General features: G+C 65.1%; 87 protein-coding genes and 1 tRNA gene (1 of these 88 running past the window's edge). 40 read left to right on the top strand and 48 right to left on the bottom strand.

Going from position 1 to position 115,343, the window contains the following annotated elements:
* The first annotated feature begins 39 nt into the window (after window positions 1-39).
* From A0W70_RS07270 to A0W70_RS07260, 3 genes are all read left to right on the top strand, one after another.
* Window positions 40-918 carry an alpha/beta fold hydrolase gene (locus A0W70_RS07270; protein WP_070988561.1) on the top strand — a complete coding sequence of 293 codons (879 nt, stop codon included), beginning with the start codon at window positions 40-42 and terminating at the stop codon, window positions 916-918.
* Between the two features lie 748 nt (window positions 919-1,666).
* On the top strand, window positions 1,667-2,764 hold the full coding sequence (locus tag A0W70_RS07265; RefSeq protein ID WP_070988560.1) for a ComEC/Rec2 family competence protein: 1,098 nt from the start codon (window positions 1,667-1,669) through the stop codon (window positions 2,762-2,764).
* A gap of 8 nt (window positions 2,765-2,772) precedes the next feature.
* Window positions 2,773-3,249 (top strand): hypothetical protein, encoded by a 477-nt coding sequence (locus A0W70_RS07260; protein ID WP_070988559.1) that lies wholly within the window; start codon window positions 2,773-2,775, stop codon window positions 3,247-3,249.
* A 285-nt stretch (window positions 3,250-3,534) separates the two neighbouring features.
* Here the strand turns inward: A0W70_RS07260 and A0W70_RS07255 are convergent, their stop codons facing one another.
* A complete protein-coding gene (locus tag A0W70_RS07255) occupies window positions 3,535-9,669 on the bottom strand; it encodes an HTH domain-containing protein (RefSeq protein ID WP_139150781.1) in 6,135 nt (2,044 codons plus the stop codon).
* A 91-nt stretch (window positions 9,670-9,760) separates the two neighbouring features.
* A complete protein-coding gene (locus A0W70_RS07235) occupies window positions 9,761-10,498 on the bottom strand; it encodes a tyrosine-type recombinase/integrase (RefSeq protein ID WP_070988554.1) in 738 nt (245 codons plus the stop codon).
* Window positions 10,499-10,694: 196 nt separating this feature from the next.
* Between A0W70_RS07235 and A0W70_RS07230 the strand changes: the two genes are divergently transcribed.
* The 4 genes from A0W70_RS07230 to A0W70_RS07215 are packed head-to-tail and all read left to right on the top strand — an operon-like array spanning window position 10,695 to window position 15,695.
* Window positions 10,695-11,378: a hypothetical protein gene (locus A0W70_RS07230; RefSeq protein ID WP_070988553.1), complete on the top strand. Its 684-nt coding sequence runs from the start codon at window positions 10,695-10,697 to the stop codon at window positions 11,376-11,378.
* Window positions 11,369-13,237, top strand: coding sequence for a hypothetical protein (locus A0W70_RS07225; RefSeq protein ID WP_070988552.1), 1,869 nt, complete (start codon window positions 11,369-11,371; stop codon window positions 13,235-13,237). Before A0W70_RS07230 ends, A0W70_RS07225 begins: the two co-directional genes overlap by 10 nt.
* A 2-nt stretch (window positions 13,238-13,239) precedes the next feature.
* Window positions 13,240-14,184, top strand: a complete 945-nt coding sequence (locus tag A0W70_RS07220; RefSeq protein WP_070988551.1) for an ATP-binding protein — start codon at window positions 13,240-13,242, stop codon at window positions 14,182-14,184.
* Window positions 14,184-15,695, top strand: a complete 1,512-nt coding sequence (locus A0W70_RS07215; RefSeq protein ID WP_070988550.1) for a hypothetical protein — start codon at window positions 14,184-14,186, stop codon at window positions 15,693-15,695. The genes A0W70_RS07220 and A0W70_RS07215 overlap by 1 nt, the downstream gene beginning before the upstream one ends.
* Window positions 15,696-15,936: 241 nt before the next feature.
* Here the strand turns inward: A0W70_RS07215 and A0W70_RS07210 are convergent, their stop codons facing one another.
* Entirely contained in the window at window positions 15,937-16,326 is a 390-nt protein-coding gene (locus A0W70_RS07210; protein ID WP_070988549.1) for an antitoxin Xre-like helix-turn-helix domain-containing protein, read from the bottom strand.
* 309 nt (window positions 16,327-16,635) lie between these two features.
* On the opposite strand from A0W70_RS07210, the gene A0W70_RS07205 reads away from it, so the two are divergent.
* Genes A0W70_RS07205 through A0W70_RS07195 form a run of 3 tightly spaced genes read left to right on the top strand, consistent with a single transcriptional unit; the run spans window position 16,636 to window position 22,532 of the window.
* Window positions 16,636-18,927, top strand: coding sequence for a tellurite resistance TerB family protein (locus tag A0W70_RS07205; protein ID WP_175443077.1), 2,292 nt, complete (start codon window positions 16,636-16,638; stop codon window positions 18,925-18,927).
* Window positions 18,924-20,267 (top strand): ATP-binding protein, encoded by a 1,344-nt coding sequence (locus A0W70_RS07200; protein WP_070988548.1) that lies wholly within the window; start codon window positions 18,924-18,926, stop codon window positions 20,265-20,267. The genes A0W70_RS07205 and A0W70_RS07200 overlap by 4 nt, the downstream gene beginning before the upstream one ends.
* A 12-nt stretch (window positions 20,268-20,279) precedes the next feature.
* Window positions 20,280-22,532, top strand: coding sequence for a DEAD/DEAH box helicase (locus A0W70_RS07195; protein ID WP_070988547.1), 2,253 nt, complete (start codon window positions 20,280-20,282; stop codon window positions 22,530-22,532).
* A gap of 634 nt (window positions 22,533-23,166) precedes the next feature.
* Here A0W70_RS07195 and yghU read toward each other — a convergent pair.
* The 3 genes from yghU to A0W70_RS07185 all read right to left on the bottom strand — a co-directional run bounded on the left by yghU (window position 23,167) and on the right by A0W70_RS07185 (window position 25,569).
* The gene (yghU, locus tag A0W70_RS07190; protein WP_070988546.1) at window positions 23,167-24,042 is read right to left on the bottom strand and encodes a glutathione-dependent disulfide-bond oxidoreductase; all 876 of its coding nucleotides are present in this window, start codon (window positions 24,040-24,042) and stop codon (window positions 23,167-23,169) included.
* A gap of 171 nt (window positions 24,043-24,213) precedes the next feature.
* Window positions 24,214-24,642 carry a GFA family protein gene (locus A0W70_RS16420; protein WP_083330845.1) on the bottom strand — a complete coding sequence of 143 codons (429 nt, stop codon included), beginning with the start codon at window positions 24,640-24,642 and terminating at the stop codon, window positions 24,214-24,216.
* Window positions 24,643-24,984: 342 nt separating this feature from the next.
* Complete coding sequence (locus tag A0W70_RS07185; protein WP_070988545.1) at window positions 24,985-25,569, bottom strand: TetR/AcrR family transcriptional regulator; 585 nt, start codon at window positions 25,567-25,569, stop codon at window positions 24,985-24,987.
* Between the two features lie 304 nt (window positions 25,570-25,873).
* On the opposite strand from A0W70_RS07185, the gene A0W70_RS07180 reads away from it, so the two are divergent.
* The 3 genes from A0W70_RS07180 to A0W70_RS07170 are packed head-to-tail and all read left to right on the top strand — an operon-like array spanning window position 25,874 to window position 27,047.
* On the top strand, window positions 25,874-26,251 hold the full coding sequence (locus A0W70_RS07180; protein WP_070988544.1) for an ArsR/SmtB family transcription factor: 378 nt from the start codon (window positions 25,874-25,876) through the stop codon (window positions 26,249-26,251).
* Window positions 26,248-26,691 carry a hypothetical protein gene (locus A0W70_RS07175; RefSeq protein WP_070988543.1) on the top strand — a complete coding sequence of 148 codons (444 nt, stop codon included), beginning with the start codon at window positions 26,248-26,250 and terminating at the stop codon, window positions 26,689-26,691. The genes A0W70_RS07180 and A0W70_RS07175 overlap by 4 nt, the downstream gene beginning before the upstream one ends.
* 2 nt (window positions 26,692-26,693) lie before the next feature.
* Window positions 26,694-27,047, top strand: coding sequence for a rhodanese-like domain-containing protein (locus tag A0W70_RS07170; RefSeq protein ID WP_070988542.1), 354 nt, complete (start codon window positions 26,694-26,696; stop codon window positions 27,045-27,047).
* 198 nt (window positions 27,048-27,245) lie between these two features.
* Here the strand turns inward: A0W70_RS07170 and rpoS are convergent, their stop codons facing one another.
* The 4 genes from rpoS to A0W70_RS07150 all read right to left on the bottom strand — a co-directional run bounded on the left by rpoS (window position 27,246) and on the right by A0W70_RS07150 (window position 31,007).
* Entirely contained in the window at window positions 27,246-28,211 is a 966-nt protein-coding gene (gene rpoS, locus A0W70_RS07165) for an RNA polymerase sigma factor RpoS (RefSeq protein ID WP_083330843.1), read from the bottom strand.
* 6 nt (window positions 28,212-28,217) lie between these two features.
* Window positions 28,218-29,312, bottom strand: a complete 1,095-nt coding sequence (locus tag A0W70_RS07160) for a GGDEF domain-containing protein (protein ID WP_083330842.1) — start codon at window positions 29,310-29,312, stop codon at window positions 28,218-28,220.
* 169 nt (window positions 29,313-29,481) lie between these two features.
* A complete protein-coding gene (locus tag A0W70_RS07155; RefSeq protein ID WP_070988540.1) occupies window positions 29,482-30,192 on the bottom strand; it encodes a Crp/Fnr family transcriptional regulator in 711 nt (236 codons plus the stop codon).
* Between the two features lie 74 nt (window positions 30,193-30,266).
* Complete coding sequence (locus tag A0W70_RS07150) at window positions 30,267-31,007, bottom strand: Crp/Fnr family transcriptional regulator (RefSeq protein WP_070988539.1); 741 nt, start codon at window positions 31,005-31,007, stop codon at window positions 30,267-30,269.
* 310 nt (window positions 31,008-31,317) lie between these two features.
* On the opposite strand from A0W70_RS07150, the gene A0W70_RS07145 reads away from it, so the two are divergent.
* Entirely contained in the window at window positions 31,318-32,187 is an 870-nt protein-coding gene (locus tag A0W70_RS07145) for a sterol desaturase family protein (protein WP_070988538.1), read from the top strand.
* A gap of 108 nt (window positions 32,188-32,295) precedes the next feature.
* Here A0W70_RS07145 and A0W70_RS07140 read toward each other — a convergent pair whose 3' ends face one another.
* Window positions 32,296-32,673 carry a DUF6746 family protein gene (locus tag A0W70_RS07140; protein WP_070988537.1) on the bottom strand — a complete coding sequence of 126 codons (378 nt, stop codon included), beginning with the start codon at window positions 32,671-32,673 and terminating at the stop codon, window positions 32,296-32,298.
* 320 nt (window positions 32,674-32,993) lie between these two features.
* Here A0W70_RS07140 and A0W70_RS07135 point away from each other — a divergent pair, with 320 nt between their 5' ends.
* Window positions 32,994-34,007: a hypothetical protein gene (locus A0W70_RS07135; RefSeq protein WP_139150780.1), complete on the top strand. Its 1,014-nt coding sequence runs from the start codon at window positions 32,994-32,996 to the stop codon at window positions 34,005-34,007.
* A gap of 52 nt (window positions 34,008-34,059) precedes the next feature.
* On the opposite strand, the gene betA is transcribed toward A0W70_RS07135, so the two are convergent.
* The 3 genes from betA to A0W70_RS07120 form a co-directional block, all read right to left on the bottom strand.
* The gene (gene betA / locus A0W70_RS07130; protein ID WP_070988535.1) at window positions 34,060-35,754 is read right to left on the bottom strand and encodes a choline dehydrogenase; all 1,695 of its coding nucleotides are present in this window, start codon (window positions 35,752-35,754) and stop codon (window positions 34,060-34,062) included.
* Window positions 35,755-35,830: 76 nt separating this feature from the next.
* Complete coding sequence (locus tag A0W70_RS07125) at window positions 35,831-36,166, bottom strand: SHOCT domain-containing protein (protein WP_217495407.1); 336 nt, start codon at window positions 36,164-36,166, stop codon at window positions 35,831-35,833.
* Window positions 36,167-36,315: 149 nt separating this feature from the next.
* Window positions 36,316-37,515, bottom strand: a complete 1,200-nt coding sequence (locus A0W70_RS07120; protein ID WP_070988928.1) for an acetyl-CoA C-acyltransferase — start codon at window positions 37,513-37,515, stop codon at window positions 36,316-36,318.
* Between the two features lie 261 nt (window positions 37,516-37,776).
* On the opposite strand from A0W70_RS07120, the gene A0W70_RS07115 reads away from it, so the two are divergent.
* The 3 genes from A0W70_RS07115 to A0W70_RS07105 are packed head-to-tail and all read left to right on the top strand — an operon-like array spanning window position 37,777 to window position 40,125.
* Window positions 37,777-38,664, top strand: coding sequence for a beta-keto acid cleavage family enzyme (locus tag A0W70_RS07115; RefSeq protein WP_070988534.1), 888 nt, complete (start codon window positions 37,777-37,779; stop codon window positions 38,662-38,664).
* Window positions 38,664-39,638, top strand: a complete 975-nt coding sequence (locus tag A0W70_RS07110; RefSeq protein WP_070988533.1) for an L-carnitine dehydrogenase — start codon at window positions 38,664-38,666, stop codon at window positions 39,636-39,638. The genes A0W70_RS07115 and A0W70_RS07110 overlap by 1 nt, the downstream gene beginning before the upstream one ends.
* Window position 39,639: 1 nt before the next feature.
* The gene (locus A0W70_RS07105) at window positions 39,640-40,125 is read left to right on the top strand and encodes a thioesterase family protein (protein ID WP_070988532.1); all 486 of its coding nucleotides are present in this window, start codon (window positions 39,640-39,642) and stop codon (window positions 40,123-40,125) included.
* Window positions 40,126-40,499: 374 nt separating this feature from the next.
* Here A0W70_RS07105 and A0W70_RS07100 read toward each other — a convergent pair whose 3' ends face one another.
* The 3 genes from A0W70_RS07100 to A0W70_RS07090 form a co-directional block, all read right to left on the bottom strand.
* Window positions 40,500-41,291 carry a methyltransferase domain-containing protein gene (locus A0W70_RS07100; protein ID WP_070988531.1) on the bottom strand — a complete coding sequence of 264 codons (792 nt, stop codon included), beginning with the start codon at window positions 41,289-41,291 and terminating at the stop codon, window positions 40,500-40,502.
* 30 nt (window positions 41,292-41,321) lie between these two features.
* Window positions 41,322-42,761, bottom strand: coding sequence for an aminotransferase (locus A0W70_RS07095; RefSeq protein ID WP_075109841.1), 1,440 nt, complete (start codon window positions 42,759-42,761; stop codon window positions 41,322-41,324).
* Window positions 42,762-42,887: 126 nt separating this feature from the next.
* Window positions 42,888-44,141, bottom strand: a complete 1,254-nt coding sequence (locus A0W70_RS07090) for an aromatic ring-hydroxylating oxygenase subunit alpha (protein WP_070988530.1) — start codon at window positions 44,139-44,141, stop codon at window positions 42,888-42,890.
* 581 nt (window positions 44,142-44,722) lie between these two features.
* Here A0W70_RS07090 and A0W70_RS07085 point away from each other — a divergent pair.
* From A0W70_RS07085 to A0W70_RS07065, 5 genes are all read left to right on the top strand, one after another.
* Window positions 44,723-46,012: an ABC transporter substrate-binding protein gene (locus tag A0W70_RS07085; protein WP_175443076.1), complete on the top strand. Its 1,290-nt coding sequence runs from the start codon at window positions 44,723-44,725 to the stop codon at window positions 46,010-46,012.
* A 37-nt stretch (window positions 46,013-46,049) separates the two neighbouring features.
* On the top strand, window positions 46,050-46,937 hold the full coding sequence (locus tag A0W70_RS07080; protein WP_083330839.1) for an ABC transporter permease: 888 nt from the start codon (window positions 46,050-46,052) through the stop codon (window positions 46,935-46,937).
* Entirely contained in the window at window positions 46,934-47,881 is a 948-nt protein-coding gene (locus tag A0W70_RS07075; protein WP_083330838.1) for an ABC transporter permease, read from the top strand. The genes A0W70_RS07080 and A0W70_RS07075 overlap by 4 nt, the downstream gene beginning before the upstream one ends.
* 37 nt (window positions 47,882-47,918) lie before the next feature.
* Window positions 47,919-49,121 carry an ABC transporter ATP-binding protein gene (locus tag A0W70_RS07070; protein ID WP_070988527.1) on the top strand — a complete coding sequence of 401 codons (1,203 nt, stop codon included), beginning with the start codon at window positions 47,919-47,921 and terminating at the stop codon, window positions 49,119-49,121.
* A 156-nt stretch (window positions 49,122-49,277) separates the two neighbouring features.
* Complete coding sequence (locus tag A0W70_RS07065; protein ID WP_070988526.1) at window positions 49,278-51,323, top strand: oxidoreductase; 2,046 nt, start codon at window positions 49,278-49,280, stop codon at window positions 51,321-51,323.
* 35 nt (window positions 51,324-51,358) lie between these two features.
* Here the strand turns inward: A0W70_RS07065 and A0W70_RS16575 are convergent, their stop codons facing one another.
* From A0W70_RS16575 to betI, 3 genes are all read right to left on the bottom strand, one after another.
* Window positions 51,359-53,704, bottom strand: coding sequence for an aminotransferase class III-fold pyridoxal phosphate-dependent enzyme (locus A0W70_RS16575; RefSeq protein ID WP_083330837.1), 2,346 nt, complete (start codon window positions 53,702-53,704; stop codon window positions 51,359-51,361).
* Between the two features lie 51 nt (window positions 53,705-53,755).
* Window positions 53,756-55,276, bottom strand: coding sequence for an aldehyde dehydrogenase (locus tag A0W70_RS07055; protein ID WP_070988525.1), 1,521 nt, complete (start codon window positions 55,274-55,276; stop codon window positions 53,756-53,758).
* A gap of 184 nt (window positions 55,277-55,460) precedes the next feature.
* Entirely contained in the window at window positions 55,461-56,099 is a 639-nt protein-coding gene (gene betI / locus A0W70_RS07050; RefSeq protein WP_070988524.1) for a transcriptional regulator BetI, read from the bottom strand.
* Between the two features lie 171 nt (window positions 56,100-56,270).
* Between betI and A0W70_RS07045 the strand changes: the two genes are divergently transcribed.
* The 7 genes from A0W70_RS07045 (at window position 56,271) to A0W70_RS07015 (ending at window position 66,175) form a co-directional block, all read left to right on the top strand.
* Complete coding sequence (locus tag A0W70_RS07045; RefSeq protein WP_070988523.1) at window positions 56,271-57,869, top strand: phytoene desaturase family protein; 1,599 nt, start codon at window positions 56,271-56,273, stop codon at window positions 57,867-57,869.
* Window positions 57,866-59,446, top strand: a complete 1,581-nt coding sequence (locus A0W70_RS07040; protein ID WP_070988522.1) for a phytoene desaturase family protein — start codon at window positions 57,866-57,868, stop codon at window positions 59,444-59,446. The genes A0W70_RS07045 and A0W70_RS07040 overlap by 4 nt, the downstream gene beginning before the upstream one ends.
* Window positions 59,443-60,600, top strand: coding sequence for an aminomethyl transferase family protein (locus A0W70_RS07035; RefSeq protein ID WP_070988521.1), 1,158 nt, complete (start codon window positions 59,443-59,445; stop codon window positions 60,598-60,600). Before A0W70_RS07040 ends, A0W70_RS07035 begins: the two co-directional genes overlap by 4 nt.
* A 64-nt stretch (window positions 60,601-60,664) precedes the next feature.
* Window positions 60,665-61,897 (top strand): MFS transporter, encoded by a 1,233-nt coding sequence (locus A0W70_RS07030; protein ID WP_070988520.1) that lies wholly within the window; start codon window positions 60,665-60,667, stop codon window positions 61,895-61,897.
* A gap of 156 nt (window positions 61,898-62,053) precedes the next feature.
* Window positions 62,054-62,857, top strand: a complete 804-nt coding sequence (locus A0W70_RS07025; RefSeq protein WP_070988519.1) for a carnitinyl-CoA dehydratase — start codon at window positions 62,054-62,056, stop codon at window positions 62,855-62,857.
* A 3-nt stretch (window positions 62,858-62,860) separates the two neighbouring features.
* Window positions 62,861-64,024: an acyl-CoA dehydrogenase family protein gene (locus A0W70_RS07020; RefSeq protein ID WP_070988518.1), complete on the top strand. Its 1,164-nt coding sequence runs from the start codon at window positions 62,861-62,863 to the stop codon at window positions 64,022-64,024.
* A gap of 6 nt (window positions 64,025-64,030) precedes the next feature.
* On the top strand, window positions 64,031-66,175 hold the full coding sequence (locus A0W70_RS07015) for an acetate--CoA ligase family protein (RefSeq protein WP_070988517.1): 2,145 nt from the start codon (window positions 64,031-64,033) through the stop codon (window positions 66,173-66,175).
* 27 nt (window positions 66,176-66,202) lie between these two features.
* Here the strand turns inward: A0W70_RS07015 and A0W70_RS07010 are convergent, their stop codons facing one another.
* The 3 genes from A0W70_RS07010 to A0W70_RS07000 form a co-directional block, all read right to left on the bottom strand.
* A complete protein-coding gene (locus A0W70_RS07010) occupies window positions 66,203-67,171 on the bottom strand; it encodes a GlxA family transcriptional regulator (RefSeq protein WP_070988516.1) in 969 nt (322 codons plus the stop codon).
* 10 nt (window positions 67,172-67,181) lie between these two features.
* Window positions 67,182-69,146, bottom strand: coding sequence for an acetoacetate--CoA ligase (locus A0W70_RS07005; RefSeq protein ID WP_070988924.1), 1,965 nt, complete (start codon window positions 69,144-69,146; stop codon window positions 67,182-67,184).
* A 256-nt stretch (window positions 69,147-69,402) separates the two neighbouring features.
* Window positions 69,403-70,344, bottom strand: coding sequence for an ABC transporter substrate-binding protein (locus tag A0W70_RS07000; RefSeq protein ID WP_070988515.1), 942 nt, complete (start codon window positions 70,342-70,344; stop codon window positions 69,403-69,405).
* 368 nt (window positions 70,345-70,712) lie between these two features.
* On the opposite strand from A0W70_RS07000, the gene A0W70_RS06995 reads away from it, so the two are divergent.
* A complete protein-coding gene (locus A0W70_RS06995; RefSeq protein WP_070988514.1) occupies window positions 70,713-71,297 on the top strand; it encodes a gamma-glutamylcyclotransferase in 585 nt (194 codons plus the stop codon).
* 154 nt (window positions 71,298-71,451) lie between these two features.
* A complete protein-coding gene (locus A0W70_RS06990) occupies window positions 71,452-71,904 on the top strand; it encodes an ester cyclase (RefSeq protein ID WP_070988513.1) in 453 nt (150 codons plus the stop codon).
* A 129-nt stretch (window positions 71,905-72,033) separates the two neighbouring features.
* Here the strand turns inward: A0W70_RS06990 and A0W70_RS06985 are convergent, their stop codons facing one another.
* The 3 genes from A0W70_RS06985 to A0W70_RS06975 form a co-directional block, all read right to left on the bottom strand.
* Window positions 72,034-72,792: a substrate-binding periplasmic protein gene (locus tag A0W70_RS06985; RefSeq protein WP_083330834.1), complete on the bottom strand. Its 759-nt coding sequence runs from the start codon at window positions 72,790-72,792 to the stop codon at window positions 72,034-72,036.
* 49 nt (window positions 72,793-72,841) lie between these two features.
* Window positions 72,842-73,585 carry a HAMP domain-containing protein gene (locus A0W70_RS06980; RefSeq protein ID WP_070988512.1) on the bottom strand — a complete coding sequence of 248 codons (744 nt, stop codon included), beginning with the start codon at window positions 73,583-73,585 and terminating at the stop codon, window positions 72,842-72,844.
* Window positions 73,586-73,683: 98 nt separating this feature from the next.
* On the bottom strand, window positions 73,684-74,211 hold the full coding sequence (locus A0W70_RS06975; protein WP_070988511.1) for a DUF8082 domain-containing protein: 528 nt from the start codon (window positions 74,209-74,211) through the stop codon (window positions 73,684-73,686).
* 712 nt (window positions 74,212-74,923) lie between these two features.
* On the opposite strand from A0W70_RS06975, the gene A0W70_RS06970 reads away from it, so the two are divergent.
* From A0W70_RS06970 to A0W70_RS06960, 3 genes are all read left to right on the top strand, one after another.
* Window positions 74,924-75,598 carry a TVP38/TMEM64 family protein gene (locus A0W70_RS06970; RefSeq protein WP_070988510.1) on the top strand — a complete coding sequence of 225 codons (675 nt, stop codon included), beginning with the start codon at window positions 74,924-74,926 and terminating at the stop codon, window positions 75,596-75,598.
* A gap of 101 nt (window positions 75,599-75,699) precedes the next feature.
* The gene (locus tag A0W70_RS06965) at window positions 75,700-77,025 is read left to right on the top strand and encodes an acetyl-CoA C-acetyltransferase (protein WP_070988509.1); all 1,326 of its coding nucleotides are present in this window, start codon (window positions 75,700-75,702) and stop codon (window positions 77,023-77,025) included.
* Window positions 77,022-78,989, top strand: coding sequence for a 3-hydroxyacyl-CoA dehydrogenase NAD-binding domain-containing protein (locus A0W70_RS06960; RefSeq protein WP_070988508.1), 1,968 nt, complete (start codon window positions 77,022-77,024; stop codon window positions 78,987-78,989). Before A0W70_RS06965 ends, A0W70_RS06960 begins: the two co-directional genes overlap by 4 nt.
* Window positions 78,990-79,376: 387 nt before the next feature.
* Here the strand turns inward: A0W70_RS06960 and A0W70_RS06955 are convergent, their stop codons facing one another.
* The 14 genes from A0W70_RS06955 to hrcA all read right to left on the bottom strand — a co-directional run bounded on the left by A0W70_RS06955 (window position 79,377) and on the right by hrcA (window position 92,804).
* Window positions 79,377-79,736, bottom strand: coding sequence for a PilZ domain-containing protein (locus A0W70_RS06955; RefSeq protein ID WP_070988507.1), 360 nt, complete (start codon window positions 79,734-79,736; stop codon window positions 79,377-79,379).
* A gap of 12 nt (window positions 79,737-79,748) precedes the next feature.
* Window positions 79,749-80,732: a DNA polymerase III subunit delta' gene (gene holB, locus A0W70_RS06950; RefSeq protein ID WP_070988506.1), complete on the bottom strand. Its 984-nt coding sequence runs from the start codon at window positions 80,730-80,732 to the stop codon at window positions 79,749-79,751.
* Window positions 80,729-81,415, bottom strand: coding sequence for a dTMP kinase (gene tmk / locus A0W70_RS06945; RefSeq protein WP_083330832.1), 687 nt, complete (start codon window positions 81,413-81,415; stop codon window positions 80,729-80,731). Before tmk ends, holB begins: the two co-directional genes overlap by 4 nt.
* Window positions 81,396-82,463 carry an endolytic transglycosylase MltG gene (mltG, locus tag A0W70_RS06940; RefSeq protein WP_070988505.1) on the bottom strand — a complete coding sequence of 356 codons (1,068 nt, stop codon included), beginning with the start codon at window positions 82,461-82,463 and terminating at the stop codon, window positions 81,396-81,398. Before mltG ends, tmk begins: the two co-directional genes overlap by 20 nt.
* Window positions 82,456-83,286 carry an aminodeoxychorismate lyase gene (pabC, locus tag A0W70_RS06935; protein ID WP_083330831.1) on the bottom strand — a complete coding sequence of 277 codons (831 nt, stop codon included), beginning with the start codon at window positions 83,284-83,286 and terminating at the stop codon, window positions 82,456-82,458. Before pabC ends, mltG begins: the two co-directional genes overlap by 8 nt.
* A gap of 23 nt (window positions 83,287-83,309) precedes the next feature.
* Window positions 83,310-84,548, bottom strand: a complete 1,239-nt coding sequence (fabF, locus tag A0W70_RS06930; protein WP_070988920.1) for a beta-ketoacyl-ACP synthase II — start codon at window positions 84,546-84,548, stop codon at window positions 83,310-83,312.
* 166 nt (window positions 84,549-84,714) lie between these two features.
* Complete coding sequence (gene acpP / locus A0W70_RS06925; protein ID WP_070988504.1) at window positions 84,715-84,951, bottom strand: acyl carrier protein; 237 nt, start codon at window positions 84,949-84,951, stop codon at window positions 84,715-84,717.
* A 181-nt stretch (window positions 84,952-85,132) separates the two neighbouring features.
* A complete protein-coding gene (gene fabG, locus A0W70_RS06920) occupies window positions 85,133-85,876 on the bottom strand; it encodes a 3-oxoacyl-ACP reductase FabG (RefSeq protein WP_070988503.1) in 744 nt (247 codons plus the stop codon).
* Window positions 85,873-86,820, bottom strand: a complete 948-nt coding sequence (gene fabD, locus A0W70_RS06915; RefSeq protein WP_070988502.1) for an ACP S-malonyltransferase — start codon at window positions 86,818-86,820, stop codon at window positions 85,873-85,875. Before fabD ends, fabG begins: the two co-directional genes overlap by 4 nt.
* Window positions 86,821-86,871: 51 nt before the next feature.
* Window positions 86,872-87,672, bottom strand: a complete 801-nt coding sequence (gene dapB, locus A0W70_RS06910; RefSeq protein ID WP_070988501.1) for a 4-hydroxy-tetrahydrodipicolinate reductase — start codon at window positions 87,670-87,672, stop codon at window positions 86,872-86,874.
* A 30-nt stretch (window positions 87,673-87,702) separates the two neighbouring features.
* The gene (dnaJ, locus tag A0W70_RS06905; protein ID WP_070988500.1) at window positions 87,703-88,833 is read right to left on the bottom strand and encodes a molecular chaperone DnaJ; all 1,131 of its coding nucleotides are present in this window, start codon (window positions 88,831-88,833) and stop codon (window positions 87,703-87,705) included.
* A gap of 140 nt (window positions 88,834-88,973) precedes the next feature.
* Complete coding sequence (gene dnaK, locus A0W70_RS06900; RefSeq protein ID WP_070988499.1) at window positions 88,974-90,902, bottom strand: molecular chaperone DnaK; 1,929 nt, start codon at window positions 90,900-90,902, stop codon at window positions 88,974-88,976.
* Window positions 90,903-90,994: 92 nt separating this feature from the next.
* Entirely contained in the window at window positions 90,995-91,627 is a 633-nt protein-coding gene (gene grpE / locus A0W70_RS06895; RefSeq protein WP_070988498.1) for a nucleotide exchange factor GrpE, read from the bottom strand.
* A gap of 109 nt (window positions 91,628-91,736) precedes the next feature.
* Window positions 91,737-92,804 (bottom strand): heat-inducible transcriptional repressor HrcA, encoded by a 1,068-nt coding sequence (hrcA, locus tag A0W70_RS06890; protein WP_070988497.1) that lies wholly within the window; start codon window positions 92,802-92,804, stop codon window positions 91,737-91,739.
* Between the two features lie 156 nt (window positions 92,805-92,960).
* Here hrcA and ispG point away from each other — a divergent pair, with 156 nt between their 5' ends.
* From ispG to A0W70_RS06865, 5 genes are all read left to right on the top strand, one after another.
* Window positions 92,961-94,205, top strand: a complete 1,245-nt coding sequence (gene ispG / locus A0W70_RS06885; protein WP_070988496.1) for a flavodoxin-dependent (E)-4-hydroxy-3-methylbut-2-enyl-diphosphate synthase — start codon at window positions 92,961-92,963, stop codon at window positions 94,203-94,205.
* Window positions 94,202-95,305 (top strand): FAD-dependent 5-carboxymethylaminomethyl-2-thiouridine(34) oxidoreductase MnmC1, encoded by a 1,104-nt coding sequence (gene mnmC1 / locus A0W70_RS06880; protein WP_070988495.1) that lies wholly within the window; start codon window positions 94,202-94,204, stop codon window positions 95,303-95,305. Before ispG ends, mnmC1 begins: the two co-directional genes overlap by 4 nt.
* 54 nt (window positions 95,306-95,359) lie before the next feature.
* Window positions 95,360-95,436, top strand: a tRNA-Arg gene (locus tag A0W70_RS06875).
* Window positions 95,437-95,626: 190 nt separating this feature from the next.
* Window positions 95,627-95,884 carry a hypothetical protein gene (locus A0W70_RS06870; protein ID WP_070988494.1) on the top strand — a complete coding sequence of 86 codons (258 nt, stop codon included), beginning with the start codon at window positions 95,627-95,629 and terminating at the stop codon, window positions 95,882-95,884.
* Window positions 95,877-96,194: a hypothetical protein gene (locus A0W70_RS06865; RefSeq protein ID WP_070988493.1), complete on the top strand. Its 318-nt coding sequence runs from the start codon at window positions 95,877-95,879 to the stop codon at window positions 96,192-96,194. Before A0W70_RS06870 ends, A0W70_RS06865 begins: the two co-directional genes overlap by 8 nt.
* On the opposite strand, the gene A0W70_RS06860 is transcribed toward A0W70_RS06865, so the two are convergent.
* From A0W70_RS06860 to A0W70_RS06825, 8 genes are all read right to left on the bottom strand, one after another.
* Window positions 96,191-110,971: a strawberry notch-like NTP hydrolase domain-containing protein gene (locus A0W70_RS06860; RefSeq protein ID WP_070988492.1), complete on the bottom strand. Its 14,781-nt coding sequence runs from the start codon at window positions 110,969-110,971 to the stop codon at window positions 96,191-96,193. The genes A0W70_RS06865 and A0W70_RS06860 overlap by 4 nt on opposite strands.
* The gene (locus A0W70_RS06855; RefSeq protein WP_070988491.1) at window positions 110,971-112,476 is read right to left on the bottom strand and encodes a coiled-coil domain-containing protein; all 1,506 of its coding nucleotides are present in this window, start codon (window positions 112,474-112,476) and stop codon (window positions 110,971-110,973) included. Before A0W70_RS06855 ends, A0W70_RS06860 begins: the two co-directional genes overlap by 1 nt.
* A gap of 12 nt (window positions 112,477-112,488) precedes the next feature.
* A complete protein-coding gene (locus A0W70_RS06850; protein WP_070988490.1) occupies window positions 112,489-112,725 on the bottom strand; it encodes a hypothetical protein in 237 nt (78 codons plus the stop codon).
* Window positions 112,726-112,727: 2 nt separating this feature from the next.
* Entirely contained in the window at window positions 112,728-113,303 is a 576-nt protein-coding gene (locus A0W70_RS06845) for a hypothetical protein (protein ID WP_139150777.1), read from the bottom strand.
* A gap of 3 nt (window positions 113,304-113,306) precedes the next feature.
* Window positions 113,307-113,930, bottom strand: coding sequence for a hypothetical protein (locus A0W70_RS06840; protein WP_070988488.1), 624 nt, complete (start codon window positions 113,928-113,930; stop codon window positions 113,307-113,309).
* Between the two features lies 1 nt (window position 113,931).
* The gene (locus tag A0W70_RS06835) at window positions 113,932-114,378 is read right to left on the bottom strand and encodes a GNAT family N-acetyltransferase (protein WP_070988487.1); all 447 of its coding nucleotides are present in this window, start codon (window positions 114,376-114,378) and stop codon (window positions 113,932-113,934) included.
* A 141-nt stretch (window positions 114,379-114,519) separates the two neighbouring features.
* Window positions 114,520-115,230: a hypothetical protein gene (locus A0W70_RS06830; protein WP_070988486.1), complete on the bottom strand. Its 711-nt coding sequence runs from the start codon at window positions 115,228-115,230 to the stop codon at window positions 114,520-114,522.
* Window positions 115,223-115,343, bottom strand: partial view of a hypothetical protein gene (locus tag A0W70_RS06825; RefSeq protein WP_070988485.1) — the 3' end only. 173 nt of this gene lie beyond the right edge of the window; only the last 121 of its 294 coding nucleotides appear in the window; its start codon lies off the right edge, out of view; the stop codon is at window positions 115,223-115,225. Before A0W70_RS06825 ends, A0W70_RS06830 begins: the two co-directional genes overlap by 8 nt.

Genomic DNA, 115,343 nt, shown 5'->3' with positions numbered 1-115,343 from the left:
CATTGATTCGGTGCGAAGTTCGCGGGAGCCAACTGAGCCATGTTCCCCGTCGGTTTCAAGGCACGCTCGGCCGAACTGAGCGATGTCGAGATGTTCTACCAGATCGGAGGCAGTGGGCCGCCGCTGTATCTCCTCCACGGTTTCCCGCAGACGCATGTCGCGTGGCACCGGGTGGCACCCGCCCTTTCCGAAAAGCATACGGTCGTCATTCCCGACCTTCGCGGCTATGGGAAGACGTCGGCACCTGAGACCGACGACCAGCACTTCCCCTATTCCAAACGGGCGATGGCGCAGGACATCGTCGAACTGGCCGATCACCTGGGACACGCCCGGTTCGCGCTCGCCGGCCACGATCGAGGGGCTCGAGTCGGTTATCGACTGGTTCTCGATCACCCGGGACGGGTCACGCGTTTCTGCTCAGTTGACGTGATCCCGACGCTGGATGTCTGGGAACAGATGGATGCGGCCACAGCGCTGGCACACTACCACTGGTCATTCCTCGCCTTGCCTTCACCCGTCCCCGAGACACTCATTGGTCACGATCCCCGATTCTACTTCGGTCATCTCTTCGAACGCTGGGCCGGCGATTGGCGCGGTCTCGACGCGGGCGCGATGGAAATGTACCTCGCGCAATACGGCCGCCCTGGTCGCATCCATGCGCAGTGCGAGGACTACCGGGCGGGCGCCACATGCGACTGCGCACTGGACCGCCATGATCGCACGGCCGGGCGAAAGCTGACCGCACCTGTACTCCTGCTCTGGGGACGGGGATACCTCGGCGAGAACGCGGTCTCGCCCCGAGCTTCCTGGGAACAATGGGCCGATGACGTCCGGGATGTTCCGCTTGACTGCGGGCACTTCGTGGTAGAGGAACAACCAACCGCTTCCGCCGAGGCGATGCTCTCGTTCTTCGGCTGAGTCGTGGAATACACTGACTCGACATCAAGCCGCTGCTTTTCCGAACCTCGGGTTGCAGCTTGCCTGATTCAACTCGCGGCCCTATACGATCAGAGGATAGTCGAGTAACCACGGCGCAACCTGTGTCCTCCTGTTGACCGTGCCCCTTGGTTTGAGCCACCCGTGATGTGGGGACGAGTGCACTTAAGGTCGCCTGTGCAGCGGACACAGAAGGGGGCTTGCTGCCCATCCGGGGGAACTAACCAGCACTCCTCGAGATTATCTGGGTTGGGGTTACGGTGGCGCTCTGGCGGGTCGACGGTGCGGTGTCGCGGAGCATGATGGTTCGAGTCGCGGTCGATCACCCAAGAAGAAACGAACCCGGTTTCCCCCCGCGAGGGTCACTGGTATCGCCTCATCTTTGCCTGCCGATAATGCCGACTATCGGAAATCTTGCTCCGCCCGATGGCGTCCACCTTGGTATGAGCAAGTCATCGCCCGGCTGCGGGCCCAAAAGCTGGTCTGCGCAGTTAACGCTAGTAGGCCAGAGACCGCCCTCGACCTTGATTGACTGAGAAGCAAACGGCGGGCCGGGAGCGTTTACCGAGTTGGGTGTGGCCCGCATGCCCCCCGTCTATGCTGCTAATCTTGGACACCGAGGTGGGCGAGTCGCGCTCGCCGTCCGAGCCCAATATAGAGCACATTATAGCTCGCACGATATGGGACCTATCGTGTACCCTACCCTAATATTCCCTCGCAGGGACGCGTGATGTCCGACCTCCCTTACGAAATCGATTTTCTTCCCGTAGGTGATGGAGAGCGCAGTGGTGACGCAATCGCTGTTCGCTATTATCAGGCGGGACGGCAGTGGGTGCACGTGATCGATGGCGGCAACCGGGACTCCGGTGAAGCGCTATGCTGGCACCTGTCTCACTACTACGGTACTACCCACGTAGACCACTTGGTATGCAGCCATCTCGACGACGATCACGTGTCGGGGCTACGCACTGTCCTCGAGCGCAATACCATAGGTACTGTTTGGTTGAATCGGCCATGGCTCTTCGCCGAGGAGCTAGTCGACCATTTTGAGGATGACCGACTTACGGCTGCCAGTCTCGCCCGCCATCTGCGTGATGCGTATCCAATGGTCGTCGAGATTGAGGAGACCGCCGAGCGGCGCGGAATCCCGATACGCACCGTCTTCCAAGGTGACCAGATCGGCGCCTTCACGGTGCTCGCGCCCAGCCGCGCCCGCTATATGCACCTTGTGCCCGGTTTCGCCCGCACGCCGGAAGAATCCGAGGACCATGCCGACCGCTTTACCCTACGCGACTTAGCCCACGCCGCGGGCAGCGTGCGCGACTGGATCCTGGAGACTTTCGGCGTGGAATCGCTGCGGGAGCACGTCAAGACGACCGCCTCAAACGAGAGCAGTCTCGTACAGGCTGCTGTTTTCACCGACCGTATCGCGCTACTTACCGCAGACGCAGGCATCGAAACGTTGGATGAGGCGCTCTCGTACATCGAGGACAACCCATCGTTGTATCCGCTGCCGCCGCGTTTCGTGCAGGTCCCCCATCACGGTGGGCGACACAACGTTGCGCCGTCGATCCTAGATCGACTACTCGGTGAAACCGATACTGAGCGCGGCGGGACTGAGTCGGTAACGGCCTTTGCCTCGGTCGCTAGCAAGACCGAGACCCACCCTCGACGCATGGTCGTCAACGGGTTTATCCGGCGTGGGGCCACGGTCTACGCCACCCGGGGAAACACGAAGTGGCATCATCGAAATATGCCCCTGCGCGCCGACTTCAGTCAGGCGATACCGTACGAATTCTTCGAAACCGTCGAGCCTTGGGAAGATTGAGCGCACCAATGTATGCCGTCGCCGCCTTTGAAATCACCTTCAGCATTGTGGTGATTGGAGCCCTTGCGAGCCTTTATACCCTAGCCCCGGGCGTCTGGGTTGATGTTTGGCTGTTGCCTGCAATGTGCGCAGCACTTGGAGGCTTGGGCGGCGCGGCGTACTGCCTCCGTGCCATCTACCTCAACGCGTGCGTGCACAAGCGATGGGACGCGGACTGGCTCCCTTGGTACTTTATCCGTCCGTTCGTCAGTATCATCTTTGGCGGCGTCAGTTTCCTATTTCTCAAGGCAGGCTTGCTGGCTCTCGACGCCTCTCACGACCCTGATGGCAATCCCCTGGGATTCCTCGCCTTGGCGTTCATCGCTGGACTCAACGTGGACCGATTCATGGCCCGCATCGAGGCAACGGCCCAAGCGGCATGGGGCGTGCGGCCCTCTCGGACAACGGAATCTTCGGCACGAGACCGAGTCGATACAGGCGATTAGGCAGCGACGTTCGGCTTACGTATCCGTTAATTGAGCTGCCATTCGTGGTGGACGCCTTTACTCGAAAGCGCCCTCCAACCTTGTAAAGTTTGCATGAACGCGTTGCCGGGCCTGATCTCTATTGAGCTATTAGGTTTTTGCAAAGTGGGCTTCCGCGAGACTTACCTCCCACGGATACAGCAGGCGGCCACGACTTTTCCCAAATGTCTCCTCATCTTTGCAGAAAGTGCCGCTTCTGTGGCTAGGCGTCACCACCCTGTCCGGCGCGGCGCAGAGGATTTACGATTAAATACTATTCGCGCGGTAGCTGTCGCAGTCAGCGCGTAAGCGCAGTATCAAAGGCCACAACTCTTTAGCCGCGTTGATCGGAAGTTGTCGGGCGATGGTTGGTAAGGAGTATTGCCACAGTCGCTTAGCGTCCGCCGAGGTTTCCACAATCCGACCCACGAGAGTCGCTAATTGCTGGGGATAATTCGCGCTGCGCGAATTGCGTACGATGTGGAGTAAAGCATCGCTGAGCGTAATCAATATATCATCCGCGGAGATTGTGGTCCGTGAGAAATGACTGTCTGCTGTTTGGCCGCTGTACTCGGAGGACAAATTCAACAAGAACGTTTCGGCTTTCGCCCGAGCAGATTCGTATCCCATCAGTGTTGGAGATCGGCAGAGGTATACGATCACCGCCAATGCCGTGTCGGTGTTGTTCGCGCTTAGCTGCTTAATGTCGAGCCTCTCGAGTATTGGTACTATTCGCTCGATCTCACCTGTCTTCAACTCCCCATGTCGGCAAATCAGGATTTTCGTCCATGCGTGACTGTCGGAGGGGGTGGTCTCCAGCTCAGAAAGCGCTTCGCCCACGAGACCCTCACGAAAAGCTGGACCCAGCCTTTCGGCTAAGGCTGCATCGTTGAGCGACTCTCGCAGCGCCGGATGATCCCGCCCTATAATACAGTCGAGACAACTCGAACGGGATGGAGTAGCCATGACCGCTGGGTCTGGCCAGCGTGAGCCGGTCTCCGTCACATGACTGATCGATTCTGTGAGGGCGGTGCGGTGCTCGGCAGAAAGCAGATCGTTCGCCGCGTCACCGACCGCCGTTCCGACCAATGTCCAGGCGAGCGACTTGTCGAGAACGGCATGCGGGCTACAGGGGGCGTGCTCGTCCAGCGGGTCTCTGCTGAACCACGAACCGAAGGCCCGTGGTGTCCACTGAGCGGCGATCGATGCTGTCGAGTCCGGGCTCACGCCGGCCTGGAGCAATAGGTTGGTCAGACGCTCGGCGTGGCACCAGACGGTAAGCAAGCGGACATCCTGAGGTAGATCACGCCAGGAGCCATCGGCCTCAAATGACCGCTCGACCCACAGGGCATTTTGGTGCAGGAGCCTGGTTCGCGGCTCGAGGTCTTCGAAAAGATGACCGATGAGCGGCTCGACACTTACTTCACAGTCAGGGAACGACCGAGCCCACTCGACTGCGCGCATCTGGCGCACGGGTGATGCCGAACGAGCGCCTAGTTCGTGGATCAAGGAGTGCCGGACCGACGGCGCTAGCTGCCACAATGCCTCCGCCATTGGCCGCGGCAGGTCAATGGGCAGCCCCACCATTCGGCGGATGGCATCCTCAGGCGCGAGTTCGTCTAGAAGTTGAGCGGCGGCATCGTCGACACTGTACCCTTCAGCATCTGGGTCGACGCGCAGATGTCGCAGCACCATATTAGTCGAGATCACACTGAGCTGATCCGGACCAATGGATTCCCGACGTGCGACCGACTGTTCGATACAACGATACTGGAACTCGGCGCTCGCACGGCGCTCGTCATCAAGCCGAAGCATACGCGCGTGAGGTTCTTCAAGGCCGGCGATTGTCTCAATCGCTGAAATCCGATCAACGGCCGCACGGTCGATCCAGGAAGGATGATCGTGAAGCGCCCGACGTCGACGCTCGACGTCGTCTGCGAGCACTTCCAGACCAGGATCGTCCAGATTCCAATACGATCGGCCGTTTCCGCTGATACGCCCAGGCTTTTCGGGGTTCCACTCAAGACACAGAATCTGGTCTTCGGCTGAACGAATGTGAGCTTGTCCGTCCCGCATAGCCACAGCTACGCCGTCAAAGAAGGCGATTGCGTCGAACGTTTCGTCTCCGATTTCGACGGTCGGGCCTATGCGTAGAGGAAGGCGCTGCATCAGCTCGGACCGATCACTGAGAGCATCGCGGACGCGTTCCGGAAGGGCCCGGACGTAGTCTGCGAGGATCACCGCGACCTGGTCCTGTCGCAAAGGGTCTCCGGTCGATCCGCTGCTTTCGGCGTCGCGTAGGAGTCCATCGAGGATGTCACCCACCATCTCGGCGACATCCGTGATGATAGCGCGCTCGATCCGGAAATGCGGAGCGAGTATTGTCTCATCCAGCCAGTCGAAATATGCGGCACGGAGACCATCGTTTTCGGAATGCTGAGTAATCTGGAGTCCGTCGACAATGAATCCGGCCAGCCCCGTCACCGCGAGTCGCCGGCGTATTTGCGGCTCATCCCCCAGCGGCAGACGCGAGAAGTGGTCAATGATCAGCGTCTCGTATATCCAGTTTGCGTACGCTACCGTTGTATCGTTCCCGTGGGCGCTATCGTCGTTCCAGAGTCGCACGAGCGTCTCGCGAGGCACGCGCCAAAGCATCTGAAGCAGTGGAAGCTCGTCAGCCCGATCGCCGCCAGCACTCTGGGAAGGGTCGAGTTCGAGCACCGTTTCTGACAGAGCGGTCTCTGCGAGGCAGCGTCTCAGGGCCTGCAATCCGCGGGTTTCCTGAATGCGGCCGCCGTGGCAGGGCGCAGCTCGCAGGTAATACAGTACTTCCTCGGAGGAGACGGGAATATTGCGTACACCGGCTTCACGCAGCTGAAGCAAGTGCGCGAAATAGTCACCCTCAGTGATCTCATTCTCGTCACGCAGGTAAGACAAGATGTCGCATACGCAGGCGATGTCGAGCGCTTCCGCGCCTCGGAAGCCGTTTATATTGCGGTCATCTACCCACAAGACGGTCCTCTGGTGGCACGGGCTACTGATCGCTTCGACGAGACAGCGAGCGGTCGCGCCTACGGGGCCTTGTCGGTCTCCCTCTTCGTCGTCCGTTCTCTCGGCATCCCGATAACCCAGGACCTGGTATGCGCCGCTCTGTATCCCTTTTGCTATCCTGTCACTGAGCATTTGGAGATGATCAGCAACGCCCATCTTTCGGCGATGTTCGGCGACTTCCGCGCGCGCCATCTGCAGATAGCGACTGTCCACGTTAACGGCGAATGTCGTTGTCAGCGCCCGCAGGAGTCCTTCGCGGGCGAACAACAAAATAGTGTTGCCCGAGAACGCGAGCTCCTGTCCGGGTTTCGGATATGGACCGAGCGGCTCTTCTGACCCGATAACGCCCAAATTGGATGCGGCAGTCTCAAGCAGGTCTGGCGATTCCACCCGCAAGTCGGCCAATACGTCCAGTATGCGTCGCGGGTTCGCTGAGGTTGGCCCAGCCAGGTTGTCGGTGTATTCGACGACCGTGACCTGGCATGCCGCGTATTCAGTCTCATTTCCTGCGCGAGTGCTTTCAACATCAACCTCGCCGATTCTTTGTGCTTCGACGTTCGATATGAGCAACTCGTTTGCTCGCAATTCGACGGGCTGAATCTGGCGCAGCTGTCGTTCCATTCCGTTCAGCGTCTGAGGCAAAGAGAACGGCAGCTCAATCGGATGCCACCGCCTTTCGAGTACATCGAGAAGCTCGAGATGGAATGCAGTTAACAGGCCTGTCAGGTCAAGGCGCAGGCGGCAAGTGGATGTCGAGACACCTGGACGCGCAAGCGCCCTATTTCCATGCAATAGGTACAAGGGAAACTGCTGACTCCCCGAAAATGCCTCGCTGAACCAGTCGGCCATCGGAACGTGCAATGTATCAGAGGCGATGTGCAGTGGGATTCGACCGTGTCGGTACTCACGTTCCACGTGTTCGGTGTGTCGCCTTTGCTGTTCGAGGAAGCCGGGAAGGTCCTCGATTGTCATCGTCTTCGTGGTCGAATTTGGGTCTTCGGCGTTGCGGGCGAGCGCTTTGATCACGGGACCAGCCTGATCGTCGAGACCGAGCTCGAACGCAGTGGCGACGGCGAGTTCCGCGAGCTGGCCTTGAATTTCCCCCTTCGGAACTCGATTCCAAAGATCACGGGCCACATCCGGATCGACATGACGCACCACACGTGCGTATTCGAGTGCGGTCTGCGGCGGTAGGTTTGAGTCTCCGGCCACCTTTCGAATCAGAGGAACGGCTCCACCGATATCGCCCGCGATGAGCCGCGTGTTGACCGCCGTGATAATGTCAGTGAGGTTCCCTTCGGAAACAAGCCCGTCGGCCTCTTCGTAGGCCTCGGGCAACTTACCGGACTGCTGCAGTCCGTGAAGACGAATTCTTCGAATCGACAGAGGGAGCTTCGCGTCTGCGAAATGCGCACGATAGCGGTCGGAGATATCCCGTGCGCGTTCCGGCTGGTCCATGTGGTATGCCGCGAAACAGGCCATCGTGATCGCGTCCGGTGTCTGGATCCGATCAAGGAGCGCTGGTATAAATTGTTCGATATGCGCCCACTGGCCGTTCGCCGCAAGGGCTTCACATCCTATGTACGCGGACGTGAGATCGGACTCCGTGAGCCTGTCCGCGATCTGTCGAACGACTTCGTTCCAGTCTGCGTCCTCGGCGGCCCGCTGGACTGCGAGCACGGGCGGCAACGAGCCTGAATGTTCGTTGCGCAGTTCGGCCGCAACAATCACCCGCCACTGGTCGAGCAACTGCTCATGACCGGGAAAGCGTGCCGCATGATCGGAGAGCGCGCGTTCTGCACGCTGGGGCTTGCCCTGGTCCAGGGCCAAAGCAAGCATGACCGTCAAATGAATGACTTCGGCGGGTCCGCCGCCGAGCATGTGTTCCAGGCGCCGGATTTCGCGCCGGTGATCGATCGCGTAGCCGCGAGCCATCGACCATACAAGAGCCCCGCAGTGTGGGCGCGGATGTTTCAGCAGCGCACGGGCATACGCTTCTGCCTCGTCCGTCTTGTCGCGCTGGTTGGCGAGACACGCCAATTGCCATGTTTCAAATTCTTCCGTCCAGTTGGGGGCGAGCGCCGGATCTTCGAGTGTTGTCCGGGCGAGACCGCACGCACGTTCAAGTAGTTGTTGTGTTTCCGCGTCGGCACGGACCAGCCCGAGCGGGACGGGGTGCAGCCCAGCGTCCAGGCGGTAGGGCATCTCCGGCGACATTGCTTGCCAGTAGCGGACTGCAATTCCGGCGCGCCGGACGTTGAGCAGACTCGGCTCGATTTTCTCGCCCTCGTAGAGGCACGATCGGGCCTCTTCTCCCCGGCCGAGGACGGCGAATGCATGGGCCTGCAAGGCGAACTCCTCGGCACCCGCAAGGCCGGCCAGTTCCTCGAGTGCCTGCTTGGGTTTTTCGAGTGCCAGCCAGACACTCGCACGAAGCCGAAGATCCTCCGGCGCAGTGCTGGTAGCCAGCAGATCGAGAGCGCCTTCCAGATCACCGGATTCGGCCGCCAGCGAGGCTCGCAAGCGCGCCCCTTCCTTTCCATCATCCAGCGCGTCCGCCTCGTCGGCCAGATCGGTTGCACGTTCCGGTGTGCCGGAACGCAATTCCCGCAGTGCCCGAAGGCGAGTTACCCTCGCCCGGGATTCCACGGACAGTGCGGCCCATCGCTGCGGGTCGCTTCTGAGGCGGTCCAGTTCCCGGTCAGCGCGCTCGTCCCGTCCGTGCCTAAGTTCGACGGAGACGTCATCAAGCGCGGAATCCACCTCCTCTGCAAGTGCAGATTGCATCTGAGCCAGCTGTTGCAGCAGAGCGGACTCGATCGGGCTATCGCTGATCTGCGGTTGCTGTCGACCGCAGTAGCGCTTGACATACTCAGGCCCAAGATACTGAGCGACTATTCCCGGATGCCGGCGCATCTTCTCCTGGAGCGTGCGCGGGCCCCATACCTCAAATTCCACGTCTAGCGATTCGAAGCGGGCTCTCTGTTGTTCGATTTCCTGACGCCGCGGTGTCGCGCGGACGTCGGCGGCGATGGCCAAGATAAATCGCGTGACGCCTTTATGTTTCCAGTGCGCTTCCCACCAGCGCAGGAACTCATCGCATGCCGTCGGAATGTCGCCCTTCTTCGCTTTGCTGTAGCACTTACAGGAGATGATCTCCAGCCGGGCGTCATCTCGATTGCCGATGAGATCGGCGCCGTACTGAGGCTTCCTTGGAGTCGCATGCCGGTCGGCTGTTTTTATACCCGGCTCATTGTCGAGCAGAGCACAACAGAATTCCTCGAACAGTTCGTCGTCGAGCGTGTGGAATGCCGGCGGATTGCCTGTATTCAGTGGCGGGAGCTCGTCCATTGTTCCGTCGTATCCGTCAAACATTTTCCAGACGTTGACTGGACCGGCCAGTCCGCCTCACCCGGGACACTGCAGTGGGCGTGATCCGAGGTCAATGAAACTCCACCCCTTCCAGGAAATGCCCCCCGTCGATCGTGAGCACGTTGGTGTAGACCTCCGTGCTCTCCACCGAGGCGTGCCCCAGCAGCTGGCTGACGTACTTGAGCGGGCGGCCGTGCAGCAGCAGGTGCACGGCGAAGGAGTGGCGGAAGGTGTGGGCGCTGATCGAGAACGGCGCCCCGCCGCCGACGGCTTCCACCGCGGCGGCGATGTGGCGGTTCACGGTCTGGCGCGCCATCGGGAAGATCCGCTCGTCTTTTCGAAAACGCCCGGCGTAGAGGTAGCTCTGCACCCGGTCGGCGAGGAGCGTGTCGGCGATCGGCACGTAGCGCTTGGGCGAGCGCTGTAATGATGCCTTGCTCGGTCGCCCCGGGCGGGTCTTGAGCGTCTTGAGCACCACGCCGAAGTCATAGCCGTCGTCGATGAAGCTCGCCGGCGTCAATGCGAGCACCTCGGACACCCGGGCGCCCGTGACCCACATCAGATCCATGATCAGGCGGTAGGTGGGGTGCTTCTCGGCGTCCAGGAGCCCAAGCACCTCGGGTTTGAGCAGATAGGCCGGCATCGCGTCGATGGTCTCGAGCACGACTGGGCGCTTGGCGACCAGGCGCTCCCAGTCGATGCGCACGGTCTCGATCGGGAACGTCGCGGCAGGCTCGGCGCGCGCCTGGAAGAGGCGCTGGCCGCGGCGGCGCGGAAACCGCCCTCCGCCCGTCTGAATCTGCACCATTTCCCCTCCGATTTCCGGTGCAGCTTACGCACCGTTTCCACCGCCACGCGGGCGCCGTGATGCCCCCACGATAGCCGAAAAACGGGCGCCGCGCGCGGTGCACCGTTGTATGCGTTTCTGGTGCAGACCTCGACCCTGGCCCGATCGCGCCCGCGGACTATACTCAGAAGCGCGACCCCCGCTACGGGGACGGCCGATGGCGACGCCCGACTTCGACCCCGCCCTCGCCCGCACGGTGACGGCGGAGACGCTCGCGCCCCAGCAGCAGCGCTCGGCGCGGCGCCTGCGCACGGCCGCCGACTTGCGCCTGCAGTGGATGCTCAAGCACCCCCACCTCTCGGAGTTCCACAGCCGGGCCGAGCACCTGCACGCCGCGCTGCTCGAGGGCGCCCCCGCCGTGAGCGGTTACGTGCCGCAGCCCTTTCGCCTGCGCGTGCGCCGCCAGCTCTACACCCCCGACTGCTACGTGGTGAGCGACGCGGGACCGCGGCGCGTCGTGGAGATCAAGCCGCGCGGCGTGCTGCGCGAGGAACTGCGTGAACCGCTGGCGCACTTCTTCGCCGCGCGCGGCCTGCAGTTCGAGGTCATCAGCAACGAGTCGGTGTTCGAGCGCGAGACGGAGGCCGAGAACTGGGCGGAGATCGTGCGCGTCCTGCACCAGTCACGGACGCTGGAGACGGCCGAGGCCGAGTATGCCGTGCTCGAGCGCCTGGCCAACCGGGGCCCGTGCACACTCGGCGACCTGGTCGATGCGGGCGATCGCGAGCGCACCTACACACACGAGATCGCGCTGTTGCGCCTGGTCCACCGCGGGCACCTGCGCGCAAGCCTTACCGAGCGGAGGCTCGACTTCGACACGGAGATCGGGCCATGCACCTGAGCTGGCGCGCTCGCCTCGAGCAGCAGCCGCGGCTGCGGGATCTCGCCGAGTGGCCGGCGATCCCGGTCGAGGCGCTCTCGAGTCGCCAGCAGCGGGGGTTCATGCGCAACCAGCAGGTCGTCGCCTGCGTGCTGGCGGGCGAGGCGCTGAAGGCCGCGGCCCGCGCGCATTCGCTGAGCCCGGCCCGCGTCGGCCAGATCCTCGATCGCTGCCTGGCAGGCGAGGACGGCGAAGCGCCCGCACTCACCCTGGGGCTCGTGCCCCACGCCAACGTCAACCAACGCCGCCGTCGACGGGCGTTGCCGACGCATGCCCGCGCGGGCGGGGATTCCTGTGCCTTCCGCGCCCTGCTGGAGGCCGCGCCGGCGGTGCGCGAGGGTCTCGATGGCCTGATCGAGGCCCGCCACCGCGATGCCGCCTTCGCCCAGAGGCTTACGCCCCACGCCGTGCATGGCGAATTCAAGCGCCTGCTGGCCGAGCTCCACTGGCCGCGCGATCGCTACCCCTACACCACTGCCTCGGTGGCCTACCAGTCCGTGCGCCGCTACGCGCAGCGACGCGCCGCCGAGCTCGAACAGGCGCGCCTGCAGCGCCGACGCCGCGCCACGCCCCGCCCGATGCCGGGCGATCCAGGGCACCGCGCGCTGCGCGCCGTGCAGATCGACGAGCACATCCTCGATCTCGGCAACCGCGTGCACCTGCTGCTCAACGATGAGCTGATTCCGCTGCGCATCGCGCGCGCCAGCGTGCTCGTGACCATCGACGTCGATACGCGCTGCGTGCTCGGCTACCACCTCGCGCCCACGCGCCAGCCGAATCAGCAGGATCTGTTGACGCTGATCGACCGCTGCGTCCGCCCGTGGCGGCCGCCGTCATTGACCACCCCGGGGCTTCGCTATGCGCCGGGCGCCTGCTTCCCGGCCGCGTCCGACGAGGCCTTCCCGATCAGCTTCGGCACCGTGCAGCTCGACAACGCGCTCATGCACCAGGCGCACTCGATCGTCGACCTCCTGTGCGGGCGGTTCGGCGCGACGCTGAGCTTCGGACCGCCGGGCGTGCCGACCGTGCGCCAGCGCGTGGAAGCGGTGTTCGACTACCTCGCACAGGCGGGCACGCACCGCCCCGCCGCCACCACCGGTTCGCATCCCACCGACCGCGAGCGGGAGTCGCGCGCGAACCGCAAGCAGCCGCCGGTGATGACCTTCCAGGCGCTCGACGAGGCGCTCGCGGTGTTGCTGACCGAGCACAACGTGACACCGCAGGCCGCGCTCGGCGACGCCGCGCCACTGGAAGTCTTCCGCCACCACTGCCGGGCGCACTTCGTGCGCTTCGTGCCCGCCCTCCTCGCCCGCCAGTGGCATCCCCTGCTGTCGAGTACCGTCGTGCGCCTGCACTGGTACCGCGAAGAGCATCGCCGCCCGCATATCAACTTCGCCTACGCGCGCTACCATGGTGCGGGACTGGTCCACGTCGCCGGGCAGGAAACGCGTGTGCGGGTGGAGTTCGATCGGCGCGACATCCGCACGCTGCACGCCTACACGCTCGCCGGCGCCGATCTCGGCGAGCTGCAGGTCTCCACGCCGTGGCAGCGTTTCGCGCATACGCTGGCGACCCGCCAGTGGATCCACAAGAACGCCGCGCGCCATCGCCTCGGCGCGCGCGACCCGCTGGCCGCCTACTTTCGATACCTGCTCGAGCACCGCGCGGAGCCGACCAACGCGTTGTCCCTGCTGCGCGTCTACACCGAGTTCACCGGCGGGCGCAGTTCCGGGCTGGTGCTCGAGGGCGGCGAACCCACGGCCACCGAGCCCGCGCGGCGCCATGTCTGGCATCCGACGCGCGCCGCGCACCGGGGCTGACCATGGACCGCAGCGCCCGCGATTTCTACGACCATCCGGTCTTCCAGCACGACCGCCTGCACCTGGAGACGCCGGCCATCCAGGGCCTGCGCGACGAGCTGCATCGCTGGCTGTGGACCGGGGCCACCGGCGGGCTGATCCTGGGCGCCGCGCGCGTGGGCAAGACGACCGCGGTGCGCACCCTCGCCTCGCAACTGCGCGCGCGGGATAACACGCCGATCCCGGTCTACTACGTCTCGATGCCCCTTCGCGACCAGCACACGGTCATGACGGTCTTTCGCCAGCTGTGCTGGAGCGTCGGGCTGCGCTCGGCCAACCACGACCGGGCAGACCACCTCGCCGACCGGTTCCTGCACTACATCGCCGACCGGGCCGTGGAGAGCGACAGCCGCTATGCGGTGCTGATCGTCGACGAGATGCAGCGCCTGACGCCCCTGCAGTTCGGCCCGTTCGCCGAGCTCCACGACCGGCTGCGGCTGCTCGACATGGCACTGACCCACTTTTTTGTCGGTAACGATCAGGAGTCGAGCGAGTTGCTCGAGGCGTGTGAGCAACCGCGCTACGCGCATATCCATGGGCGCTTCTTCGCCCAGCGCACGACCTTCCCCGGCCTGACTTCCCGGGAGCAGGTGCACTTCTGTCTCTCTCAGTACGATCGCCTGCGCTACCCCGCCGACGGTCCCACCTACACCGGCTATTTCCTGCCCGAGGCCGAACAGCAGGGATGGCGCCTGGCTTCGCTCGCCGGCGATCTGTGGCGGGTTTTTCGCGAGTACCAGACCGCCTACGCGATCGACTCCTGGGGGATGCAGTACTTCGTCGCGACGGTGAACACCCTGCTGACCGACTTCCTCGCCGATCTCGGCGTGGAGGCCTTCGACGACGAGATGGTGCACGAGTGCGTGCGCATCTCGGGGCTCGTGCCCGCACTGGTTCGCCCCGCCTGATGGAGCCCTTCCTCGTCAATCTCGGCCGGCTCTTTGAGCGCCCCTACGAGAGCCGCTATTCGATGCTGCGCCGCTGCCTCAGTGCCAACCCGGGTATCCCGCTATCAGCCATCGAAGTGACGTTGCGCCGCGTTGTGCCCGACCGCGGCTCGCTGTTCGAGCGGGTCGCGGCACTGCAGGCGGCGAATGACGGCGACGGCGCATCGCCGGCGCGCGGGCGCAGCCCGCGGCAGTGTCCCGCATGCGCCGCCGCGCTCTACCACTCGGATGTCTATGCCCTGCCCTGGCTCGAGCGTTGCCCGATCCATCACTGCGCGTTCACCGAATGCTGTCCGGTCTGTGCCCGACCGTGGCCGCCCTGGGAAAAGCTCGCAGCACGCGACTGCCCCCATTGCGGGTGCGTACCGTTCGAGCGCCTTCCAGATGTGATCGCGGACCTGGACTGCAGTCCCATTGGTGAGATCCACCGGTTCATGCGCGAGACCGGCGAGACGCACGATCTGCTCGGCCTGCCAGGGCGTCTCCCACCACCGCTGATCGATCCCGCCTGGCGGGAGATCAGCCTCGACTCACCGCTCTATGGGGCCTTTCAGGCGCATCGTTGCCGGGCGTTCCGCGCAGACGAGCTCGATGCCCTGCATATCCGCCGCCTGCCCCTTGCCCACCGCACCACCCGACTCTCGGAAACGGATCCGACGTTGGCCTCGGTGATGCCGAGGGCCAGCCGCAACGCCGGCCCCTCCGCCCCACCGCGTTCGGTGCTCACGGCCGACTATGCCGTGACGCGGGCGATCGTCGCCTGGCTCTCGCGGCGCGCGCCCCGCCACCGTCCGCACGTCACCAGCTACCGCCACCTGCGCCCGGAGCACTTGCTCGACGGACCGGATCCCTGCCCCCAATGCATGGCGCTGAGTCTGTGGTTTTTCCGTGCCGCGGCGCGGCATTACGCTCCTTTTTTCGCGCGCCAGCTCGAGGCCTACCCCTTCTACGAACAGGCACAGGGACCGGAGCCCGCACCGATCTGGTGGCCCGCAGTCCGCCACGAAGACGGTCGCGTGAGCTATCCGGGCAGTGGTTTCCGCGCGTGGCTGATCCGCAGACAGCTCGAGAGCCAGTTCGTCGTGCTCTACCGGTTCCTGAACGAGTGGTGTGAACAGCTGCGGCACTACCGGGAGAACCATGACGCCGGCGCATTTCGTCGCGCGCGGGCGCAGGCGGTTCCGCCCGACCACTGGTACGCGAGCGCCGTTTCGGGAGAGCGCCTCACGTTCTACTACGAGGGTGAGCACCCGCTCGACATGTGTACGGTGCCCACGGGACCACGCACCGGCTCCCGGTGTCGCACCTTCCACCGGCACCATTGCGGGCCGAATGCGGGCGTGATCACGGCCTTCGATTTCGAGATCGAGCGCGACGGCCTCCCGTACGAGGCGTTCCTCGAACTGCACAAGCGATTCCGGCAATTTCTGACGACGACCGTCCCCTTCCCGGGGATCGGGCGCCCGGCCTAGCGACCGCGCCGCGCGGGCCAGCCCGTTGGTGGCTTGGTCGCGGACCGTTGGGCAGGTGGACGACCCGGGGCGGGGCTAGGCTATGCGCGCCAGCCCAGAAGAAGCGAAGGGAAAAGTAACCCGCCTGTTTGAGGATACCTTGGCATGAAGGCATAGCCCCGGCGGGCTTTGTTGATCAGACGTTACCGCGCCAAACTCCGCGGTTCAACGCCGCGTGCACTGCCTTTCTCGCGTCTGCGCGTTACGCAGGCGAAGGCCGATCGGGTTCCATACCGGGCCCGCTTCGGGCGTCCGCCGCGAGCATGTCGCGGATCAGCTCATAGCCGACCTCGGTTCGGATCACCTCGAGGGGCCTTAGACCGTCCAGGTCCGGTTGCGCCTGCCGAAGCCACGCTACGGGGGCAGCGCCCAGAATCACGGTGAGGCGATACAGGCAGTCGCCCTCGTGCGAACGCAGGCGCCGTTGGCGGAAGCGGCGGCGAAGCGTCGAGACGGAAATGCCGAGCACATACGCCAGTTCGGCGTCCTTGAGGCCCGTTTGGCGCAAAAGGCGCTGCGCCTCGGCACCGCTCATGCCGGCCACGAGGCGCGTGTGCCACTTGCGCAGATCATCACACGTGCCATCCTCCATGCGTCACTCCCGGAGCCGCCAGCTGTTCCCTCCACTGGCAAGTTCACTGCTCTTCGGCGCCGATCGGCCGGCGGGGCAGCCGTGTCGCCAGCGCCCAGAAGTCCCCCGCCGAATCGAACGTAGGACAACCGGCCCGCCGCTGCAAAGAAACCACCGGTGGCTCCGGGACCCGTGTCAGCGGTCGACCCGGTGATGCTAGGCTTAGCGCGCAGTCGATCCGGCAAGGTGGGCGCCTCCCGGCCACGGCACGCCGACGCATCCGGACCCGCCTCAGGGCATGTAAATAACGAAAACCGCGAGGACGCTTTATTGGAATACCTGGTCATCATCGCCCTGGTCGCCGGAGGTCTGATCTGGTTGAGCGGTTCGGACAAGAAATCCATCAACTCGCCGCGCGAGTCGCGACGGCCGACGCGCGACAACGGCGTTCGTGTTCAGGTTTCCTCGAGCGGCGACAGCATTGGGCGCAGGAATACGAGAAGGAAGCTCAGCCGAAACTTCCGCCAGTTCTGGCTTCCCGCTGGCCGCGCGACGACCGTGCAAGACTATTCGCTCGACGGTGGCCTGTTGTACGTCGGTCGTGATCTGGCCTCCGTCGATGGCTACCGAACCGAGCCCGCCCTGATCGACCCCAATCTGAAGGTGGATCGCGCCCGCCCCGCTCGGGACGGAGCCGGCATGGACTACTGGCCCGCCTACGCGGACATCGGACCGCGCTGCCGCGCCGCCTATCTGGAATGGCTGGCTAAGGGCCGCAAGGACCCGCGGGCGTACATTGGCTACGTCTTTCTGTACTTCTACGGGTTGGAAAGGCGGCTGCTGCACGATCACCGAAGCGGGGCCGATGATCCCGAAGAACGTCTCGCGATCCGTGCTGAAGTCGAGCGCCTGTTGCAGCTTTATGGCGACAATCGGTCCTTTGCCCGTTACGCCGAGGAGTTCCTGGCTGCGATCGAATTGGGCGGGGGCGACCGCGACCTCACCAACGCCCCGCCCGTTTCCGCAACTTCGGGACATGAGATCCCGGCATCGCTGAAAGTCGGACTGGGACAATTCAGCAAGGCGGGCAAGCCGATCCCGGCAGAATGGGCGTTGGCGTGGGTAATTCATCACCCGGAGATCCGTCTGCGCACGCCGGCGAGGCGCTGTCCATCCGAATTCCGGGCGCTGTTCGAGTCCCTTTACCGGGAGCGCCACGGCGAGGGAATTGTCGTCAAACCAAACAAGACACCCGTGCGGGCGCAATATCATCCGGCATCCGGAGGCATGCGCGGGGCAGTGGATCTTTACAAGGGGCCTGCCCTACCCGACATCACGATTCTCAAGCGTCCGCGCACGCTGCTCACCGATATCGCGGAGCAGGCCACCGACAAGCTCGATTCCTACAGCCGCTTCCTGGGTAAAGACGGCAACGGCCGCGAGAGCCTGCACGCAGTCGCGCTCCTGCCCACGGAACTTGCCGGGTCGGTGGATCATCCCGGCCTCAAAGCGCTTCGGGCGACGCTCGACCGCCACGCAGAAGGTCGCGAATGGACTTTCGTTCCGGTTGGTGAGCTGATCGAGGACTTCCCGGTCGATAAGCCGGACAGGTTCTCCAAGAAGGAATCGGTGTTACTCGCGCAGCTCCTCGAGAAGACTGGCTACGGTATGGAACCGGATGTCCGGTTCAGCGGCCTAAAGCCAGACCCCGACGAGCAGTTGGTAGTGTTTCGACAGGACCACGACGCACCGAGCGCCCCCTCACCGGCCTTCGAGGCCGCTGCACTGGTCATGCGACTGGCGGCGATGGTGTCCGTCGCTGACGGAGAGGTCTCTTCGGCCGAGGAACAGCACCTGGAGCATCATATCGAGACGAGCCTGTCGCTGGAGGCGGGCGAACGGAGCCGCCTGCACGCACACAAGGAGTGGCAACTCCGGCACGATCGCGGCATGGCCGGGCTCAAGGCGCAGATCGGGGAATTGTCGGAGTCGCAGCGCGGAACCGTCGGCGAGTATCTTGTCGCGATCGCCGCGGCGGACGGACACGTCGATCCCGGTGAGGTCAAAATCCTGCAGAAGCTCTACAAGCAGTTGGGCCTCGATCCGGAGCGGGTGGTATCTGATCTGCACGGCGTGAGCGCGGGCCCAGTGACCGTGAAACCCGCCACCCCACAACAGGGCTACAGCATCCCCGAGCAGCCCGGGCGGCGCGCCGCCGCAGCGGAGCCGACACCGGAGGGTGGACGATCCGCTCTGGATCCGGATGCACTCCAGCGCAAGCTGGCCGAGACAACGCAGGTGTCCACCCTCCTCCACGGGGTTTTCGGAGAGGAAGACGGTTCGGACGAATCCGGGGAACCCGCGGAGGCAGACGACGCTTCGGTGCCAACCATCGACGGCCTCGATACGGAACACTCGGCGCTGCTGCGGCGACTGGGCGAACACGACAGTTGGGAACGCGATGCGCTGGAGAAGCTCGCCCATCACCATGGGTTGATGCTGGACGGGGCGCTGGACACCATCAACGAGGCGGCATTCGACCATTGCGATGCGCCCTGCATCGAGGAGGACGGCGACCTCTACGCACTCGATCGTGAAATCTACCAGGAGATGGTCCAATGAGCCGTATACGCGAGAAGGAACGTCGAGCCATTCTTGATTCCCTGCGTGCCGGTGTCGTACCGAGGGTCGGCCAGCAGCACATCCAGGTCGGCCGGGCCGACGAGGTCGAGGCGCTCCTTCGCGACATCCACAATATCGCCGATGGCGGGTCGAGCATCCGCTTCATCATCGGCGAGTACGGGTCCGGCAAGACGTTCTTCCTGAATCTGATCCATTCGATCGCGCTCGAGAAGAAGCTGGTTGCGACCTCCGCCGACCTGACGCCGGACCGCCGCCTGCATGCGACCGGAGGCCAGGCCCGAGCCCTCTATGCCGAATTGATGCGGAACATCTCCACGCGCTCCAAGCCCGAGGGAGGTGCGCTGGCCAGTATCGCGGAGCGCTTCGTCTCGGAGAGCCTGAAACAGGCGCGTTCGAGTGGAGAGTCGCCCGTATCGGCCATACACGACCGCCTCGGTCACCTGACCGAAATGACCGGCGGTTACGACTTCGCCCTGGTGATCGAGGCCTACTGGCGAGGGCACGACAGCGGCAACGAGCAGCTCAAGATGGACGCGGTCCGGTGGCTGCGCGGGGAGTTCTCGACCAAGACCGATGCCCGCAAGGCCCTCGGCGTCCGCACGATCATCGACGACGCCAACTGCTACGACCATCTCAAGCTGATGGCCCGGTTCGTTCGTCTGGCGGGCTATCAGGGCCTGCTCGTCGGCATGGACGAAATGGTCAATCTGTTCAAGCTGTCCAGCAGCCAAGCCCGAAAGAGCAACTACGAGCAGATCCTGCGCATACTCAACGACACGCTGCAGGGGCACGCCGAGGGCCTCGGCTTCCTCATGGGAGGCACGCCGGAGTTCCTGATGGATCCGCGACGCGGACTTTACAGCTACGAGGCCCTGCAGACCCGACTGGCCGAAAACCGTTTCGCCCGGGACGGCCTTGTGGACTACAGCGGTCCGGTCATCCGCCTCGGCAATCTCACGCAGGAAGACCTCTATATCCTCCTGACCAAAATCCGCCATGTCATGGCCGGCGGCGATGAATCCCAATATCTCGTGCCGGATGACGCCCTGCATGCCTTCATGGACCACTGCCACCAGCGGATCGGGGCCGCGTATTTCACGACACCGCGAAACTCCATCAAGGAGTTCGTGAACCTGTTGTCCGTGCTTGAGCAGAATCCCGATCAGGACTGGCGCGAGCTCATCGGGACAGTCGAGGTGCAGCCGGACGAAGCGGAGGAGATCGAGGCGATGCCGGCTGGTGACGCCGAGGACGAAGCGACCACTGAGCCGCGCCAGGAGGACGGTTCGGACGACGAACTCCAGACCTTCCGCCTTTAGGCTGCCAAGTCGATGACCAGCGCGGAGTCTTCCCGTGCCTTCGAGGCCCTGCATCCGCACGTCCAGCGGTGGATCTGGCGCCAGGGGTGGGGTGCACTCACACCGACCCAGGAACGTGCGATTCCGACTCTCGTCGCGGGCGATCAGGATGTCATCGTTGCAGCGGCGACCGCCGGCGGCAAGACCGAGGCCGCGTTCCTCCCGGTCCTCTCCCGTCTCCTCGGCGACGAACCGGGACATTACGAATGCGAAGGCCTTGCGCTATACATCTCCCCGCTAAAGGCCCTGATCAATGACCAGTTCCAGCGCCTGGAACTGATGGTCGAGGGCACGGACATCCCGGTGGTGCCGTGGCATGGCGACGTCGGCCGAAAACAGAAGGACCGCTTCTTCCGTAAGCGGCAGGGTGTGCTCCTGATCACCCCGGAGTCGCTCGAGGCACTGTTCGTCACGCACGGCCATCGCGTTCCCCAACTTTTCGAGCGCCTCCGCTACCTCATTGTGGACGAGCTGCACGCGTTCATCGGCGTCGAACGCGGGATGCAGCTGCAATCCCTGATGCATCGACTCGAGCTGACCCTGCGGCGGCGCGTGCCGCGGGTGGGACTTTCCGCCACCCTCGGCGACATGGGCCTCGCCGCCGAGTTCCTTCGCCCAGGCGGCGGCGAGCAGGTCGACACGATCGTCTCCACGGAGGATTCCGGAGCCGCATTGAAGCTGCAGGTCCGTGGCTACGAGCACAAGCCACCCGCCCTGTCGACGAACGAGGCGGAAGAGCGTGACGAACGGGGTGAACAGGTTGACCAAGCCGATACGCTGAACGGCGACGTCGTCGATATCGCCCGACACCTGTTCCGGACCTTGCGTGGCACGAACAATCTGATCTTCGCGAATTCGCGGCGGGATGTGGAGGTTTATGGCGACCTGCTTCGCCGCGAGTGTGATTCCCTCGGCGTGCCCGTGGAGTTCTTTCCCCACCACGGGAGTCTCTCGAAGGACCTGCGTGAACACGTCGAGACCTCCCTGAAAACGGGCACCCAGCCGGTCACCGCGGTATGTACATCGACCCTGGAGATGGGGATCGATATCGGGGCGGTCGCCAGCATTGCGCAGATCGGTCCGCCGCATCAGGTGGCCAGCCTGCGACAGCGCCTGGGCCGGTCCGGTCGGCGTGGCGATGCGGCGGTCCTGCGTCTCTACATCCGGGAAGACCGAATCGACGATCAGACGCCGCCGCCCGACCGACTGCGCCCCGCCCTCTTTCAGGCCGCTGCGATGACGGAGTTGCTGCTCGAACGCTGGACCGAGCCGCCGCGGGTCTCCGCACTGCACCTGTCCACGCTCATCCAGCAGATCCTGTCAGTGGTGGCCCAGTACGGCGGAGCCACCGCCCAGGGACTGTGGAACGTGCTGTGCGAAAGTGCCCCATTCAGCGCCGTCAGCCAGGATCACTTCCTGGCGTTGCTTCGACAGATGGGCGCGGCTCGGCTGCTGATGCAAAGCCGCGACGGGACGCTTCTTCACGGCGAGCACGGCGAACGCATAGTCAACCACTACAGCTTCTACTCCGCGTTCAACGCCCCGGAAGAGTTCTCCCTGGCCGTCGACGGGAAGATCATCGGGACGTTGCCGATCGACCGACCGGTCATGGAGGAGTCATATCTCATCTTTTCCGGTCGTCGGTGGCGGGTATTGCATGTCGATACGGACCACAAACGCATCGACTTGGCCCGGGCTACCGGTGGTCGCGCCCCCAGTTTCGGCGGTACACCCGGAACGGTACACGACAAGGTGCGGGACAAGATGTTCGAGCTCTATCGTGGGGCGGCCGACCCCGTCTATCTCGACACTCAGGCGAAAGAACTCTTCACGGAGGGGCGAGAGCACTTCCAGCGCCTTGGGTTGCGTGATGAGTGCCTCGTGGAAGACGGGAAGAACACGCTCGTCTTTCCATGGGCGGGTGATATCGCTATGGACACGTTGGCGGCGATTCTGACGAGCAAGGCTACGCACTCCGAACGGGAAGGTATCTGCGTGAGGGTGAAGGACGCCCAGCCATCTGAGGTTCGTGCGAAGCTGAGGGATATATGCGATGCCCCCGCGCCCTCCCCCGAGGATTTGGCATCCGGCGTTCAGAACAAACAGACGGAGAAGTACGACGAATACCTCGGTGAGGATCTGCTTAACGTCGACTGGTCATCCCGGAGACTGGACACGCAGGCTGCGATCCGAGTCGCCGGCCGGCTTACTCGGTCTGGACAGTAACAAGACGGTAAAACCAACGCCCCCGGGTCGGCGTTAAGTGTAGTGGTCCAGAGGTAAAGCGTTTTCTGTCAAAGCCCCAAGGCCGTGGCGACGCTTCGCGGCAATTGCCTGTTTTCAAGTACTTTGTGTAAAACAATCACGCAACTCATTGAAATTACGGGATTGAGGTTTAGCGTTTTCTGTCTCCGACCAATGAGCGCGGCCGTCACCGAAATCCTGCGGGACGGCTACATGGGCAGATTGACCAGCATCCGCACCCTGCAGCTGCTGACCGGAATAGACAATCTGACCGCCGCGCGGCGCTGCTGCGTCTCGCCGCACACGTTTCGCCGCTGGCGCTCCGATCGCCGCCGAATCCGACCGCCATGCGCCTGCTGGCGATCGAGACCGGTTACGTGCCCTGGGCGGGCTGGCAAGGCTGGGAGGTCCACGGCGGTAACCGGTGACTCGAATCAAGGGGTACGGTCTCACCCCTTACACCGTGGAACAGACGTAGCAGCCGCGTCCGGCGAGCTCCATCCGGCTCATTCGGGCGTCCGGGCGGGAGCACACGATCATGGCGGCGCCGTGATCCAGCTCGAGCAGCCTGCCGCCCCCGTGCAGAATGCCCACAAGCACTCGCCGGTGCCCCGTTTCAGCGGTCGTGGCCCCTCTTACTCTCAACCTGTTCGGTAAAGTCGCTCGGGGCATGGCGCTCGTGCAACTGTTTATCCGGGGGGCCCCAGGTGCGGTTGACCATGCAACCACGTTTGACGGCCGGTCGTTCGTTGATTTCACTGGCCCAGCGCTGGACATGTCCATACTCGTCGACATTCAGGAATTCTCCTGCGTCGTACCGCCGGCCGGCGACCAATTCCCCGTACCACGGCCAACTGGCGATGTCCGCGATCGTGTATTGGTCGCCGGCCAGGAAGCGGTTGTCGGCCAACCGCCTGTTGAGCACGTCGAGCTGACGCTTGACCTCCATGGTGTAACGATCGATCGGGTATTTCATCCATTCGGGCGCATAGGCGTAGAAATGGCCGAATCCGCCACCCAGGTAGGGCGCGCTCCCCATCTGCCAGAAGAGCCAGTTGAGCGTTTCGATGCGTTCGGGACTGGACGCGGGCAGGAATTCGCCGAACTTCTCCGCCAGGTGCAGCAGGATGGATCCGGACTCGAATACGCGGAGCGGCTGACAGCCGCTGTAGTCGACCAGCGCCGGGATCCTGGAGTTGGGGTTGATTTCCACGAAACCGCTGGAGAACTGGTCACCCTCGCCGATGCGGATCGGCCACGCATCGTATTCGGCCTCGGTGTGTCCCAGCTCCAGCAGTTCCTCGAGCAGCACGGTTACCTTCACGCCATTGGGCGTGGCGAGAGAATAGAGCTGGAATGCATGCTCCCCGACCGGCAGCGCCTGTTCATGGGTCGGGCCGGCAATGGGCCGGTTAGTAGCGGAAAAGCTGCCTCCGTTTACCTCGTTCCAGGTCCAGACGCGGGGTGGGATGTAACCGGTTTCTCCGTTCATGTGACTCGCTCCAGAAATACGACTGGGCCGCCGGACGAGGCGGTCCCGTCAGCGTGGATTGTCTTGTTCTCGGACCCCGGGGGGGACTTCAAGCTCGGCGGCGCGAACGGAAATGCCGCCCCGAGGGCACTCCATCAACCCGAATTCCCGCATGGAATCCGCTCTTGCGAATCAGTCCAGCAGCCTTTTCCCTGACTGGGCCGCGTGCTGCAAACCCTTGGGATGTTTCGGCAAGTCGTCATTCACCCGGACCCAAGGCAAGCGCTCAGACCAAAAGATATGGGCCGTAGGCTCGTATATCTCCGGATCGTTCAGGGTATTTGCATAAAGAAGCGTCTCGTGCGGAAACACTTCCGTCTCGAACGAGGTCGGCGTTCCGCAGGTTTTGCAAAAACTGCGCGTCACTTTTTCAGACGAACGATAAAAGGATCGCGGCCCTTGCCAGACCACCGACTGACGCCTGACGCCGAACCAGCTTACATAATCGGAAGAGGCGGCACGCCGGCAATCCTCGCAATGACAAAGCGCCGTCCAGAGCATGGGCCCCGCCGCTCGCCATACCACCGCGCCGCAAAAACAATGCCCTGTCAGTTCAGCCATTCTTCTCCCCTTCGCTGTCGATACCTGGAACGCTATAACCACTCCGACGCAGCGCCTTATGTCTCCGAGCGCGGTCGGTTTAATACCGTGACCGTCGCGATCACGATGGTGGCGCCTAACACCTGTCGGGGCGCCAACGTCTGTTCAAGGACGACAAGGCCGAAAGCGGCGGCCGTAATCGGCTCCGCCATTCGCCGCGACCAGAATCAGCATAGTGCCGGTAGCTCGGCCATTGTCGGAAACGGATATGGACATCGTGCTCTCCCCTAAGTAGACCGGTCGTCTATTATTTCGATTCAACGATCTCGCTGGCGATGGTAGAGGCCGTCACTTCGATTCAGTTCAGCTGCCGAGCAACCGCTTCAGGGTTATTTCGCGAAACCGCTTGAGGGGCATCAGGGAGGACTGCGATTTGGCGCGCATAAGGGCGCCTTCGTAGGCCTCGATGACCAGTGCGGCAATTTGCTCGGGATCGGCGGTGGACGGCAACTCACCGGTCGACTGCGCCGTCAGTAGCACGCCTACGATATCGTCCTGCCACTCCTGGAAACCGGTCTCGACGGCGCGCCGAAGCACGGCGCTGCGCGAGGCCATGAGCTGCGAGAGGTTGCCCAGCAGACATCCGCCCATGCCCTCCTGGGCGATGACATCCTCCTCGAGTTCAAGGAAATGCGCTTCCAGGCGCTCGACAGGCCCGAGGGCGGCCCGTGCGAAGGTGGCCTGACGGGTGGCTCGCCACTCTTCGGCGTACGCTTCCACGATCGCGCGGCCGAACGACTCCTTGCTGTCGAAGTAGTGGTAGAAGGAGCCCTTGGGTACACCCGTTCGCGCGAGCACGCCGGCTATCCCGACGCTGTCATAGCCGCCGAGCAGCATGTCCCGCATGCCTGCGGCGATCAGGGCGGAGCGTGTATCATCGTAAGCCATGACCTTATAATAGACCGGTCGTCTATACTTCGCAAGCCCTCCCCTGTTCCGGATTACGCCGTGGGAAACCCCCGAAGAAGATCGCAGCAAATCCTTTCGGGCAGTGCACCCTGCCACTGTTGGCCGGCACCAGCCCCGGGGACCATGCGTTGCGGATTCTTCGTGGCGAGTGCTGGACGTCTTCGAGACGTTCGCCTGCATTCCCCCTGCCCAACCGCCGTGCGAGTCAGGACAGACGGGACAACTCAAAATCGGCACAGACGGGTCGTTGACAGCATTCCGGTGTATTTTCAATATATCAACGATGATTGAAATAGAAGCTGCAGAACAGTTGGCGGCACTCGGTCACCCGGCCCGCCTGTCGGTACTGCGGACACTGATGGCCGCCGGCACGGACGGCGCGCCGGCCCGCACGCTCGCGGACGCGGCGGGACTTGCGCCGAACGCCACCACGTTCCACCTGAACCGACTGCGGCTGGCCGGGCTGGCCCAGCGCCAGCGAGTCGGTCGCGAAGTCCGCTACAACGCCGATTTCGCGGCCGTGCAGGCACTGCTGGATTTCCTGGGCGAAACCTGTTGCACCGAGGCCGTTGGGGGTCGGCGCTGCGCGCCGGTTTGTGGCGCCGGCAGTTCAAGTTCCGATTCTGCGAAGTCCATGACCGACGAGGAGCCATCCCGATGAGTACCGAACCCGCGCTCCTGATCCGCGGCGCTGTGCTCGGCGTAGTCAACGGCATTCTCCTGTCCCTGATCATGGTGCCGGCGTTCCTGGCGGGCCTCCCGCCGATGCCCCAGCCGCCGAGTCTCGCTTTTGCCGAGGTACTGCTCGGCGAGGGCCTGCCAATGCCCGTCGGCCTGCTCTTCCACCTCGCGTACGTGACGTTCTGGTCGATTATCTGGGTCGCACTCGATTACCCGCGCCTGCGGTTCACGACGGCACTGGGACTGGGACTGATCCTCTGGATCGTGGCCCTGGTGGTGTTCTTCCCGATCAACGGCTGGGGCCTACTCGGGCTGGGCGTGAACCCGAAACTGATCCCCGCCGCCCTCGTGCCCCACGCGTTGTTCATCCTGTTCCTGTGGGGCCTGGGCCGCCTGCTCTTCCGTGACCGGAGGGCCTGACCATGGCACGAACGATCGACCGCGGGACGCTGCGGGAGTGGATGCACCAGGGGCAGGACTTCGAGCTGGTCGACACCCTGCCCCGCGCGGCCTACGAGCAGCATCACCTGCCCGGAGCGATCCACATCGTCTCCGATGACATCGAGGCCGAGGCGCCGTGGCGCCTGCCGGAGCGCGAGCGCACCGTGGTGGTGTACTGCGGCAGTACCGCCTGCCAACGCTCGGCCAAGGCCGCCGCTCGCCTGGATGCGCTCGGCTACGGCGACGTGCGCGAGTACGTCGAGGGTCGACAGGACTGGGAGGCCGCCGGTCTGCCCGTCGAGTCGGGCAATGACCCCGAGGAGCCGCACGCATGAACTCGGACAATGCGTGTCGTCGCAGGCACAGCTGCTCGCATCTTTGGGCCCCCACAGCCTGCGCATCGCGTCCAGGCTGACACGCGGCACACGAAGCACGGTCGCTGCTTACAAGAGGCCAAGGCTCAGGCGCTCGCTCGCCGGCACGGCCTCCGGTCAGTCGGGTCCGTAGTGGAGCCGCCCTCCTCCGCGGCGACGTCAGGCCGCGAACAGCGTTTCGACCGAGAGACCGTGCGCTTCCAGGACACGCCGCAGGCGTTGCAGTGCATGGATCTGGATCTGGCGCACGCGCTCCCGCGTGACCCCGAGTTCCGCACCCACCTGCTCCAGCGTCGAGGCCGTATGCCCGCGCAGACCGAAGCGGCGGACGATGACGGCCTGCTGCCTGGTGGTGAGTTCGTTGAGCGAACTTTCGATGTGCGGAAGGAGTTCCGTGTCGGCGACGGTCGTGAGCGGATCCGGCATATCGGCATCCTGAATCAGATCCAGTACGGACGCCTCCCCGTCGCGGGAGAGTGGAACGTCCACCGACGTAGCCCGCTCGTTGTAGCGCTGCATGCGCTCGATCTCCGCCGGTGAGCAATCCATCCGTGCAGCGATCTCGTCGAGCGTCGGGGCACGCCCCAGCGACTGGCTCAATTCGCGGCTGGCACGCAGATACCTGTTGATGCCCTTTCCGACGTGTACCGGCAACCGGATCGTGCGGCACTGGTTCATCAGTGCCCGCTCGATGGTCTGGCGGATCCACCAGGTGGCGTAGGTGGAGAAGCGGAAACCGCGCTCCGGGTCGAACTTCCCGACGCTGTGAATCAGGCCGAGATTGCCCTCCTCGACCAGGTCAAGCAGCGGCAGTCCGCGATTCATGTAGCGCCGGGCAATCTTGACCACGAGCCGCAGGTTGCTCTCGATCATGTGTTGACGCGCCTCGGCGTCACCGTTCTGAATGGCCTTCCCGAGCGTACGCTCTTCTTCGGCCGTCAACAGCGCCCGGTTGTTGATCTCGCGCAGATAGAGGCGGCCCGCGTCTGGCTCCTCACGTGACGCAGCCGTTTCGCGGCGCTCTTGTGGGGCGCTCGCGGACCGCGGGGTGACGATGGTGCCGCCAGCATCGTTCTGGTCGGCCGCGCGGGCGAAGGTATTGTATTGATCATCCACGTGAACCATTGAAGATCACTCCCTGTAGTTGACTCTGGCGAGCAGCTCGAAGACCAGGGGAATGTCGTTCCCTGGTCGACAGTGGGTATCGGGCTGCGAGCCACCTCCGTCTGCTTGTGCAGCGGGCAGCGGATCGTGTTGACCTCGCTTGTTGTCGTACATCGCCCGGTCCGCCCGACTGAGCAGGGCATCCGGGGTCGTTCCGTGTTCGGGGTAAAGGCCGATCCCGATACTGGCCGACAGCGCGGGAATGGCGGGACCGGTCCCTCGCACTTTTGTAATGGCCATGAGCATGCGTGCGGCCGCCGGAGCGGCTTCGGAACGCCGTTCCATCGGGGTGAGAATCACCACGAACTCGTCTCCGCCATAGCGGCAGACGGTGTCGGTTTTGCGGACGGCTGCCTGCAGCCGGGCTCCAACTTCGCGCAGCATTTCGTCGCCGACGCCATGCCCCATGTCATCGTTGATCTGTTTGAAATTGTTGAGATCGATAAACAGGACCGCGGTCGGCGTCGAGGTGCGATCCGCCAGTGCGATCGCACTCTTGAGGCGATCGAGCATGCGCGAGCGGTTCGCGGTTCCGGTTAGCTCGTCCTGTTCACTGGCGCGTAGTGCATCGTCGCGTTCGCGCCGGGCGACCCTGGCGTCGGCTTCGGCCCGCAGGACGGTCAGGGTAAGCTGTTCCGCGATTTCATCGGCGGGTGGTGCCGGCGGCGCGTCCGTGCCCTCCCCTATCGCCCGGACCACTGCCAGCAGCCGCTGGGCCAGTGGCTCGCCGATCAGCAGAGCAAGCTGCCGGTCGAACTCCTCCAGCAGGAAACTCTGAACGGCAACGGCCGTTTCGGGGATGCACAGGGAAAGACGCGCTCGCAGGGGAGCGAAGGAGTTCGACCGAAGGGTCTGTTCACGGACTTCACTGAGCCAAGGGTGATCGGGCTCGGCGCATTGCAGAGCGCGCAGGTAGATCGCCATTACGCCGAAGTGTCCGAGCAAAGGACAAAGCGTGTTCGCACGCTCGTCCCAGGCGTCATCTGCGACAGGCTGACGCGTGGATGCCCTCGGCTTTGAGGTGCTCGGTGGATCCGTTCCGTTCAGGTACTGATCGGTCATCGGGAGGATCCCCCCCAGTGCCGTGTTTCACTGGCGAAGTCGCCTGGAACACTTAACGACAGAATCCGCCGGTTCCGGTGCGCCGTCTGTGTGTTGGCGAACAGACTCGGTTTATAGCGCGCGGGACCGCGTCATCGGATCGGGCCTGGACAGGACGCCGCCGCCGGGCTCAGGTGAGGGACATGCCGTTGCGCTGGGACGGCCAGTCCGCGTAGCAGGCGCAGGCAGTCGCCTTCAGCCCCTCACGGTCGAGGATCTCGATTTCGCCACGGGCATAGCGAATCAGACCCTGATCGCGCAGGGCGCGGGCGGCGACCGTGATTCCGCTGCGGCGTACGCCGAGCATCGCGGCCATTGATTCATGAGTGAGGTGCAGACGGTTCGTCGAGGTCCGGTCCGTCGCGAGCAGCAGACACCGCGCCAGTCGGGGGCCAATGGCGTGAAAGCGATTACAGGAGGCGGTGCGCGCAAGCTCGGCGAACACGATGTAGAGGTAATGATCGATCCGCTGCCGCAGTACGTCGTTTTCGCGCAGCGATCGGCGCAGGTCGGCCACACGCATACGCAACGCGGTGCCGGCTCCGGTCACCACGGCCTGCAGGGGGGCCGCGTCAACGCCCAGCGCGAGCGTGGCCCCGAGCATGCCCTCACTCCCGATCAGCCCCATATCGAGGGGGTTGTGGTGGCGCAGTTTCGAGCCCTGTGAGATCAGGCCGGTCAGCGGGAACCAGGCATACCCGTAATCCTCCCCCGGTTCACAGAGTTTGTCACCCGCAGCCAGCTCCACGGTCTCGCAGCGGGCGAGCACATGATTCTTCGCGGCGATGGGGAGGGACTCGACCAGGTAGTTGCCGAGCGGTACGTGCGTGTAGGTCTGCATGCGGGCTCCCGTGTCCACTGGCGGTTACGGGTGCCACCACCCCGCCTGCACGAGGAGCCCGCTCTATGGCCAGTCTACTCCGTTACGGAGGAGTCTCGCTGAATCGGAGTGGGCAGCAGTCGATCTGTTTCCCGTTTGACCACCGCGTAGCACTCGCAGGTGAGCTCCTCGAGCCGCGGGCGATCCAGCACCCGGATGTGCCCGCGGTTATACTGGATAACGCCCATACGCTGCAGCTTCATGGCGGCGTTGGTGACGCCCTCCCGGCGAACGCCGAGCATATTGGCGATCAACTCCTGCGTCATGGCCACCTCGTCGTTGCGCAGGCGGTCCAGTGACAGCAGCAGCCAGCGCGCGAGCTGCTGATCGATCGTGTGATGCCGGTTGCAGACCGCTGTCTGCGCCATCTGGGTCAGCAGCGCCTGCGTGTACAGGAGCAGCAGGTGCTGCACTTCCCCAACGGCGTTGAATTCGGTGTTCAGGCGCGCGCCGGCGAGCCGGTAGGCGGACCCGGCGCTCTGGACGACGGCACGACTGGTCGTGCTGGCCCCACCCATGAACACGGCGATCCCGACGACCCCCTCATTGCCGACCACGGAGATCTCGGCCGAGGAGCCGTTCTCCATGACGTACATGAGAGACACGATCGAGTCCGTGGGGAAATGCACGTACTGCAGGCGGTCGCCGGATTCGTATAATACGTCACCGAGGTCGAGCGAGACCGGCTCAAGATACGGGTCCAGGCGGTCCCGCGCGGCCGCGGGCATTGCAGCCAGTAACTGGTTCTGCTCTGGAGAGATCGCGTTCTGTGGCATCCGTCAGAACCTGCTCGGCCCTTTGCATATCCGAGCAATTGTCCTGCGCCCATCATGGTACAGACTGTGCGGTACCGTACAAAACACGCTGGGGACGGTCGCTGCTGGGGATTCTCCCGGATGCCAGGGAACCCGGGGATGACATCCGCGGTCTCTATATTCGGTAGCCAATCCCGGACAAGGCGGCTCGGTTCCGTGCGATCGACACCGTGAACGACCCGTAATTCCTCGCGGCCGGGCGGCCGCGCTATCCTCACGCTCGTCGTGCGGATGTTCTGGCAGTACTGTCTGGAGTGATCACGTAGTGGAGATGTTGCTGTCGCAGGAGCCCATGGTGCGCATGGGGGCATTCGCGGGTGTCTTTCTGGCCATGGCGCTCTGGGAGATCCTGGCGCCGCGCCGCGAGTGGCAAATCGGCAAAGGCTACCGCTGGCTCAACAACCTGGGCGTCGTGGTACTGGATGCCGTGATCGTACGCCTGCTCTTTCCGGCGGCGGCCGTCGGCACGGCACTGTTCGTCGAGACCCAGGGGTGGGGGCTTCTGCGCCTGCTCGACGTGCCGTACTGGCTGATGATCGTAATCGCCGTAGTGGTCCTGGATTTCGCGATCTGGGCACAGCACGTGTTCTTCCACGCCGTGCCGGCACTCTGGCGTCTGCACCGGATGCACCATGCGGATCTGGACTTCGATGTCACCACGGGCCTGCGCTTCCACCCCGTCGAGATCCTGCTGTCGATGTTCATCAAGGCGGGCGTGATCGTAATGCTGGGCGCCCCGGCACTGGCCGTTCTGCTGTTCGAGGTGCTCCTCAACGCCACTTCGATGTTCAATCACGGCAACGTGCGGTTGCCCGGACGGATCGACCGCGTGCTGCGCTGGATCGTGGTCACGCCGGAGATGCACCGTGTCCACCACTCCTGGTACCCGAATGAGACCAACTCGAATTTCGGGTTCAACCTGCCGTGGTGGGACCGGATTTTCGGCACCTACCGCGCACAGCCCCGCGACGGTCACACCGGGATGACGATCGGCATCAACCTGTTCCGCGACCCGCGCGACCTGCGCCTGGACCGGATGCTGTGGCAGCCCTTCCATGGTCCCACCCACAGCTATCCGATCAATGCGCGGAGTCGGGATGACAAAAGCATCCCGGACAGGGAAGCGGACCGGGACCTCTGATTATTGGGACTACCGCAGATCGGTCTTACAGCCTGATACTCGTAAGCCCCCGATCTGGCGGGCTGTGAGCTCGTCCTGCATCACCCGCCCCAACGCGCCGCCTGTCGATCAATCGATCAGGGTATCGACCTGCTTGAGGTAGTTCTCCCCGTCCATGCGCACGGTTTCGGACTCCTGGCGCTCGGAAGCGAGGTGCACACTCTCGAGGTCCGCGGCGATACCAGGCAGTTCTTTCTCGATACGCTGGAGTGCGTTTTCCAGCGTGTAGGAGAGTCGATGCACTTGCGCATGGTCCTCGGCGCTCAGTTCCTCCTTTTCGAGCACGGTCTCGAGGCGCCCGTTGTACTCGCGCAGATTGGTGACCGCCTCTTCGAGCGTCTCGGCTTTCTTACCCTCATAATGATCCACGTCCGAAGCCGGCAATGGCGCGCTCAGCAGGAAGCCGGCCGCTGTGATCATGATTGATTGCAGGGACGCTTTACGCATGACTCGCTCCAAATGCGAATGAGTTGCATTAGTATGCTGCACGGGATAGGCGCGACATGCAATGGCGCGGATGACATGATCAGACGGCAGAGCGCCAACACCTGCTTTCATGCCAGGCGGCTTTCGGCACGGTCGCACGACCGGGTTCCAAGGTCACGGATTCGATCGATGCCCGCGTGTCCGAAACCGCCCTGGCGTGCGCACTTTTGTTCGTATGGATGGAGTTTTCGCACGCTCGCAAAAACCCTTTCCACCAATGTTCCAACACGCCCACCTGATCGATTTGCTGGTCAATCGCCGCGATCAATCTGGAGCAACGCTTGACGGATCCGCTGAAGCGCGAGTACCCGGGGAGTTCAATGGACGTACGCCTGCTGATCGAGAATGCGCCCCCGTTCAAACAGGTCTGGCGTCGCCCGCACCGGCGCGCCGAACTCAGGCTGATCGACGGCGGGATGTCGGAAGGCCTCGACACCATCCGCCACTACCTGACGGCCGGACTCCGTCCAACGGCGTTCCATCACTCGGACCTCGATCCCTTTGAGGTATCGGAGATCCGCGGTGACGTGTCCGCGGATCGCTTCGATACGTTCGCCTACGCGCGTTTTCTGCAGGAAAGTCTTGGCGACGGTTTCGGTAGCGACCTGGTGCCTCACCACATTGGGGTCTATTCACCTGCGGCGGATCAGGTCGCGGAGGTCGAAGCGCTGAGCCGACATCACGTCAAGAATGTCGTTATCGTCGGCAAGCCGCACGGAACCGCGCCACCCGACACCAGCTACCAGGCCACCGTAGAGGAGGTCCTCGAACGGCTGGCCGCTACCCGCGCATCGCACGGCTGCGAGCTCGGCGCGATTGGCATCCATCAGCGCAACGGTGAACCCGGACGCATCGCAGACAAGTTCGAGGCGGCCGGCGGGCGGCGGCTGCAGGTGATGGGGCAATTCCTGGACGAGGCCGACTCGTTCGTCGAGTTCCTGGGTGCTCTGGCCGAGACGTTCGAATCCAGAGGCCTGGACCTGAACGGACTCGAATACAACGTGGGACTCGCGATATTCAGTCTGAAGAATCGGCGTTTTTACGCACAGCTACTGCGCAAGGAAATCCTCGCCTGCGAGTCGCGGTTCACGGACCTGCGCACCCGAAAGCAGCGCGTGGACGAGTCGGTGCGGATGAACCTGGAATTCGCCGAGCGGGTCATGGAAGCGGGCCGACACCATGGCGTCAATATCGGCTTCAGTATTCAGCCCATGATCGAGCGTCTGCCCACGGGTCGCATCCATCCGGCGGTTGACGCCGCGGTGGAACTGGCGAAGCGGCTGCAGGACAAGTAACGCCCTGCGGCGCGATCGGAGGTCGATGCACCGCGCCCGGCCCCGGCCATAATCACAGCGTGCGCTCGGGCTCCCCTTCCCGTTGACGCTCCTGCCAACCGTCGGCCGCATAGACCGGCGCGGTCGATGGCTCCAGCAATCCATGCCCCAGAATGTGGTCGGCGGCCTTCTCGCCGATCATGATCGTCGGGGCGTTGATGTTGCCATTGGTGACGGTCGGCATGATCGACGAGTCGACGACGCGCAGATTCTCGATGCCGTGCACACGGCATTCGGGGTCCACGACGGACATGTCATCCTTGCCCATGCGGCAGGTCCCGCAGGGGTGGTAGGCGGTCTCAGCCGAATCGGCCACCCAGTTGTCCAGTTCGTCGTCGCTCTGGACGTCGTCGCCCGGCGCGACTTCAGCGCCCCGGAACTCGTCGAACGCCTGCTGGGCAAAGATCTCGCGCGTGAACCGCACGGCGTCCCGGTACGCGCGCCGGTCTTCCTCCTCGGCGAGGTAATTGAAGAACATGCGCGGCGGCGCCGCCGGATCGGCCGATCGCAGGCGGACCCAGCCACGGCTCTTCGGCTTGTTGTGGCCCAGATGGACCTGGAAGCCGTGGCCCTTCACCGCGCTCGAGCCGTCGTAGGCGATCGCGCCGGCGAGGAAGTGATATTGCACGTCCGGATACTTGAGGCCGGCACGGCTGCGGATGTACCCGTTCGACTCGAAGTGATTGGTCCCACCCAGTCCGGACTTGAACAGCAGCCAGCGCGCGCCGATCCAGGCCTGGGCGAGCGGGTTGAGCCAGCCGTTGAGCGTGATCTTCTGCGTGCAGCGCTGCTGGACCCAGACCTCGAGATGGTCCTGCAGGTTCTCGCCGACACCGGGCAGGTCATGGACGACGTCGATGCCGTGCTCGCGCAGGTGCTCGGCCGGGCCGATTCCGGAGAGCATCAGCAGTTTCGGAGAATTGAAAGCGCTGGCACAGACAAGCACCTCGCGCCGTGCCCGCACGCGGATCGTGCGCCCGTTCTGGCGATACTCGACGCCGATCGCCTTCTTGCCGTCCATGATCACGCGCTGTGTGAGCGCGTGCATCTCGAGATGGAGATTGTTCCGATTGAGCGCCGGTTTGAGGTACGCGTTCGCGGTGGATGCGCGGACGCCGTTGCGCACGCTCATGTCCATGCGGCAGAAGCCTTCCTGGCGGGCGCCGTTGTAGTCATCCGTGCGACCATAGCCCGCCTGCTCCCCGGCCTTGATGAAGGCGCGGTAGAGCGGGTTCTGCATATTGTTGCCATTGCAGACGCCGACCGGGCCGCCGGTGCTCCGGTAGTCGTCCTCGCCGTAGATGCAGTCCTCGGCACGCCGGAAGTACGGCAGCACGTCCCGGTAGTTCCAGCCCTCCGCACCGAGCTCGGCCCACTCTTCGAAATCGCCCGCCGAGCCGCGCACGTAGGCCATGCCGTTGATCGATGAGGAACCGCCGATCACTTTGCCGCGCGCTTGATGGATAGAGCGGTTGTTGAGGCCCGGTTCGACTTCCGTGTGCATCTCCCAGTCGAAGCGCGGCTTATTCAGCGGGATCGAGAACGCCGTCGGCATCTGGATGTAGATGGAGTTGTCCTTGCCACCGAATTCGAGCACGAGGACCTGATTCTCGCCGTCAGCACTGAGGCGATCGGCGAGTACGCAGCCCGCTGATCCCGCACCGACGATGACGTAGTCGAATGACTGGTCAAAATCGTACTCGCTCATGCGTATTCTCCAATAACGAACCGACCGTGCGCTTCCCCCGAGGCGTCAGGTTCAACGCGCTGGCGTCAGCATCGCTTCAGTGCCGTTCGAGGGCGTTTTTGCGGTTGCGGAACTCTTCTTCGTCGATCTCGCCGCGCGCGAATCGCTCCTCGAGGATCCGCAGCGCGGACGATCCATCGGTTGACTGGGCCCCCTGCGCGGGACCATGTCCACCGAGCGCGCGCACGATGAGCACGACGATGGCCACCGCGGCCGCCAGGAACAGCAGCATCATGATCGGTCCCATGAACCAGCCCATGCCGCCGCCATTCCACATCATACCGTGATGCCCCCAGGAGCCGTCAGCCGTCGCGTCCGCGACCGCCGGCAGGCTGACCGCGAACCCGAATCCCGTGCAAAAGATCCGGCCCAAAAGCGTTTTCCGGAAAGAAGACATGATACACCGCCCCACACGTCGAATTTCATGAGTGAGCCGACACACTACACTCGGTAGCTCAATACAGAGTCAAGTACCGGGCCAGTACGAACGGGCCGCCGCGCGCCTCGGCACAAAAGGCACGCTCAGGATCCGAATGCCGGATCCATCTCCAGCGCGAGCGCGATCCCCTGCCCGCCGCCGATGCACAGCGTGACGATACCCCGGCGCAGCCCATCGCGTGCCATGGAGTGCAGCAGGCGCGTGGTCAGCACCGCACCGGTCGCGCCGATCGGATGCCCGTGAGCGATCGCACCGCCATCGACGTTGACGATCTCCTCGGGCAACCCGAGTTCCCGCTGGCAGGCGACCGCGATCGCCGCGAACGCCTCATTGATTTCGACCCGATCCACGTCGCCGGTTTCCCAGCCGGCGTGGGCCAGCGCCCGGCGTACTGCCGGCACCGGCCCGATGCCGAACATACCCGGCTCCACCGCGGCGATACCGTACCCCGCGAGCCGCGCCATCGGCTGCAGGCCGACCTCGCGCGCGTGCTCGCGCTCAGCAACGACCATCGCCGCGGCGCCACTGTTCAGGCCCGGCGCGTTGCCGGCGGTGATCGTGCCGTCCTTGCGGAATGCCGGTCGCAGCTTGCCGAGCCCCTCGGCCGTCGTATCGCCACGGTTGTGTTCGTCGATGGCGAACTCGACCGTCTCGCGCCGTTTTTTGATCTCGACCGGCTCGATCTCGCCCGCGAAATCGCCGCGCGTCTGGGCCGCCGTGAAACGTTGCTGCGAGCGCGCGGCCCAGGCGTCCTGCGCAGCCCGGTCGATACCGTATTCCGTCGCCAGGTCCTCGGTATGCCAGCCGGAGTGCTGATCGGAAAACGCGTCGTTGAGGCCATCCGTCAGCATGCAGTCGAGCATCTGCACGGGCCCCATCCGATGCCCCCAGCGGCCGCTCATGTCCAGATACGGCGCGCGGTCCATATTCTCCATGCCGCCGGCGATCATGCAGTCCGCATCGCCGGCCCGGATCGCCTGCGCCGCCGAGACGACCGCCTGAGCGCCGGAACCGCAGACGCGGTTGACCGTCTGCGCCGGCACATCGATCCCGAGTCCGCCGTTGATCGCCGCCTGGCGGGCCGGATTCATCTTCGCGCCGGCCTGCAGGACCTGGCCCGCGATGACGCCATCCACGCGTTCCGGGGCAAGGCCACTGCGTGCGAGCGTCGCGCGGATCACGGTCGCCCCGAGCTCGGTTGCGGCCACGCCGCCCAGGGAACCGCCATACGTGCCGATAGCGGTTCGGACCGGTGCACAGAGTACGATTTCGCGTTGAGCCAAGGTCGGTTCCTCCGGTTCTGAATCGATGGCCGTCGGGATCGCGCCGCCGGGCCGGGCCGACGCACTATACAGTGCACCCGAGCATCGTTTGAACGACGCTCCGGTGTTTGCCGAGAAACGCCGGGGCGTTAACCGGATGCGCACAGGCGGTTCCGGTCAAAAACGCGGCGTTTTACATCAAAGCCCAGGCGTCCCGCTCTCCGATCATTCATGTCGTACGGGACGCTACGCCCCCTCGCGATCGATCCAGGAGACTCGAACATGAACCGCAACGTCATTATCAGCTGTGCCGTAACCGGCGCGGGCGATACCGTCGGCAAACACCCGTCCATTCCGGTCACGCCCGAGCAGATCGCGGACGCGTGCATCGAAGCGGCTAGCGCCGGCGCCGCCATCGCCCACATCCACGTGCGGGACCCGGAAACCGGCGCGCCGAGTCACGATCGCGCGCTGTATCGAGAAGTCGTGGAGCGCGTACGCGCCGCCGACACCGATGTGGTGCTCAACATCACTGCAGGGGGTGGCGGCGACTGGTTCCCCGGTGAAGAGGATCCGGCCGTTGCCGGTCCCGGTACGAGCCTGCAGACACCCGCCGAGCGCCATGCCCCGATCGGCGAGCTGCTGCCGGAGATCTGTACGCTCGACTGCGGCAGCTACAACTTCGCCGACAACGTCTACGTCAGCACGGCCCCCATGCTGCGCGAACAGGCCGAGCTGATCCAGAAGAGCGGTGTCAAACCGGAGATCGAGTGTTTCGAACTCGGTCATATCCGCCTGGCGCGGCAACTGATCGCCGACGGTCTGATCGACGACGACCCCCTCTTCCAGCTCTGCCTCGGCATCCCCTGGGCCGCGGAGGCGGACACGGAAAGTATGGTCGCCATGCGCAACAAACTGCCGGCGAACGCCAACTGGGCCGCATTCGGTGTCGGCCGCATGCAGATGCCGATGGCGGCGCAATCGGTGCTGCTGGGTGGCAACGTCCGGGTCGGCCTCGAGGACAACATCTATCTCGACAAGGGCGTATTCGCAAGCAACGGCCAGCTGGTCGAGCGTGCGGCCAACATCACCGAACAGCTCGGCAGCCGCGTGGTCACCCCCGCGGAAGCCCGCGACATGCTGGGCCTGCGCAAGCCGGGGAGCAACTGATGAGCGCTACGGAAACCACGCCGGTCACGCGCGTCGCGATCGTCGGCGCCGGCGTCATCGGTAACGGCTGGGCGGCACGCTGTCTGGCCCGCGGACTCGACGTCGTGGTTACCGATCCGGACCCCGCGGCGGAGAAACGCCTGCAGGCAGCGGTGGACACGGCCTGGCCGACGCTCGAAAAACGCGGTCTGGCGGAAGGTGCGGACCGCAATCGCATTCGCTTCACGACCGACCTCGAGGACGCCGTCGCCGGCGCCGGCCTGATTCAGGAGAACGCCCCCGAGCGCGAGGACGTGAAGCGCGCGGTGCTCGCGCAGATCGACGCCGCCGCGGATCCGGATGCGATCATCGCCTCGAGCACCTCCGGTCTGCTGCCCACGACGCTGCAGGCGGACTGCGAGAACCCGGGCCGCGTGATGGTGGCGCACCCGTTCAACCCGGTCTATCTGCTGCCACTGGTCGAACTGGTCGGTGGCGAGCGGACGGATCCCGAGGCGGTCGAACGGGCGGCGGCATTCTACCGCTCGATCGACATGCGTCCCCTGATCGTCCGCCGCGAGATCGAGGGACACGTGGCCGATCGTCTTATGGAAGCCCTGTGGCGCGAAGCGCTGCACCTCGTCAACGACGGGGTAGCGACCACGGAAGAGATCGACGCGGCCGTCGTCTACGGCGCCGGCCTGCGCTGGTCGCTGATGGGTACGTTCCTGACCTTCCACCTTGCCGGCGGCGAAGGCGGCATGCGGCACATGCTCCATCAGTTCGGGCCGGCGCTGAAGCTGCCGTGGACGAAACTGGAAGCGCCGGAACTCACCGACGAACTGATCGACCGCGTGGCCGACGGCTGCGAACACCAGGCGGCGGGTCGCTCGGTGCAGGAGCTGGAGGCCCGGCGGGACGAGTTCCTGTCACGCCTCATCGATCTGGTGAGCGAGTACTGGCCGGAGGCCGAGGGCATCGAGGGGCGGATCTGAGATGAGCGCATCACGGACCGCCCTCACCTGCTACCGGACGACCGTCCGGCACGAATGGGTCGACTACAACAGTCACATGAACGATGCGGCCTTTGCCGGCGTCTTCAGCGAGGCGACCGATGCGCTGCTGGAGTGGCTGGGGCTCGGTGCGACATCGCGTGCGGAACACGGCTACACGGCGTTCACGCTCGAGACCCATATCCGTTACCTTGCCCAGGCGTACGAGGCGCAGCCGCTGGCCGTTGAAGTCCGTCTGGTTGATCACGACGCCAAGCGGCTGCACGTGTTGATGACGCTGCGCGAGGCGGGTGAGGGCACGGCCCTGGCCACCGGCGAGATTATGCTGATGGGAATCGACACGACGACAGAGCGCCCTGCTCCATTCCCTGACGCCGTCGCCGAAAGGGTCGATGAACTGAACCGGGCGCACGGCTATGAAGAATGGCCGGCGGACGCGGGGCGGACCATCGGTATCCGCCGCGGGTGAGTCCCAGGCAGGGCTCCCGGAAAAAAACCGGCGACTTGCAGTCAGTACAGCTGAATCGGTGAGCGCGTCCGTGTCCATAGTGACCCGCATTGATCGCGAGCAAGCTCGCTCCTACAAGGCCAAACAAGCCATCGCGGCATGTTCAACGCTGTAGGAGCGAGCTTGCTCGCGATTGTTCGATGGGCCCGCGCCGCTCAACGGCCATTAACCGGAAAAAATCCCCCACCGCGACCGAATCGCGGTGGGGTTACAAGACCCTGCGGGGAGGAACCCGATTCGGCCGCTTGTACGGCCAGCCCTCGGGGCACAGCGTCACCACGGCAACTCCACCGGGGAACACCCGGTGCATCGCGTGATTCAGGAAATGATCGGCGTCACGCAGGCTTGCGCCCGCGCAGATGATGCGGGCAATGCTCGCCACTATCCAGCACGACGCTCATCGCGCGCCATGTCTGTATATTGGCGTCCACCACCTCCCGTCCGGCCGCTGCGGCGGCCTGCTCGTACAGGTCGCCTTCAAGCGCGGCCAGTTCCCGGCGGGCCACCTCGCGATACCACGGGTTGCGGTTGCGCAACTCGACATCGTGGAACCCGGCGCCCTCAAGGGCCTTCCGGTAACGTCTTGGAGAGGCCATCGCGAAACTCAGCCCCTCCAGATCGAGATAGCGTTTCATGTCGGCGGACGGCTCATCGTCATGCGCCATGAGCCAGTCGCTCGCGACCAGCCAGCCACCCGGGACCAGTATCCGCATGATGTCCGCGAACAGCGACTCTTTGTCCGGGATATGGATCATCGAGTCCTTGCTGAACACGATATCGAACTCCCCGTCCGCGAACGGGAGCGGGCCCGGTTCCACCTGGATGAAATCGACCCGGTCGGAGATATCGTCGTCCTTCGCCCGACGCCGGGCCTGCTCCAGCACCGGCGCTTCCACATCGATTCCTACCACCTGGGCGGCACCGTAATCGGCCGCCAGTGAACGCGTGATACCGCCCGAACCGCAGCCGATATCGAGTACCCGCTTGCCGGTGAGGTCGATGCCCTCGAGCACCGCACGGACCTCATCCGGGCCGCCAGGCGAGAGGTAGCCCTCGCCCCAGAGTGTCTCCAGAAAGCTGATCGACTCGTCGGTATATTCGGCTTCGCCGTCTTCAACGGATGCCATGGTCGTCTCCCTCGCGTTCTGATGGCCCCATCAGCCTTTCCAGATGCCCTCGTTGCGCAGGTCCACCATCGCCCGCTCGATCCCCAGCCGAAGATTATCGACCAGTTCATCGACCTGCTCCCGGGTGATGGTCAACGGCGGCGACATCACGCACATATTGACGAACGGGCGCACCAGCAGCCCGAGTTCCTGGCAATGCGCATCGATGCGATTACCGATCGCGTAATCGAGTTCCAGCGCGTCCTGGGTGTCGTCGCTGATCTCACACTCGACACACCCGACCAGTCCCATGCCACGAACATCGCCGACGATCGGCAAATCCCGGAGCTCGGCCAGCCGTTCCTGGAAATACGGGGCGATCGAACGCACGTGCCCAGGCAGGTCTTCGCGCTCCAGGATGTCGATATTGGCCATCGCGGCGGCGCACGACACCGGGTGCCCCGAGTAGGTGAAACCGTTGGAGAAGATCGCCTCTTTCGAGCGCTGACCACTGATCCCCTCAAGCAGATGATCGGCGATGAGTACCCCGCCCATGGGGACGTAGCCGGAGGTCAGGCCCTTGGCGATCGTGATGATGTCGGGAACGACATCGAACACGGCTTCGCTGGAAAACATATGCCCCAGACGTCCGAACGCGGTCACCACTTCATCGGAAATGTACAGGACATCGTGCCGGCGGCAGACCTCGGCGCACATGCGGTGATACCCCTCCGGCGGGACGATCACGCCGCCGGAGGCGAGAATCGGTTCCGCGATGAACGCGGCGACCTTCTCGGGGCCGATATCCAGGATCCGCTGCTCCAGCTCCGCTACCTTCTCATCGCGGAACTCTTCCACGCTCATGCCCGCCGGACGTCGATAGGGATTCGGCGACGACAGGAAATCGATCGTATCGGTCTCGTAATCGAACCAGCTCTTGTCACGGCCCTTGCCCGATACGGAAGCGGACAGGTACGTACTGCCGTGATACGCGTCCATGCGCGTGATGATGTGCTTCTTCTCCGGACGACCGAGAATGTTGTTGCGGAACTGCACGAATCGCAGCGCCGAGTCGACGGCCGTCGAGCCGCCGGTGGTGAAGAACACGTTGTTCAGGTCACCCGGCGCCAGTTTCGCCAGACGTTCACCGAGACGTGCCGCCGGCCCGCTGGTCAGCGACCACGGGCTGACATAGCCCATGTCCATCATCTGGGTTGCCGCCGCATCGGCGATTTCCCGGCGTCCGTGGCCCACATTCACGCACCACATCCCGCCGGGGCCATCCAGCAGCCGGTTGCCTTCCGTGTCGTACAGGTAGATTCCTTCCGAGTGCGAGATGACGGTACGTTCGTTATGCCCGTAATCGGCCAGCGCTTCCCACGGATGCACTACCTGATTGTCACCGGCACGGAGCGCGCCCGTATCCGTATCGCCGGTGCCGCCATCGTGTACGGCAACCTGTCCGGTGCTGCGGATCGTCTCGTCTTGCATGCCCTGATTCCTCATTCTGACGGCCGCCGTCACCGAAATGTCCGCGGCCGGGCTGCCCGGCTCACGGGCAGATTTCGGGGGAGGAAAACCGACACCGCTGAGGGTGCCGGCCTCCGAAGTTATCGGTCACCCGGACTGATTCATCTCCTGCGCCCGCTCCTCGACCAATTCATCGTTGATATCGGCCAGCGGCCGGCCATGCGGTTTCTGCGGCAGATCCACGACCGGAAGCTCGGCACGGATCAGGTCATGGAACTGTTTGAGCGTATCCTCATAGACCGACAACGGGCCCGGCTCGTAGGCCGACGAATGGATCCCGTCGGAAACCCGCCGGCACAGGGCATCGTCTTCTTCCATGACTTTGCCGCTGATCCGCATGTTGAGCTTGCGCAGTTTCCGCATTTCCGGGCGCGAGTCGGGGAGTGCATACACGCAGTAGCGGGCCACGCACCGCTCCGGTCCCACCGGAAGGATCTGGAAAAAGTCGATCGAGTCCGGATATAGGTCCAGACCCAGATTCGGCTGCATCGTATAGAAGGCCCACGCACGACGGCGGTCCTCGGACAGATGGGTTGCTACATCACCGATCCGCTCCTGATAGGTGCGCTCCGTCCATACGGACGAATAGGTGTCCTTGAATTGACTGACGGTGCTCGAGACCCCGGTGTCCTGCAGATCCATGTTCATGGGCTGCAGGCCAAACATGCGATTCAGGCCCGGGTGCCCCATCATGATGTGGTAGCACTCGAGATTGTTGTCGACCGCGACCTTCCAGTCGCAGGGCCACTCGGTCTCATCGATCTCGGTGATCGCCTCCATCTCGGGGATGCGATACTGGTCCATGGCTTCCCTGTAGGGTGCCCAGAGCGTCTCCAGCCCCGGCCCACCGTTGTCCTTGAGGCGGATGAACACCAGGCCGAGGAAGATATCGAGCTCCACCGGCTTGAGGCTCAGGCAGCTCTTGTCGAGCCCCGGGAAGGCCTCTTCCTGCGGGACGCCCCGCAGAGTACCGTCGGTCCCGTACGTCCAGCCGTGATACGGACAGGTGATGGCCGGGCGTTTGAGCCGCCCGCTGCCGTAAAGCAGCCGCGATCCGCGATGCCGGCAGAAGTTGTGAAACGCCTTGATCGAGTGATCGGTGTCGCGGATCACCACCACGCTTTCGCGCAGGATGTCCAGCACCCGGTAATCGCCCGGTTCCGGGATATCGTTCTGGTGACATACGATCTGCCATGACGGCATGAGCACGCGTTCTACTTCCAGCTGCAGGAACTCGGGGTCCGAGTACACCCAGGCCGGCAACGAGCGCGCCGGTTCGTCGCGTACCGGATAGTAGCCGCGGCTCGCATCGGTATGGATCCTGCTCATCGTGCCCTTCATGATCGTTGCTCCCGATTTACGGTCGTACTGCTCGCCGAGCCCTGATGTTTCCCGCGGGGATCGGCCCTGACCCGCCGCTGGAAAGCAGAGCGGATTGCGGCAGTTGATTTCAAGCATGCCATGGAAAAATTGATTGATCAATCAACTCCCGGTGGCGCCGACCCTCCCCCATGAACGTTTTTCCCTGTCCCGCGCATCTCTCCCGTCCCGCGTACACCCCTGCTACGCCCATCCGTCGGTCCCGTGCAGATCGCGACTTGGCGCGCCCGATTTACCCGAATGCAACTCCCCGGGAATCCTGCCAGAGGCCGCGACGGACAAGGCAACGAGCGCGCCCGGCGAATGTTTTCGAGGCCCTTTTCACACTGGCCGGATTTGACGCTGGCCCCCCATTGCGGTATTGGTTGATTAATCAATCACACGGCGCGACGCCCTGTGAATTGGGCAACCGGCTGTTCCGGCACGGCTTCAGGGTCTCGATCACCCTCGATCCGGCATGGTAGCCGGGCGGCCTGTCCGGCTTGACCGAACGGGCCCAACTGCGTGCCATGCGGCACGATAATCAAGCGGAGGTAACGCTCATGAGCGAAGAGAACAACGACCACGGTCAGAACAAGAGACTCGACCGCGCAGTCGACGAGTTGCAAAAACACGGGATGTCGCGCCGCCAGGCCCTCAAGGCGATCATCGCCAGTGGTCTGGGCGTCGCGGTGTCCCCGCTCGTCTCGCGCGTCGCCTGGGGCGCTGAAGGGCCCGGGGGTCTGCCGCTGGCACGTCCCGGGGATCCCGTCACACTGCCGATGAACGGCAGTCCGATCGCCGACGGCCTGAAACCCGAGAGCGGCACCTTCACCGTTTTCAACTACGCGGATTATCTGTACAAATCGATTCTCGATGATTTCGGCGCGAAGTATGACGTCGATGTGCAGTTGACGACGTTCGCGAACATGGACCAGTGCGTCACAAAGCTGGCCAACAACGATGTCGAAGTCGACGTGACCGAGCTTACGCCCGACCGCCTGACCCAGGTTACGGCGGGCAAGCTCTTGCAGCCGATCAACCACAGCTACATTCCCAACCTCGAGGAGAACGTCTGGCCGGAGCTGCACAGCCCGTTCTATGACCGGGGCTCGCGGTATACCGTCCCGTACGCGGTGTACACCACCGGCATCGGCTACCGCGGCGACAAGATCAGCGAAGACATCCCGAACATGGATAACCCGTGGTCGATCTTCTGGAAAGCGCAGGAGTACACCGGCTATACCGGCGTTATCAATTCGCCGCGTGAGTCGATCGGTCTGGCCATGATGTATCGGGGCAAATACAACCTGAACACGGAGAATCCGGACGACATCGATCAGGCGCTCGAGGACCTCAAGGCCCTGGTTGATATCTGTAACCCGCAGGTCAATCTGACCCAGTACCAGACCCTCGCGCAGGGCAAGAGCTGGCTGCATCAGTCCTGGTCGGGCGATCCGCTGATGAACGTCTGGTGGTACCTGCCGGAAGGCCAGACGGCCGATTCGATCCAGTACTGGAAGGCGCCGCGGGGTATGGGACCGATCCAGAACGATTGCTGGGCGATCCCGAAAATGAGTCAGAAGCCCGTCTTGGCGCATCTGTGGATGAACCACATCCTGGACTCGAAGAACGCGCTGTCGAACTTCGTCAACTTCACCGGCTATCAGCCGCCGATCAATTCGGTCACGCCGCAGAAGCTGATCGACGACGGCACGATTCCGAAGCACCTCAGCACCTGCATCTCGCAACCGGAGGATCTGGGCCCGGATTCCCTGCAGTACATGACGCTGACCTCGGAAGGCCAGCGGATGTGGCAGGACGCGTACGCCCGTTTCGTTTCCGGGGCCTGAACGAGCGCGCATCGGGTCTGATCCAGGGGAGATGTAGATGTATCCACGGTGGTTGTGGAAGGCGTGCGCTTTTCCCGGCGTGCTCTGGCTGGTGCTGTTGTTCGTCCTGCCCTTTTACGCCGTCATTGCCGTGGCGTTCGGGACGGTCGATCCGATCTTCCAGAATCCGATTCCCATATGGAATCCGCTGGACTGGAATTTCGACAACACCCGGGAAATTCTCGCCCAATTCCTTCCGGGCGAGCGGTACTGGACCGTGTTTGTCCGCACGACTACGTACATCGCCTTCGCGGTCAGTATCAGCCTGCTGATCGCCTACCCCGTGGCCTACTACATCTCGCGGCACGCCAGGCGCACCAAGGTGCTGCTCCTGGTGCTCCTGGTGCTGCCGTTCTGGGTCAGCTACCTGATGCGGATGCTCGCCTGGGTGGGCCTGCTCGCCCCGGATGGATTCATCAATTCGTTCCTGATCTGGAGCGGGATCGACGAGAGTCCGCCCAACTGGCTCGGAGGGCACGATGGAACGGTCATCTTCGCCCTGATCTATGGCTATATCCCCTACATGATCCTGCCGCTCGTCGCGGCTCTGGATCGTATCGACAAAAGCCTGCTCGAGGCCGCCCGGGATCTCGGCATGACGGCCCGACAGACGTTCTTCCGGGTGACCCTGCCGATGTCCAAGATGGGCATACTCGGGGGCTGCGTGATCATTACGCTGCCGATGTTCGGCGACTACTACACGCCGAACCTGGTTTCTTCCTCACCAAGCACATCGATGCTCGGCAACCAGATTTACCTGTATTTCCATGGCGGGCCGCAACCGGATGTGGGCGCGACGCTCACGGTGGTACTGGCGATCTTCCTCTCGATCCTGATGGCCTACTATCTCTACAGCGTCGCCAAGGCGCAGAAGGATCTTCAATGAACACGATGGTCGATACCGCACCACGCCGCGGGGTGTTCGCCGGGATCCTTCATCGCCTGAATGGCCTCGTGCGCAATCCGCATGGCAAACCGCGTGCGCTGATGACGATCACCTGGCTGTACATGATCTGGACCATCGTGCCTGTGGTCGTCGCCATCATGTTTTCCTTCAATGAGGGACGATCGATTTCCGTATGGCAGGGATTCGACGCGACCCGCTGGTACTGGGGCGACCCGGTGAACTCGGTCCTGCACGACCCCGGCCTCCAGGCGGCCCTTTGGCAGAGTCTCAAGCTCGCTGGCCTCGATATGCTGATCGCGACGCCGATCGGTGTTCTGCTGGCACTCGGGCTGGCGCGCTGGCGGGGGTACGGCAAACGGCCAGCCAACTTCCTGATGCTGTTCCCGCTGATCACGCCCGAGATCGTCATGGGCGTATCGCTCTATCTGGTTTTCCAGTACGTCTACGTGTTCGTGAACCCGAGCACGACCGCGCAGGTCATCGGCCAGGTCACCTTCTCGATCTCCTATGTCGTGATCGTCGTGCGCGGACGCCTGATGTCCATTGGCGCGCAGTACGAAGAGGCCGCCGCGGATCTCGGGGCTTCGCCCTGGGACTCCCTGCGGCTGGTGCTCTTCCCGCTGATGCTGCCGGCGATTCTCGCCAGTATGATGATCGTATTCGCCATATCGATCGACAACTTCGTGATCGCGCAGTGGCTGTCCTGTGGTGCCGGCTGCGATACGGTACCGATCAAGGTGTACAGCGCGACCCGTTCGGCGCCCCTGCCCTCCATCAACGCGGTGGCCGCGATCATGGTCTATCTGACCCTGGGCGCGATTATCCTCGCCTTCGGGATTTACCGCCTGTTGACTCGCGGCGAGCGGGTCAAGGGTCAGGCCGGGGGCGAATTCACGAAGATGGGATCGGTGGATTTCAATTGAACGACGGACATTCCCGTCACAAGGGGGACCCAATCGAATGACTCAGGGCACGAACGGCACGATCGAGTTGCTCGACCTCACCAAACGGTTCGGCGCCCATACGGCGGTCGACGGTATCAATATGGATATCCCGAGCGGTGAGTTCTTCTCGATGCTCGGTCCATCCGGGTGCGGCAAAACGACAACCCTGCGGATGATCGCCGGATTCGAACAACCGGACACGGGCAAAATCGTGCTGGATGGGGTGGATATGGTGCACTCTCTGCCCCATAAACGCCCCGTCAACACGGTGTTCCAGAACTATGCGCTGTTCCCGCATCTGAACGTATTCGACAACGTCGCGTTCGGACTACGGCGTGGACGCATCAGCAAGGACGAAGTGAAACGCCGGGCCAATGAAGCGCTGGAACTCGTCATGCTTGGCGACCTGGGCGACCGCCGGCCCTCCGAGCTCTCGGGTGGGCAGCAGCAGCGGGTCGCGCTCGCGCGGGCGCTGGTGCTGAAACCGGCCGGACTCCTGCTCGACGAACCGCTGGGTGCGCTCGACGCCAAACTACGCCGCCAGCTGCAGATCGAACTCAAATCGCTGCAGGAGCAGGTCGGCATCACGTTCATTTACGTCACGCACGACCAGGACGAGGCGCTCACCATGAGCGACCGGATCGCGGTCATGAACGACGGCCATGTCGAGCAGATGGGTCCTCCCCGCGAGATTTACGAAACGCCTGAAACGGCATTCGTCGCGGATTTCCTGGGCGCATCCAATCTCATGGACGGCGTCGCCCGCGGGAGCGATGGAAGCGGCAACTGCCGAGTCGACGTAGGCGGCACGGAGTTCCTCGCCGCGCTGGGCAGCAGCGAGATCAGCGGCGCGAGCAAAGTGATGATCCGCCCCGAGCGCGTGCGCCTCGGCAAGCCCGGCACCGCCAGCGACGGGTGCAACCGGACCTCGGGTCGGATCGAGCGCTCGATTTATATCGGCAGCGCCTTCCAGGTCGTAGTGAAACTCGATATCGGCTGCACCATCGAGGTGGAGATCCAGAACACGGGCGAGCAGGAAATGTTCGCCGTTGGCAGCGAGGTCTGCGCCGAACTGCCGCCCGAGGCCCTGCGGGTGCTGCGCGACCGCCCCGAAGGACGCGGCGCGCCGCCCACGGCACGCAAGACGGACGTGGAGCACGAATCCGTTGCGCAGGACGACCGCAGCCCGACAGCGAGCGTGAAACAGGCCCGCGCCTGAAACACCACCAGGGCGCGCCCCCGCCCTGCACCCGGGTGGCGCTGAAAAGCCGTTCCATTCCGCCCGCGCGGACCACTTCGCCGTGTGCCATGACGCGCGGTGGATGGGCGTGCGGGATCAACGCCCTGCTCGTCTGTCACGAGGGAGTGCCCCGCCATGGCGGATGGCCCTGATCCACGCCACGACATCCTCTTCGAACCGGTCCAGATCGGACCCGTAACCGCGCCCAACCGCTTTTACCAGGTCCCTCACTGCACGGGCATGGGCTACCGGTATCCCCGATCCCTTGCCGCCATGCGGGGGATGAAGGCTGCCGGCGGTTGGGGAATCGTGTGCACGGAATACTGCTCCATCGATCCGTCCTCGGATGAATCACCGCACAACACGGCGGCTCTCTGGGATAGCGATGACATAGGCCGCATGCGGCTGATCACCGACGCCGTGCACGCTCACGGCAGCCTCGCCGGCGTCGAGCTCTGGGCGGGTGGCATAGGAACACCCAATCTGCTGACCCGAGTGCCTTCACCCGCAGTCCGGTCCATGCCCGCCGTTCTCGACCCGGTCCAGTCGCGCGCGATGGACCTCGACGACATCCGGGCATTCCGCCGACAGCACCGTCTCGCCGTGCGCCGCGCGAGAGAATCCGGGTTCGACATCGTCTACGTGTACCCGTGCCACGGCTACCTGCTGACCCAGATGATGTCGCGTGCCCACAACCAGCGGAGTGACGAGTACGGCGGTTCACTCGAGAACCGGGTGCGTTTGGTGCGGGAGTTGCTCGAGGACGCGCGTGAGGAGGCCGGCAACCAGATGGCGGTGGCCATCCGGTTCTCGGCCGACGGCCACGGCGAGGTCCACATGGGCGCCGATGAGGCGATGGATGCGATACGGATGCTTGCGCACCTGCCTGACCTCTGGGACGTGACGATCGGCGATTACGCGCACGAAATGGGCTCTTCCATGTTCACCCCTCCCGGCACGCTCGAGGGACACGCGGCACAGGTGCGGGAAATCACCGGCAAACCCGTCGTCACCGTCGGCCGCTTCACCTCCCCGGACGCGATGGTCGGTCCCATCCGCCGCGGCGCCCAGGACCTGATTGGTGCCGCCCGCCCCTCCATCGCAGACCCCTTCCTGCCGGCAAAGATCCGCACCGGGCGCTCCGACGACATCCGCGAGTGCATTGGCTGCAATATCTGCTATGCGAGCGACGAACGCTCCGTTCCGATCCGGTGCACCCAGAACCCGACCATGGGCGAGGAATGGCGCCGCGGTTGGCACCCGGAACGCGTCGAGCGGGACAATGACGGCGACACGGTCCTGATCGTGGGCGCCGGACCCGCCGGGCTGGAGGCCGCGCGCATCCTCGGCCTGCGGGGCTTCGCCGTCACCATTGCCGAGGCCACCCGCGAGGCCGGTGGGCGCGTCACGCGCGAGAGTCGGCTCCCCGGGCTCGCGGAGTGGGCACGGGTCCGCGACTACCGAGTGAACCAGATCCGCGCCATGACCAACATCGACCTCTATCTCGACAGCCGGATGAGGCCGGACGACGTCCTCGAGTTCGGCGCCCGGCACGTGCTCGTCGCGACCGGATCGGCCTGGCGCGCTGACGGTACGGGCCGTGTGCACCCGCTCCCGGTACCGGGATTCGAGCATCCAGGCGTGAGCACCCCGGATGCGGTGATGGATGGCGACTTGCCCACGGGGCCGGTCCTCATCTTCGACGACGACCACTACTACATGGCATCCGTGCTCGCGCAGAAGCTGGCGACCGAAGGGCTGGCGGTCACATATGTCACGCCCGCGAGCCGGCCCGCTCCCTGGCTTGAGCATACGCTCGAGCAGGAACAGACCCACCGCACCCTGCTGCAGCTCGGCGTCACGATCGTAACCGGCCACCGAGTGGCGGGATTTGACGGCGAGGCCGTGATCGCTGTCTGTGAGGTAACGGGCGACGAGCAGCGGATCACGGCGCGTTCGGTCGTGCCGGTGACTTCGCGCGAACCGAGCGACATCCTGTACCACAACCTGCGCGCACGTGCGGAAGAACTGGAACGGGCGGGCACCGAGACGCTCATCCGGGCCGGGGACTGCGAGGCGCCCGGGATCATAGCCACGGCCATCCATGCCGGGCATCGCATCGGGCGCGAACTTGGCCTGGCTTCTGTACCAGCGGTCCGGCGCGAAGCGCAGGGCGCCTGATCGCAGGGAATAACCGCCTGGCGCGGGCCCGGAGTTCAGCCCGATTCCAGCGCCCGATCAAGCGCATCCACAAGCAGATCGGCATGCGTGTGTTTGCACACGATCGGCGGACGGATCTTGAGGACGTTCGCGTGCGGGCCCTCGACGCCGACGAGAACCCCCGCCCGCCGCATCGCCAGGGCGACCCGGGCGGTCGCCTTCGGCGCCGGCTGCCGGCTGTCGCGATCGGTCACGAGTTCCACCCCGAGGAAGAGGCCTCGCCCGCGCACCTCGCCGATGGTCTCGTGCCGGGTCCCGAGCGCGGCCAGCCGATCCCGAAGGTAGCCGCCGACCTCTGCCGCCGCGGCCCACAGCCCCTCTCGATCCAGCACGTCAAGCACCGCCAGGCCGGCGTTGCAGGCGACGGGATTGCCGCCGAAGGTGGAAAAGAAATCCGTCCGCTCGGCGAAGACCCTCATGATCGCCGGCGTCGTGACGACCGCACCCAACGGATAACCGTTGGCCGCCGGTTTCCCCAGCGTGACGATGTCCGGTACGGCGCCATGGGCCTCGAATCCCCATGCCGTCCCAAGACGACCGAATCCGGCCTGCACTTCATCGGCGATGCACAGACCACCCGCCCCGCGCACGCGTGCAAAGACCGTATTCAACCAACCGGCCGGTGCGTCGAGGATGCCATCCGAGGCGAGCGTGGGATCGATCATGGTCGCCGCGACCCCGTAACCGGACGCCGCGAGTCGATCGATCGCGCGATCGATGTCGACGGCATAACCGCCATCCCCCCTCGACGACGCCTGCGCAGCGCCGCCCGGCGGCGAAATCCAAGCGACGTGGGGGTGGGGGGCGCCGTTTCCCGCTTCATAAGGAGAGAGCGCCGCGATGGCCTCCGTGACGCCATGGTAGGCACCGGCTGTGACCAGCGCGCCGCCCTGCCCGCTCCATGCCCGCGCCATCCGCCAGGCGAGATCGTTCGCCTCGCTGCCCGAGTTGACGAACATGACGCTGCCGAGTTCTCCGGGGAAGCGTTCGGCCAGGCGGTCGGCGTATTCGAGGACGCTGTCGTACAGGTAGCGCGTATTGGTGTTCAGGGTCCGGGTCTGCCGCGCGACCGCATTGCCGACATGCGGATGGCAGTGGCCGACATGGGGCACGTTGTTGTAGCAGTCGAGGTGCGGCGTGCCATCTGCGTCGAACAACCACATGCCCTCCCCGCGCACGGCGTGGAGCGGCGCCTCGGGATAGAACAGCGCAAGGCCCGGCATCAGCCGCTCCTCGCGCCGCGCGACGAGCCGGTCGGTCTCGGTGTCCGTACCCGACCCAGTGACGGCCATTGGCTCGGGCAACCGCAGCGTGCGCCGCAGATCCCGGAATGCCCGGTTATGCCCGACTGCATCGAACGCTTTGAGCTGGTCCTGGTAGGCGGTCATGTCGGATTCCATCGACCCCGCTCCTTCGGCGCGGTGCACGGTGCGCGAGGCGAGAACCGAAACCGTCAGGGCGAGACGTGCCCGCGCGAGGTCCCACAACAGCGCGAGCTCTTCGTCTTCAAGCGGCAACCGTTCATCGAAACCCGCGGCGACGTGAGACGCCCCTTGCCACGGCGTGTCGAGGCCGGATGTCGTGTCCGCCATGGCTACGGCCAGCTCCTGCACGAGCGGTCCGTGCATGACATCACCGAAATCGATGATGCCGGCTATGGCGGACCGATCGTCGGCCACCAGGACGTTTTCGGCGGTCGCGTCGCCGTGAATGACCTGAGAGCGCAATCCGCCGAGCCGCGGGAGAACGTGCTCCGTGAATTCGTCGAATATCTGCAGAATCCGATCGCGCTGTCGCGCGTCGTCGATATCGAGCGCGCAGGGGCGCAGAGCCGGGATCTGACGGACATCCCAAAGCAGGTCGTGCCCGGCGTATGGATGGAAGAAACCGGCCAGCGCCCGGTCCAGACGCGCCATGGTTCCACCGACGCCGCGCAGGAGTGCCGCCGGGCGCGGTCGGGTACCGATCGGTTTCCCGGCGACATAGCCGAATACCCGCAACCACCCGGCCCCGCCACCGTCCGCTGGCAGCGCATGGAGGTATTCGCCGTCACATTTGGGGATTACGGGCGGGATGCCGAGGCCGGGGTCCTGATGCGCGGCATGGCGCAACGCGGCGAGCTGCATGTCCAGCACGCCATGTACTTCACCGGGCTGACCGATCTTGACGAGCCAGCTCGTGCCCGCTGGCGTCGTGACCACCAGGTTCTGGTCCCGATCGCCGCCGACATCGGCCAGCTCGCCGCTGATCCCCCACTCGGCCTGCAGGATCGCGGCAACCCGCTCGACCGGCAGATTCGGCCGTGCGGAATGCACGAACAGGGGACCATTGTCCGATTTCATTGCCTGCAGCCGATCACCCCGGCGCCGTTGCGGCACCGGGGCGGAACCCGCTCAGTACTGAGCGATATCGACCCAGACGGACTTGCTCTGGGTGTGGGCGACAATGCTCTCGAAGCATTTGTCACGGCCGTTGCCGGACTGCTTGTACCCACCCCAGGGCTGCGTCATATCGCCATGATCGAAGCAGTTGACCCAGATCACGCCGGCCTCGATATCTCGGGCGAGGCGATGCGCGGTGCCGACGTTGCCCGTCCAGATACCCGCCGCGAGCCCGTAGATCGAGTCATTGGCGATCTGTACCGCCTCCTCCGGCGTATCGAACGGGATGACCGCGCCGACCGGGCCGAAGATCTCCTCACGGGCGATGCGCATGTCATTGTTCACCCCGGTGAACAGGGTGGGCTCGACATAGGCCCCATGATCCCAGCCCGAGGGGACGCCGCCGCCCATGGCGACCTCCGCACCCTCGCCGCGGCCAATGTCGATATATTCGAGCACCCGCTTCTGCTGTTCGGTGTTGACCATCGCACCCAGCGTGGTTGCCGGGTCGAGCGGATCCCCCGCCACGAACGCGGTCTGCGCGAGCGCCGTGAAGCGCTGCGAAAAGTCCTCGGCGATGCGCCGGTCCACCAGCAGGCGCGAGCCCGCGTTACAGACCTCGCCCTGATTGCCGAAAATACCGTTGACCGCATACTGGACCGCCCGGTCGATGTCCTCGACATCGCCCATGATGATCTGGGGCGTTTTCCCGCCGCACTCGGTCGTGACCCGCTTCATGTTCGACTGGCCGGCGTAGATCAGCATCTGTTTGCCGATCTCGACCGATCCGGTGAAGCCGATCTTGGCGACATCGTTGTGCAGCGCCAGCGGCGCACCAGCCTCTTCGCCGTATCCCTGAACGACGTTGAACACGCCCGGCGGGCCGCCGGCTTCAATGAACAGACGAGCCAGCAGGCCGCAGCTCAGCGGCGACTGCTCGGCCGGTTTCAGGACCACGCTGTTGCCGGCGGCGAGCGCGGGCGCGACCTTCCACGCGGCCATCATCAGCGGGTAATTCCACGGAACGATACAGCCGACCACACCGAGCGGCTGACGCAGGATGTAATGCAGGGCATCGTCGGCGGTATTGGTGACCGTGCCTTCGATCTTGTCGATCGCCTCGCCGAAGTACTGGAAGCACTCGACGCTCGCGGGAATATCCGCTGACAGCATGTCCTGGACCGGCTTGCCCATGTCGAGCACATCGAGCAGCGCGAACTCCGCGGCATGCGCCTCGAGCAGTTCGGCGTAGCGGTACAGGATGTTCATGCGCTCGCGCGGCGCCATACGCGACCACACGCCCGAGCGGAAGTGCTCGAGCCCTGAGGCGACGGCGCGATCGACATCCGCCTGGCCGCCGCGCGCGACCCTGGCGACGAGTGCGCCGGTCGCCGGATTCACGTCGTCGAAGGTTCGTCCATCACTGGAATCCACGAACACGCCGTCGATGAAATGGCGGCCTTCCGGTACCAGTGCTTCGGCGCGGGCATGCCAGTCTTTTGCGCTCAGTGAGCGCGCGTCAGTCAGGTTCATTCGGGTCTCCGTAACATTCCGGAAGAAAATTCGTTGCCGAGCGTTTAAAAGGCGCCGGCGACCGGTCTCCGGCGCGTACCGCCGTAGAGCGATCGCGAGCAAGCTCGTTCCTGCAGCATTCGACTATCGATCCCGGTGTGGCAGCTATTGGGGAGCGAGCTTAGTCGCGATCGCTGCATACCGGCTATGATCCTTCCCGATCACCAAACTCGGCCGGGAACACCTTGCCCAGAAACATCTCGATCGCCTTCTTGGCCTCCTCGCGATCAAAATCGCGCGGCTGAATCTGCAGGTCGAGCCACATCCCATCCGTCATCGCGTTGAGAGCGACGGTCACCTGGTGCGCGTCGACGTCCTCGTGACCGCCCTGTTCGATGATCTCCTCGATGATCGTGCGCACCTGCCAGTGGTAATCGTTGTACAGCTGCGCACACAGATTGCGGTACTTGGGGCGCGTTCGGCCTTCGGCCCAGAACGCATACCAGACCGCGATCTTCTTTTCGCTGGCGATCCGCGGGGAAAAGTCGGCATCGATGATCGCGCGCAGACGTGCCACTGGCGAGGGTCCCGCCTTTTCGACCGCCTCGCGCCACACGTTGGTGTACTCGTCCGCCAGCCACTGGAGTGTCGCCAGCAGCAGATCCTCCTTGGTGCGGAAATAGAAACCGACGACCCCATAGCTCACCTTCGCCTGGCTCGCGACATCGGCGAGACGTGTGCCGGCATACCCCTTGCGGCCGATGACGCTGATGGTCGCCTCGATCAGCTGTTGCCTGCGCACGTCCCTGCGGTCAGCGGAGACCGCTTTTTCGGCGTTTGCCACCCTGTTCTCCCGGGATTTTTGGTCGGCCAAGAATAGATCGATTTTCCTGTCCACACAATAGCCTACGTCATTCAAAATGCCGGGAATTGATCGATAAGTCAATCAATTTGGACTGGACAGCGGGATTCCCCTTCGCCAGAATCCGGCCAATCGCAGTCCGGAATCGACCTTATGAGCCGTTATGACGCAATCATCGCAGGGGCCGGCCACAACGGCCTCGTAACCGCCGCCTATCTCGCCCGGGCAGGATTGAAAGTGCTGGTCCTCGAGCGCCGCTCGCAGATCGGTGGCGCCGCATACAGTGATGAGCGCGGAAACGGGTATACCTTCACCTCATGCTCGTATGTCTGCAGCCTGTTCCGGCCCGAGATCATCCGCGACCTCCAGCTGGCGAAACATGGTCTGCAGATCCTGCCCTTCGAGGGCGCCGTCAATCTCGGCAACAACGGCGACTATCTGGGCATGTTCTCCGATCACGATCGCACGCGCCGCGAGGTGGCCCGCCATTCCCCGCGCGACGCCGAGGCCTACGACATCTTCGCCGCCGACATCCTGCGTCAGTGCCGTTTCATCCGGCCGATGCTGCTCGAGAGCCCCCCGGACCCGACCATCGGCCGGATGCGGGATATCGCCGATCTCGCCCGCCTGGGCAAGCGCTTCGCCGCCATGGGCGAAGACGCGATGTATGACACGCTGCGCCTGTGGACGGCCAGCAGCGCGGCGTTCCTCGACCGCTACTTCGAATCGGACCTGCTCAAGGGTGCGATGGCCGGCAGTGCGATCATCGGCACCGCGCTGGGCCCTTATAGCCCCGGCACCGCCTATGTGCTGCTGCACCACTTCATGGGCGATGTGGACGGCAACATCGGCGCATGGGGTTACGCGCGCGGCGGCATGGGCTCCATCAGTGCGGCCCTGGCCGGTGCCGTCCGTGAGCATGGCGGCGAGATCCGGACCGACGCGGAGATCGTCGAGTTCCTGACTTCGGGTGACGACGTCACCGGTGTGGCGCTGGCGAATGGAGAAGAGATCCACGCGCGTTCGGTGATATCGAGCCTCGATCCCAAACGGACCTGGCTCAAGCTCATGCCAAAGGACAAGCTGCCACAGCGCTTCCGCGAGGACATCGAGCGTTACCGGATCCGCGGCTCCTCCGGAAAAGTGAACATCGCGCTCGACCGCGCGCCGAATTTCGAGGCGATCCCGAACGACCTCCCGGAACTGAACCAGGGGACGATCACCGTCTCCCCGAACATGGAGTACCTCGAACGCGGGTATGACGACTGGAAGAGCGGAACCTGGTCGCGCAAACCTTTTCTCGACATCTCCATCCCATCGCTGATCGACCCGACGGTCGCCCCGGAGGACGGACACATGATGACCGTGTTCGTGCAGTACGTGCCGCCCAGACTGGCCGACGGGGAGTGGACTCCGGAAAAACGCGATGCGTTCGGCGATACGGTTCTGTCGACGATCGAGGATCACGCCCCCGGATTCCGCGACTCGATCGTTGATCTGGAGGTCCGCACCCCGCACGAACTGGAACAGGAAGTCGGACTGACCGAGGGCAACATTTTCCACGGCGAACTCACCCTGGATCAGCTCCTGTTCAACCGGCCGGTACCGGGGTACGCCCAGTATCGCGGCCCGCTCGGCGGCTTCTACATGTGCGGCTCCTCCACACATCCAGGCGGCGGCGTAATGGGCGCGCCCGGTTATAACGCGGCCCAGGAGATTCTCGCGGATCTGCGCAAGAAGGTGGCGGCATGAATGACACCAAAGCGGATGCCGTCCTGATCGGCGGCGGACACAACGGCCTCGTAGCGGCCACGCGGTTGGCGCATTCGGGCATGCGCGTGGTCGTCCTGGAAGCGAATGAACAGCCTGGTGGCGCGGCGCGGGGATACGAAATCCATCCGGGCTTTCGCCTGCCCGCACTCGCGCACATGCTGCCGGCGTTCGATCGGCGGGCCATACGCGAACTCAAACTCGGTCGTTATGGTCTCGGCACGCCCATCAACGAAGCGACGACGGTCTCGCTGCTGCCCGACGGGGGCAGCGTCGTGCTCCATCCGGATGCCGATACGACCGCCGCCGGGCTCCGCGAGCACTCCGCCAGTGACGCCGAGGCCTGGCCGGATTTCCAGCGGCGGCTGCGCGCGCATACGGATGCACTGCGTCCTCTGCTGGCGAGTGAAGCGCCCCGTCTCGATTTTGCCGATCGCCGCAATCTGCTCACGCTCGGCCGTCTCGGCTGGTCGATCCGGCGCCGCGGCCGTCAGCAGATGCGCGATCTGCTGCAGGTCATCACCATGAACGTGGCCGACCTGCTCGAGGATCATTTCGAAACCGACGCACTCATGGGCGCGCTGGCCCTGGACGCCGTACTGGGCACCGACCATGGTCCGCGCTCGCCGAATACGGTTTTCACCCTGCTGCATCGCCTCGCGGGGCATATGTCCCCCCGGGCGCGATCCGCCGCGGCCAACGGCGGCCGTCCGCGCCGGCCCGTGGAAGCCCTGCTCGAAGCGGCCCGGGCCGCCGGCGTGGAGATCCGAACGGGTGTGGCCGTCCAGTCGATCCGGGTCGAAGCCGGTGTGACCCGCGGGGTCGAACTCGCGGATGGCAGCGCGATCGACAGCCCGGTGGTCGTATCCAATGCCGACCCGGTCACGACCTGCAGCGAACTCGTCGATGCCGACCACCTCGACGCGGACTTCCGCCGTGAGATCCGCGCCATCCGGACGAAAGGCACCACCGGCAAGGTCGGCTTCGCGCTGGATCGTCTGCCCCATCTGCCACAGCCGGCGTCGGGTGGACCGCTGCGCTGGGTGATCGCCCCCTCGATCGGCTATGTCGAGCGCGCTTTCGACCACGTGAAATACGGCGAAGCCGTACCGGAGCCGGCGCTGGAGATCACCATCCCGTCGCTGGACGACCCGGAGTGCGCGCCCGCGGGGCAACACGTCATGTCCGTCAACGTGGCCTACGCACCTTACAGCGAGTCGCTTGATCCGGACGAGATGGGCCAGACGATCACCGCGATGATCGAACGGCACGCGCCCGGGTTCGCGCAGACGGTGCTCGCGCGCGAGGCCTGGGGGCCACGCGAGATCGAAGCGCGCTTCGGGATGCGGGGCGGCCACTGGCACCACGGTGATATCGCGCTGGACCAGTTCTTCATGGTCCGCCCGGTGCCCGGATTCGCCCAGTACCGCGCGCCGATCGAGGGCCTCTACCTGTGTGGCGCCGGTACTCACCCGGGCGGCGGTGTTACGGGAACGAACGGGATCAACGCGGCGCGCGCCGTTCTGCGCGACCGCCGCAACGGGAGGCGCGCGGCATGATCGGACCGGTACTGGAGAAAACGCCGTTTCACGAGATCCTGGCGCCGCTGAATCACACCGAGGAGTGGGAACGCTGGCAGGGCTATGCGACCGCCACGCGTTTCTACAACGAGGGTCAGGAATACGCGGCGATCCGCAACAGCGTCACCGCCTACGACATTACGCCGATGCTGAAATACCGCATCGAAGGCCCGGATGCCGCGCGTTTCATCAACCGCCTCATCACCCGCGATATCGATCGCTGCCGCCCGGGGCGATGTTTCTACACGCCGTGGTGCAATGGTGCCGGCCATATCATCGAGGACGGCACCGTATTCCGTTTCACGGAAACCGAGTTCCAGATCAACTGCGCCGAGCACAATCTCACGTGGTTCCTTGCGACCGCCGAGGGCCTGGACGTGCGCATTGAAGATGCGACCGAAGAGATCGCCGCGCTCTCGCTGCAGGGCCCCCTGGCGCGCGACCTTCTGCTTCGCGCCGGGATTACGGAGGTCGAGGACCTGCGCTATTTCGGGCTCGTGCGTACGCAACTGCAGGACCTCCCCGTGACCGTGACGCGGACCGGTTTCACCGGGGATCTCGGCTACGAACTCTGGGTCCGGTCCGAAGACGCCGTCGCACTGTGGAAGCGGCTCGAAGCCGCCGCCGGCAGCCGCGGCATCACGCCGATCGGCTCGATCGCGCTGAACATAGCCCGGGTCGAGGCGGGTCATATCCAGGTGCACAGCGAATACCCGGATGCCCGCACGACGGTCGATCTTTCGGAGAAACGCTCGCCGTTCGAGCTCGGACTGTCCTGGGCCATCGACTTCCGCAAGGACCACTTCAACGGCCGGCGCGCACTGCTTGCGCAGAAGGAAGGCGCGGGCCCGCGACTGCGGCTCGTCGGGCTGGAACTCCCGGGGCGGCGCCCGGCCGTCGATTCTGTGCTCTATTCCGGCAAGCGGGCCGTGGGCGAGACCACCGCGGCGATCTGGTCACCGCTGCTCAAGAAGAGCATCGCGCTGGCGCTGGTCGAGGCGCCCTGGGCGATCAACGGCACGAAACTCCAGGCCGAAGTCCACTTTCGGCGTGAACTGAGGCTGCTGCGATCGGACGAGGTCGCGCGCGTGGTCCCGCATCGATTCATCGATCTGCCACGACGCCAGGCGTGACCGGCACCCGCCGGCACGCCGTTCTCCTCTGACTGATCCTTTCCCCTGCAGCCACCGGTTCCGCATGTCCAGCGAAAACACGAGTGAAACGATATCCCGGCTTTCCGATGTGGAGGCCGAGATACCCGCCACGTCGGGGCCCTCCGGGCGCCGGCTTGTATTCGCGATGCTGGCGAGTATTACCGCCGTGGGGATCACGCTGGGGATCACGGGGCCGCTGTTCTCCGTGTTGCTGGACCGCATGGGCCTCAATACCGCGCTTGTCGGGTTGAACACTTCGCTCGGCGTGGGCGCGACATTGATCGCGGCCCCGTTGGTCCCGTTTCTGCTGGTGCGCTTCGGTGTCGTGCCGGTGATGATGATCGGCATCCTGCTCAGTGCCGGCGGCATTCTCGCCGCCGCGTTCTACCAGCACGCCGGGCTCTGGTTTTTGCTCCGCTTCGTGATCGGCATCGGTATGTCCCTCCACTGGGTGATCAGTGAGACCTGCATCAACCGGTTCTCCTCCGACCACAACCGGGGGTTCGTGGCCGGCGTCTACTCGGCCCTGTTCGGACTCGGTTTCGCGATCGGCCCCATGATCGTGCGCTGGCTGGGTGTGGATGGCCTGCTGCCGTTCGCCGTGTCGGCCGCGCTGGTCCTGATCGCGGCGATCCCATTGCTGTATATCCGCGGCGCCGCACCGGCCATGGAGCACGAGCAGGGGCAGACCACCATGAGCGTCCTGCGGCTCGCCCCGGTAGTCATGCTGGCCTCGTTCATCTCCGGTTTTGTCGACAATGCCGCGCTCGCCCTGCTCCCGCTGTACGGCATCCGGTTCGGGCTGGCCGAGGGGGCCTCCGTGGAACTCCTCGCCATCGCGACGCTCGGCGCGGTGATTCTGCAGTTGCCGATCGGATGGCTCTCGGATCGCATCGGACGCAGCGCAAGCATCGTCCTGTGCGGAATCGGCGGATCCCTGACGGTCCTGCTGCTGCCATATGTTCTGGACCTGACGCTGCTGCTGTGGACGGTGCTGTTTCTCTGGGGAGGGACGACCGTCGCCTTCTACACCCTGGCGCTCGCCCTGCTCGGCGAATCGTTCCGCGGGACGACGCTCGCCAAGGCCAATTCGACCCTCGTGATCGCCTATTGCCTCGGGAGTATCGTCGGGCCGCCGGCGGTAGGTGGCGCGATGGACTGGATCGGCCCCAATGGTTTCATCATCGTCATGGCGGCGGCCTCGGCCCTGCTGGTCCTCGGCGCCATCGTCTGGCGACCGATCCGGGACGCCGCCTGGGGCAACCCGGGCGATTGAGTGGTTCGACCGCGGAGTTGGCGGGCACAGCCAATATCATGGCGGATTTCGGCAAAGCGTCGCCATCCGATTCCGCGAGGATCGAACCCGTTATCAAGCATACGAAATGCCTTGCGCACACCGGTATACCCGGCCCATTGAATCGGGAGATGACTCATGAGTGACGCCGTACAAGTCGAGCGCCGCGGCGCCGTAATGGAAATCACGCTGAACCGCCCGAAGGTCAACGCGATCGATCGTGCCACGTCGGTCGCCCTGGGCAATGCCTTCTGCGAACTCCGCGACGACCCGGAACTGCGGGTCGGCATCGTCACCGCCGCCGGCGACAAGGCCTTCTCCGCGGGCTGGGATCTCAAGGCCGCGGCCTCGGGCGAAGACGAAGAGGTCGGACTCTGGTGGCATACGGATTACGGCCCGGGAAGCTTCGCCGGCATCACCGAACTCTGGGACCTCAATAAGCCCGTTATCGCCGCGGTCAACGGCCTGGCCATCGGTGGCGGTCTGGAACTCGCGATCGCCTGCGATCTCATCGTGTGTGCGGATCATGCGTATTTCGCGCTGCCGGAGGTCCCGCTGGGGATCGTGCCCGACTCCGGCGGTCTGCAGCGCGTACCCAAGCGCCTGCCCTACAACATCGCCATGGAAATGCTCCTGCTGGGGCGCCGCATGGAAGTCGACGAGGCGATGCACTACGGCATGATCAACCGTGTTGTGTCGTCCGATCAGCTCATGCCGACCGCGCGCGAATGGGCGGACACCATCGCCGCCGGCGCACCGCTGGCCGTCCAGGCGATCAAGGAGATCCTGCGCGAGACCGAATCGATGTCGGTAAAGGACACGTTCTCCTACATGCGCGAAGCGGAGTTCGAGAATTTCCCGAAGGTCCTGCAGAGCGAGGATGCGAAGGAAGGCGTCGCCGCGTTCGCCGAGAAGCGCCAGGCGCATTTCCGGGGGAAATAAGCCATGGATTTCGAACCGACCACCGAACAGAACATGATCGTCGACAGCGTTCGCCGCTTCGTGGAAGAGGAATGCTATCCCCACGAGAACGAGGTCGAGCGCCGTGGCGAGGTGCCGGCGGAGGTCGCCGAAGCGATCCGCGCGAAATCCATCGAGCATGGCTTCTATGCGGCGAACATGCCGGAGGAAATCGGCGGCGGTGGCCTCGATGCACTGACCATGACCATGGTCGAACGGGAACTGGGCCGCACTTCGTTCGCCCTGCAGATGCTGGTGCACCGCCCCAGCAACATCCTGCGTGCATGCAACGACGAGCAGGCCGAACGTTATCTCTATCCGACAATCCGCGGTGAACGCATCGAGTGCCTGGCGATGACCGAGCCGGGGGCCGGATCGGATCTGCGGGGCATGGCGACGCGGGCCGAGCCGGATGGTGATGACTGGGTCATCAACGGCACCAAGCACTTCATCAGCCACGCGGATGTGGCCGACTTCACGATCCTGTTCGCCGCGACCGGTGAAGAGGAAGTCCAGGGCCGCGGCAAACGCAAGAAGATCACCGTGTTCCTGGTCGATCACGACACGCCCGGCATGACTGTCCGCCCGGGCTACAACTCCGTATCCCATCACGGCTACCACAATTCGATTCTCGAATTCGACAACTGCCGGATACCGGGCTCGCAGGTGCTCGGCGAGGTGCACCGCGGTTTCGATCTGGCGGGAACCTGGCTCTCCGCCAGCCGGCTGACCGTGGGCGCGACCTGTATCGGGCGCGCGCGGCGGGCTCACGAAATGGCCGTCGAATGGGCCGCCTCGCGCAAGCAGTTCGGCCAGTCGATCGGCCGTTTCCAGGGAATCGGCTTCAAGCTGGCCGACATGGCGACGGAGATCGATGCCGCCGAAATGCTCTGTCTGCGCGCGGCCTGGCTGCATGACCAGGACCGGATGACCGATTCGGACGCCGCCAAGGCGAAGCTCTATGCCTCGGAGATGCTGGCGCGGGTCACCGACGAGTGCATCCAGATCTTCGGCGGTATGGGGCTGATGGACGAACTGCCGCTCGAACGCTTCTGGCGCGATGCCCGCATCGAGCGCATCTGGGACGGCACGAGCGAGATCCAGCGCCACATCATCTCGCGCGATCTGCTGCGTGCGCACGGCGGCTGAATGACGATGGAAGCGGTTGATGCAACCGGCGCCGGCGAGCGCGCGGACCTCCGACGCCGCAATCTCGGCCGTCTGCTGCGGCCACGCCAGATCGCGGTGATCGGTGGTGCCGCCGCCGTCGAAACGGTCCGCCAGCTCGACCATATCGGCTTCCAGGGCGACATCTGGCCCGTGAACCCGAAGCGCGAGTCGATGGAGGGCCGGCCCTGTTACGCCTCGGTCGCCGATCTGCCCACGGGCCCCGATGCCGCCGTGGTCGCGGTACCGGCCGCCCATTGCCCCGAGGTGTTTGCCGCACTGAACGCCCGTGGCGCCGGGGGCGGCATCTGTTTCGCCGCCGGGTTCGCCGAAGACGGCATCGCCGATCTGGAAAAGCGCCTGGTGGAGGCCGCCGGCGATGTGGCCCTCGTCGGGCCGAACTGCCACGGCATCATCAACTGCCTCGACCGCGTCGCGCTGTGGCCGGACGATCACGGCGCGGATCCGGCCGAATCCGGGTTTGCGCTGATCAGCCAGAGCGGCAACGTCGCACTCAGCGCGACCTTCCAGCAACGCTCCGCGCCATTCGGCTATGTCATCGGCACGGGCAATCAGGCCCAGCTCGGTGTCGAGGACTTCATCGAGGCCCTGCTCGACGATCCACGCATTCACGCGATCGGTCTGTTCGTCGAGGGCCTGCGCGATGTCGGGCGTTTCGCGCGCGCCGCGCGGCGTGCGCTTGGGGCCGGAAAACCGATCGTCGCGATCAAGGTCGGCGCATCGGCCGAGGGGGCGCGCGCGTCGCAGAGCCACACGGCCGCGCTGACAGGCTCCGACAGCGTCTACGACGCCCTGTTCGACCGCCTCGGTATCCGCCGCGCGGGATCGCTCGCGGAGCTTATCGAGACGCTCAAGCTGTTCAGCGTTACCGGACCGCTGCACGGCAACGAGGTGATCTCGCTGTCCTGCTCCGGTGGCGAAGCCGCGCTCATGGGCGATCGCCTGAGCGCTGCCGGGCTTACGTGCCCCCCGCCGCAGCCGGTGCAGCGGATCGCCGACGCGTTCCGGATCCAGCCGACCAGCGTCGGCAATCCGCTCGATTACAACACGCGCATCTGGGGTGATACCGAGGCGGCCGCCGCCGGCTTCGAGACGGTCCTCGGCGACCGGTACGACGCCGCGATCCTGGTGCTCGACTTTCCACCGACCGGGCGGGCACGGCCGGACAACTGGCGCAGCGCGCTGGACGGTTTTCTTCTCGCGCAGGGGCGTACCGGGGCGCCGGCGACGGTGTTGTCGACCCTGCCCGAGGCGTTGCCCGCATCCGCGCGGGAAGCCTGCCTCGCGGCCGGCGTGACGCCACTGCAGGGCCTGGACGAGGGCATCCGGGCGCTCGCGCACGGGGCGAACTGGACAAAGCGACGGACCGCCCTGCTCGAACAACCGGCATGGGACGGCCCACTCGCCGCGGCGCCGTCGATAACAGCGGCACAGTCACTGGATGAAGCCGAGAGCAAGCGTCGGCTCGCCCAGTACGGGCTGCGTATTCCCCGCGGGCGCACGACCGATCGGGCCGGCCTCGCGGACGCCGCGGAGTCACTCGAGTATCCGCTGGTCCTCAAGGCGGTCGGGCGTGACATCGGGCACAAGACCGAGCTCGGGGCCGTCGCACTGGGTATCGCGGATCAGGACCAGCTCCTGGCGAGCGCCGAGGCCATGGCCACGCGCCTGCGCGCCGCGGGTCACGCGGGCAAGCGATGGCTGGTCGAAGAAGCGGTGCCCGATGCGGTCGCCGAACTGATTGTCGGAGTGGTACGCGATCCGGTCGCCGGACCCGTGCTGGTCGTCGGCAGCGGGGGCATCCTGGCCGAACTCGTGCGCGATACCCGTACCCTCCTCCTGCCCGCGGAGCAGTCGGATATCCGCCGGGCCATCGAGTCGCTCGCGGTGGGACGCGTCCTCGCGGGTTACCGGGGCCGAGAAGGTGGCGACATCGATGCCGCCGTGGAAGCCTGTGCCGCTATTGGCCGGTTCACCGAAGCCCATGCGGACGGTATCGCCGAACTCGACGTGAACCCGTTGCTGGTGCGGCCGGCGGGGCTGGGTGCGGTCGCGGCCGATGCCCTCGTCCGACTCGTCGATCCGGAACCCCCCGCGCCCGAGTCGACCTGACGGCTCGAGTTCACGGGCGGCGCCGCGTCACGCCGTCCATTTCCGGTCGCGGCTCGGCGGGATGCCGTACTGCCGCCGATAGGCCCGGGACAGACTCGCGCAGGAACCGAATCCACAGGCGAGCGCAACCTCGAGTACGCTGCGATCGGTGTCGTGCAGGAGTTCACGAGCGTTCTCGAGACGGAGGCGGACATAATAGGCGTTCGGCCCGGCACCGAGCTGTTCGGCGAACAGCCGCTCCAGCTGACGCTGGGAGATACCACAGTGCGCCGCCACCCCACCGACCGGTACCGGTGACTCGATATTGCGTCCCATGAATTCAACCGCTCGTACAAGCGTGGGGTTGTGGACGTCCAGTCGTGCCGCCAGGTTCATGCGCTGATGGTCGCTTTTGCTGCGCACGCGCTGGTGGATCAGCTGCTCGGACACCGCCGTCGCGAGGTCCGTACCATGCTCCTCGGCAATGAAACGCAGCATGAGATCCATCGTGGCCGTGCCGCCCGACGAAGTCAGGCGGCGCCGGTCGACCTCATACAGTTCGGTGGTCGTCTCGATGCCGGGATAGAGCTCGCGGAAGCCCGGGATGCTCTCCCAGTGCAGCGTAACCGTATGGCCTTCCAGCAGACCGGCGCGCGCGAGCAGAAATGCACCGGTATCGATTCCGCCGAGCACGACGCCCTGCCCCGCCAGGCGCCGGAGCCACTGAATAATCGGTGCCGACGTATGGCTTTCGTGGTTGAAAGAGCTGCACACGAAAACGGTGGGCGCCGCCACCTGATCGCCGATGGCGTCGTCGGTCAAAAGGGTCATGCCATTACTGGCGGCGACCGGTTCACCGTCCTCGGACCAGATCGACCAGCTGTAGAGCGCCTGGCCACTGCAGCGGTTGGCAATCCGCAACGGCTCGATCGCGGCGAAGAAAGCCATCATCGAGAACTCCGGGATCAGGAGAAAACCGATCTCGCGGGTCCCGGTACTCGTCGGATGCTCTGTCATGGCGAACAGTTTATACGAACAGTTCCTCGATTTCGGCGATGCGGTCGAGGCTGTCGGGGTTCGCGAGGGCGTCGCGATTACCGACCGGATCGCCGCGCAGGACGCTCGATACGGCGAGTTCCACCTTTTTGCCGCTGCGCGTGTAAGGCACCTCATCCACGGACGCGATCCGGGCCGGCACGTGGCGCGGGCTGGCCCCCTCCCGGATGCGCGAACGCATGCGCTGGAGCAGATCCTGATCCAGTTCGTAACCGGGGTTCAGCACCACCAGCAGCACGATGCGCTCGTCGTCCTCCCATGCCTGCCCGGCTACGATACTGTCCGCGACTTCATCCATCGTTTCGACCTGGCGATAGATTTCCGCGGTGCCGATGCGGATGCCGCCCGGGTTGAGCGTCGCGTCCGAGCGGCCATGGATGATCACGCCGCCGCTTTCGGTGATCGTGATGAAATCACCATGCGCCCAGACGCCGGGGAACGTATCAAAATACGCCCGTCGGTAGCGCTCGCCATCCGGATCGTTCCAGAACATGACCGGCATCGATGGTGCGGGCTGACGACAGACGAGTTCACCCTTTTCGCCGACCACGGGTTCACCGGCATCATTCCACGCCTGTACGTCCATGCCGAGCATGCGGCACTGGATCTCACCACGGCGCACGGGCAACAGCGGACAGCCCCCCACGAAACACGACACGATATCCGTCCCGCCGGAGATCGAAGCCAGCAGGACGTCGCGTCCGACATGCTCGCGGCCCCAGTCGAAATCCTCGGGCAGCAGCGGCGACCCGGTCGAGAAGATGACGCGCAGGGCCGACAGGTCGCTGGTTGACCCGGGGGACAGTTCTTTGTTGCGGCAGGCACCGATGAATTTCGCGCTGGTACCGAAATGCGTGACACCCCGTTCCGCCGCCAGCTGCCAGCAGACGTCCAGCGATGGATACGCCGGTGCACCATCGAACACGACCAGCTCCGCCCCCGTCATGAGCGCGGAGACCTGCCAGTTCCACATCATCCAGCCGGTGGTGGTGAAATAGAAGAAGACATCGTCGCGCCGGATGTCTCCGTGGATGATGAGTTCCTTGGCGTGCTGCAGCAGCGTGCCGCCGCCGCCATGAACGATGCACTTGGGCACCCCCGTCGTGCCGGATGAATAGAGAATGAATGCGGGGTCGTCGAATGCCATCGGCTCGAACGCCGGCTCCGCGCCGGAGTGGGCGGCCAGCGCGGCGTCCCAGGTGACATGATCGGTCGTCGGCATCGCACCGCCGGGCAGTTGCGGCACGACCACGGTGCGCTCCGCCGTCGGGAGTCGCTCGATGAGTTCATCGATGGCCTCGGCGCGGTCGTAGACCTTGCCGTTGTAGCCGTAACCATTGACGGTGACCAGCACCTTCGGCTCGATCTGACCGAACCGGTCGACGATCGCGCTTACCCCGAAATCCGGTGATGCCGAGGACCAGATCGCGCCGAGTGCGGTCGTCGCAAGCATGGCCACGATCGCCTCCGGACCGTGGGCGACGACGCCGGCGACCCGATCACCCGGCCCCACTCCCTGCGCCTCGAGCCACGCCCGGAATGCCGCGACGTCCGACAACAGTTCGCCATACGTGACCCGCCGCGTCTCGCGGGTCTCCGATACGGCGTACACCGCCATCCGCTGCGGATCCCCGTGAAGCGCTTCGCGCAGCAGGTTTTCCGCATAGTTGAGGCGCGCGCCGGGGAACCAGCGCGCACCGGGCATCGAGCGGTCCGCCAGCACGCATTCCGCATCCCGGTGCGCGATCACGCCGGTCCAGTTCCACACGGTCGCCCAGAATCGCTCCGGCTCGGAAATGGACCATTCATACAGCGAGGCGTAATCGTCAAAATCACCGTAGCCACATTCGCCGAGCCAGCGCATGTAGCGCGCCATGTGGCTGTCGCGCAGATCCGAAGCGGATGGTGTGCGGAGGATCTCGCTGGCTTCACTCATCGCATTCTCCGTCTGCCGATTCCAGGCCATCCCGATGCCTCGACTGCCTGCGACACCGGGTAAGCGGCGACATTGCGGTGCCGTATGACGCCGTCAACGCCCCGCCGGGCCGGTCTTCGCGAAGGCATCGCCCGGCACGGGACAATACCTTCGGGAAAACCGGCGGGCAAAAACCCGGCGCCGCGCCGCGATCAGCGGCGCGGTGCCGGCTCGATCACCTGCCCCAGGCAGGTAACCCGGACCATCAAGGCACGGGTCAGTCAGCGTAGGCGGCGCGCACCGCGTCGATCGCGGCTTCGCCATTACGGGTTTTCACGCCGTCCAGCCACTTCGCGACCGTGTCCATGTTCGCGCCGATCCACTCGGCGGCCACGTCCTCGGACTTCCGGTCGTTATAGCTGTACTCCAGGACCCACTCGGACTGGTCATCCTTGCTCACGACATACTGCTCGAGAAACCGCGCGATTTCCGGTTCCTTCTCGACCAGCCGCGGGTTGGCGACCGTGAGCACGTCGCTGCGCGTATCGGCGATTTCGCGACCGCCGACCGCACCGAGATAGTGGATGTCATACGCGACATTCATCCAGTGCGGCTCCCAGCCGAGGAAAACGATCCACTCCTCCCGGTCGATCGAGCGGCCGACCTGGCTGAGCATCCCGCTCGTGCTGGAGGGCACCATTTCCCAGTCGCCGAGACCGTGGCGGTCATTGCTGATGGCATTACTGATCGACTCATTGAAACCACTGCCGGCCTCGATGCCGTAGATCTTGCCGTTGAAACGGTCCCGGAACTCATCGAGATCGGCCTCGGTCTCGACCCCGGCCTCATGGACGTATTCCGGGACGGCGATCCCCATGATCGCGTCCGAAATATTGGTCGCCATCACCTTCACGGAGCCTTCCTCGATCAACGGATCCGCCATGTTCTTCTGGGTCGGCATCCAGCCACCGAAGAAGACATCCAGATCGTCTGACTTGAGGGCGTTGTAGGCGAACGCCGGGCTGGAATTCGTCTGCTTGATGCCGTAACCCATCGTCTCGATGAGCTGTGCGGCGACTTCAGTCTTGACCGTCACACCCGGCCACGTGGGCGTACCGAAACGGATCGTGGGTGCGTCGTCAGCGGCGGTCGCTGTCGCCGTGATCAGGGAGATTGCTATGGCGGCTGCAGCCGCGATGGAGACTCTGATTCGATTCATACTCGGTGTTCCTCCTCTGAGGTTTGCGGTCGTATCACCGGACCGCTACGGCGGTCGTCCCGAAATACGTCCATCCGGGACGGCGAATACCACGCTCAGGCACTCGGGCCACGCGCGATGACCGGTCCTTGAGCATTGTGCGCCCGCGCCGGTCAGGCAATGCATACTCCGCGACAGCTGCGGGCGGGTTTTGTCATTTTTCGCCGATTCTTTGACATGTCCCGCCTGGCCGAGCGCACGGCGTAACTTGACCCGGCACGGCATCGCACGGGCCATCATGGGCCCGCCGCACACGCCGCCGCAAACCGACACATGCGTTATCATGGCGCATGAGCAATTACCTCAGCCCGGAGATTCCAGGTACGCCGATGACCACGGCCGGTGAGATTGAACGGATCGACCAGTTGCCGTCCGGTCCGCTCTACGTGTTCGGCTACGGCTCACTCCTGTGGCGTCCCGGATTCGACTACCGCTCCTCACACCGTGCGCGAATTCACGGATTCCACAGGGCCCTTCGGGTATGGTCATTCCATCACCGGGGCACACCCGACCGTCCCGGTCTCGTGCTCGGGCTCGATCGCGGCGGTTCCTGTCTCGGATGCATGTTCGAGGTCGCCGAGGGCAATAAGCGCGCCGCGGCCGAGTACCTGTGGGAGCGGGAAATGGTGACCAACGTGTACATCCCGCGTCTGGTGAAGGTCGCCTGCGACGGGGGCCGATTTACCGCACTGACCTTCGTCCTCGACCGGAACCACGAACAGTACGCCGGTTTACTGAGGCCCGAGCATGCGGCAGACCACATCCTCGGGGCCCAGGGCGCAAGCGGCGCCAATCCGGAATATGTCCGCGAAACGGTGGCCGGCCTGGAGCGCCTGGGCGTCCGGGATCAGGGACTGCGCTCCGTGCTGCGTCACCTGGAAGGATCATTGGATCGCGAGTTCCCCTCGGACTGACCCCGAGCGGCTATACTCTCTGCATCGACACGGCTGGCGCAGCCCCCGTACCCGGTGATCATCGACGTCGCGGACGCCCGGAACCATACGGCATACTGGCCAGCACGCGGATCAATATCAGCCCGTCAACGAAGGGCTGGAATGGAGGTTGCGCATGTACCCCGGACGCAAAACCACTGCGGACACGACCCGTAAACTCGTGCGCCGCTTCTATGACCAATTCTGGAACAGTCGCAACTATGGTGCCGCAGAGCGGATCGTCGGTCCGCATGCGATTATCCGCGGGACACTCGGGACCACCGCGGACGGACCACGCGGTCTCGAACGCTACGCCGAAATGTTCACCGGCGCGTTCCGCGATCTGCGCATGGAAATACAGGAGGTGATCGTGGACCGCGACCGCGCGGCTGCCCGGATTGCATGGACCGGCACCCACGTAGGTGAAGTGCTGGGCTGTCCCCCGACGGGGCAGCAGGTCCGTCACGAATGCGTTGCGCTTTTCCGCACGGCGCATGGACGCATCGTCGAGGTGACCGTGCACGGGGACCTCTGCGCTCTGAGGGAACAGCTCACCACGCTCAACGACCCCGCGCAACGCCACCACTGAATCGCGGCAATACGATAAACCAGGGCGCGCGTCCGCGAGAGGGTTTCCAACGCTGTCGCCGGAGTTCACTCCCCGGCTGCAATCCGGTTGACGGCGGTACCCGGGGTTATCGAATCCGGGCGCGCCGGATCACTTGTATCCCATCTCTTCGAGGATGCGATCGTACGTCCCGTCCGAGCGGATTTCGGACAACCCATCATGGAAATCCGCCATCAATTCGTCGCCGTCATCAATCGCGCGCGAGATCATGATGTGCAGCGTGTTTTCTTTCAGGGTCGGCTCCAGAAACACCAGCTCATCCACATCATGCCCTTCCCGATTCGCGACATACCGGATGCTCGCGAAACTGCCGGCAATGAGGTCGATTCGCCCGGCGAAGAGTTTGCGCAGGTTCAGGACCTGGCTCTCCTCCGGCTCCTTGTCGAGATACTCCGCGCTGTCGAATTCTTCGCTGACCGAATAGCCACGACCGTACCCGATCGTATAATCCGACAGTTCACGCAGTGAGTCGAATTCCGTGAGCCCGAGGTCCTCGTGCGCCACGATACCGACTTCGTCGGTGAAAATAGGATCGCTCGCGATGTAGGTCTCGGCGCGTTCCTCGTTGTAGTACGCCCCGAGCAGCACATCACGGTCGCCCTGTTTCACCTCCAGCATGGCGCGCGCCCACGGCATGAATTCGGTCTGCGCCGAATGCCCCCCGCGCTCGAACGCCGTACGAACGATGTCCGTGAAGAAACCCTCGCGGGGCAGTTCCTCACCGTAATACGGTTCCCAGTTCAGCGTGCACATCGTCACTTGACGTGCATGGACCCCGGTGGCCGCCACGAGGAGGAGGCCACCCACGATGAGGCCGAGCATGGCGGCCCTGTTTTGCTTCAACATCATATGCCCCGTCGTATCCGCATAACCGGGTTTGCCGGTACGCGTTCACCGATCAGCCGCTTTTCTTCATCCGTTCCATCGCGATCCGCAGACTTGTCTGCAGTTTGTTGATGGCACCCGCGAGCATACCGATTTCGTCTTTGGAGCGGATATCGATCTTCGTATTCAGCTGCCCTGCGCTGATCCGTTCCGAGGCGTCCGTCAGTTCGCGGATCGGGCGCACCAGGAGGCGCCGCAGCAGCAGCAGGGTGACGATAATCAGCGCGAGATCGAGGATCGCCGCACGCCGGATTTCCGTCATGACCAGTTCATTGAACTGTGCCTGCAGGAACCGCCGGCTCACATACACCTCGAGCACGCCGATCATCTCTTCGCCCTCATGCAACAGCGTCGTCTTGCTGAGGATGAAATCGCCTTCGGGGTCGCTGTCGGCAGGGACGATATTCCAGTCGTCATCGCGACGGCGGCCGATATAAATCGACTCGCGGTCTTCCTCACGGATGATCACGGAATAGACGCGCCGCTCGAGCATGGCGGCCTCGATCGACTCGATCAGCTGGTCGTCATTCAGCGACCACATGGGACCAATTACCTGCTGGGAAAGCCGCTGCACCGTGGTCTCGGCGACCCGCTGGAGCTCGCTCTCGAGACGGGATCGCGCCTCGGTCAGGTTATAGATCGCGAAACCACCGAGGATCAGAGTCGTGACGACCAGCAGCGTGACCAGGATTTTGGTCTGGACGCTTCGGTACCAGGAGACTTTCTTCTGTTTCCCCTTCTGCTCTTTTTTCGCCATGTCAGGCCCTTCCTCCCGTCGTACCCTCACGGGGCGTTCAGATCCGCGCCCGTTCGTGTCGTTATTGATTGTGGTTGTTGAATAGGAGTCGGCGCGAATCAGCCGCCGACGTCGTTACGAAAACTGGCCGCCTCGGCTTCGTCATCGATCTGCTCGACGAGACGTTCGATCAACTGACGGACGCCGGCCGGCTTACTCAACTCGTCACCGAGATCCTCCACCGCCTCATCGAACAGTGCGCCGCCGATCGGGCCGATTGCCGATATGTAGCGCTGGCGAACGGCATCGACATCGATCGCGGGTGCGGCGCTCTCGCTGTAGGCCGCACTGCTGTCGCCGGTCGTGAGTATCTCGAGCACGGCGCTGGTATTGAGCGGTGTTTCACCGGGCAATTCGGTGGGCTCGGCAGCGGACTGGTATTTGAGCTGACCGACCTTTGAAAGGGATGTGGCTGCATCGTAACCGCGCGTGTTGCGGAATTTGACACCGGTTATCGTCCCGCCAGAGAGCGTCACCATGGCGGAGTGCTGCTGATCCGTGGTGATGAAAAACGCCCCGGATTTCCCGGCGTCAGTAGCCGCCTGCAATGCGGCAACGAGGTTGCTCAGCGGGACAAGTTCACTCATCGATTGCCACTCTCTCCGGCATGTAGTGTACCGCAGGCTCCGTACCCGGCCGGGTCGTGCTCCCCCGAGCACATGCCGCGACAGACCTGTCAGCACACGGGGTCCGCGGGCGAAATCCGCGTCCACGCGGTGGGTTGTATGTTCTTGTTCATGCGCAATGCCGGGTTTGACTCTATTATCTTCCCCGACGGGTTGCAATGTCATGCCGGCGGACCACCCTGCTGCCACCGGCTGTCGGACCCGTGTCCCGGTCCCGATGGAAGCATCCGCTCGAATCGGACATGGCTGCAAGCCGAAGGCAAAGCGTAGCCCGCCTGCTGACACCCGCCCGACTCATTTGCGCGTTATATTTTGCGGTCACTGAGCGCGGCTGAATGCACGGGATCATCCCCCGAGCTGAACCGCTAACGCAGTACGGTCGGCATGAAGACAAGGATACGCGGAGTGCCTCCGGAAACCGTTACCATCTTCCCATGAACGTCTTCACGACCACTCACTCCGATACACACTGGACTACAGCGCCTCTGAAGTCTGCCCGCATGCCGGCGTCCCTGATACCGCGTCTGGCGCGCGGCGATCTCCGCCCCCGCGCCCGAATCCTCCGGGCGGCCGGATCGCGCGCCCCTGGATCCATCGCGCGATGAAGCCTCCGCGGTCGCTCCCGCCCTCGATACTGCCGCGCGATGGTGCCGACTCGGCAAGGAGGCGATTATTGCGCTGGGCCCTGGTACTGTTGGTCCTGCTCCTGTGCGCGGGGATCTGGATGTGGTCGCCCCTGCGTGAACTCCTCGAGCCGCGGGAGATCGGGGCGTGGCTTGCGCGCTTCCGGCACGAGCCGTGGGCTCCGCTGGCGGTGCTCGCGGTTTTTATCGCTGGTGGGCTGCTCATGCTGCCGGTCACCCTGATGGTGGTCCTCACCGCCGTCGCTTTCGGGCCCGTGCTCGGCTTCGTGTATGCCCTGCTGGCGTCAACCGCAAGTGCTGGTGTCAGTTTCCTTATCGGCCGCCGCCTCGGGCACCGCCACGTCGAGCAGCTTGCCGGAACCCGGGTTCACAACCTGTCGCGGCGGATCGGCCACCACGGTTTCCTGACCATCGCCTTGCTCCGGATGGTCCCAGTGGCCCATTTCACTGTCGTCAGCATGGCTGCCGGTACTTCGCATATCCGCATTGCCTCATTCCTCGCGGGCACTCTCGCGGGGATGGCTCCGGGCATGATCGTGCTGATCGCGTTTCTGGATAGTCTGGCGGCCGCGGCGAGACAGCCGGACCCACTACGCATCGCGGTCGCGCTCGCGCTCGGCCTCGGCCTCGTCGCCACCCTGCTCGTACTGCGGCATTGGTTGCGCCGTCGCAAAGCCCAGCGTGAGCGCGTCCGATCGCAGTAGCCAATGCGGTCGCCCGCACAAGCCCATGGCGAACACGGGATGGGCTGCTAGAATCGAGCATCCTGCGATGAGCGGTGGTCAGGCCGCGAGGGAGTCGGTACTTGGTTCGATCCGGAAACGCCTCACCCAAAAGCCCCACGCGGCCCGTCTATATCGTCGATGGGAGTCGCACACCATTCCTCAAATTCCGCGGCAAACCCAATGCCTTCAGCGCGGCAGACCTGGGCGTAGCGGCTGGCCGCCAGCTACTGCTGCGGATGCCATTCGAGCCGGATGCCCTTGATCAGGTCATTTTCGGATGCGCCGGCCCGGCTGCGGACGAGGCCAATATCGCCCGGATTATTGCGTTGCGCCTCGGTTGCGGTCACCGGGTACCCGCCTGGAGCGTCCAGCGCAACTGCGGCTCCGGTATGCAGGCGCTCGATTGTGGGCTGCATGACATTCAGGCGGGGCGTTCTGAACTCGTACTCGCCGGCGGTACCGAGGCCATGAGCCACGCGCCGCTGCTGTTCGATCCCCGTTTCGTTGAATGGCTGGCCGACTTCAACCGGGCGAAGACGCCCGTTGCCAAAGCGAAACAGCTCGGGCGGCTTCGTCCGGGGATGCTCAAGCCCGTGGTCGCGCTGCTCAAAGGCCTGACCGACCCCGTCAGCGGCATGTCGATGGGCCAGACAGCGGAGAACATCGCCTGGCGCTTCGGCATCACCCGCGCGGAGATGGATGAATACGCCTGCCGCAGCCATCAACGCCTCGCGCAGGCCCAGGACGATGATCTGCTGACCGAACTGGAACCGTTGCATGGTCTCGACGGTCGGGCGTACGACATGGACGACGGCGTTCGGCGCGAAAGTACCGTTGAAGATCTTGCCCGGCTCAAGCCCGTATTCGAAAAACCGTACGGCAAGGTCACGGCGGGTAACAGCGCGCAGGTGACCGATGGGGCCTGCGCCGTCATGCTCGCCTCGGAAGAGGCCGTCGAGAAACACGGCCTGCCGGTTCTCGCCCGGATCGTCGACAGCGAATGGGCCGGACTCGATCCCGCCCAGATGGGGCTGGGCCCGGTCCATGCCGTCACCCCGATGCTGCGACGGCATCGCTTCGCGCTCGGCAGTGTCGACTACTGGGAACTGAACGAGGCCTTCGCCGCCCAGGTGCTCGCCTGCACAGCGGCGTGGCGTGACCGCAGTTACTGCCGCGAACACCTCGGGCTATCGAAACCCTGGGGCGATGTGGATCCCGAACGGCTCAACGTCGACGGCGGCGGGATCAGCCTCGGGCACCCGGTGGGCACCAGCGGTGCCCGAATCACCCTGCACCTCGCGCACGTCCTGCGTCGCTTCGGCGGGCGCCGTGGCGTGGCCACGCAATGCATCGGCGGCGGCCAGGGCGGTGCGATGTTGATCGAGAATCCGGAGGCGTCGGCATGAGCGGCACGAAACTGCAGCATTGCACGATCGAGCGCGATGCCGACGGCATCGCATGGGTGACACTCGACGTTAAGGGTGAGGCCGCCAATTCGCTCTCGACCGAGGTTCTTACGGAACTGGAGGCCGCGCTCGACGATCTCGACAGCGGTGAACGGCCGAAAGGCATCGTGTTCCAGTCCGCCAAGTCGGGCTTCATCGCCGGCGCCAACGTGCAGGAACTCGGGGCGATCAGCAACGCCGCCGAAGCGGACGCCCTGATCGAACGGGGCCAGCGCGTAATGGACCGGATCGAGGCGATGACGGCTCCGACCGTCGCACTGATCCGCGGCTTCTGCCTGGGCGGCGGTCTCGAACTGGCGCTCGCCTGCCGTTACCGGGTCGCAGACCGCGATCCGGCCACGCGCCTGGGCCTGCCAGAGGTCCGGCTGGGCATCCACCCCGGCTTCGGCGGCACCGTGCGCCTGCCCGATCTGATCGGCGCCCCGGGCGCGCTCGATCTCATGCTGTCCGGGCGGACACTGGAAGGCCGGGCAGCGCAGCGCATGGGGCTCGTGGATTTCGCGCTCTCGCCGTGGCAGCTCGTTGATGCGACGCGCGATCTGATCCGACGGGACCCGGGCCGGCATCGCCCCAAATGGTGGCAGCGCCTCGCGGGCAGCCTGCCCGGCCGCTATGCGCTGAAACCGATCATGCAGCGCCAGGTCAAACAGCGCGCCCGTCCCGAACACTACCCGGCACCGTACGCGATGCTGGATCTCTGGGCCCGCCACGGCGGTGACTCCGCCCCACGCCGCATCAAGGCGGAACGGACCTCGCTGACGCGCCTGATCGAAGGGCCCACGGCCGGTAACCTGATCCGCGTCTTCCTGCTGCAGGATCGACTCAAGCGTGAGGCCCGTTCGAGCGATGTCGCGGTCCCCCGGCGGGTCCATGTCATCGGTGCCGGGACCATGGGTGGTGACATCGCTGCCTGGCTCGCGCTGAACGGTTGCCGGGTAACGCTCTTCGACGAACGCGACAAGGCGATTGCTTCGACCCTCAAACGCGCCCGCTCCCTGTTCCAGAAGCGCCTGAAACGTCCTGAGCGGGTGACCGCCGCACTCGACTGCCTCACTCCGGATCCGCGCAACCGAGGTGTCGAAGGTGCCGATATCATCATCGAGGCGATCATCGAGGATCTCGATGCCAAGCAGGGGCTCTATCGGGAACTCGAGCCACGTATGCGCGAGGACGCGATCCTGGCCACCAATACGTCCAGTCTGCCGCTCGAGCAACTGGCCGAGGGCCTGCAGCAGCCCGGCCGGCTGATCGGTCTGCATTTCTTCAACCCGGTGGCCAAGATGCCGCTGGTCGAGATCGTCGCGGGCACCCAGAGCGACAGCACGAATCTGGACCGCGGGCAGGCGCTGATCGCGAGCGCCGACAAGCTCCCGCTGCGCGTGAAGAGCGCCCCCGGGTTCCTCGTGAACCGGGTCCTGATGCCCTACATGATCAAGGCGGCGACGCTGTATGCGCGCGGTACGCAGCGTGAATCGCTGGATGAGGCGGCCAAACGCTTCGGCATGCCCATGGGCCCACTCGAATTGGCGGATTCGGTCGGCCTCGACGTCTGCGTGGCCGCCGTCGACGTGATGGCCGAACCACTGGGACTGGAAGTGCCGGCCTCGATGCGTTCCATGGTCGACGGCGGCACCCTCGGTCGCAAGAGCGGCCGTGGCTTCTACGTCTACGACAAGAAAGGCAAACCGGATCGTGGCCGCATCTCGCTGGATTCAGCCGAACTGGATCGCCTCGGCAAGGACCTGATCGAACCCCTCCTCGACGAGGCCGAGCGCGCCCGCGACGAGGGGATCGTCGCCGACGGCGACCTGGTCGACGCCGGCACCATCTTCGGCACCGGCTTCGCACCCTTCACCGGCGGGCCGCTGCACTATCGGGAACAGCATTCCGGTCAAGGTGGGTAGCTGGTCGCTGGGCTTTAAAACCGGAACCACGAATGAACACGAATGAACACGAATGGTTCTTGGGGTAACCAACCGCATTTGGAGCTCGCTGATGTTTCGTTGCAGCATCCAGCGCTGATTTTGAACCACAGATGAACACAGATGGACACAGATAAAGGCGAATACGGCGAACCCGAGTGAATCGGGAGATCGAGTCGTTTATTCGGCCCCGGCGGTCTGAATAGAAACGGTTTTATCTGTGTCCATCTGTGGTTCTTTAATACCGTTTCAACGCCCACACACCCGGACAGCGAAGCTCCACAGGGCGTTGGTTACCCCAAGAACCATTCGTGTTTATTCGTGTTCATTCGTGGTTCTACAACGCATTCCACCCAACGACACGAACCACTACATGGTATGCGTCGGGCGGTCGGCGTTGAGGGCGCCGGCGAGGTAGGTTTCGATCTTTTTGCGGGTGGCGCCGTTGTCCTGGTCGGAGAACTGGACGCCGATGCCGACGGTCTTGTTCCCCTGTGCCCCCTGCGGCGTGATCCAGATGATCTTGCCGGCGACCGGCAGGCGCTCTTTGTCATCCATGAGCGTAAGCAGCATGAAGACCTCGTCGCCGAAGCTGTAGGACTTGTTGGTCGGGATGAACAGGCCGCCGTTCTTCACGAACGGCATATAGGCCGCATAAAGCGCGCCCTTGTCCTTGATGGTCAGGGACATGATGCCCTGACGACCACCGCCGCCCTGCTGTGCTGCCATCGGCTCCCCCGTCTATCGGTTGTATCGGCCGCGACCGGTTTCCGCGGCATCGGCAAGCAGTCCGTGCCACTGGATGTCGGCCCGCAGCGCACTGCTCGGCCCCGGAATCGAGCGTCTCAGTTCATCAAGGTAATCAAACAGCGCGCGCACGTCCACTTTCGACGCGGCCCTGCCCAAGCGCTCACGCTCCAGCGGCATGCGCAATGGCGGGTCCGATGCGAACCGCAGGCGGATCATGTCCTCGACGGCGGTGGCCAGCACGGGAACACTCCGCGCCAGGGGATGCGCGCTCCCGGCCTCGATGGCGCCGCGTTCGATCCGGCCTTCGCCCAGCGCCTGCACCAGCGCCGACACCAGGGGCGTCTCGTCAAATCCTTCCGCGGCCATTTCCAGCGCCCGCAGCGGCGCGCCGCCCGCGCGGTCGAGCCAGTATTCCGGCTGCTCCATTTCCGGCTGGCTCCGCAGCCAGTTGAGCGCGCTCTCGCGGTCGGGCAGACCGAAGGTGATCCGCTGACAGCGGCTGCGCACGGTCGCCGGCAGCCGTGCCGGTCGCTCGCTGACCAGCAGCAGCACGCTGTCGCCCGGCGGCTCTTCCAGGGTTTTCAGGAGGCTGTTCGCGGCGGCCAGGGTCATCGACTCGGCGGGCTCGATACGGGCCACCTTGGAACGGCCGCCACTGGTGAGATTCAGACGCCCCGTGAGTTCGCGGATCCGGTCGACCCCGATGGCCTTGCCCGCCTCTTCCGGTTCGATCCGGACCGCGTCCGGATGGGTACCCGCCGTGTACTCACGACATGCGCTGCAGGTACCGCAAGGCGTTTCGGCGGATGTCGATGTACACAAAAGGGCCTGCATCAGGGCATCCGCGAACAGGCCTTCACCGGTGCCGCCGGGCCCGCTGATCAGCAGCGCGTGCGGTAACCGGCCCGCGCTGCGCAGGCCCTGCACGCGCTCCCAGCGCGCGGCCTGCCATGGCGCGACGGCCAGAGCGCTCACAGGTCCTCCAGCAGCGCGGCCACCACCTGCTCGCGAACCTGTTCCACCGGGCCAGTGGCATCGATGACGCGGAAACGATCGGGGTCGTCCTGTGCCCGCTGCAGGTAGACTTCCCGCGCGCGCTCGAAGAACGCCCCCGTTTCGCGCTCGAAGCGGTCGGCCGCGCCGCGGCCGCGGGCGCGTTCCAGCGCCACCGGCACCGGCGCATCGAGCAGTATCGTGCGGCCGGGGCGCAGGTCGCCCTGCACCCAGGCCTCGAGCACGCCGATGCGCGCGGACGACAAACCCCGTCCACCTCCCTGGTAGGCATAGGTGGCATCGGTAAAGCGGTCACAGACCACGTATTGGCCGGCATCCAGCGCCGGCTGGATCACGCGCGCGAGGTGTTCCGAGCGGGCCGCGAACAACAGCAGCAGTTCCGTCTCGGCCAGTGGTGCGTCACCATCCGGATCGAGCAGCAGCGAACGGATCCGGTCGGCGACCGGGGAGCCACCCGGCTCCCGGGTACGCACTGCGGCCTCCCCTTGCCCGCGAAGTGCTTCGACCACCGCGTCGACATGGGTCGACTTCCCGACGCCCTCGATCCCTTCCAGCGTGATAAATCGCTTGTCGGCGTTCACGATACATTCCAGTACGCGGTGATCGGTTCCCGCGAGCAGCGCCTCATTCGTCCCCGGCCCCATCGCCCTGATTGTTCCCGCGCAGACGCGAGGCATCGCCGTCGAGCTGGTACTTCACGACTGCTTTGTTGTGCTCTTCCAGGGTCTCGGAGAAGACGTGGCGGCCATCACCGGTGGAAACGAAGTAAAGATCCCCACGGCGGTCGGGATGAAGAGCGGCGTGGATGGCCGCACGGGAGGGCATCGCGATCGGCGTGGGCGTCAGCCCGCTGCGCGTATAGGTATTGTACGGCGTGTCTTCACGCAGATCGCGATAACGGATGTCGCCCTCGTATTCATCCCCCATGCCGTAGATCACCGTCGGGTCCGTCTGCAGGCGCATGCCGCGCTCCAGGCGTTCCACGAACACGCCCGCGATCCGGGCGCGTTCTTCCGGCACACCCGTCTCGCGTTCCACGATCGAGGCCAGGATCAGTGCCTCGTAGGGGCTCTCCAGTGGCAGCCCCTCGGTGCGATCCTTCCACTCCTCGGCAAGTACTTTCTCCATCCGCTCATAGGCCCGCGCGAGCAGCTCGCGGTCCTTGCGTCCGCGCGGAAACTGATAGGTGTCCGGAAAAAACCGGCCCTCGGGGTGCTGCTCGGGATAGCCCAGTTCCGCCATGATCTCCTCCGGCGACAGGCCCTCCAGCGTATGCGCGATGGCGTCATGCTTCTCCAGCGCCGCCAGCACCTCATCGAAGGTCCAGCCCGGGATCACGGCCAATCGATACTGCTTCACGTCTCCCCGTACGAATTTTTCCAGCATCCGGTACGGGGTGGTGCCAGGTTCAAGCACATACTCACCGGCCTGGATCCGCCGGGCATCGCCGGTGAAACGCGCGGTCGCCCGGAAATACAACGGGCGATCGATCACATCACGCGCCGCAAGACGTTCCGCGATCCGCCGGACGGGCGTACCAGGATCAATCATGAACACGAGTTCCGCATCGGGATCGAGATTGACCGGGCTGTGCAGGAACCGGAAAAAGTCGGCCGCCGTTACGCCGCCGCCAACGGAAACCACCAACACGAACAATCCCGCCAGCCAGGTCTTCCTGCGACGTCTAGCCATCAACCGCCTCCAGACAATCCCTCAGATGGCGCACGACCGGTTCGTCCGCACTGTACTGCAGATCATCGATCCGCTCGACTGTCACAATCCCGCGCACCGCGTTGGTGACAAAAACCGCGGTAGACCGCTTCACCTCATCCGGCTCCACCCGTCGCACCTGGATTTCGATCCCTTCGCGCCCGGCCGTCTCCAGGACCTGTCGACGCATGACCCCGCTGACACCACATTCATCAAGGGCCGGCGTAACGAGCGTATGATCTTTTACGAGGAACAGGTTCGACATCACGCACTCCACCACGCGTCCATCCGTGGCCAGCATGATGCCCTCATCGATCGCCGGATCGGTCCACTCGGCCCGTGCGAGCACCTGTTCAAGGCGGTTGAGGTGCTTGAGGCCCGCAAGCGCCGGCTGTAATGCCAGGCGTGTATGGCACCAGCGCAGCGTAAACCGTGGCTTGCGTGCGGCTGCAGTCGCCGCTGGATAGAACCCTACGACGCGTGTCGGGGTCGGTTCAGGCGGCGGCGCATAACCGCGCGGACCGGGTCCGCGGGTAATCGTGATGCGGGCCGTACCCGATGGCGCATCCCCCCTGACGCGTTCCAGTTCATGCGCGAGTCCGTCTATCGATGGAGCCGGAATGGACAGTCGCCGGCATCCATCCAGCAGGCGATCCGCGTGCGCCTGCCAGAACCGCGGCGCCCCATCCCTGACGGCAATGGTTTCGAACAGCCCATCCCCCAGCGCAAAGCCGCGATCGGTCACGTCGACCGATACGCCTTCCCTGCCGTTGACAAGGATCCGGGGGGTGTCTGGAGAGCTCAAGGGCGGTGCGGCACCGCGCGCCGTCAGACCTGACGGAACACCAGCGTGCCGTTGGTCCCGCCGAATCCGAACGAGTTCGAGAGCACGCTGCCGATCTTCATCGATCGCGCCTCATGGGGCACGAAATCGAGATCGCAGCCCTCGTCCGGGTCGTCGAGGTTGATCGTCGGCGGTGCGACCTGATCGCGGATCGCCAGGATTGAGAAGACCGCCTCCAGACCACCGGCGGCACCGAGGAGGTGTCCGGTCATGGACTTGGTGGAACTGACCGCAAGTGCCGCCGCATGATCACCGAATACGCTCTTCAGCGCCTGAACCTCGGCGACATCACCGACCTGGGTCGAGGTCCCGTGCGCGTTCACGTAATCGACCTGATCCGGATTCATGCCGGCGTTGACCAGTGCGTTGCGCATGCAACGATACGCCCCATCACCATTGGCGGCCGGCTGGGTCATGTGATGCGCGTCGGCGCTCATGCCGTAGCCGGAGACCTCCGCGTAAATCCGTGCACCGCGCGCCTTCGCGTGCTCGTACTCCTCAAGCACGAGGACACCCGCGCCGTCGCCCAGCACGAACCCGTCGCGGCCGCGATCCCACGGGCGACTCGCATGCTCCGGGTCATCGTTGCGGGTCGACAGGGCGCGCGCGGCGGCGAAGCCCGCGAGCCCCAGCGGTGAGGTGGCATTTTCCGCACCGCCGGCGATCATGACATCGGCATCACCGTATTCGATGAAACGTGCGGCATCGCCGATATTATGCGTGCCGGTCGTGCACGCCGTCACGATGGAGATGTTCGGCCCCTGGAACCCGTAGCGGATGGACAGATTGCCGGAGATCATGTTGATGATCGTGGCAGGCACGAAGAACGGTGACAGCTTGCGCGGACCGCCCTCCTGCAGGACGTCGACCGAATGTTCGATCTCGGGCAGCCCGCCGATGCCGGAACCGATCGAAACACCGATCCGATCCCGGTTCTCGTCGGTCACCTCGATACCCGCGTCCTGGATCGCCTGAATACCGGCCGCCATCCCGTAGTGGATGAACAGCCCCATCTTCCGCGCGTCCTTCGGGGACAGGTATTCGGAGACGTCGAAGTCCTTCACCGACGCCGAGAACCGGACACTGTAGGACGATACATCGAACGATGATATCGGTGCGGCCCCGGAACGACCCGCCAGGATGGATTCCCACGAAGTCTCGACGGTGTTGCCCACCGGCGACACCGCGCCGAGTCCGGTAACCACTACGCGCCTTTTGCTCAAGGTGCTCATCCCCTGCGTTCCGGCAGAACTCTGACGCCGCCGGCTGCCCTTCAGGCAGAACCCCGAGCCCGGACCGGCGAAACATCCCGTCCGGCCGCCCGGCAGCCCCTTCGTGATCCATGCTGCATCGCGAAGGGATCAGCCGGCCGGCCGTCGTCAGGCCCGTTCAGCCGAGATTGTTGTTGATGTAATCGATCGCCTGCTGGACGGTCGTGATCTTCTCGGCTTCCTCGTCCGGGATTTCGCACTCGAACTCTTCCTCGAGTGCCATGACCAGCTCGACGGTGTCGAGCGAATCCGCGCCCAGATCATCGACGAACGAGGCGGCATTGGTCACTTCTTCTTCTTTGACGCCGAGTTGCTCGACGACGATCTTCTTGACGCGTTCTTCAACACTGCTCATGTCGGGTTGGTCCTCCGAAATCCAGGTGGTGCAGCCCTTGATTGTGCGGCGTATTGTAGGGGAATCACCCCTGCCTATCTACCCGCTTCGATACCGTTCAGTTCATAGTGAATACGCTGAACGGATTTTTATTATCAATAAGTTACAAAACATATCTCGACAGCGTCTCAACGCAACGCTGTCACGACATGTACAGCCCACCGTTCACGTGCAATGTGTGCCCGGTGATGTAGGAGGCCTCCGGCGACGCCAGGAACGCACACGCGTGCGCGACCTCCTGCGGCGTTCCGAAGCGTTCCACCGCGATCTCCTCCAGCAATGATGCGCGCGACGCCTCCGGCAGCGAGCGTGTCATGTCCGTGTCTATGAAGCCAGGGGCGACGCAGTTGACAGTGATACCGCGGCTGCCGATTTCCTGCGCGAGCGACTTGGTGAAGCCCACCATGCCGGCCTTCGCGGCCGCGTAATTCGCCTGTCCGGCATTGCCGGTGGCCGCGACCACCGAGGCCACATTCACGATCCGGCCCCGCCGCGCCTTCATCATGCCGCGGATACAGGACCGCGCAACACGGTAGATCGATCCGAGGTTCGTGTCGATCACTTCTTCCCACTCGGCATCCTTCATGCGCATCAGGAGATTGTCGCGCGTGATCCCGGCGTTGTTCACCAGCACCGTGATCGGCCCGAACTCCGCCGCGATGGACTTCACCAGCGCGTCGACGCCGGCACTGTCGCGCACATCGAGGGCCCGGCCGGCGCCGCGGATGCCCGCGCTCTCCAGGCTCTCGCCGATCGCCGCGGCGCCGGATTCGCTGGTCGCGGTGCCGATCACGGTCGCGCCCTGGCGTCCCAGCTCCTGCGCGATCGCCTGGCCGATCCCGCGGCTCGCGCCGGTGACCAGCGCTACATCGCCATCAAGGCTCATGCTCCGTTCTCCCTGCAGTAATCAAGTGCCTTTTCCAGGCTTGCCGGATCCTCGACCGCAAAAGCCGTCATAGACCGATCGATCCGTCTTGCCAGACCGGTCAGTACCTTGCCGGGCCCGAGTTCGACGAAGACTTCCGCTCCGGCGTCACGCAGGGCCTGCACCGACTCCGTCCAGCGGACGGGATTGTACAGTTGTCGCCGCAGCGCCTCACGGATCCCGTCCACATCCGCGTGCTCCGCGGCGTCGACGTTGTGGACGACCGGCATGCCGGGTGCAGCGAATTCGATATCGGCCATGTACTCGCCGAGGCTCGCCGCGGCGTCCTTCATGAGGCTGCTGTGCGACGGTACCGACACCGGCAGCTCGACCGCACGCTTCGCGCCGGCCTCGCGCGCCGCCTCGATCGCCTGGGCCACCGCGTCGGCATGTCCGGCAATCACGACCTGCCCCGGGGCGTTGAAGTTCACCGGCTCGACAATACGCTCCGTCTGCAGATGCTCGCAGATCTCGGCCACGCGATCGCCGTCAAGCCCGAGCAGCGCGGCCATACCGCCCTCGCCCGCTGGCACGGCATTCTGCATGAGCCGGGCGCGCTCGGCTACCAGCCGAATCGCATCCGCGAAGCCCAGCGCGCCCGCCTGCACGAGCGCGGCGTACTCACCAAGGCTGTGGCCCGCGGCGCGGGCCGGTTCCGGGCCCCCCGCCGCCGACCAGACGCGCGCGACCGCAACGTCGGCCGCGAGCATTGCAGGCTGAGTATATTCGGTCTGATTGAGGCGATCCTCGGGGTTGTCCCGAACAATGGCCTCAAGGTCATAACCGAGCGCCTCGGATGCCTCCTGAAAGGTCTGTCCGACCTCGGGCCACTGCTCGGAGAGCGCGGCCAGCATGCCGACGCTCTGTGAGCCCTGGCCCGGGAAAACGGCTGCAATACGACTCACGCTGGTCCTCCGTATTGAATTCTTGATTTCAGGGGAGCGTTGCGATGGGGCTCAACGGGTCAGGCCGAGCACGTCCTGCATATCGTAAAGGCCCGGACGCTGCGCGGCCATCCAGGCAGCCGCCCGGACCGCGCCCCGTGCAAACAGCATGCGGCTGGATGCCCGGTGCGTGATTTCGATGCGCTCGCCGGGGCCAGCGAACAACACGGTGTGCTCACCCACGATATCGCCGCCGCGGATGGTCGAGAACCCGATCTCGCCGGTCTCCCGCTCGCCCGTGTGGCCCTCACGCGCATAGACCGCCCGATCGGCCAGTTTGTCGCCGCGGCCGGTGGCGATCGCCTCGCCCAGGTAGAGGGCCGTCCCCGACGGGGCATCGACCTTGTGCCGGTGATGGGCCTCGATCACCTCGGCGTCGTATTCCGGTCCCAGCGCCCGGGCCGCCTGTTCCACCAACCCCGAGAGGAGATTGATGCCGACACCGGTATTGGGAGCGATCAGGACGGGAATGTAGTGGCCTGCCGTGGCGACCTCGGCACGCTGCTCCGGGGACAGGCCCGTGGTCCCGATCACGATGGGCACCTGCCGTTCCAGGCAGTGCGTAATCATCGCGAGCGTCCCCTCGGGCCGGGTGAAATCGATCACGACATCGAACCGCGCCGTGGCGACGTCGTCGGTGACGACAACCCCGATCGGGTCGCCCCCCGCCAGTACGCCGGCATCCTGCCCCAGCGCCGCCTGCCCCGAATGCTCGAGCGCCGCGCTGACCTCGAGCTCCGGATGTTCCAGGCAGGCGGCCAGCAGATTCCGGCCCATACGACCGGCTGCACCGTTAATCGCGACTCGGGTCATCGATGCCTCGCGTCCGTGGTGTTCAGGCGATCAGAGCCCGATATCTTCGAAGAATTTCTTCACCCCGTCCAGCCAGCTGTTCTGGCGCGGACTGTGCTTGCGCGTATCATCTTCGAAGCTCGCCTGGAGTTCTTCCAGGATTTCCTTCTGGCGGTTGGTGAGGTTCACCGGCGTTTCGACCCGTGCACGGCAGAGCACATCGCCCTTGGCGCCGCCGCGGACCGGCTTCACGCCCTTCCCGCGCAGCCGGAAGACCCGTTCGGACTGCGTCCCCGCCGGGATCTTGAGCTTCACGCGCCCGTCCAGCGTCGGCACATCCACCTCGCCGCCCAGCGCGGCGGTCGCGATATCGAGCGGTACATCGCAGATCAGATTGGCGCCGTCGCGCTCGAAAATCGGATGCGGCTTGACCCGTACCTCGACGTAGAGATCGCCCGCCGGGGCCCCGCTCTCGCCGGGCTCGCCTTCACCGGACAAACGGATGCGATCGCCGGTGTCGACGCCGGCCGGCACCTTCACCGAGAGGGTCTTCTCCTCTTCCGTGCGCCCGCTGCCGCGGCACTGGCCACAGGGATCGTCGATCTGCTGGCCGCTGCCCTGACAGGTCGGGCAGGTCTGCTGGATCGAGAAAAAGCCCTGCTGCATCCGGACCTGACCGATACCACGACAGGTCCCGCAGGTCTTCGGGGTCGAGCCGGGCTTCGCGCCCGAGCCATTGCAGCTTTCGCATTCCACCAGGGTCGGAATGCGGATTTCCGTTTCCGTGCCCTGGACGGCGTCCTCGAGGCTGATCTCGAGGTTATAGCGAAGGTCCGCGCCACGACCGCGGCGGCGTCCACCGCCGAAGATGTCGCCGAACATATCGCCGAAAATGTCGGAGAAGTCGGCGCCGCCGAAGCCGCCGCCGCCTCCACCGCCGAAGCCGCCGGCACTGCCATCCACGCCGGCATGACCGAACTGATCGTAGGCGGCACGCTTCTGGGAATCGGACAGGACTTCCGCGGCCTCTTTCGCCTCGCGGAACTTCTCCAGCGCTTCCTCGTCGTCGGGATTGCGGTCAGGATGATACTTCTGCGCCAGTTTGCGATACGCCTTCTTGATCTCGGTATCGCTGGCGTTCTTCCCGACCCCGAGTACTTCGTAATAATCCCGCTTGGACATGATCCAGGATCCTCCCCTGTGGTCACCGGCCGTTGCCCGCCGACCGATCGCACAAACGGAAACGTCCGCGACCGGTCACCGACCGGCCGGGACGTCCCGGCGACAACCAACGTAACGGCCCGCCGGAGCGGGCCGCCGAATCAGTTCTTCTTCGATTCGTTGTCGTTCACTTCCTCGAACTCGGCATCGACGACCTCGTCGTCCTTCCCGCTCTGCTGGCCTTCGGCGCTGCCGGACTCGGCCTCGCCACCGGCCTGGCTCTGCGCGGCCTGGGCCAGTTCGCCCGATGCCTCGGAGAGCTCGCGGGTGCGGGTCTCGATGGTCTCCTTGTCGTCGCCCTTCATGGCTTCACGCAGATTCTCGACCGCCTGCTCGACCTTCTGCTTCGCGTCGGCACCGATCTGATCGCCGTATTCGTTGAGCGACTTCTCGGTGGCGTGAATCAGGTTGTCCGCCTGGTTGCGGGTCTCGACCAGTTCACGCTGCTTGCGGTCTTCCTCTTCGTGCGCCTCGGCATCCTTGACCATGGCCTCGATCTCGTCCTCGGACAGACCGCTGGAGGCCTTGATCTCGATCGACTGCTCCTTGCCCGTCTGCTTGTCCTTGGCCGAGACGTTGAGGATGCCGTTCGCGTCGATGTCGAACGTCACCTCGATCTGCGGGACGCCGCGCGGGGCCGGCGGGATGTCGCTCAGGTCGAACCGGCCGAGGGACTTGTTGTCCTTCGCCATCTGGCGCTCGCCCTGCAGGACGTGGACCGTCACGGCCGACTGGTTGTCCTCGGCGGTCGAGAACACCTGCGACGCCTTCGTCGGGATCGTGGTGTTCTTCTCGATGAGCTGCGTCATCACGCCGCCCATGGTCTCGATGCCGAGCGACAGCGGCGTCACATCGAGCAGCAGGACGTCCTTGACGTCGCCGCCGAGCACGCCGGCCTGGATCGCGGCACCCACGGCGACCGCCTCGTCCGGGTTCACGTCCTTGCGCGGCTGCTTGCCGAAGAACTCCTCGACCTTCTTCTGCACCAGCGGCATACGGGTCTGGCCGCCGACCAGGATCACTTCATTGACGCCGCTGGCTTTCAGGCCGGCATCCTTGAGCGCCGTCTTGCAGGGCTCGATGGTCCGGTTGACCAGATCCTCGACCAGCGATTCGAGCTTGGCCCGGGTCATCTTCATGTTGAGATGCTTGGGACCGCTCTGATCGGCCGTGATGTACGGCAGATTGATCTCGGTCTGCTGCGCGGCCGACAGCTCGATCTTGGCCTTCTCCGCGGCCTCCTTGAGGCGCTGCAGGGCGAGCGGATCGTTGTTCAGGTCGATCCCGCTCTCCTTCTTGAAGCTCTCGGCGAGGTAGTTGATCATCGCGAGGTCGAAGTCTTCGCCGCCCAGGAACGTATCGCCGTGGGTGGACAGGACCTCGAACTGATGCTCGCCATCGACTTCCGCGATCTCGATGATCGAGATGTCGAACGTACCGCCGCCCAGGTCGTACACCGCGACCTTCTGGTCACCGCGCTGCTTGTCCAGACCATAGGCCAGCGCGGCCGCGGTCGGCTCGTTGATGATGCGCTTGACGTCCAGACCCGCGATCCGGCCGGCGTCCTTGGTCGCCTGGCGCTGCGAGTCGTTGAAGTACGCCGGCACCGTAATCACGGCCTCGGTCACTTCTTCACCGAGGTACTCCTCGGCCGTCTTCTTCATCTTCTGCAGGATGCGCGCGGACACTTCCGGCGGCGCCATCTGCTTGCCGTTGGCCTCGACCCATGCGTCACCGTTATCGGCCTTCAGGATCTTGTACGGGACGTAACGGATGTCCTTCTGGACCTCGTCCTCGTCGAACGCGCGGCCGATGAGGCGCTTCACGCCGTGAATCGTGTTGTGGGGGTTCGTCACCGCCTGGCGCTTCGCCGGTGCGCCCACGAGGACCTCGCCGTCCTCCGCGAAGGCCACGACCGACGGCGTAGTACGCGCGCCCTCGCTGTTCTCGATCACCCGGGTGGTGTCACCTTCCATTACGGCGACACAGGAGTTGGTCGTCCCGAGGTCGATACCGATCATCTTGCCCATGATGTTGCTTCCTCCAGCTCTGCGAAATTCTGTTTACGGCGCTGCGCCGTCTGTCACCGAACTTGGGGTCGGCTGGCCCCATTTCAAGCGGTCTATTTGGCGACCATCACCAATGCGGGGCGGAGCAGCCGATCTTCGAGGCGATAACCCTTCTGCATCACCTGGTACACGGTGTTGCTCTCGTAGCCTTCGACTTCCTGCATCGACATCGCCTGGTGGTAATCCGGATCGAACTTCTCACCGAGGGGATTGATCTCGACGATGTCGAACTTCTCCATGGCCTGACCGAGCATGCGCAGGGTCAGTTCGGTGCCCTCGCGCACCTTGGCGATATCGGCCTCGTCCTGCTGGGCGGCATCGACCCCGAGTTCGAGGCTGTCACGAACACCCAGCAGTTCGTTGGCCATTTTCTCGACCGCCTGCTTGCGCGCGGTGTCGGCGTCTTTCTGCGCCCGTTTGCGGACATTCTCTTTCTCCGCTTCCGTGCGCAGCACGCGTTGCCAGTTCTCGTCCGCGCGCGCCTCGGCCTGCTCAAGCTCGGCGCGCAGGCGCTCGATTTCGGCTTGCGGGTCATCGCTCGCGGCGGCGGATTCCGTCTCCTGCTCCCCGGTGGTCGTCTCCTCGGGGGCGTCCGGGGCGTCGGTTTCGCCCTCACCCTGCTCCCGGGTCTCTTCGCGGGCGTCCCGCTCCGTCTCCCGCTGTTCCGCGGACTGCTCGTTGGACATGCTGCGCCTCCGTTACTGCTTCCAAACCGATCGGGCGCCGCCGACACAAACCCCGGCCATGCACCGGGACAGGACGCGGCGCACCACGTGACTCAGGCCCATATGGGGCTCACGAACGGGAATTCAAGGCCGCGCCGAGCAGTCGGGAGGTCACGTCGACCACCGAGATGACCCGGTCGTATTCCATGCGGGTGGGACCGATCACGCCGAGCACGCCCACGATGTCGCTGCCCTGGGAGTACGGCGCGGCCACGATGCTGAGGTCGTCGAGCACCTCGTAGCCGGATTCGCGGCCGATGTAGATCTGCAGGCCATCCGCCTGCGAGCAGCGCTCCAGCAGATCGTAGAGATCGCGTTTGCGGTTGAAGGTCTCGAACAGCGACTTGAGCTTGTCGACGTCCGAGAGCTCCTCGAAATTCATGAGATTGGTCTCGCCCGCGAGGACGAAATTCGCTCCATCCCGGTCGCGGGTGTCCGGCGAGAATGCCTTGCCGGCCATGTCCACGACCGCATCCATCATGCGATCCAGCTCGCGGCGCGCGGCCCGCAGTTCGCGCTGCAGCGAGGCACGCACATCGTTCAGGTCGCGGCCGCCGAACTGCCGGTTGAGATAATTGGTGGCCCGCTCGAGCTCCGAGCGGCTGTAATCGCGATCCGTGTGGATCACCCGGTTCTGGACTTCGTGATCATTGACCACGAGGATCACCAGCACCCGCTGCTCACCGAGCGGCAGGAACTCGATATAGCGCAGCTTTGACACCTCGCGTCGGGGCAGGGTCACGACGCCGGCCATGCTGGTGAACCCCGACAGGAACGAGGAAACCGACTCGACCAGATCCTGCGGCGCATCGTCGGCATCCAGCTGGAGCTGCTCGCGCAGCTCGGCCGCGGAGATCTGCCCCGTGGGCTTCATCCCCAGCAGATGATCCACGAACAGCCGGTAGCCGCGTTCCGTCGGTACGCGACCGGCCGACGTATGGGGCGCGCGGATGTAACCCTGCTCCTCGAGGTCGAACATCACGTTGCGGATCGTCGCGGCACTCAGACCGAGTCCGGAGGCGCGGGCCAGGCTGCGCGATCCGATCGGCTCGCCGGCGCGGATGTGCTGCTCGACCAGTACCTGGAGCAGATGACGGCTGCGCTCGTTCAGCGGGCTGGTGTGATCGCTGGATACCATGCCGGCATTCTACCGAACGACCCCGAGCGTTGGCACTCCCGGTGGGCGAGTGCCAATACGCCACTATCCATGATTGCCACGATGGCCTATGTGCGGACACGGCCGGCGCGCTAGAATACGCGCCCCGACGGGCCATGCCCGAACACCGGAGGCGCGATGAGCGACCCCCTCAACCCCATCCGGAGACACCCCACCGTGGGCGTCCCGGTCGGCGACGTCACGGTTGGCGGCGACCACCCGGTCGTCGTGCAGTCGATGACCAATACCGATACGGCCGACATCGAAGCGACCGTCCAACAGGTGCTCGAACTGGCCGAAGCGGGCTCCGAGATCGTGCGGATCACGGTCAACAGTGACCCCGCCGCGGCGGCGGTACCGCATATCCGTGAACGCCTCGACGCGGCCGGATGCCGCACCCCGTTGGTCGGCGATTTCCATTTCAACGGACACAAACTGCTGTCGAACCACCCGGCCTGCGCGGAGGCGCTGTCCAAGTTCCGGATCAATCCGGGCAACGTCGGCAAGGGCAAGCGCCGCGACGAGCAGTTCGCGCAGATGATCGAGTTCGCCTGTCACTACGACAAGCCCGTGCGCATCGGGGTCAACTGGGGCAGTCTCGACCAGGACCTGATGGCGCGCCTGCTCGACGAAAACCAGCGGCGTGACGAACCGCGCGATCTGACGCTGATCAACCGCGAGGCCGTCGTCGAATCCGCCATCGGCAGCGCCCTGCGCGCCGAGGAACTGGGCCTGCCCCGGCACCGGATCGTGCTGTCCTGCAAGATGAGCGGCGTCCAGGACCTGATCGCGGTCTATCGCGATCTCGCCGCGCGCGGTGAATGGGCCCTGCACCTGGGCCTGACCGAGGCCGGCACCGGCAGCAAGGGGATCGTCGCATCGACGGCGGCGCTGTCCGTGCTCCTGCAGGAGGGCATCGGCGACACCATCCGCATCTCCCTCACGCCGGAACCCGGCGGCCCGCGCACCCGCGAGGTCGAGGTGGCCCAGCACATCCTGCAGAGCCTCGGCTTGCGGGCGTTCGTCCCGAGCGTCATCGCCTGCCCCGGCTGCGGGCGCACCACCAGCACCTACTTCCAGCAGCTCGCGGAAGACATCCAGGGCCATCTGCGCCGCAAGATGCCCGAATGGAAGGATGTCTATCCCGGGGTCGAGGAGATGCGTGTCGCTGTCATGGGCTGCGTGGTCAATGGTCCCGGCGAAAGCCGCAACGCCCATATCGGCATCAGCCTCCCCGGCACCGGGGAGCGCCCGGTGGCGCCCGTGTACGTGGACGGCGAAAAGACGGTCACGCTCAAGGGCGACCATATCGCCGAAGAGTTCGAGGCGATTGTCGAGGACTACGTCGAGCGCAATTACGGGCACAGCGACACCCCGGCGTGAGCCGGCGGCCCCGGACCGCCCTGATCATCGGCGGCGGCCTGGCCGGCAGCGCCGCGGCCGCCGTACTCGCCCGGCGCGGCTGGCGCGTCACCCTGATCGCCGACGATGACGCCGACCGCGCCTCGGACATCCCCGCCGCCGTCATGGCGGCCACCATCGGCGGCGCGACCGATCCACTGACCCGCCTGCGCCGCCGCGGCCTGAACGTAACCGAGAGCTGGCTCGCCCACCTCGAGCGGGCCGGATTCGACTGTGGCCGGACCGCGCGCGGCACCCTGCTGCTGCCGGGCAACGAACGCGATCGGGCCAGACACCGGCGCGTCCCACCCGATGACCCGGACGCGCGCCACGTCACACCGGCCGACGCCCGGGCGGCGATCGGTATCGAACCACCCTCCGATGGCGTGCTGCATCGCCGCGGCGCGTGCATCCAGCCCGACCGGCTGGCCAACGCGTTGCGGTCACTGCATGCCGGCTCGATCCATACCCGTGGCGGGCGTGTCGAACGGCTGGTGGCGCACGAGGATGGCTGGACCGCGCAGAGCGCTGCCGGCGAGCCACTTGCCACGGCCACAACCGCGATCATAGCGGCCGGCACCGCCTGCACGCGGCTGTGGCCAGAGAGCCGCCGCTGGCTGCTCCCCGCCCGCGGGCAGGCCACCGCGTTCCGCGCGACCGCCGCGAGCGCCGGCTTGCGGGTACCGATATCGGGTGGCGGTTACATCACGCCCGCAATCGGTGGAACCCATTGGGTCGGCGCCACTCTCCAACGCGGCGACACCGACCCGGCGCCACGCGCCGAAGACGACCAGACCAACCTCGCATTCGCTCAGCGGTGTCTCGGGCTCGCCGAAATCCCCGAAGCGATCGACCGGTTCGTCGGCTTCCGCGCCACCACACCCAACCGGATCCCCCTCGTCGGCCGCCTCGCCGACAATCTCTGGATCACCGCCGGCCACGGCGCCCACGGCCTGCTGACGACACCCCTGGCCGCCCAGCTCCTCGCCAATGCCATCGATGGCCACCGCCATCCGCTCCTGCGTTTTCTCTCCCCGGAAAACCGCCGCGACGGCCATCCCACCGATGCCAATCTGAAATAACCAACCACCTTGACCCAACCGCCCCTCGCCGGGATAATCCCGCTTTCTCGACAGGCGCCCGTAGCTCAGTTGGATAGAGCGCATGGCTACGAACCATGAGGTCGGGGGTTCGAATCCTCCCGGGCGCGCCAAATTCCCTCCCGTTTTCAGTCACTTACGCGCCGCAGATTCAGCACGGATCGTGCTGCTGTCCCACAAATGCCCATCTGTCCCACAGATTACTCATTCAGCGGTCGTTCGATGCGCGCGTGAGGGGTACCGAGGGTGGCATGGCGATGGCGCTGTCACCTATCCTCGCATAAAGCCTTACGGAGAGTGCCGATGCCACGAAAGATCGTCGCCGCCCTGATCGGATTGCTAGCCTGGACGCTGCTGCTGGTCGGCGGGGCCTACGCGTTCGTCGGCGCCTACGCGGCCACGGTTCCCGGCGGCTTCGTGGTCGACGCGGGCAATCCCGGCCCGGGGCTGATGATGGTCGTGTTCGGTGCGGTGACTGCGGGGGTCGGATGGGGGCTGCGCGCGCTCGGCCGGAAGGTCCGCCCGGAATCATCCCGCATGAAGGGGCTGGTGCGTGGTTGAGATCGCGCGAATCTGGCGGTGGGCCAGCACGCACGAGCGGTGCCTGCTGTACGGCCCGCTCGTGATTCTCGCCGCGCTGGCCACGCTCGCCGACCTGTTCATCGTGGCCGACTACCTCTACGACTACGCGCGCGGCCTGCAGGGCATGGGAACCAGTCCCGTTGACGCCCTGATCGGCAGCGAGGCGGCGTCCCGGCTCGCCCCGCTCGTGCTGCTGTTCCTGCTGTCCGGCATCCCCGGCGTGCTCTACACCTTCGTGATGGTCGCCGGCCCGCCCGCCATCTGGATCTGCCGGAAGATCAACCGCTAATACTGCTGCGCCTGCCGGTACGCGCGGCTGAACTCGAGCATGACGTCCTCCTTGCGCTCGCGCAGGTTCTCGATCCGCTTGCTCTTGGCGCGTGAGTCGTATGCCTTCGACTTGCGGATATTCTCGATCCGGTCATTGAGGCTTTTCAGCTTCTTCTCCGCGCTCTTGGCCATCCCGCGGATCTGCAGCTCCGGCCGGTACTCGCGCTCCACTTCCCCGACCGTGCGATCGGTCTTGCGCTTGCGGGCGCCTTCCAGCTCGTCCTCCGCCTCGCCGATCCGCCGCAGCGCGTCATAGTAGCCGTCGCGTGTCGTGCGGAAACCGGACTCGCCGTAGAGCTTGCTCAGGAACGGGATCTCATAGGTCTGAATGTCCTGCCCCTTCGCCAGCTTGGTCGGGATATTCACGAAACTGTCGCTGATGAAGGTGCCGAGGCCGCCGACGCCGAACTCGTAGAAGCGCTCCAGCGATTCGGGGTGAACGTCGAACCAGCCCGGCGTCACGGCCGTTCCGCCCGTGGCATCGTTCATGCCCTGGGCGATCGTCTTGAACAGGTCCGGCGTCGTCGACCACGACTGGTGGCTGTCCGGGTCCGGCGACCGATCGAACGGATTGCCCGTCGGGTAGATCCGCCGGCCGGACCAGTCGCGGTTCTCCCATACCTGCGCGGCCGGATCGAGCACCGTGGGCGTGATGAACTGTGCCGGCGTCGCCTCGGAGCCGAGCGGGTTGAACGACTCGAACGACGTGGCCATGACGCGAAGCGAACTGTCGGATGCGTCGTAGTCGTTCCGCATCCCCAGGGCCTGCTCCGTCGCCGCGGCGAACTCCTGCCCCATCACATGCATGATGTTATAGCCGTAGGGCAGCGGGACGCTGACGTACTGCCCTTCGGTGCCGGGCAGCATGACCACGAAGTAGCGGCTCTTGAGCCAGTCGGGCAGCTTGTCGTAGTACGGGATGCCGTCCTCGTCCTCGCCGCCCCAAATGCGGTTGCCCATCGCCACAGCGGCCGATACGCCGACGATCGAATAGGCGATCTTCCGCACCTTTTTGGAGCCGAGCGCCTGGAGCATCCGCGTCGTTCCCTGCAGGCCGGCGTTGTAGAACAGATAGGCCGCGTTCATCACCGTGCCGTAGTGGCCTTTCCGGTTGAAGTTGACCGTCAGCTCCTTGGCGATCGACGCGGCCTGCTGCTCGCTGACACCACTGCGCCGCGCGTTCTCGAACGCGGACAGGCGGACAGCGTTCTCGACCGAGATATTCACGTTCTCGGTGAAATCGAGCGCGGCCTGCAGCATTTCCCCGGGGTGGGCGCCGCTGCGCCGGGCCCGCTTGATCCGCTTCTCCAGCGCCTTCTTCGCATCATCGGTCGAGGCGTAGGTGTCCACCCAGCCCGTCTTGGCGCCCATGCGCTTGAACTCGCGGTAGCGCTTCGCCCATTCGCTGTTGCCGCCCTTCTGCTCGTCGCGGATGCCCTTGCGGGCCTGGCGGACGTCTTTGAGTATCCGCCACTTCATATCGTCGGCCTTGGTGCCGGCCAGGTTGATGCCGGCCGTCTGCAGGTCGCGCATGAAGTTGGAGATGATGAACTCGGGGTTGGCGCCCGTGCGGGTCCACGACAGCCAGCGGTTGAGCCATGCCCCGGCCCGCACGATCACGTTGATCTGATCCGCGCCGAGGTTCTTCATCGCGGAGGCGATCCGCAGGCCCTGGTCGCCGTGGAGCGTGATCCGGTGATCCTCGCCGGCCACCTTGACCACGAGCTCGTTGTCGTCGTTCGTCCAGGACGGCTTCACACGCGATTCAACGAGGCCCGTCTGCGGGTTGATCCGGCGCTCGATTTCGACCTTGTCGACCTCCCACAGCCGCGGGTTCGGGTTCGCCTGGATCAGCCGCATGAGCGCGCGCCCGACGTGGGCCTTCTCGGCCCGCACGGCCGCCGCTTCGTAGTTGGCGAGGACGTGCGTGAGCGGGCTGTCGGAGCGGGAGCGACGGCCCATCGCGGACTTCTGCCGGCCGCCGGCCAGATTGAAGCCCTTGCCGCGCGCGTCCTGCGACGACGCCATCGCCTGCGCGTCCTCCGATACCTCGGCAAAGCCGCGCAGCGGCACGTAGTGGTCGTACTTGTTCCGCCAGGCCTGCACCGTTTCGGCCCGCTCCAGCCCCTCGAACACAAGGATGCCGCGCTGCATTTCGACGATGGCATCCACCCGCGCGGCGAGCGACTCCATCACTTCCATGCGGCCTTCCTCGCGGATGCGCTCCATGACGGCCGCGGCCTCGGCATCGGTCATGCCGGAGCCCTCGCCCTCCTGCAGCTCGGGGTTGATCTCCGACATGGCGGCATTGCGCTCGGGGGCGTGGCGGGCGTACAGGTACTCGTCCAGCTCGTCCATCGTCACGCCGTTGTCCCGCATGGACTCGACCAGCGGATCGACGTGCTCCTCGCGGAAGCGGTTGACGCGATCATCCGCGCGGCCGTGGTACAGCGACTCCTTCATGTAGGCGTTCAGATCGTCCGGTATCTCCGCGCCCGTGTACTGCTCGATCGCGCCCTGCGCCTTGAGAAGGTCGACGTACTTGTCCTGCAGGTTGTAGCGAATGTAGTCGAAGGTCCCGGCCGCGGGCATATCGAAGCCGTCGGAGAACAACGGTTCGCTTTTCTGACGCTCGACCCTCGGCATGGACACGGTCACTTCCAGACCGGCCCCCGTGAACCGCTTGCGGGCCGCCCCGATCGTTTCCTCGGTGTGGGTGCGCGGCCCGTCGTCGAACAGCCGGCCGCTGGCGTCGCGCTTGAGCCATACATGCCACTTGCCCTGGCTGTACTCGGCCACGCCGGCCAGCGAGCCGTCGGGGGCCCGGGCGTACATGCGCGGTTTTTCGTCGTTGCCCGACCGGGAATGACGCGAGAACATCGACGCGTCGGCGCCGGCCCCGGCCTCGCCGTATTCGCGGCTGTACTTGGCCCGGGCCTCGTCGAGGACGCTGTCCTGACCGCTCACGCGCCGCCCGCGCTGGACGAAGTCACGCGCCCGTGCCACGAGCGCCAACAGCTCGGAATCGGTGAGGCGCAGCGAGAAGCCCATCCGCCGGAGCCAGTCGCGGATCTTCGCGGCGAGGCGCTGCAACAGGTTCGGCTTCGCGCCGGACTCGGCCATTTCGGCGAGCTTTTCCTCGGCCGCGATGAGCTGATGGTCCGGCTTCGACAGGTCGAGTCCCTGCCGCTGGGCAATGTCGGCGAGGCCGGAGCGGCCGTACTGCATCCAGACCTGGCGAAGCAGCGGCTTGATGTCCTTGCCGATCGCGCGGCGCAGGCCGTAGTGGCCGATCACTTCATGGAGGACCGTTTCCTCGAGTGCGCGCTGCGAGGGGATGTTGTCGGCGACGAGGTAGACGCGCCCCTTCCAGAAAACGCCGCGGACCTCGCCCCGGGCGCCGGCACTGTCGATTTCCTGGCGCAGATCGGCCGGCAGCTCGTTCTCGGACTGGCGGACGTAGGTGGCGGGCCGCTCCTTCCAGTCGCGCATGAGGCGCGCGGCGGCGCTGCGGGCCTCGTCCACGTTGATGCCGGCCTCGCTGCCCTGCGGGTTCGCCGGCCGTTCACCGCTGCGGGAGAAGCGCGCCCCGTCCGCCTCGTCGTCGGCCGACTGCTCCTCGACGATTTCCTGCGGCGGCTTCGACTGGAACAGCTCGCCGAGGACCGTTTCGGCCTTCGCCGTGGGGATGAACACCCGCGTCTTGTGGGCGATGATTTCGGTGGTGGCGCCGAGCTGCTTGAGCTGCTGCACTTCGGAGCCCCGCGGGCCCTTCACTTCCATGCGCTGCTCGTTGTCCACCCGGCGGCGTTCGAGCTGCCAGCCGTTGGTGAGCTTCACGGGCGCCCCGCGATCCATGATCGCCTCGCGCACGGCCGCCGGGGAAAGGTCCTGTGCCGGCCGGTCGAAACCGAGCTGCGACAGGGTTTCGCGGACCTGTTTCGCGGGCAGCTCACGGCCGAGGAGGCGCTCGCCGTCGTCCGTCTGGACCCGGAGCACGCGCTGGTTGTCGGTCGGCAGGCGATCCCACACCGGCAACAGGGCGCCGACGATCAGATGCCGGGAACTCTTGACCTGATTCGGGGCCGCGTCGACGCGCTGCTGCCAGGCGGCCCGCAGCTCCGCGTCCGAATCGCTCGCGGTTTCGTATTTCTCGCGGTACTTGGCCTGCGGCAGATAGTCCGCGCCGGTCGGCCCGATCCGCCGGTACTGCTTCACCAGCGCGCCGGTCTTGGGATCGGTCGTGGTCGCGGTCGGCACGAACGCGTACAGGTAGCCGCTGCTCTTGTTGCGGCCGAAGAACAGGCCGTCACGGTCGAACGGCAGATCCTCGTAGTGCGTGAGCTTCGCCTCGCGCCGGGTTTCCAGCTCCACGTAGCGCAGGGCGCCCGGACGGTCGCCGAGCTGCGATTCCTGCTCGTAGACCTTCTGGATCGAATCCGCGCGCAGGGTTTCCATGCCGGTGTCGAGCTGGCCCTGCTGGCGGGCGTATTCGATATTCGCCTTGAACCGGCGGTCGAACTCGTGGAACACCTCGTCCATGCGCTCCGGCTCCAGCGACAGGAGGCGGTTGAGGAACTGCGGCACGCTCGGCAGTTTCGATTCCTGCAGCTTGCCGTCCTCGTCCCACAGGTGGAAGCCCATCTCGTTTTCGAGGACGGGGCGGTTCACGATGCCGGCGTTACCCTGCTGCGCGTCGAAGATCATCGTGAGGACCGCGTTGCTCGCAAAGCGGTTCTCGAGACTGGCCTCGCTGCTCACCACGCCACCGCCGGCCGCGTCGCGCTGGCCCTTGGTCAGCGCGCCGAGCTGATCCAGCCGGCGGGCGATCGACGACAGGAAGCGCTTTTCCGCCTGCAGGTTGGTCGAGGCGAGGACGTAGTGCGGCGCCACGGCCTGATTCGAGCGGTGCGTGCGGCCGAAGCCCTGCACCGCCTTGTCGGCCCGCCACCCCGGCTGGACGAGGTAGTGGTAGCGCTTCTGCCGGTTCTCGATGCGGTTGTCGGCGTGGTAGCTCGCACCGGTACCGCCCGCGTCGGAGAAGATCAGGATGCGGCGCTTGCCCTTGTTGAACTCGTCGATCTCGGCGTTGACGTTCTTCTTGGTCCGCTTCTGGATCTCGCGGCCCTTCTTGCCCCGGACCAGTCGCCGGGAGCGGCCGGTGACTTCCGCGACCGCGTCGGTGCCGAAGTGGTCAATGAGCTGTTCCAGGATGCCTTCCGGCACGTCGAGACTGCCCATTTCCTCCATGAGCGAATCGCGCTCCGCGACCTTGCCGGGGTCCTCGACCGGGTTGCCGTTCGAGTCGGTTACGGGAACGCTTTTCTCGTTGCCGTTTTCGTCGATCGTTTTCTCGTACTTGGTGGTCGGGAAGCTGTTGTAGAGGTACTGCATGAGAATATCGAGCGGCGTCACGTCGACGTCGTCGAGCGACAGCCCCTCCTTCTCGGCCTGCGCCAGCCGGCGCTCCTGCGTCGCCTCGTTCGTGGACACGAGCTGCAGCACGGCGGAGTGGCCGTTTTCGAGCTGCTGCTCCACGTCCGAGATGATCGACGGGCCCTTCATGGCCGTAATGACCTGATTGAAGAACCGCTGGTGCGCGCCCCAAAACGCGGAGCGGGCCCGCGCCTTGGATTGCCCGTCGGCCGCGCCCTCGCCGTTGTTCTCCGTGTCGGCCAGCGCCGCGTCCACGCGCTGCATGACGTTCTGCCACGCGCGCGCCAGCGTCCGGTAGGCGTCGTTCTGCTCCTCGGTCAGCTCGTGGACGAGCCCGCCGTAGCTGACGTCGTCGTAGGACAGCGAGCGCGAGGTATAGAGGCCCAGGGATTTGAGATCCTTGGCAACGATCTCCATTGCCGCCACGCCGCCGTTGTCGATCGACTCGACGAACGTGTTGACGTCGGGGAACGCGGTGTCCTGCCCCCACAGGCCGAGGCGCTTGGCGTAGGCCAGATTGCGGACCTCCGTGGCGCCGGTCGCGGAGACGTACACCACGCGCGCGTCGGGGAGCCGGTCCTGCAGCTCGATCCCGGCGAGTGCGGCCTGCGACGCCTTCTGCACACCGCGCTCGCCTTCCTCGTCGAGGCCGTTGGCCATGTTGTGCGACTCGTCGAAGGCGATCACGCCATCGAAGTCCTCGCCCAGCCATTCAATGAGCTGGTCGATCCGGCGCTCGCCCTTGACGATGTTGCCGTCGGCGTCGCGCGAGTCCTGCCCCTTGGAGCGAAGCAGGTGGTAGGTGGTGAACGCGACGCCCTTGTCGCCCTTGATCGGGCCCTTCACGTCGCCCTGGGAGAAAATCTGATCCTTGCCGAGGCCGGCCCAATCCGCGTCGCGCTGGGCATCCTTGTAGAGCTTCTGATTCTCCGACACCCACACGGCCTTCTGCCGGCCGCGCTTGAAGTTGTCGAGGATGATGCCGGCGATCTCGGCGCCCTTGCCGACGCCGGTACCGTCACCGATATAGAAGCCCCGGCGGGTGCCGTCGGCGAGCTGCTGGTCATGGGACTGGCCGGCCAGCGCGACCGCTTCGAGCTGGATATTCGACAGGCGGCCGGACTCGACGATCTCCGAGGGGATGCGCGGCTGCCGCTCGATCTTCGGCGCCTTGACCGACGCCATCGCCGCGGACTCGGACAGCTTCGCGGGGTGCTCTTTGGCGGAGCTGAACGTCGCCCGGGGGCGGTAGCTCTCGAACGTGTCGTCGGTAAGCTCGGTTTCCTGGTTGGCTTCGGTGCTCGTCGAATCCGCCGACTCGACCGTGACCGCGTCTACATCGGATACGTCCCCGTCGCCATCGCGGCCAGCTTGTGATGCAGTACGTCCACCAGCTCGCGCACCACTCCGATCGGTTCCATCCGGTGCAGGCGAAACGGCTCCGGTATCGTCCGTCCCTTCGGGTCGTCCGGTGCCGCGCTCGTCAGAAACTCGTGCTGTTCCTGCGGCGTCGCGTGCATCATCCGGTCCCTGACCTCGTCCAGAAGAATCTCCGCGTTCGCCTCGCTGAGTCCGTGAACGGCCGGGGGCTGATCCAGTGCCCACTCCGCCAGCGCCAGTCCGGCCAGATCCACCGCCCTGGGCGGCTCCCCGGTCAGCTTGCGGTAGGCGCGCGCCGCCGCTTCGTGCACCGGCTTGCGGTTCAGTGCTTTCAGGCCGGTCATTGCGGACCTCCTCCAGGAGCGCCGGCAGCTCGTCGACGCTCTCGACGTCGCCTGTTACTGGATTCTGGCCGTCCGGCGCGGTGTTGTCCATGACCACGATGCGGTTGTCGAACGTGGTCCCGTATTGCTTGTACGCCTGCCCGCTGATGCCGACATTCGCGCGCACGTTGTACTGCTCGCCGATCCGCTGCCAGAAACGCTGTACCTGCTGCGAGGCGGCATCCGGGCGCATCCCCCGGCCGAGAATCGCCACCAGCCGCCCGCCGGGCTGCAGGCGGCGCATGGCCTCCTCGACGTGGCGGGCGCCAACCTGCAGATCCTTCTTGCCCGGGCGCTTGAGGTTCGACGAAAACGGGGGATTCATGAGCACGACGGACGGCTGAATATCGCGCGGCAGCGTCGCGTTGATGTGCTGCGCGTCCTCGCGGTGGACCGTCGTGTTGAAGCGTTCAAGCAGCTCGGCGCGGCCGGGGTCGTACTCATTGGCGATTACCCGCGCGTCGGCGGCCTGCGCCGGAGCGATCAGACTCCCGGTGCCGGCCGAGGGTTCCAGCACCACGTCCCGCTCGGCGAGATTTGCCACCCATGCGGCCGCGTGCGCGTGCGTCGGCGGGGTCGAGAACTGCTGGAGCTGCGTCTGCCCCTCGCTGCGCCGGGTCTGCGACGGCAGCGCCTGGATGATCGCGTCAATCTGGCGGATATTCTCCGCCGCGGCCTCGGCGTTGCCATCGGGCGCGAGATCATCACGGCCGCGCAGGTACAGGTTCACGCCCGTTTCCAGCGCGTCGTAGGCGTCCCGGCTGGTGTAGGCGCCCTCGGCCCGGGTGCCGCCGTAGGTGCGGTTGGCCATTTCGAACAGCTCGGTCGAGCCGATCGCCTTCATGCCGGTGGCCGCGCGACCAACCCGGTTCGGGAGCATGGCCGCAATGTCCGTGGCGAGCTGCTCGGATCGGGACTGCTGGCTTCCCGGCAGCTCGGCGCTCGCGCGGATCGCCTGCTCGATGCCCCGCAGGTAGTTGGCGAGATCATCGTCCATGCCGCCCCGGTCGAGCCAGTCACGGATCGACGCCGCCGCGTCCTGCTGCAGTTGCGTCAGATCGCGGTCGTTGTCGGTCGCATTGGTGATGCGCTCGGCCAGATCGTCCGCCTCGCGGGCGAACTCGCCGGGCATCCCGCCCTCGTTCATGGTGTCGGTCGCGGCTTCCAGCGCATCGCGCAGCGCAATGAGCGTGGCGCGTTCCGGCGACTCGCCGGCCATGTTGGCGCGGGTGCGGTCCTGCAGCTCGGATTCGTCGTCGACCAGCTCGGACTGCGACTGCTGCTGACTCCCCTGCAGATTGGCGGGGGTGCGGTCCTGTTCCTCGATCACGGACTGGTCGAGTACGGCGACCTCGGTACCTTCCGGCGTTATGACCGCGTCGTAACCGGCCTCCCGAACGGGCTGCAGGAAACGGTCGCTGTCGAACAGCGCGTCGTCGGATTCCAGTAGCAGCGGATTGCGGAAGTTGAGCCGATAGCGGCCGACGCTGTCGCCATACGTCGCCGCATAGTCACGCGACGTCGAGAAGTAGGCGCCGCCGCCTTCGGGCACACGCGGGGTTTCTTCGGCGCGCGGTGCGCCGCCCCCGTGGTAGTAATCCTGCGAGCGCAGATGGTCGATAAGCGCCTGCCGATCCGCCTCGGGAACATGAAGCGCATTGTTGAAGATCGCCGGGGTGGAGTTGTCCCACTCCGTCAGCGCCTTGAGCTGCTCGTCGGTGGCGACCTCGTCCTGCCACCGATCCTGCTTGCGGCGGTATTCGTCGAAGTCGAAAGTCACCCCGCCGTCACTGTCGCGCTTGACCACGCCCTCGACCGGCGGATCGGGGCGGCGCTCCATGTAGGAACCCGGCTCCTCCGGTTCTTGCTCGACCTTGCGGAACTTGTCCGCGCTGAACGTCTGCCGGCCGCGTCCCTTGAGGCGGATCTTGCTGCCGTCCGACCACTGGACCTCGATCGGATCGGTGCCGAAGGCTTCGGTGTCCCGAACGGCGATCACGCGGTCGCCCGCCTCGATCTTCGATTCGTCGCGCAGCTTCGGCGAGTACGGCTGCTTCGTGTCGCCGCTGTCCAGCCAGTCACGCAGCTCGGTCACATCGACCGGCGTGATGGCGCCGAGAACGCGCTTGCCAAACTCGCCCTCGAATCCGTCCAGATAGCCCTTGCGCGCGGCCTCCTCGGAGTCGAAGCCGAGCATTACCTTGTGCTCGTCGAACACATTACGCCCGGGGGTGCTTTCCGGCTCGACACCGGAAAGCGGGCGCATCTGATCGACGATGTAGGCCGTCTCGCTGTCCGGGTTCGGGCCAACGAACACGTCGACCGCATCGCCGTCGTTGCCTTCGGTGCGCCGGAAGTAGCCGTAGCTGTGCTTGAGGCGGACCATCCAGGCGTCGCGAGCCATCTCGCGCAGAATCGGATGGTTCGACGCGCGCAGCATCTTGAATGCCGACGGCACGTTCTTGTTCCGCAAGGCCCTGATAATGGTATCGGCAGCATCGGGCGCGTTGAAATTGAGGTCGCGCTCGCTGAGGTTGTGCCGGTAGGAGCCCTTCGGGGTTTCGACCGCAATATCGAAGCCCTGCACCCGAAGATCGCCCTTGCGGTAGTTGCCGGCCTCCTTCTGCGCGGCCGTGGGCTCGGGGTCGGGGCTCTGCTGGCTGGTAGCTGCCTGCTGGGCCTGTGCGTCGATGTCGGTTTCCTGCGGCAACAGGTCCGACAGGGCGCGGCGCAGATCATCGGCCCGGGCGCGCGGGAAGATCCAGCCGCCGGCCCGGTTGTTGAACAGGCCGCGCGGCTTGCCGCCCAGCGCGTTCTTGATCCGGTCCTTGTGGGGCTTGGTGTCGCCGCGCACCACGACGGATTTCTCGGTGTACGGTTCCACGCGCAGGGGCGGCTGTGCGGCGCTGTCAGCGGCGCCAGTCTCGCCCTCGGCATTGCCCTGTGTTTCGCCCGACTCGCCCTGCGTGCGCGCACGTTCGCCGCTGTCACCGGACTCCGGGGCATCCAGAAGGAAATCGGTGTCACCCTTGCCGGATTCCTGGCCGCTCTTGCTCTTGGTGCGACCGGCGAGGGCGCGACGGCCGTTTTCGATGGCCGCGTCCGCGCGCTGGGCGAGGTCCTGGTCGACGTCCGCGCCCGCCTGATCCAGCTCCTGTGTGACGCGGTCGCGCAGCTCGCCGACCTTGTCGATCAGGTCGTCGCGCACGCTGACCGGCTTGCCGGTCAGATCCTGACCGTCGCTCGGGTCCTCGCCGCGGCGCAGGGCCGTGGCCGCCTTCTCCAGCTTCGGCACGTCACGCTCGAGTGCGCTGGCGTTGTCCGCGCTGGACGCCTCGGCCGGCGTATCGCCCTGCTCCGACAGGCGGGTCGAAAGCTCGTCCAGAAAATCCTTGACCGCGCTGGCGCCCTCGATCGCTCCGGCCAGGTCATACTTCTGGCCTTCGTTCAGCTCCAGCACGCCGTACTTGTCCAGCGAGAACTCGGCGGTGCCAATGTCCGCGTCGCGGATGGTGAGCGTATCCTCGCCCCGGAACACGCGGGCCTTGCCGCCGCGCAGGGTCGTACTGAACGAGGGATCGGTCGCCGCCGGCTCCGACAGGCCGCGATCGCGCAGGAACTTCGACGCGCGCTTGGCCGCCATGCCCTTGTGCTTGCGGTACGCCGCCAGATCCTCGATCTGCGGGTCGACCTCGTCCATGCCGAGCGCGCGGCGCAGCCGATTCATGTTCCGCATGGCGCCGGTATCGTCGCCGCTCTCGCGCGCCTGATGGTACTTGACCACGGCGAACTCGATTTCATTGGTCGTTTCGTTGTCACCGCGGGCCTCGGCATCGCGCTTCGCCGTGGCCGCGCGCCGCGCCATGTCGTCGGGGAAGTGCGTGTCCGGCACACGGAACTGATCGGACCAGCTCGCGGACTCGGACAACGCCTGCGTCGCCTCGTCCGTGCCGGCCTGCTCGCGCTCGCGCTGGACGGCCTGCTCGACGCGGTCCTCGGTGTTCTTCTCCCACGAATTGAGGCTGGCCGTGGGGAACGGCCGGCCCTCGGACCGGCGGGCTTCCAGAAGCTCCCGCAGGGTCGATGCGGTGCGGGTCGCCCCGGCCTCCTCCAGGCGGTCTATGATCGCCTGCGCGCGCTCATAGCTGTCCTCGGGGTCCAACGAAGAAGCCCCCGACTCGGCGGGGGCTTTTTCGGAGGGCTGATCCAGTAGATCAGGCTGTTTGTCGGCGCCGGAGAACAGATCCCCGTCGCCGGACTCAACGGGTGGCGAATCGGCCGCCTTGCGCTCGCGCTCGACGTCCGCGTCCTTCGCGGCCTGCTCGGTTTCGGAGCGGCCCCCGGCGAGGTCTAGCTGTCCTTCGCTGTCCTCGGCCACTTGAGGCTGATCTGCGTCCCCTCGGGCGCCGCCTTCGCGATCCGGGCCGGACTGATCGGCCCCGGGCTGTTCAGCCGCTCCACTGTCCGACGCGCCTGCGGGCTGTCCTTCACCACTCTCGCGGTCGGAGCGGAATCCTTCTTCCTTCCGCCGCTGCTTCTGCTTGTCCTGCTCTGTTTCGGCGCTTTCGACATTCTCTGCGATCCCGTAGGAGAAACGGACCTGGTTGCGCTCTATCCTACCACCGTCCGGCATATCGAGGACAAAGCGGGCATCGTCCTCGAAATCCTGCTGGGCCTGCCGGAGCGCGGACTCGAGCTGCGCCTTGTCGTCGCCCTGGACGATGAACTCGTCGCCGGAGCGGTGGAAGATATTGCCGTCGCCGACGTAATCCTTGAGCCGCTGGGCGAACTGGCGGATCAGCTCATCGGCCGTGCCGTGGCCGAGCGTGTCGTTGATGGACTTGAAGTTGTCCAGATCAAGGAAGCCCTGATACTGCTTCAGCTCGCCGTTGGCCTCGCGCTCGGCGTGCTCGACGATGTTGGCGACGCCTTCGATGTCGGTACCGCCCACCTTCGCCGTGCGCCGATCCTCGCGCAGCGCCTGGATCATCCCACGGGCCTCGTCGAGATCACCGACCTCGTCGAGGTGGCGGTCGATCGCCTCGCGCTTGCTGGGCTGCTGGCGGCGCTCGCTGCTGGCGGCCGACTCCGCGGCCGTTTCGGGCTGTTCCCCGCCGCGCTGTTCCATGTCCGACTGCGCGTTTTCGACCACGTCGAGCAACCGGCCGGCGAGCTGCTGGTCCGACTCCTCGTTGCGGGCGGCCTCCTCGATGGCCCGCTCGGTCGCGTCCGGGTCCATGCGCTCGGCGCGACGCTGGATCTCGTTGATGGCCGCGTTGACACCGGCCACCTGTTCCGCCTCGCTCGGCGGCATATCCGCGTATTCGCGCAGAGCCTGCTCCAGCTCGTCGCGCTCGAAGTCCGCGTCCGGCACTTCGTCGTCGCCGACGGGGCGGGCTTCGGACTCCTCCATCGCGTCGATCATGGCCGCTTCGTCGGCCTGATTCGAATATACGGGGTTGCCCTTCTCGGCCTGCAGGAGCTTCTCCTCAAGCTCGTGCTGGTCGCGCGTGTTCAGATAGCCGCGCTCGTGCAGGACCTCGGCCAGCCCGTCCAGCGTTTCGCCCTGCCCCGGCTCGGATCGTTCGAGCTTCGGGAAGCCGACCTTCTTGATGGGCTCCTGCCCCTTGAGCCGGCCCTTCCAGTCGGTTTCGATCGTGGTGTTGATGCCGCCGAGCTTCTGGATCGCGGTCAGTAGATCATCCTTCTCCTCGTCGATCCGCCGCTCACGCCGGAACCGCTCGGCGCGGCTTTCCTTCGGCTTGTTCTGATCCAGCTCGCGGCGGATGCCCGCGGCCTGATTCCGCAGATCGCGGGCGATTTCGGGATCTTCTTCGCTGGCGGCCAGCTCCTCGTAGCGTTTGGCGCGCTTGAGCTGCTTCTGGCGGGAGCGCTGCTCGCTGGCGGATTCGGCCGGCGCCTGCTTCGCCTGGGCGCCCCGCCCCTGCACGGATTCACCGGGCTGCGACCGTTCGGCACGGCGGCGCTGCGCGCGCTCCACGTCCGGGGTGAGCCCCAGGTCCTCGCGGCTGGACGCCTCCTGCGCTCGCTTCTGATCGCCCTGCGCCTGCGTGCGCGCCTCGCCGCGCGTGTCCACTTCGACCACCGGGCGCGGCAGCTCGGCCGGATCGCCCTGCGATTCGCCGCGGCGCTCGGCCATGAAGTTTTCGAACTCGGCGAGATCGGATTCTTCCTGCTCGCTCCGCCCGGGCTGCTCGGCGTCCGTGTCGCCCTTGCGCCGGCCACGGCCACGCGCACCGGTTACGGCGGCGCCGGCCACATCGACCGGCGCCGTGACGCCCTCGGCGAAACCTTCGACGGCGATTTCGCCTGCCCGCAGCTCCTCGCCGGTCGCGGCCTGGGCTGTCGCCTCGCCAGCGGCGCCGGCCGCGCCCTGGGCGCCGGTCTGCGCCACCTGCTCGCCCGTCTCACGCGCCACCTGTGCGGTACGGCCGGCATTCGCTGCAGCGCGCGGGGTCAGCGCGGTGCTCGCGAGCTTGCCGCTCGCCGCGTCGAACAGCCCAATCGCCACGCCTCGCGTCGCCGCCTTGCGCCGGATATCCTCGCCGTGCTGCGCGAGCGTTTCCTTCACGCTCTGCGGATCGTTCATGTCCGCGCCGTGTTCGCGCAGGCCGTCGGCCAGCGACAGGGCGAACTCGATCCCGCCGGACCCCACACCCATGCCGGCCGCGAAGCCGGCGGGGCCACCCACCGCACCGCCGGCCATGCCGCCGGCCAGCGACGAGGCCATGAGCGGGGCGCTCTCGGTACCGAACTGCCCGATCACGCCGATCGGGTCCTCCTGGAAATAGGTCCAGAACTCCTCGAAGCTCTCGGACTGGACGGCCTTCTCGGCAATGGGGTTGCGGGCCGTTTCCGCGTTCTTCTTCTGATTCTCGGCGATACTCTGCAGGCGGGAACGGAAATCCTTGCGGGACGCGTCGAGCTGCTTCTGATAACCGGCGAGCTGGTTGTCGATGCGCCCGAGCATGGCCTCCTTCTGCTGCTGCGGCACGTCCTCGCGCTTCTGCAGCGCGGCCTTGGCCTTCTCGGCCTGATCCTGGAGGCTTTCCAGCTTGGACTTCGTTTCCGTGGCCTGGCGGTAATTCTCCATGAGGGAGACCGCATCCACGGCGGTTTCCAGATTCCGGGCGCCGACTTCCAGGCGTTCGCCCGCGCGCTCGCTGAACGTCGTGCCGGCGTAATACTCGCTCGCGTCCTGCTTGACCGCTTCAACCTGCTCCTGCGACGGGGCGCTGCTCTCGTCCCATCCGCCGCGCGCCCGTGGGTGCGCGCCGCCCGGGGAGGCATCGGTCATGCCGAGGGAGCCGGAGCGGGACGAGCCGCCGCTCGTCTGGCTGCCGACGTCGCCGAGGCCGCCCGACGGCTTGGCATCCTCGTCCGTGTCCACGGATTCGACGGGCGCCTCGTCCCGGGTGTCGGCGCTGTCGGCACCGCTCGACCAGGATTTGTCCCAGGGCTTGTCGCCATCGCCGGAACCGGATGCCTGCCAGTCGTTTTCCCACGGCTTCGCCATTACTCGACCTTCTCCCAGTTTTCGGCCTTGTTCGGATTGCCGCCGGTATAGCGGTACTTGTTGCCCTCGCTGTCGGTCTGGACGTCACCCTTGGCCAGGCCGCCGCCGCTGGACTGCGAGCTGCTGCTGCCACTGTCGGCGCTCTCGAGTCCGCCGCTCCGCCCGGACTGACCGCCACCACCGGAGCCGGCATCGGCCAGGCTGGCACCGGAGCCCCCGGAACGGCCGCCACCGGAGCCACCCCCTTGCGCGGCCGGCGCGGACTGCTTGCGGATGCGGGCCGCTTCCTTTTCGATCCACTCCTCCTTGGTGAGCCCGTCCGGCGTCTTGCCGTCCTGAAGCGCCGTGTCGCCGGTCCCGTCCCACAGGCCGGTGTCATACTGCTCGTTGAACCGCTCGGACGCTTCCTGCCGCGCCTCGTGCTTCGGCACCGTGGGCGCCGTCTGCATCACGCGGTTCACGGCCATGTTCGCGGCTTCGCCAGGGCTGACCCGGCCACCGCTGCGGCGAAGGAGCCGGTGCGCCAGCGACGTTGCTTCCCGCTGCAGCTCGCGCCGTTCCTCCGGCACGATGGGGCTGCCCCACTGGTCCTGATCGGTCGCCAGCGCGTCCTCCACCGAGCGTGAAGCGGAGTTGTAAAACGAGGCCGACAGCGAATCCTCCGACGTGCCATCGTCGACGTCGCCGCCGACCTTGGCGATCGCGCGTTCAAGGCCCTGCTGCAGCCCCTTGTCGCTCTGGATCATCCGGCGGATGAGCTGCTGGCCCTTGATGTTCTTGGCGAAGTTGTCGACCGGAACGTCGAGCACGTACTCGTCCTCGGCGCTGCGGTTTTCGGTCACGGGGGCGCTGTAGGTGTGGACATTGCCGTCCTTGTCCTTGGCCTTGACGTTGAGGCGAAGGCGGATGCCCCGCCCGTCCTCGGTGGGGGCGAAGTCGCGGATGGACTTGTCCACGACGGTCATTTCCTTGCCGTCGCGCTTGATCTTCTCGCCGACGCCTTTCTGCAGGCGCTTCCTGTAGACGGTGTTACCGGCCTCGATCACGTCCTTCTGATCGACGCCCTCGCCCTTCATGGCCCGTTCGAGCGTATCGAGCGCCTGCCCCTGCTCCGCGGACAGAAGATCGCGCGGGGACATTTCCGCGCTTTCGGTGAGGCCGATCACGTCGTCGGGATCAATCGCACGGCCGTTCCTGTGCGCGACCATGAGCGAATTGAGGCTGCGCTGCAGCTCCGCGCGGCGCGCCTGCTCGCGCTTCTCGCCCATCGTGAACTCGTGCTTTTCCTGCGCGCGTTCCTCCTGGGCGTTCTGGCGCTCGGCCTGCGACTCCCAGCGGTCCTCCTGCGCGTCCCAGCGATCCATCTGCGCGCTGTGCTGTTCCTTTTCCATCTGGAACTGCTGGTCGCGGCGCTCGGCCTCCTTTTCGTTGCGGTCGATCTGCTTACCCATCTGGTAGCCTTCGACCGCGCTTTTGATGAAGTTGCCGGGTTGCAAACGAGCCATGCCCTATACCCCTTAAAACAGCTCTGCGCCGAGAAATCCGATCGCGGCGCCGATCGCCGCGCCCCACGGGCCGCCGACCGTGGCGCCGATCCCCGCGCCGGTCCCGACCATGCTGGTCTGCTGCGAGCTCTCGGCCTGCTCCTCCTGTTCCTCCGCCCGCTCGTTCCGGCGCTCCATGCGCGAAACGCGCGAAAACGCACTGTCGGCGCTGTTGCGGTGCGACTGCCCTACACTGACGAGTCCCGCCATGACTACTCCTCCCCGGCGTCGCCCGTGCGGTCGCCGGCACCGGACAGCCCGCCGCCGGACATGAGCTTGAGGCGCCGGTCGCGCTCCGCGCGGCGGACGCGGTTGCGCGCGTTGACGTTGGTGGTGACTTCGGCGAGGCCGGATGCGCGTTCGTTCTGCGCCCGTTGCTCGCTGGTCTGCGACACGCCGTAGCGTCCGAGCCGGCGCTCGGTCTGCCCCGCCGCGCTGTCGAATCGGCTCGCCACGGACTCGTCGGCCTGCGCGAGCCCCTGCTGCAGGTACTCGCCGTTGGTCGCACGGTCGGCGAGCTGGCGCTCATAAGGGGCAAAACGGTCCATCCAGTCGTTGAAGCGCTTGCGCGACAGCCGCCCCTGGACCGTAGACGCGAACTTACTGGTGCCGACGCCTACGCCGAGGTACTGGCCGTTGCCGGGGTCAATCTCACCGTCCCACGGCCGCACCTGATCCTCGGGCCCCTGCTCGACCATCCCCGGGTTGTTGTTTGGGTTGTTCGGCCCCGTGGGGCTGCGCCCCCCCGGGCCGCCCGGGCCACCGGCTCCGCCTCCTGGTCCTGGCATGACCTATACCCCCCGGTATCCGTCGTCGGGCGCCTTGTACCCGGTCGTGCGGGTTTTCGAGGGCGTGCCGCCCCCGAAATCCATCTGGCTGTATGCCAGCCCGCCCGCGGATGCGAGCGCGTTGCCCATGTTGGCGCTCTCCTGATACTCGGCCCGCGTGTCGGCGATGTTCTCGGCCGCCGCACGGCCGGCCACCTGCGAAAGCCCCTGCTGACCCTCGCCGGCCTTGCCGAGGCCGATGTTCACGACGTCGTTCATGGCCGACAGGCTGCGGTCCTCGCTGCCTTCGCGTGCCGAGACTTCGGACAGGGCGCCCGCCCGGGCGCCCGCGTCCTGCGCGCCGGAAACGCCTGCCGCAAACCGCCCGCTCCCCGGCTTCGCGCCGGACTGCGCCTGCGCGGCCTCGACCTGGTCGGCCTGTCCTTGCATCTGTGCGGCGGTATCGGCCGTCGCCATTCCGGCCGCCATTTCCGCTTCGCCCTCGCCCATGCTGTCGGCGAGATTGATGAACTCGTTTTCGACCGGCTTGATGACGTCCTCGTAGTGACGCATACGCTCGACACCGATCTTTGCCAGCTCCCTTTGCTCCGGGGTTTCCTCGTAGCTGGAGCCACCGCCACCGCCCATGTCATACCTCCAGGTGGGCGTGACTGCCCGACCGTTTGAACCCAAGACGCCCGGCGAACTTCATAAAGTCCTCGTCGTCCATGCTCGCGCTGTTGTTCGCCTCAACGAGATTCGCCCCACGGGACTGCGCCCACTCGACGTAGCGGCGCATGAGGGGAAACGCGGCCAGGCCGCCACGCCCCTTTTCGGCATACAGCGACCACAGGAGCGCGACCCGGCCTTCCATGAAGCGGCTGTCCATGACCTGTGCGGCGAGTCCGCCAATGCGCTCGCCCGCGTGCTCGCATACGATCAGGAGCCCGTCCTCGTCGACCATGAACCACGCCAGCAGGCGCGATGCGCGATCCTCGGAAAACGGGACGTGGTGGTAGATGGACCCCGCGTGGCGCAGCGCGGTCCAGTGGAGCATGAGCCCGAGATCATCCGCGTCCGCTTCACGAATATTCACGGTGCCCCCAAACGAAAAAAGCCCGCACGATGGCGGGCCCGGAACGAGAAACGGCCACCGCTGGGGGTGGCCGTTCGCACTTCACCTACTTTGAACGCATGGTGCCATAAGGCTAATCAGCGGGGAACCCCGGCGGGCGGATCAGGGGGCGTCGTCCACAATGATCGTCTTGCCGTCGCCCGTCTGCTCATTCCGCCAATCCGAGGCGTAAGTTACGGATACGGCGCCTTCCGCTCGATAGCACTCCAGCGCCCCACTCCCGCTTTGGCGATACAGGTTGAATGCCGCCATCTGTTGGAACCCGCCGGTAGGGCTTGGCTGGGCGTATGCCTCGTAGTAGTAATCCAACCCGGGAAGATCGTAGAAAGCCCCGGGCCGATCGACGTGTGAGGCGCTGTCTCCATCCGCCCAGCTTATCGACAAGATATCAATCGTGTGGGCCTCTACCACCCGCGAGTCGTAGACCAGCTTGCCGTTCTCGTCCCAAAGCAGCATCCCGTAATCCTCGTCGGGACTCGGCGTATTCCATCCGTACCGGGCAAACAGCTTATAAGGGATATTGGCGCCCTCGGGGCCGCCGCAGACAGCATGGTATCCCCTGATTTCGCCGTTCGAGTCGGTCAGATACCACCCCATCCCCATATCGACCGAATCGCACCGAATCGCGAGGATCAACGGCTCCGACTTCGGGACGCGGGAGTTGAAGTAGAAATCCACTTCATAGTGCGGGAGCGGGGATTCGTAATAGACGCTGTCCGAGGTCCCTCCCTCAAGGAAGCGGAAGAAGTCGCCCGCGTCCTCGAGCTGGAGCTCGCCCGAATCACTGACCGCCTTGAAGCCGAAGCTAGCCATACATCAACATGCTCACGGTTACGTCCGTATTGGTGTTGCTGAGATCCCAGGTCAGCTCGCCGCTCCCCGCATCCCAGGAAACATACGCCCCATCGTCGCTGGTGTTCAGCGAG

Source organism: Halofilum ochraceum (assembly GCF_001614315.2).
GTDB classification, from domain to species: Bacteria; Pseudomonadota; Gammaproteobacteria; order XJ16; family Halofilaceae; genus Halofilum; species Halofilum ochraceum.
The sequence above is the reverse complement of the archived record's forward strand: the minus strand, read 5'-3'. Positions and strand labels throughout refer to the sequence as shown.

Bases quoted from the DNA above. Each gene is read 5' to 3' on its own strand.
- A0W70_RS07270 (WP_070988561.1), top strand. From the start codon at position 40: ATGTTCCCCGTCGGTTTCAAGGCACGCTCGGCCGAACTGAGCGATGTC.
- A0W70_RS07265 (WP_070988560.1), top strand. From the start codon at position 1,667: ATGTCCGACCTCCCTTACGAAATCGATTTTCTTCCCGTAGGTGATGGA.
- A0W70_RS07260 (WP_070988559.1), top strand. From the start codon at position 2,773: ATGTATGCCGTCGCCGCCTTTGAAATCACCTTCAGCATTGTGGTGATT.
- A0W70_RS07255 (WP_139150781.1), bottom strand. From the start codon at position 9,669: ATGGACGAGCTCCCGCCACTGAATACAGGCAATCCGCCGGCATTCCAC.
- A0W70_RS07235 (WP_070988554.1), bottom strand. From the start codon at position 10,498: ATGGTGCAGATTCAGACGGGCGGAGGGCGGTTTCCGCGCCGCCGCGGC.
- A0W70_RS07230 (WP_070988553.1), top strand. From the start codon at position 10,695: ATGGCGACGCCCGACTTCGACCCCGCCCTCGCCCGCACGGTGACGGCG.
- A0W70_RS07225 (WP_070988552.1), top strand. From the start codon at position 11,369: ATGCACCTGAGCTGGCGCGCTCGCCTCGAGCAGCAGCCGCGGCTGCGG.
- A0W70_RS07220 (WP_070988551.1), top strand. From the start codon at position 13,240: ATGGACCGCAGCGCCCGCGATTTCTACGACCATCCGGTCTTCCAGCAC.
- A0W70_RS07215 (WP_070988550.1), top strand. From the start codon at position 14,184: ATGGAGCCCTTCCTCGTCAATCTCGGCCGGCTCTTTGAGCGCCCCTAC.
- A0W70_RS07210 (WP_070988549.1), bottom strand. From the start codon at position 16,326: ATGGAGGATGGCACGTGTGATGATCTGCGCAAGTGGCACACGCGCCTC.
- A0W70_RS07200 (WP_070988548.1), top strand. From the start codon at position 18,924: ATGAGCCGTATACGCGAGAAGGAACGTCGAGCCATTCTTGATTCCCTG.
- A0W70_RS07195 (WP_070988547.1), top strand. From the start codon at position 20,280: ATGACCAGCGCGGAGTCTTCCCGTGCCTTCGAGGCCCTGCATCCGCAC.
- yghU (WP_070988546.1), bottom strand. From the start codon at position 24,042: ATGAACGGAGAAACCGGTTACATCCCACCCCGCGTCTGGACCTGGAAC.
- A0W70_RS16420 (WP_083330845.1), bottom strand. From the start codon at position 24,642: ATGGCTGAACTGACAGGGCATTGTTTTTGCGGCGCGGTGGTATGGCGA.
- A0W70_RS07185 (WP_070988545.1), bottom strand. From the start codon at position 25,569: ATGGCTTACGATGATACACGCTCCGCCCTGATCGCCGCAGGCATGCGG.
- A0W70_RS07180 (WP_070988544.1), top strand. From the start codon at position 25,874: ATGATTGAAATAGAAGCTGCAGAACAGTTGGCGGCACTCGGTCACCCG.
- A0W70_RS07175 (WP_070988543.1), top strand. From the start codon at position 26,248: ATGAGTACCGAACCCGCGCTCCTGATCCGCGGCGCTGTGCTCGGCGTA.
- A0W70_RS07170 (WP_070988542.1), top strand. From the start codon at position 26,694: ATGGCACGAACGATCGACCGCGGGACGCTGCGGGAGTGGATGCACCAG.
- rpoS (WP_083330843.1), bottom strand. From the start codon at position 28,211: ATGGTTCACGTGGATGATCAATACAATACCTTCGCCCGCGCGGCCGAC.
- A0W70_RS07160 (WP_083330842.1), bottom strand. From the start codon at position 29,312: ATGACCGATCAGTACCTGAACGGAACGGATCCACCGAGCACCTCAAAG.
- A0W70_RS07155 (WP_070988540.1), bottom strand. From the start codon at position 30,192: ATGCAGACCTACACGCACGTACCGCTCGGCAACTACCTGGTCGAGTCC.
- A0W70_RS07150 (WP_070988539.1), bottom strand. From the start codon at position 31,007: ATGCCACAGAACGCGATCTCTCCAGAGCAGAACCAGTTACTGGCTGCA.
- A0W70_RS07145 (WP_070988538.1), top strand. From the start codon at position 31,318: ATGTTGCTGTCGCAGGAGCCCATGGTGCGCATGGGGGCATTCGCGGGT.
- A0W70_RS07140 (WP_070988537.1), bottom strand. From the start codon at position 32,673: ATGCGTAAAGCGTCCCTGCAATCAATCATGATCACAGCGGCCGGCTTC.
- betA (WP_070988535.1), bottom strand. From the start codon at position 35,754: ATGAGCGAGTACGATTTTGACCAGTCATTCGACTACGTCATCGTCGGT.
- A0W70_RS07115 (WP_070988534.1), top strand. From the start codon at position 37,777: ATGAACCGCAACGTCATTATCAGCTGTGCCGTAACCGGCGCGGGCGAT.
- A0W70_RS07110 (WP_070988533.1), top strand. From the start codon at position 38,664: ATGAGCGCTACGGAAACCACGCCGGTCACGCGCGTCGCGATCGTCGGC.
- A0W70_RS07105 (WP_070988532.1), top strand. From the start codon at position 39,640: ATGAGCGCATCACGGACCGCCCTCACCTGCTACCGGACGACCGTCCGG.
- A0W70_RS07100 (WP_070988531.1), bottom strand. From the start codon at position 41,291: ATGGCATCCGTTGAAGACGGCGAAGCCGAATATACCGACGAGTCGATC.
- A0W70_RS07095 (WP_075109841.1), bottom strand. From the start codon at position 42,761: ATGCAAGACGAGACGATCCGCAGCACCGGACAGGTTGCCGTACACGAT.
- A0W70_RS07090 (WP_070988530.1), bottom strand. From the start codon at position 44,141: ATGAAGGGCACGATGAGCAGGATCCATACCGATGCGAGCCGCGGCTAC.
- A0W70_RS07085 (WP_175443076.1), top strand. From the start codon at position 44,723: ATGAGCGAAGAGAACAACGACCACGGTCAGAACAAGAGACTCGACCGC.
- A0W70_RS07080 (WP_083330839.1), top strand. From the start codon at position 46,050: ATGTATCCACGGTGGTTGTGGAAGGCGTGCGCTTTTCCCGGCGTGCTC.
- A0W70_RS07075 (WP_083330838.1), top strand. From the start codon at position 46,934: ATGAACACGATGGTCGATACCGCACCACGCCGCGGGGTGTTCGCCGGG.
- A0W70_RS07070 (WP_070988527.1), top strand. From the start codon at position 47,919: ATGACTCAGGGCACGAACGGCACGATCGAGTTGCTCGACCTCACCAAA.
- A0W70_RS07065 (WP_070988526.1), top strand. From the start codon at position 49,278: ATGGCGGATGGCCCTGATCCACGCCACGACATCCTCTTCGAACCGGTC.
- A0W70_RS16575 (WP_083330837.1), bottom strand. From the start codon at position 53,704: ATGAAATCGGACAATGGTCCCCTGTTCGTGCATTCCGCACGGCCGAAT.
- A0W70_RS07055 (WP_070988525.1), bottom strand. From the start codon at position 55,276: ATGAACCTGACTGACGCGCGCTCACTGAGCGCAAAAGACTGGCATGCC.
- A0W70_RS07045 (WP_070988523.1), top strand. From the start codon at position 56,271: ATGAGCCGTTATGACGCAATCATCGCAGGGGCCGGCCACAACGGCCTC.
- A0W70_RS07040 (WP_070988522.1), top strand. From the start codon at position 57,866: ATGAATGACACCAAAGCGGATGCCGTCCTGATCGGCGGCGGACACAAC.
- A0W70_RS07035 (WP_070988521.1), top strand. From the start codon at position 59,443: ATGATCGGACCGGTACTGGAGAAAACGCCGTTTCACGAGATCCTGGCG.
- A0W70_RS07030 (WP_070988520.1), top strand. From the start codon at position 60,665: ATGTCCAGCGAAAACACGAGTGAAACGATATCCCGGCTTTCCGATGTG.
- A0W70_RS07025 (WP_070988519.1), top strand. From the start codon at position 62,054: ATGAGTGACGCCGTACAAGTCGAGCGCCGCGGCGCCGTAATGGAAATC.
- A0W70_RS07020 (WP_070988518.1), top strand. From the start codon at position 62,861: ATGGATTTCGAACCGACCACCGAACAGAACATGATCGTCGACAGCGTT.
- A0W70_RS07015 (WP_070988517.1), top strand. From the start codon at position 64,031: ATGGAAGCGGTTGATGCAACCGGCGCCGGCGAGCGCGCGGACCTCCGA.
- A0W70_RS07010 (WP_070988516.1), bottom strand. From the start codon at position 67,171: ATGACAGAGCATCCGACGAGTACCGGGACCCGCGAGATCGGTTTTCTC.
- A0W70_RS07005 (WP_070988924.1), bottom strand. From the start codon at position 69,146: ATGAGTGAAGCCAGCGAGATCCTCCGCACACCATCCGCTTCGGATCTG.
- A0W70_RS07000 (WP_070988515.1), bottom strand. From the start codon at position 70,344: ATGAATCGAATCAGAGTCTCCATCGCGGCTGCAGCCGCCATAGCAATC.
- A0W70_RS06995 (WP_070988514.1), top strand. From the start codon at position 70,713: ATGACCACGGCCGGTGAGATTGAACGGATCGACCAGTTGCCGTCCGGT.
- A0W70_RS06990 (WP_070988513.1), top strand. From the start codon at position 71,452: ATGTACCCCGGACGCAAAACCACTGCGGACACGACCCGTAAACTCGTG.
- A0W70_RS06985 (WP_083330834.1), bottom strand. From the start codon at position 72,792: ATGATGTTGAAGCAAAACAGGGCCGCCATGCTCGGCCTCATCGTGGGT.
- A0W70_RS06980 (WP_070988512.1), bottom strand. From the start codon at position 73,585: ATGGCGAAAAAAGAGCAGAAGGGGAAACAGAAGAAAGTCTCCTGGTAC.
- A0W70_RS06975 (WP_070988511.1), bottom strand. From the start codon at position 74,211: ATGAGTGAACTTGTCCCGCTGAGCAACCTCGTTGCCGCATTGCAGGCG.
- A0W70_RS06960 (WP_070988508.1), top strand. From the start codon at position 77,022: ATGAGCGGCACGAAACTGCAGCATTGCACGATCGAGCGCGATGCCGAC.
- A0W70_RS06955 (WP_070988507.1), bottom strand. From the start codon at position 79,736: ATGGCAGCACAGCAGGGCGGCGGTGGTCGTCAGGGCATCATGTCCCTG.
- tmk (WP_083330832.1), bottom strand. From the start codon at position 81,415: ATGGGGCCGGGGACGAATGAGGCGCTGCTCGCGGGAACCGATCACCGC.
- mltG (WP_070988505.1), bottom strand. From the start codon at position 82,463: ATGGCTAGACGTCGCAGGAAGACCTGGCTGGCGGGATTGTTCGTGTTG.
- acpP (WP_070988504.1), bottom strand. From the start codon at position 84,951: ATGAGCAGTGTTGAAGAACGCGTCAAGAAGATCGTCGTCGAGCAACTC.
- fabG (WP_070988503.1), bottom strand. From the start codon at position 85,876: ATGAGCCTTGATGGCGATGTAGCGCTGGTCACCGGCGCGAGCCGCGGG.
- dapB (WP_070988501.1), bottom strand. From the start codon at position 87,672: ATGACCCGAGTCGCGATTAACGGTGCAGCCGGTCGTATGGGCCGGAAT.
- dnaJ (WP_070988500.1), bottom strand. From the start codon at position 88,833: ATGTCCAAGCGGGATTATTACGAAGTACTCGGGGTCGGGAAGAACGCC.
- dnaK (WP_070988499.1), bottom strand. From the start codon at position 90,902: ATGGGCAAGATGATCGGTATCGACCTCGGGACGACCAACTCCTGTGTC.
- grpE (WP_070988498.1), bottom strand. From the start codon at position 91,627: ATGTCCAACGAGCAGTCCGCGGAACAGCGGGAGACGGAGCGGGACGCC.
- hrcA (WP_070988497.1), bottom strand. From the start codon at position 92,804: ATGGTATCCAGCGATCACACCAGCCCGCTGAACGAGCGCAGCCGTCAT.
- ispG (WP_070988496.1), top strand. From the start codon at position 92,961: ATGAGCGACCCCCTCAACCCCATCCGGAGACACCCCACCGTGGGCGTC.
- A0W70_RS06870 (WP_070988494.1), top strand. From the start codon at position 95,627: ATGCCACGAAAGATCGTCGCCGCCCTGATCGGATTGCTAGCCTGGACG.
- A0W70_RS06860 (WP_070988492.1), bottom strand. From the start codon at position 110,971: ATGGCGAAGCCGTGGGAAAACGACTGGCAGGCATCCGGTTCCGGCGAT.
- A0W70_RS06855 (WP_070988491.1), bottom strand. From the start codon at position 112,476: ATGGCTCGTTTGCAACCCGGCAACTTCATCAAAAGCGCGGTCGAAGGC.
- A0W70_RS06850 (WP_070988490.1), bottom strand. From the start codon at position 112,725: ATGGCGGGACTCGTCAGTGTAGGGCAGTCGCACCGCAACAGCGCCGAC.
- A0W70_RS06845 (WP_139150777.1), bottom strand. From the start codon at position 113,303: ATGCCAGGACCAGGAGGCGGAGCCGGTGGCCCGGGCGGCCCGGGGGGG.
- A0W70_RS06840 (WP_070988488.1), bottom strand. From the start codon at position 113,930: ATGGGCGGTGGCGGTGGCTCCAGCTACGAGGAAACCCCGGAGCAAAGG.
- A0W70_RS06830 (WP_070988486.1), bottom strand. From the start codon at position 115,230: ATGGCTAGCTTCGGCTTCAAGGCGGTCAGTGATTCGGGCGAGCTCCAG.